The sequence below is a fragment of the Phaeobacter porticola genome (assembly GCF_001888185.1).
Lineage (GTDB): Bacteria > Pseudomonadota > Alphaproteobacteria > Rhodobacterales > Rhodobacteraceae > Phaeobacter > Phaeobacter porticola.
Genome location: NZ_CP016364.1, coordinates 1,239,873 through 1,351,517 on the forward strand (window position 1 = coordinate 1,239,873; position 111,645 = coordinate 1,351,517).

The following is a 111,645-nucleotide window of genomic DNA, read 5'->3' on the forward strand; positions in this document are numbered from 1 at the left end:
CATGCGTCATCTCCCGCTTTGGCATCGTCATCGCTGAGGTTGATCCGGTCATCCTGCGACGACAGATAGGCCCCAAGCGCTATCATCACCACCACCGCTGTCATACCAAAGGAGATCACGATGGCGGTCAGAACCAATGCCTGCGGCAGCGGGTCGGTATAAGGAACCTCTTCGTATTTATTGAGAATTGCGGGCGCATTCGTCATCAACCGTCCGGTGGCAAACAGGAACACGTTTACGGCATAGGACAGTAGCGACAGACCTAGGATGACCGGAAAACTGCGACGCCGCAGGATCAGGTAGATGCCGGCCGTCGTCAGAATGCCCACGGCCGAGGCGACTAGAAGTTCCATATTCAGCCCTCGTTCTCGGTCTTGGCCACGTCATCGCGGGCCGGGTTGATATCCATGGCATGGCTGCTGTCCGTTCCGGGTTGCCAAGCAAAGCGCGACAGGCTCTCCAGCGCCAGCAGCACGGCGCCAACAACAGCAAGGAACACGCCGAGGTCAAACAGTGCTGCGGTGGCCCACTCGAACTCCTCCAGCGGTGCCCAATGGACGTAGCCAAAGGCACTGGTCAAGAAGGGCTGGCCACTGAACCACGACCCCATCCCGGTTGCGGCGGCAATCAGAACACCGGATCCGATGATGCCATGATAGGGATAGCGCTGCCGCTCGGTCGCCCAGGCAAAACCCGACGCCATATACTGCATGATGACAGCGATTGCGGCGATCAGCCCGGCGATAAAGCCCCCACCTGGCAGGTTGTGACCGCGGAAAAAGATATAGGCCGCAACCATCAGAGCCAGCGGCATCATCACGCGGGTGGCAACAACCATCATCATTGGATGAGAGTCGCCCGCCTGCGGCAGATCCGGTTTCCGGTTGAGCAGATAGGCGCGCACACGGGTGCCCAGAATGGCCTCGGTCAAGGCAAAGATAACCAGTGCGGCAATGCCCAGAACGATGATCTCACCAAAGGTATCAAAGCCCCGGAAATCCACCAGGATCACATTGACCACATTGGTACCGCCGCCGCCCTTGTAAGAGTTCTCAAGGTGAAAGCCGGAAATCGTCTCGCCAATAAAATCACGCGTCATTAGCGCATAAATTAAGCCGCTCACACCAAGGCCTGCAACGCTCGCGATGGAGATGTCGCGAAACCGCGCACCTGCGGAGCTTTCGATGGGTGTCTCCTTCGGCATGAAGTTCAGCGCCAACAGCATCAGGATGATGGTCACAACCTCAACCGAAATCTGCGTCAGGGCGAGATCCGGCGCGGACATGTAGTTAAATCCCATGGAAACCACGAGGCCAACAACCCCGATCAGCACCAGCGCGAGCAATCGGTTGCGGTGCATTGCGACCAGGAAACCAGTGGCGATCAGCAGACTAGCCCAGCCGATGATCGGGATCAGACCGACGTCCTGCACACTGCGCGTCGGAGCTGCCATCGTGCCGGACTGGTAGGCGTAATACGACAGCGCTGCGGTAAAGGTGATCATGATTGCAGCGTAGCGTTGCATGGATCCATTGTGCATCGCATCGGTAACGTTACGCGCCAGTGCAGTGAGCGTCGCAATGATCGCGTCAAAGATGGTCTTTGCCTCCGGGCGCGGGGTTGCATTCCACATGCGCGTCAAAGGCCTGTGCAGCATTAGCAGAATGGCACCGCCGACAACGGCGACCAGCGACATATAAAGCGCAGGCGTGAACCCGTGCCATAGTTTCAGCGAATAGTAGGGCAGCTTTTCGCCACCAATCACCGCAGAAGAGGCCGTCGCAACCAGAGGTCCGACGATCTTGGCGGAGAACAGGCCAATTAACACCACAAGTCCAACGAGGAAAGCCGGTGCGAGCCACATGCCTGCGCCCGGATCATGTGGTGTTGCGGGATAATTATCCCGCTTCGGGCCCAGAAAAACATGCACAATGAAGCGGAAGGAATATGCAGCGGAGAACAGTGCGCCCAGCAGCGCGAGACCGGGCACGATATAGTGTGAACTGCCCCAGACCGTATGTACCGTTTCTTCCAGCATCATTTCCTTGGAGAGAAACCCATTGAAGGGCGGGATACCGGCCATCGACAATGCCGCCACCGTCGCAATGGCAAAGGTGATTGGCATAAGGTGACGCAACCCGCCCAACCGCTTGATATCGCGGGTGTGGGCTTCGTGATCAATGATGCCTGCACTCATAAACAGCGCTGCCTTAAAGGTGGCGTGGTTGATGATATGAAATACTGCCGCCACCGCCGCAAACTTGGTCCCAAACCCAAGAAGCATGGTAATCAGACCGAGATGGCTGACGGTAGAGAATGCCAGCAGCGCCTTCAGATCATCCTTGAATAGTGCAATGACTGCCCCTAGCACCATCGTGATAAGTCCGGTGGTGGCGACGATATAGAACCACTCAGGCGTACCAGCCAAAACCGGCCACATCCGGGCCATCAGGAACAGGCCTGCCTTAACCATGGTGGCCGAATGAAGATAGGCTGAAACGGGGGTTGGTGCCGCCATTGCATGCGGCAGCCAGAAATGAAACGGAAACTGCGCCGATTTGGTAAAGGCACCGATTAGGATCAGAACAAGCGCAGGCAGATAAAGTGGCGAATCCTGAATGATCTCTTTCGAACCCAGGATCACCGTCAAATCATAAGAGCCGACAATATTGCCAAGGATCAGCATGCCCGCGATCATAGCCAGACCACCCGCACCAGTCACAGTCAACGCCATACGCGCGCCTTGTCGACCTTCCGGCAGATGTTTCCAATAGCCGATCAATAGGAAAGAACTGAGCGACGTCAGCTCCCAGAAAATCAGCAAAAGCAGGATATTGTCAGATGTGACAATCCCCACCATCGCGCCCTGAAACAGCAGAAGATAGGTGTAGAAATTGCCCATCGGATCTTCGCGCGACAGGTAGAACCGCGCATAGAGAATGATCAAAAGACCAATGCCCAAGATCAAACTGGCAAAGAGAAACCCAAGCCCATCCAGAAAGAAGTTGGCATTCAGCCCCAAACTGGGCAGCCAGTCGAATTGGGCCTGTATAACTTCTCCTCGCATCACTGCCGGTGCGTGCAACATGAGGCCGACAAATGCGAGCAAAGTGGTCAGGCCCGCCGCCGAGGCCGAGGCATTGCGCCCAGCACGGATCAATAGTGCGGGAAACACCGCACCCAGAAAGGGCAGGGCTGCAATTAAGAACAGGGACACGTGCGGTTCTCCTCCATGCACAAGGCCAGATCGTTTGCTGCCTAAGCAATTTTTCGCAACTGTGCCAGCCCCGACCGCGCCTGCAAACCCTGCAAAAGCGGCGACCGGGTTAGTTTTTGCCCCAACCGGGATCAGGGCGACATGGTGTCAGGTTGACAAGAACTTGATCACCATGCGGGATGTCTCATGCTGAATATGTGGCGGTAACCTGCTAGGTCTTGGCACATATAGGATGGTGACTACAGTGCGGGGAGAGGCCAGATGTCGCAATCTCAATCGAATTTGTCACCTAATTCGGATCGTCAGCCCGACGCTGCCATAGCTGGTGCTCGGACGCAGGGCGATATCGCCACGTCGATTGCTGAAGATGGTGAACCCGCGCAGATCTCGCGTCGTGGGTTTCTGCGCGCCGGTGCGGTTTTCAGCTCTCTGACTTTGGCTGGTGGGGTAGGGTATCTCTGGTGGCGACGGCAGCCGCCTGCCCATGATCATCCCAGACTGACCGTGGCCGAAGCCTTCGCCAATGCAAAGGCGCAAGATCTGTTTCTGATCGATATCCGCACTCCCCGTGAGTGGCGCGCCACTGGTGTACCGGTGGGCAGTCATCAGATTGATATGCGCCGTGACGATTTTTTGACTGCGTTGGACGACGTCACTGGCGGTGAGCGCACAGCTGCAATTGCGCTGATTTGCGCCCGAGGGGTGCGCTCAGCCCGGGTGACATTGGCACTGGATGCGGCCGGATACACCAATGTCAGTGATGTGCCCGAGGGTATGCTTGGATCAGCTGCAGGAGTGGGATGGCTGCGCAGTAATTTACCAGTCGCACGTTGGAGCGAACAGGGATGAGCACGCCAATGTGTTCGACAGTCATCAGAAACTGGTGTGCAGGGATTAGCGTGGCGCTTACGACGCTAGCCATGGGGTCTGCGGCTGATGCCGGTTGCGGCCCAGCTGCGGATGCTTGCACTGTTGCGGAGGGGGAATATCATATCGTTCTACCCAAAGATGGGGCAACGGCGGGCGTACCAGCGGTGGTCTTTCTGCACGGTTATGGTGGGTCGGGCAAGGCGGCATTGCGCAATGCCGCGATGGTGAATGGGCTGACAAAACGCGGGTATGCGGTGATTGCGCCGACAGCATTGCCACGGCGGCCTGGCGGCCCCCGGTCTTGGGCCTTCTTACCGGACTTTGGCGGACGGGATGAATCCCTTTTCCTCGAAGCTGTTCTTCAAGATGCCGAAATTAACTTTAATATAGACCGGCAAAGCGTTGTACTTTCAGGATTTTCCGCTGGCGGATTTATGGTGAGCTATCTGGCCTGCGCCCATCCTGAGCAGTTTGCGGCCTATGCACCCGTCTCAGGCAGCTTTTGGCGCCCGCAACCCGATGGCTGTGCTGGCCCGGTCCGATTGCTACACACCCATGGTTGGGCGGATGATGTGGTCCCGCTAGAAGGGCGTTACCTCGGCAATCGACAATACCAGCAGGGCGATATCTTTGCTGGGCTGGATCTTTGGCGTGACACGAATGGCTGTACCACCCACGCCCCTAGCCGCAGCTGGAAACAAGGGGATCACCTGCGGCGGCGTTGGGAGTGTGGGCCCGAGGCCGATATCGAATTGATCCTTGTGCCAACCGGGCATCGGGTGCCCAATGACTGGGCGAGCTGGGTGGTGAATTGGTTTGAGAACAGCCCTCTGTCGCAATGATGCAACAAAGAGTATTTTCATTTGTAAATAAAATTCAGGATTGAGTGGTAAGGGTTTGACCCAAAGTTGACAATTTCATTCATTTTTCGGCGATTTACTCCGCGGGTGTCTGACGCGCCGACGCAGTTTCCAACACCATTCGCAGACTGTGCCGGCGGGCGCGGGCGATACGGGTGATACGCGGTTCGGCGTTGACTTCACGCGTCGCAAGCAGTGCTTTGGTAAAGCGCTGCAATGGCATCCCGGACAAAGCAGAAAGTGGCACGGCCAGGATTAGGGAAACAGCAATCGGCAGTAGCCAGATTGACACCACGCCAGCCAAGATGCCGGTCCAGAGGGCGATACCGCTGATGGTTTCGAGCGCATGACAGGTTGCCAACGTATGCCATGAGTAGGTCCCACCATCACGGGCCTGTGGCGACCAGCCTTTTTGCAGCCCTAGCGCGGTACGAATGACCGCAATCATTTGTTGGACCATCAAGATCGGCGCATAAAGGATCGCCAGCAGGATTTCGGTCAGCAACGACAGTGCAAATGCACCTGCGCCACCGTATTCGGAAAAACGACTGCCGGTCATTGGCAGCGCCGCAACGGCAAGCAGCTTGGGCGCCAACAACATGGCGTAGATCAACAGGATAACCAACACGTGGCGTGGCTCTGACATGTCCGGCCATGATGGCATCATCGGGTTGGTTTCACTGAAATAGGTCAGGACTGAGGCTTCCTCGCCACGACCGATCAGCGCCCAGATCACCAAGAGCGCAAACCATACCGGCGCCATCAGATAGCCGATAGCCCCGTGCAGCAGGTGAAAGCGTGACAGGGCGCGAAACCCTTTGGCATTCAGTAAGCCCAGATGCTGAAGGTTGCCCTGACACCAGCGGCGATCCCGCAAGACATGATCAATCAGTGTTTGCGGGGTTTCCTCGTAGGAGCCACGTATCCGGGGCAGAAACTGAACGCCCCAACCTGCGCGGCGTAGAAGGCCGGCTTCAACGAAATCATGGCTCATGATCAGCTTTTCACCGCCAAACACTGAGCGTAGCGGTGGCAAGCCGGCGCAGGCTGCAAAGGCGCGGGTGCGAATGATTGCGTTATGGCCCCAGTAGTTGCCTTCGTGTCCCGCCCAGCGGGCCAGACCTTCGGCGAGTGCAAGCCCATAGACACCATTTGCAAACTGCTGCATGCGGCCAAACACAGATTGCGCGCCGATCAGTTGCGGATAGCTTTGGATAAGGCCAGCGCCTGAATCACGCGCCAACGCATCTGCCAGATGCGCAATTGCACGACCGGTCATCAGGCTGTCGGCGTCCAGCACCAGCATCGCATCCCAGCCTGCACCCCAGCGCCGCACCCAGTCTGCGATATTACCAACCTTGCGGCCTTCGTTGTCGTTGCGACGGCGATAATAAAGCTGCGCCCCGGTAGGGAGCATGGCGCGCAGCGCTTCGACACTGGCCCGTTCCTGGGCGGCAATCGCGTCGTCGCGGGTGTCCGACAGGATGAACATGGCATAGTCGTGGACGCCACCGCGATCATGCAGTTCCTCCAGCATTGATTGCGCATTGCCCAATACATACCATGGAACCTCGTTAAAGACCGGCATCAGCAGCGCAACCTTCAAGCGCTGTGGACGTCCCTTGCGCAGCGCCTGCGGACGGCGGGACAGGCCCCATAGGCCCAAAAGAACGGTAGATACAGAGAAACAGATCCAGAAGAAGTTGAAGGCAATCAGTACCAGCAATGCGACTTCTAGCGTTGAGAAACCATCTGCCGCGAACCAATCTTTCATGCCCCAGGTCAACAGGCCGGTCGCCGCCATCGCTGGTGAGAACGCCAACACCCGCCACAGCGCAACCTGTCTGGTGACTGTGACGCTTGCTTGCGCGGTCGGGCTATCGGTCTGCGTGGTGCTGGTGCCGGGGCAGGCCGCGTCGTGGAAATGTGCCCCGAAATCTTGCTCAGGCATTGCCAGTGGTTGTTCCGGCGGGGTCAGCGATAGTTTTCTCATCTGGTCCACCTGTATAGCCATACCTCTGACGCGGGTTCACCGTCCTTGCGCAGTTCGGCGCGCAGCTCGACGTGGTCGCGCTCGCCGGGATCAAATGCAAAGGCAAGGCGCATGCCACCTGTCTCTGGGTTATTCTGCAACACACCTTCGGTCGGAGTGGTATGAGGCGAGGTGATATGTGCCTTGATGTCATCCGGTCCATCGGCGAACAGCGGATGCGGCGCGAAATCAATGGTCATGATACGACCGGGATCACCGAATATGCGGGCCCCAGCTGCGGTGTTGATAACTTGCGGTACGGAAAGATCGGGATCAGATCCCCAGGTCAGGCGGTAGGAGAGTGTAACCTCGGCACCTGCGTTATAGCGCTCGCGGGGACGCCAATAGGCCACGATATTGTCGTATATTTCTTTGTCCGCCGGGATCTCGACCAGAGTGACAGCGCCTTTGCCCCAGTCGCCCAATGGCTCGACCCAAAGAGAAGGGCGCTTGTGGTAATGGGCTTCCAGGTCCTCATAGTCTGACAGCAGGCGGGGCCGCTGCATCAGGCCAAAGCCACGTGGGTTCTCGTCGACAAAGGAAGAAAGCTGTAGCGTCGTGGGGTTGGCAAGAGGCCGCCACAGGGTTTCGCCATTGCCATTGACTACCAACAGGCCGTCGCTGTCATGTACGGCTGGGCGGAAATCATCGAACCGGTGGCGATTGGTCTGATCGAACAGAAACATTGAGGTCAGCGGTCCAAGACCAATATTGTCCAATTCCTCGCGTGCGAAAATCGTGGCCTCGACGTCCATCACGGTGTCTTGACCAGGCAGGATATCGAACCGGTAGGCCCCAGTAACCGACGGGGAATCCATCAGCGCGTGCACGACCATGTTGCGCTGTCCAGGAACCGGGGTTTCCAGCCAGAAGGCGGTGAATTCGGGGAACTCTTCTCCCTTTGGGTCGGCAGTGTTGACGGCGAGGCCGCGCGCTGACAGCCCGTAGGTGTTCAGCGCTCCGATGGCCCGGAAGTAGCTTGCCCCCTGAAAGACGCAGAACTCGTTTTTCTTGCCAGGCTCTTGCAATTCGGTGCGCAGGCGAAAGCCGGAATATCCTAGGCTCTCATCAATACTCAGTTCAGGGGCCTTGTCGGTTTTGTCGAACAGGCTGATATCAAATGCGACCTTCTGGGCGATGCCGTTTTCAACTGTGTTGATCACTATCGGGCGGGGGAAGTAGAGGCCGGGAAGGAAAAAGTCGACATTATAGCTGCGTGGGGTTTTTGACCAAAGCGCATCGTGGCTACGGAACCACCGGGTCTGGTATTCCTCATAGCTTTGATCCTGCCAGTCCTGTGGGACGCTGGCGCGGGGTTCATAGGGCGCTGCGGCTAGATTTCGAGCCAGCGTGACGACCACATCGCGCGAGAATTCGGGACCTCCCGTCGCACGCGCAGGCGTGCTGAGCGCCCCCAGAGCAAGGGGAGCGGTGCTGGCAAGCGCAGCCGCCAGAAAGATGCGTCGCGAATATCTTCTCATCTCTTGGTTTTCCATGGATGTGATTTAAACCAGGCGGCGATATAGGCGCAGCCAATGATCAGCCCAAACCCTGCAAGGTTAAAAAATGCGGTTGTCATGATCGAACGATCCGTGATGTCCATGGCAAATCCCAGCAATCGGGCAAGCGCCATGGAAAAGACAAAGACTGCCAGCGACTGCTGACCGACTTTGGTGATCAGCGACAGCAACACGGCCCAGATCCGCGCTGCAGTAGAGTGACCTGAGGCGATCAGGCGGTGTCCGCCTGCACCTGCAATGACCCAGCCCAAATAGGCAAGCGACAGGAAGTGGCCATAGCGAAGAAGACCAAAGTCGGTCTTTTCACGCCACTCGGATGTCAGCGCCCATGTCGGGCGAATGATCTGGGCCAAGTCGGGGTTCCAGGCCTTGACCCACAGAAATACCTTCCAAGAGCCAAACGGCGCCAGCAAGATCAGATAGGCTACAGCACAGACGATCAGCACGCGGGAGACGGGCGGAGCAGGCAGCCAGCCTTTCATGAAGGCGAAGCCGGTAAAGAACAGCAGTTGCCAGCCAAAGGGGTTGAAGAACCATTCCCGGTTGGACCAGGGCTCTGCCGACAGGGATATACCATTGGGTCCAAGGCCGACCATATAGGGGTTCGCCAAGAGCCAAATTCCAATCGACGCCGCAGCGACAGCCCAGAAACCGATCCGCTCCAACCCCATCATGAGGGGCATCAATCCCAGCACCACCAGATACATGGGCAGGATGTCAAAGTAGTTTGGTACATAGCTGAGTGTCATCAAGCCTACCAGCTGCGGCACCGGGTTCTCAAAGAGGGGGAGCAGGTTCAGCGATGCGATATAGCTTTTTTCAAAGCCTCCATAGAGATCGAGCGCCGCCATTGAGGTGGCGATAAAGACAAAGAGACCAATATGTGCCCAGAATACCTGCCAGCAGCGAAACAGCACTCGCGCGCTGCCCATTATCCAGCCTTGCCGTGCAAAGGTCCCGCCAAAGGCGATGGCTGAGGCCATGCCGGAACAGAACACAAAGATTTCGGTGGCGTCGGAAAATCCAAAGCGCGCAGGGATCCAGCTGGTCCAGCGATTGCCGGGGATATGGGCGCAAAGGATGATGAACATCGCAATGCCGCGATAGAAATCGAGGCGCGGATCGCGCGGCGCCCGGGGCAACGCCTCCGATTGCGGTGCAACGGGGCGGTTGGCCACTGGCGTGGTCTCGGCGCCTTGGGCGCCGGGAAAGGGCGAGATGGTCGCCATCGGTTCCTATGTCCTTACTTTGTTATTCTGCGGGAACGCTTTGTGCGTCCGGCGCACCGCGTCCCGTTGCAATCAGGGCGCGACGCGTCTGGGCGTAGCTGTCTTCAGCGCCCCCCCTCTGAGCGCGCCGTTCATTGAGGATTGTCTCGACAGCGTCCAGACGACCTGCGCGGATACCTGCGTCAATTGTCACCCGTTCGAATACATCCCGCTGGGCATGACTGCCGCCAGCCAGTTGCAGCGTGTTCCGCCCGGCTGCGAGATATCCAAAGGCCTCGCCGTAGTTGCCCTCGCCAAAGGCCTCAAGCCCCGACGCCAGGCCGCAACCCGGTGCCGCCATACGGGCGTCGATTTCGCTTGCACCGCGACGGGCATCGGCGTGAATACGTTGGACCAGCTGACCAGTTTCTGCCTTGCGATCATCGCCAACGAGGGCCAGCAGATAGTGCAGATCCGCGAATATCAGACAACCGTCTTCGGTCCGGTTGGCACATAGTTCGGCCAGTTCTTCCCAGCGATTGCCAATGGCGACGCCCTCCAGCTCTAGCCGCATCAGCAGTGATGTGGCGTTGGAGATATCGCGGTAATCGTCGGTTTTGTCCTTGCGGATTTCATGGTCATAGAGCGCCAGCACCTGATCGGTCTGCCCCTGATCCAGATGCATCAGGGCCTTGTGCCACCAGACGTGATAGCGGAAGTTGTTGCAATGCGCCCAGGCCTCTTCACGGCCCGTCAACCAGTCAAGCCCGGCACGGGAATTGCCCTTCATTTCGTGAACATGTGCCACGGCGTGCAATCCCCATGCATCGTCTGGTGCCATCCACAACGCCTGCCTGCCGGCTGTTTCCGCCAGATCATAGGCCCCGGTTTCCTCGAGGGAGAACGCATGGCACCCAAGCAGGTAACCACGTCCTTTGTGGTCCGGGTCGTAAGCGGGTAGCACCCGTTCGATTGACTGACGCATGCCCGAACTGTCGCCAAGGATAAATCGGATGCCGTGGCTCAGCTTCATTGCCAGAGAATCCTGAGGGTGTTTAAGAAGCAGGGCTTCCATCTCGGCGATTGCGACTGAGGGACGACCGTCGAGCCAGGCGCCAAGTGCAGCAATATAGTGACGCTCGCGCGGCAGCGCGCCTTCCTCAGCGGCCTTTGCTGCTGCGTAGGCATCGCGCGCCACTCCCATCAACTCGGCCCGCCCCAGCATAAGAACAAAGATACCTTTGGCTGCCTGCGCAAGCGCGAATTCAGGCGCGGCCTCAAGCAACGCACCAAGATATTGTGGCGCCGCCGCGCCGTGTGACAACACGCCCATCTGTACAGCATTCCAATTCTCAAGAGCTGAGGCGTCGGTCAGGCTGGTCTCTTGGCCAAAAATATCTTGCATCATCGTTTGTCCGATCCGTGTCAAAAACGAAAGCAGTGGTGCTTTGGCATCAAGCCTAAAGCACGGCATCGCGCCTCGCGATGCCCGCTCGCGGTTTGGTGAAGTGGCGTGTGCAATCTTGCAGCAATAGCAGGCTAACCGTGTCAATTGGCAGCGATTTCCCGCATTTTTGCGGCGCTGACAAGCCCTCACAACAGCGGTTTGGCCAAAGACTGCCGGTTTCTGTAACACTCGGCCAGATCCTGCCGGTTGCAATTCTATTTGCCCGTGGTTTTTTGCGGATTCTTAAGGAGATAGCTAAGGCGCGGGCAAGGAACAGCGACCGCCCTGATCGGGACGATCGCCGTATTGGTTGTTTAGATCACCCGAAACGCAAGCAGGACGCGGCTTAGAAGTCGTCTTCGGCAAAGGGATCCGCAGAGTCGGTCAGCCGGTCGGTACTGGCCCCGCATGTCGGCGGCGCGTAGCGATAGGTGATTGGCGTGCGTGAGAGTTTCAGCGGATTGCCCAGCAATCGGACCGGGCCGACGGACGACGACATTTCGATTGCCATGTCCCGTGCTGCGACCTGATCAGAGGTAAAGACTTGATCGAGTGTCTGGACCGGCCCGGCCGGCACTTGTCTGGCCTCCATCGCGGCGATGACATCTTGCGTCGTGTACTGGCACAGGACAGGAACGAGAATGTCGGCGAGGGCATCGCGATACTTCAGCCGAGCGGGATTGGTGGCAAAGCGCGGATCTCGTGCCAGACCATCAAGCCCGAGAAAAGACAGGAACCGTGCAAACTGTGCATCATTGCCCACCGCCAGGATCACATGGCCGTCGGAGGTTTGATAAAGGCCATAGGGCACGATACTGGGGTGCTCATTGCCGCGTCTCTTGGGGGGGGCGTCGGTGTTAAGTGTGGCGACACCTTCGTTGATCAGCCAGGCGATCTGCGCATCAACAAGGGCGATATCGACTTGCTGGCCCTCGCCGGTTTTTTCCTTGTGGCGAAGTGCAGCAAGAATTCCGACACAGGCGTACATGCCGCACATCACATCGGCGATGCCAACGCCAACCTTCATAGGCTGGCCATCCGGTTCGCCGGTCAGCGACATGATCCCGCCGTAGCCCTGTGCCATAAGGTCATAGCCAGGTTTATGCGCATTGGGGCCAGTTTGGCCGTATCCGGAGATTGAGCCGTAGACGAGATGCGGAAACTCCGAGCGCAGGCTGTCGTAGTCGAGGCGGTATTTGGCCAGTCCACCGGGTTTGAAATTCTCCAGCAGAATATCTGCTTCGGCGGCGAGGCGGCGTATCACCTGCTGCCCTTCGACGGTGGAGATATCCACTTTGATGGAGCGCTTGTTGCGGTTTGCGGCCATGAAATAGGCCGAGAGATCGGATTGCTGACCCTCGGCATCGACCACATGGGGCGGTCCCCATTGGCGGGTGTCATCGCCGCCGCTCTGCGGATTTTCCACTTTCAGCACGCTGGCCCCCAGATCTCCCAGCATCTGGGTACAGGTTGGCCCGGCCAGAATGCGGGAGAGGTCCAGCACCTTGATCCCCGTGAGGGGGCCGTGGGGCAGTTTGCCGTCGGTGGTGGACGGATCAGATGAGCCCATCATAGGCCTCCCGGTCAAATTCTGCAGCAATAACAGTGAAACGTTCGGCCTGCTGTGCCTCACTCAGGGCGACCCGCAGGCTGGTGCGGTCGCGAACGCGCACGCCATTGCCACCAAAGGCGCGACCCATGGCGGCGAAGTCATGTCGACCAAAATCGACGCCTGCATTGTCAAGCTGACGCTGGCGTTGTTTCAGATCAATGAGCGCGAGACTGGCGTCGACAAACACCACAAAGATCGGCGCGACGCCCAGTTCGGCTGCAGTGGACAATTCACCTGCAACCATCAGAAAACCAGCGTCGCCTGAAAAACTGACAACCGTTCGCTGAGGCTCGGCCAGCTTGCGCCCTATGGCCATGGGCACGGCGCAGCCCATGGTGCACAGAGCAGAGGATTGGATCAAGGCGCGAGGCTCCTGACAACGCCACATCTGCGAGAGCAAAATCCGATGTGCGCCGCTGTCAGCCGTGGCGAGCGTATCGGCGGGCAGGGTGGTCTGGCATTCTGCGATGATCGCCGCAGGTCCCCAATCAGATTTCGCGGCAAACCCGTCTGCAAGGGCCTGACGTACAGATGCGGGGCGATTGTCTGGCCAGCGCGGCATGTCCGTATTGCTATCATCAGCCAGCTGCGTGCCGATCGTCAATGCACGCAGGGAAGGGATCAGCCCTGCCGCGATGGTCAGCGTGGCTGCATGCATGTAATGGGTGTTGTCCTCGGCAGCGATGTCAATCACCCGTTGACGGGTGCAATCCCAGACATCGCGCCAGCCGGGACGCATCTCAATCGGGTCATAGCCAAGCGCGAGGATCAGATCCGCCTCAGCCACCAGTGGCAGCAGATGGCGATCTGCCAGCGGCGACAGCCCCGCGCCGCCCAGGCACAGCGGATGATCCTCGGGCAGGATGCCCTTGGCCTTGTAGGTCGTTACAAACGGAATCTGGTAGAGCTCCAGAAACGCAAGGAGGGCCGCGCCCGCCGTTTCGGCCACCGCATCAAGGCCGATCACCGCCAGCGGGCGCTCTGCCTCAGCCAACCAACCACGCGCCTGCGCGAGGTCCGTGGGATTGGCCTGTGTCGGTCTGGCAGGCGCGAAGTTTGGGCGGTGATCCCCAGCGGCTGCATCCGCAACGGAGATTGGCACATCTATATGCACGGGTCCACTGCGCGGCGCGGTAGCAATCCGTAGGGCCTTGTCAGCGATCACGCCGGCTGCCTTGGCATCGAGCCGGTACGTGGCTTTGGTGATTGGCGCAAAAACAGCCTGATGATCCAACACCTGGTGGGTGTAGGTTGCCGCCTCGCAGGCGTCGACACAGCCAGTCAGCACCAGCATCGGTACCCGATCCTGATGGGCATTGGCCACAACATTCACACCATTGAGCGCGCCGGGGCCAAGTGTTGCCACAAGGATTACTGGCGCGCCATCGCTGTGGTACACGCCTTCGCCCATAAAGCCGGCACAGTTTTCATGCTTAGCCAGATGAAACGCGATCCCTGCCTTGGTCAAGGCATCAACAAGGGTCAGCACCTCGCCACCCGGCATGCCAAATGCGTGGCGACACCCGGCTGCATATAGCCGTTGAGCCAGGACATCTGCCGCGCGCAATGGTTCTGTGGCACCCGCAGTTGCGGTGTCGGCCTGTGTCATGGAATCCGCCCTTCGTGAACAAGTTCCGCCAAATTGCCGGAACCGCGTCCTGTTGCAAGCCTCCTCACGCGGGTGTGAGCGTCAAGGCGCCGATTGGATTGCTTTTTGCGCAATCTCGTCAAGACGTTGGTCCAGTTTTGCAGCGATTACAATAAGCGCACCACCGCCCTCGTCTTGATATGGGGCGAAGACATAGGCTGCGGTCTTGTAGGACAGAGTTGCCGTTCCGTCGGAATTTTCGGTGACATAGAGCCGTATTGGCGCCTCGATCATGGCGGCAGTGGAGAGATTCAGGATCTGTACCGCGAAATCATTGTTGAAGACCCCAATCACGCGATTGCCAGGGATAGTGACACCGCGCGCAGCGGCAGCCTTGGTCGGACCGGCCTGGGTCACCACGAACAACCCTTTATCTCTGGTCGCAGCTATGACGTCGCGGACCAGCTGATCGTAGGTTTTGTCGCTGTTATGTACGGCCCAACCGGTGCGTTCGGAAACTGACTCAGCGGCGGCACCGTGTGGTAACGCGATTGCGAGCACCATGAACATCAGCAACAGGCTGTTAAGCATCGTCTTCCCCGACAAGCTGATGTCAGCCGCGCGAGCTCTTAATAGGTGATGCATTAGGTGGTATCTCCTTGCTTCGCGGGCCGGACGTATCTGTCTAGCGGGTGTGGTCCGTGTTGAGCGCTGTTCAGCAGGTTAGCGCGAGCGCGCCGCCAGAGAAGTCACATTGTTGTGGGGGCGGCGCGGGCATTCAGGCTGCCCGGCGAAAACCGACGATTAGCTGGCGCAGGCCAAACGCGGCCCCAGCAAAGATAGACAAAAAGGTTACCGGTGCCGACAGTGACAATAATGAAAAGGCGCTTAGCCCCTGACCAACTGTGCAGCCCATCGCGATCACTGCACCTCCCCCCATAATGGCAGCCCCGACAATCTGGCGACGCAGCTCTCTTGGGTCGTCGCAGGCTTCCCAGCGAAAATGCCCCTTGATCAATGATCCGATGAACGCCCCCAACCAGACCCCACTGACAGAACCGACTGCAAAACTGATGGGACGTAGGCTGCCGGTCATCGTCCACAGAATGGTCTCTCCCAACGGGGCCGAGAAGGAGTGCGACACCACCGGCACCGCGTCAAAGCCGGTGCGGGCGATATAGCTGCTACCGGCCCAACCGCTGACAATTGCAAACGCCACAAGTGCCGCCCAGCCGATTGCGGCTGGATCATCACGAATCTCGCGGCCTAAGGCCGAGCACAAGAGGATCGCGCCACCGCTGACAAAGCCCAGAGTGGGAACGGAAAGCCCGCTATAGGCAGCCAGATGATGGGCCAGCCCTGCGGGCAGGTCATTGCTGATGGTCTCCTGTAGAAACAGCATGTTGCGCAGCGGGGCAAGCGGACCTGCAAGCACCACAAAGGTTGAGACCCCCATCACCAATACGATCACGAAACTGCGCAGATCCCCGCCGCCAAGCCGGGCGATGGCGCCATAACCGCACATGCCGCTAAGGGCCATGCCATATCCAAACATCAATCCGCCGGAGATTGACGCCAAGGGCATCCAGCGAATGGTGAGATATTGTGACTGTACCGGATCCAGCCAGCCAAGCGCGATCAGGCCAAAGCTACCGAGGACGGCCATGCCAACCGCCATGCCCCACATCCGCATCCGCAAAGAGGAGCCGCCGTAGAGCAGATCTTCGATGGCACCCAAAGTACAAAAGCGGCCCAGGCGTGCTGTCAAACCCAGCAATACCCCGCCGAACAGACCCAATAGGACAGTCAGATGCGTGTCGCTGATAAGGTCTGACAGGGTCTCGGGCATGAAGGGCGTACTTCGTCGCTTGAGAAAGGCAGTGCTGCCGGGAAGCCGCAGGTCACCACCGTGTAGAGTGGGCGCATGGACAGGTGGTCAATCGTCCTTGCAGAATAATTCATAAACCACTTCCAAAATACGGCGAGGACGATCATCTGCCAGCCGGTAGTAGATGGTCTTGCCCTCGCGCCGTGGAATGACCAACCCTTCCAGCCGCAGGCGGGAGAGCTGCTGGGAGACTGCGGCCTGCCGTGCAGAAAGCAGCTCTTCCAGCTCGGTCACAGATTTTTCGCCCGAGACCAGGTGGCACAGTATCATCAAGCGCCCTTCATGGCTGATCGCCTTCAGAAAATTCGAAGCACGAGTGGCATTGTCCACCATCGTGTCGAGATCTTCGGGAGCCATGTCGGCGGAAAACTGTGGCAGGGCCATTTTGGTGTTCTTTCCTTGTTCAACCATCGGTGTCATGGGCGGTATCGGGCGCGGCGTGTGTGTGACCAGTGTCTGGGTCGCTGGCTGAGGGTGCGATGAATCCAGCGTGATCTTGCAACAATCCGGACAACAGTGGCCAGAAAAAATCCTCTCCCGGATAGCCTTCCAGCCTGGCCATTTCATGGCCACCTTCAACGATCAAGAAGGTCGGCGTGAATGTGACCCTGCGTGACAGGGTCAGATCTTTGGGCATATTGCGCAAGTTGGCGCGGCGGAGGGGGGCAAAGGCCCCTTCGGCGGTCTTGGGGTATATCGGAGCGATTTCCGCATCCCAGCGTGCACACCACGCGCAACCGGGCTGTTCAACCATCACCAGCTCTGCTGCATCGGTCGATCGTGCTATCAAAAAAGTCGCGACCAATGCGCCCAGCACAAACCCTGTGCGGGCTAGGGCTTGCTTGCAATGCTGCAGCAATTTGGTCACGGGGGAGAGGGGCATGATGCGAGGTTTCTTGGTGTTTGGGTTCAGTTCAGCGATGTGGAGTTTCGGCGCGCATGTCGCGCCATTGACGGAGCAGTGTCGACGGTGTCTATATGTACTACGTAATTTGAATATGTGAATAGTACAAGTTTTGGTGATTGACGCGGTGAAACTGAACTCTTTTGGTTGCCTGAGTATTGATCGCGGATGCTTAAGTGATCGCGGATTTTGCCATTTAATTATGTGTGATGGTGCCGTGAGCCATACGAATATAGATGGAGCAAGGCCGATCACGTAGACGACAACAGCAGAGGGCCGAACCATATGCTGGAAATTTCGCTATTTGGGGCCCTGATGGCGGGGCTCTTGTCATTCTTTACGCCCTGCGTGCTGCCAATGGTGCCATTTTATCTGTCTTACATGGGCGGGCTCTCAATGGCGGAGCTACGCGGAGAGGGCGAGATCGCGCCTGGTGCGCAGCGGCGACTGGTGTCGGCGTCGGTCTGCTTCGCCGGCGGTGTCACAACAGTTTTTATGCTTTTGGGCATGGGGGCAACGGCGCTGGGACAGCTGTTTGGACAGTACCTAGAGATCCTGTCTTATGCTGCGGCACTATTGCTGCTGGTGTTCGGTTTGCATTTTTTGGGGGTGGTTCGTATCCCATTGCTGTACCGCGAAGCGCGAATTGAAAGCAGTGCATCACCTTCGACCTATGCCGGGGCCTATCTGATGGGGCTTGCCTTTGGCTTTGGCTGGACGCCGTGTGTGGGGCCTGCGCTAGCATCAATTCTAATGATTGCCTCGGGCATGGGCGATATTTGGCGCGGCGGCTTATTGTTGTTTGTCTACGGGGCCGCCATGACGGCGCCTTTTGTCGCGGCCGCGCTTTTTGCGCGCCCTTTCCTTGGCTTTGTGGGCCGTCATCGCGCTGCATTTGCCTGGGTGGAGAAGGGAATGGGCGTTATGTTGATCATCTTTGCGGTGCTGATTGCCACTGGCAGCGTGCGCTACATTGCTGAGGCGATGATCCGTTGGTTTCCAAGCTTTACAAGCCTTGGCTGATTGACGCTGCGCATTGGTGTAATGGGCAGAATTGGGAGGATAGACTATGAAACGACTATGTGCCTTGCTGGTTTGGTTACTAAGCGCTGTGCCCATCTTGGCAGCGGAGCTGGGCGATGATGGCCTGCATAAGGCCCCCTGGATGCGAGAGACCTTCAAGGATCTGCGTGAGGATCTGGAAGAGGCCAACGCCGAGGGCAAGCGGCTGGTCCTATTTTTTGAACAGCGTGGCTGTATCTATTGTACCAAAATGCACGAAGAGGTGTTTTCGACGCCGGATGTTGGCGGTTACATCGCTGAGAATTTCTTCGTTGTGCAGCTCAATCTTTATGGCGATATCGAAGTCACGGATTTCGATGGCGAGGTCTTGTCGGAAAAGGACATGGCGCGAAAATGGAGCATTCTGTTCACGCCTACGATGATGTTTCTACCACCGGACGTTCCAGAGGTTCCGGCACCGCAAGCCGCTGTTTCAATCATGCCGGGTGCCTTTGGGGTTGGGACCACGCTGGATATGTTTACATGGGTGAAGGAAGAGCGTTACGCGCTTGATAGCGGTGAAGATTTTCAAAGGTATCACGCCCGCCGCATTCAGGAACGTGACAATGGCTCGGCTGACTGAGTCCGACAGCTACAAGGTGCTGGACGGGCCAAAATCATCTGCTAAGCCGTGCGGCTGATTGTGATGAAATTCAAATTAATGAATTTGATGTTGCGTTGGGCGGGGGAGGTCGCCTAGGGTAACCTCCAGCGAAGCACGCCACAAGCGCGTGACAGCGAATGGGAGGAAACATGAAGCAAATATCTCTGACACTGGCAGCCTGTCTGGTCGGGACAGTTGCGCTCGCCACTGAGATCGCGCCGAAAGACGTCGCCTTTGATGAAGATGGTACCGTTGCTATCTCGCTGAGCGGTGTGGCGGGGGACGCCGCCAATGGCGCCCTGCTGGCAGGTGACAAATCCAAAGGTAACTGCGTGGCCTGCCATCAGCTCACTGCGCTGAGTGATGTGCCGTTCCACGGCGAGATCGGCCCGACATTGGATGGCGCTGGCAGTCGCTGGAGCGAAGCTGAGCTGCGCGGACTTGTTGCCAACGCCAAAATGACATTCGACGGTACCATGATGCCCGCCTTCTATAAGGTCGATGGTTTTATCCGTCCGGGCGACGCTTACACCGGTAACGCAGGCACCGAACCGTTGCCGCCAATCCTGACTGCTCAGGAAATCGAAGATGTGGTCGCATTCCTTGCGACCCTGAAAGAAGACTGACGCTCAAAGACCGGGATCTTTTTGCGCCATCAACGTCAAAGGAGACATAAGATGGAGTTCTCACGTCGCGACACCCTTGGTCTTGGCCTCGGGGCCGCTGTTCTGACCATGTTGCCCCTGCGTGTCGCTGCCGCCGCCGAGGATCGGATTGCCGAATTCACCGGTGGGGCGGAGATGGCGGATACCGGGCTAACGCTGACCGCGCCGGAAATCGCCGAAAACGGCAATACCGTACCGATTGAGGTCGATGCCCCTGGTGCCATCGCCATTATGGTTCTGGCCACCGGCAACCCGACCCCCGGTGTTGCCACCTTTGGCTTTGGTCCTCTGGCGGCCAGCCAGTCTGCATCAACCCGGATCCGCCTCGCAGGCACCCAGGATGTGGTGGCGATTGCGAAAATGGCCGACGGTAGTTTTGCCAAGGCCAGCGCAACCGTCAAAGTCACCATTGGCGGCTGCGGCGGCTAAGCGTGAACCGAAAGTCAGGTTCGCCACATAGGAATCAGGAGTTTACGACATGGCATCCGGTGTAAAACCCCGCGTCAAAGTCCCCAAAAAAGCAGCCGCTGGTGAAGCGGTAACCATCAAGACGTTGATCAGCCACACCATGGAAAGCGGTCAGCGTAAGGACAAGGAAGGCAATGTCATTCCACGGTCGATCATCAATCGCTTTACTTGCGAATTCAACGGTCAGTCCGTTGTTGATGTTGCTATGGAACCTGCCATTTCCACCAACCCGTATTTCCAGTTCGACGCTACCGTCCCCGAAGCGGGCGAATTCGTCTTTACATGGTACGACGACGACGGGTCGGTCTACACGGAACAAAAACCGATCGCGATCGGCTGATCCCTTCCGGATCCACAGGCAAGCGCCCTGTCCGGGATACCGGGACGGGCGACCACCCAAGGGAGGAAACAACATGAACAATAAGGCAATCACCGCAATTGCCATGGCGATGGCTTTGCCTGTCGCCGCTTTTGCTGATGCAGATGATGACACGCTGGTCGTCAACGAAGAGATCGAGATGGTCACTAAGACCGCAGCGCCGGCGCATGTCTCCGATGTGATGGATGATGTGGTGTCGGGCTGGCATTTCCGTTCGGACGAGACGCAAGCGTTACAAATGGATGATTTTGAAAACCCTGCAATGGTCTTTGTTGATCAGGCCATGGACAGCTGGTCCAAGGTTGAGGGCACTGCTGAAAAATCCTGCGCTTCGTGTCATGCTGATGTTGAGGAGAGCATGGCAGGTGTGCGTGCGGTCTATCCAAAGTGGAATGAGACAGCAGGCGAAGTCCGGACCCTCAACATGCAGATCAATGACTGCCGAGAGAACCAGATGGGCGCCGAGAAATGGAAATACTCTGGTGGCAAGATGGCGGCTATGGAGGCCTTGATTTCGGTCCAGTCGCGCGGAATGCCCGTGAATGTGGTGATCGACGGTCCTGCCCAGTCCACGTGGGAACAGGGTAAAGAGATGTACTACACCCGCACCGGTCAACTGGAGCTGTCTTGCGCGAACTGCCATGAAGATAACTATGGCAATATGATCCGTGCCGACCATCTGAGCCAAGGCCAGATCAACGGCTTTCCGGTCTATCGTCTGAAAAACACCAAGCTGAATACAGCCCATGCACGGTTCAAGGGCTGCGTGCGCGACACCCGCGCCGAAACCTACAAACCCGGCTCTGCCGAGTTTGTCGCGCTTGAGCTTTATGTGGCGTCGCGCGGCAATGGGTTGTCCGTCGAAGCACCGTCTGTGCGCAACTAAACACTGCTGCCCTGCATCAGACATGATGTGGGGCGCGGTTCTGGCTATTTAATTCAAATATGCGAATATATCGTATGATTCTAGTAGGAAGATGAACCCATGATCTCGCGGCGTGATTTCTTGCAAGTCTCCATGGCGGCTTCGGCCCTGGTTGGCACGTCTGGTTTTGGCAATTGGGGGCGGCTTGCTGCGCAGCAGCGTCTGACCCAGGATCAGCTTTTGCAGTTTGATACCTTTGGCAATATCAGCCTGATCCATGTCACCGATATTCACGCACAGCTGAAACCGATCTTTTTCCGCGAACCTTCTGTTAATCTTGGCGTTGGTGGCAACAAAGGTGCGGTACCGCATATCACGGGGGCCGATTTTCGGGCGGCCTACGGGATTGAAGACGCTAGCCCCGCAGCTTATGCGCTGACCTACGATGACTTCACGTCTCTGGCACAGGGCTATGGTCGGGTGGGCGGGCTTGATCGTGTCTCTACCATTATCAACGCCATCCGTGCAGACCGCCCTGATGCATTGTTGTTGGATGGTGGTGACACCTGGCATGGGTCCTACACATGTCATCAGACCGCTGGTCAGGATATGGTCAATGTGATGAACGCGCTGAAGCCGGATGCAATGACCTTTCACTGGGAGTTCACTCTGGGATCAGACCGGGTCAATGAGATTGTCGAGGGATTACCCTTTGCAGCACTTGGCCAGAATATCTTTGACGCGGAATGGGATGAACCAGCAGAGCTGTTCAAACCATATAAATTCTTTGATCGCGGCGGCTCTAAGGTTGCGGTGATCGGCCAGGCATTTCCGTACATGCCAATCGCCAATCCGGGCTGGATGTTCCCGGAATACTCTTTTGGTATTCGCGACGAGCATATGCAGGCTATGGTGGACGAGGTGCGTGCAGCCGGGGCCGATGTCGTGGTGGTCCTGTCCCACAACGGTTTTGATGTAGATAAGAAAATGGCCAGCGTTGTCGGCGGAATCGACGTAATTTTGTCTGGGCACACCCATGATGCGTTGCCTGAGCCGGTGCTGGTGGGCAAGACGCATATCGTGGCCTCCGGGTCTAACGGGAAATTTGTTTCCCGCGTGGATCTGGATGTGCGTGACGGCCAGATGATGGGGCTGCGTCATAAGCTGATCCCGGTGTTTTCAGACGTCATTGCGCCTGATCCGGTCGTCAGTCAGCTGATCGACGAACAGCGCGCGCCCTATGAAGCAGAGCTTGCCGAGGTGATTGGTCAGACTGATACGCTGCTCTATCGTCGTGGCAATTTCAACGGAACCTGGGATGATCTGATCTGCGATGCGCTGCTGAGCGAACGGGAGGCTGATATCGCCCTGTCGCCCGGGGTGCGCTGGGGGCCTTCCTTGTTGCCCGGTGACGACATCACGCGCGAAGATATCTGGAACGTCACCTCAATGAGCTATGGCGCGGCCTATCGCAATGAAATGACGGGCGAATTCCTCAAGGTTGTGCTGGAAGATGTCGCTGACAACATCTTCAACCCGGATCCTTATTACCAGCAGGGCGGCGATATGGTGCGTGTTGGCGGCATGGGCTACCACATCGACATCACCAAGCCGCAGGGCGAACGGATCACCAATATGACCCTGCTCAAGACCGGTGAGGCGATCGATCCATCCAAAACTTACATCGTCTCGGGGTGGGCCAGTGTCAACGAAGGCACCGAAGGGCCGCTGATCTGGGACGTGGTCGAAGATCATATCCGCAAAATGGGCACTGTGACCCTTGCGCCGAACACTTCCGTGCAGGTGTCGGGCGCCTAAGCCCGGCATCCGCCAAAAAAATTTACACTGATGAATTCACGAAAGTGAATTTTTCGATGTAAGGAGACATTCAGAGATGACTGACAAACCGAAGCAAACCAGCCCCTCACGCCGCCAGTTTCTGACTGGTGCTGCGGCGGTCGGGGCAGGGGCGGTGACGGGCCGCTCGGCTAAGGCTGCGACGCCGGATCCCCTAATCACCGAGGTGCAGGACTGGGCCTCTGGTCTGGGGGACGGAGTGGATGCAACGCCCTATGGCTTGCCCATTGAGTATGAGGCCGATGTGGTCCGGCGCAATGTGGAGTGGTTGACGGCGGATACCATCTCGTCAATCAACTTCACGCCGATTCACGCGCTGGACGGCACCATCACGCCGCAGGGTTGCGCGTTTGAGCGGCATCATTCTGGCGCGATTGAGCTGCGCAAGGAAGGCTACCGGCTGATGATCAACGGGCTGGTCGATACCCCCTTGGTGTTCACCTATGCGGATCTGGAGCGTTTCCCGCGCGAAAACCGGGTGTATTTTTGCGAATGCGCGGCGAATTCCGGTATGGAATGGGCCGGCGCGCAGCTGAACGGCGCGCAGTTCACCCATGGCATGATCCACAACATGGAATATTCCGGCGTGTCATTGCGGACTTTGCTGGAGGAAGCGGGCGTAAATCCCGCTGGAAAATGGGTCTATGTCGAGGGCGCTGATGCGTCCTCGAACGGGCGCTCGATCCCGCTGGAAAAGGCAATGGACGATGTTCTGGTCGCGTTTAAGGCCAATGGCGAGGCGCTGCGCAAGGAACACGGCTATCCGGTGCGTCTGGTAGTGCCGGGCTGGGAAGGTAACATGTGGATCAAGTGGCTGCGCCGCATCGAGGTGACGGAAGGTCCGATTGAAAGCCGCGAGGAGACGTCGAAGTACACTGATACCTTGGCCGACGGAACCAGCCGCAAATGGACCTGGGAGATGGACGCAAAATCCGTCGTGACCAGCCCTAGCCCGCAATCGCCAATTAAGCATGGTGTTGGGCCGCTGGTGATTAGCGGTCTGGCCTGGTCGGGCCGTGGTGCGATCACCGGTGTCGACGTGTCGGTGGATGGTGGCAAGAGCTGGACCGAGGCACGGCTGGCGGCTCCCGGCACCGACAAGGCTTTGACGCGCTTTTACCTCGATATCAACTGGGACGGTTCCGAAATGCTGCTGCAAAGCCGTGCGCGCGATGCGTCGGGCTATGTGCAGCCGACCAAAGCGCAGTTGCGCGAGGTGCGGGGTCTCAATTCTATCTATCACAACAATGCCATCCAGACCTGGTGGGTCAAGACAGATGGGGAGGCTGAAAATGTTGAAGTTTCCTAAGGTTATCACAGCAGCTTTTCTGGCCTTGGTGTTGGCTTTGCCTGCAAGCGCTGAGAAACTCGGCCTTGGCCGCCCGGCGTTACCGGTGGAAATCGCTGCCTGGGATCTGGACGTCGCCCCCGATGGAACCGGCCTGCCGGAAGGATCGGGCGATGTGTTCACCGGCGAAGAGATCTTTGCCGAGAAATGCGCCGTCTGCCATGGTGATTTTGCCGAAGGTGTGGGCAACTGGCCTAAACTGGCTGGCGGGCAGGGGACGCTTGACCATGATGACCCGCTGAAAACGGTAGGCAGCTATTGGCCGTATCTCTCGACCACCTGGGATTATGTGAATCGCTCTATGCCCTTTGGCGACGCGCAGTCACTGACCCCGGATGAGGTCTATGCCATCGTCGCCTATATCCTCTATTCCAACGATCTGGTGGAGGACGATTTTGAATTGTCCAAGGCCACATTTACGGATGTTGAGCTGCCCAATACGGATGGGTTTATCATCGACGACCGCCTGGAGGCCGAGGCGCATTTCTGGACCGATGAGCCATGTATGGCCAACTGCAAGGACAGCGTCGAAATCACTATGCGCGCGCGGGTTCTCGATATCACACCAGAGGTAGAAGTGACCAAGGCCACAGCGGCTGAGGCAGAAGCAGACATGGAGAGGGCAGAGGAACCTGCCGCTATTGCCCCTGCTGAGGAGGCCGTCGTGGTGCTGGACGCAGAACTGGTCTCCAAAGGCGAGAAAACCTTCAAGAAATGCAAATCCTGTCATCAGGTTGGTGAAGGGGCGAAGTCCAAAACCGGACCGGTTCTGAACAACATCATTGGCGCGTCTGCTGGCAATGTTGAGGGCTTTCGCTACTCAAAAGCGATGAAAGCGGCCGCTGCGGATGGCTTGATTTGGAATGAGACGGAAATGGCGGCTTTTCTTGCGAAGCCCAAGAAATACATGAAGGGCACCAAAATGTCTTTTGCCGGGCTCAAGAAAGACGCCGAGATTGACGCGGTGATCGCCTATCTGCGGTCCGTTTCTGGCCGGTAGTCCCTACTGTTTCCGCAATGCCTGCACCCCTGATCGCCGAATCGGGGGTGTTATGGTCAGGGCACGTGACCCCGTGGCCACAGTAGGCAGATGTTGCGCAGAGATAAGCCCGAACACCCTCTTGTTTTGGCGCCGACCTTCGACTAGCTACGCCGGTTCTTTCTCAGCAACAGGTGCCTTTCATGACCCATCCCAACACCCTAGGTATCGATTTTGGCACGTCGAATTCGGCTGCCGGTGTTGCCGTGAATGGCCATCCGTGGTTGGTGCAGGTAGAGCCGGGCGAAACCACGCTACCCACAGCTGTTTTTTTTGACGTTGACAGCCGCAAGATGGTGATTGGCAGGCGTGCGACGCGAGCATTGATCAACGGCGACGAGGGGCGGTTTATGCGTGCGCTCAAAAGCCTGCTCGGCACGCCTCTGATGCACGAGAAACGCCGCCTAAACGGTGAACTGGTGGATTTCGTGACTATTGTCGCGCGGTTTCTGGCAGAGCTGAAGGCCCGCGCGGAAACCGCCACCAGTCAGACCTTCACCCATGCGCTGTCCGGCCGTCCGGTACTGTTCCACAGCAAAGATGCTGCCCGCAATGCGCAGGCAGAGGTGGATCTGCGGGCCTGCTACATCGCCGCTGGCTTTGAGGAGGTGCGCTTCATGCTTGAGCCAGAGGCGGCCCTGCGCTCGGCGCGAGTTCACCCCGGTATCGGCCTGATTGTCGACATCGGCGGCGGCACCTCGGACTTCACCGCGTTTGAGCAGGCTGCAGAGGGCACGACCCGCATTCTGGCCTCACACGGTGTGCGTCTTGGCGGGACAGATTTCGACCGGCAGCTCAGTATCGATCACGTCATGCCGCTTCTGGGGCGGGGCAGCGCCATTCGCAACAGCTTCGGTGGTGGCAGCCTGCCAGCGCCCAATCGGTTGTTCAATGATCTGGCGACATGGCAGATGATCCCTTTCCTCTACGCCGCGGATAGCCGCCGCGCCGCACAGGATCTGGCGCGCAATGCCGAAGAGCCAGAGAAGTTGGCCCGTCTGGTGTCGGTGTTGGAGGATGAATTGGGCCATGATCTCGCCTTTGCGGTTGAGCGGGGCAAAATTGCGGCCAACCAGCCGGGAGAGCATAGTGCGGTGATTGATCTGAAAGTACTGGAACGGGGTCTGTCTGTGCCGCTGGCTGCTGAGGGTCTTCAGCGCAGCCTTGCCGACGATATCGCCGAGATCACCGCTTGCGCCCGGGAAACCCTGCGCCGCGCCGACCTGCGCGACGAGCAGGTTTCGCGGGTGGTGCTGGTGGGCGGCTCAGCCCTGTTGAGGGGCGTACAACAGCAGATGCAGCAGCTTTGCCCAAAGGCGGAGCTGTACACCGAAAATGCGATGACGGCGGTGGCGGATGGTCTGGCGCTGGCTTCAGGCAGCGCCTTTGCCTGAGCGCGGGTAAGGGCATCAACACGCACAAGGGGGAAAAACGCCGATCCTGCGACTGGTTTTGATGCAGAAATCAGCTAGACTGAACACCCACTTCCCAAGCGTTGGACCCAGGTTTTTATGATTTTCCAGTTGTTTCGTCGATCTCTCTCACAGTCTGTCACGGCCAATACCCGCAAAGAAACTGCGCACCGGCGGGCAGGGGGATGGTTAACCACCACTCTGTCTGCGGCGCTACTGTGTGGTTTGCCGTACGCCGCTATGGCCGCGACCTGCGGCAATACTTCCGCCGGATTTGACAGCTGGAAACGCGATTTCGCCGCCGAGGCCAAGCGGGCCGGTGTGCGCCAGGCCGGGCTGAACGCGCTGGCCAACACAACCTACGCCCGTCGTACCATTGCTGCGGATCGCAACCAGAAGAGCTTTCGCTACTCTCTGGAGAAATTCATGCAGATCCGTGGCGCCAATACGATCATCGCGCAGGGGCGCAAGCGTAAGGCGCGCAATGCCGAATTCTTTGCCGCGCTGGAACGCAAATACGGTGTGCCTGCCGGGATCCTGATCGCCATTCACGGTATGGAAACCGCCTTCGGCAACTACATGGGGGACAGTCAGGTGGTCTCTGCCATCGTGACACTGACCTATGATTGCCGCCGCTCGGAGTTTTTTAAGCCCCATGCGCTTGGAGCGCTGAAACTGGTGGATCGTGGCGCGATCACCGGTGCCACCAAGGGGGCCAAACATGGCGAATTGGGCCATACTCAATTTCTGCCCGGAAATGCGCTGAACTACGGTGTCGACTGGGACGGGAACGGGCGGGTGGACTTCTACAATATGGGCGACGCGCTGGCCTCGACCGCCTATTTTCTGCGCAAGAAAGGCTGGAAGCCGGGACGCGGCTATCAGCAGGGGGAACCCAACTATAAAGTCCTGAAACAGTGGAATGCTGCAACGGTCTACCAGCAGTCCTTGGCAATCATGGGGCGCAAGATCGACGGCTGACCGGGCCGAATAACATCTGTCATCGCAAGGGCTGTTTAGTTCCAACCTTTGCGGAAAAAATGCGGGCTGGCCCCAAACTTGCGCTTGAACTGGCGCGAAAAATGCGTGGCACTGTTAAAACCTGAGGCCAGTGCAATTTCGGTCACCGACATGGATGTTTCGTTCATCAGCGCAAAGGCATGGCTGAGGCGCATGTCAAAATAAACATGCATCGGGCTTTGGTCGAGATAGCGCGAAAACAGCCGTTCCAGCTGGCGGCGCGAGATATCCAGCTGGTCGCACAGCTCACCTATGGACAAGGGTTCTTCGATCGATTCCTGCATGAGTTGCAGCGCATTGAGCAGACGTTGATTGCGACTGCCGATCGCAACGGCATAATTGGATTTCTGCGGTGTGCTCTGGCCACCTGTGCGCACATGTAGGCACATGTCGGCGACGATGATCGCCAACTGCTTGCCGTGACGTTCTTCGATCAGGTTGAGCATCATATCCGTGGCCGCATTGCCGCCGCCACATGTCATGAGCGTATCGCTAATCTCGAATATCTTGGGAGAGGGCAAAAGATCTGGATAGCGTTCGACAAATCCAGGCTGGTTTTCCCAATGCAGGGTAAAGCGGTGACCACCCAGCAGGCCCGCCTGCGCAAGAGCAAAGGCCCCGGTGCAGATCCCACCGATAGAGCGTCCAAACCGACGCTCGCGCCGCAACCAGTTCAGCACTGCCTCGTTGGCGGTGCCCTGCGGTTCCACCCCGGCGCAGACAAAGGCAAGCGCGTCACCTGGCAGCGGTCCCATCGGTAGATCCGGTGTGATGGCCATCCCGTTGGAGCAGCGGATCGGCGCACCGTCCGATGTCATCACATACCAGCGATAGAGCTGCGTATTTGTGACCTGGTTTGCAATGCGCAGAGGTTCCACGGCGGCGGCAATGGGCAACATTGTCGCTTTTGGTAGCAGCAGAAAGTAGAAATCCTGTGGTTTGCCGTCAAATGGCACAGTCAGATTTGCTGCTGCCCCTTTTTGCACAAAGTAGTCATCGATCATGTCATGAACCTGGAACACGCCGGTTTCGGCTGGGGCTGCGGTTTGTGTTAGTTAACCGCAATCTTCATCATTCACCGAACGATTTGCGACGACGGGGCGATGTTTTTCGACGTGGGCCTGACTGTTTGCGCCATCGGTCGTGCAGGCCCCAAGTAACGCCACATGTAATCGCAAAAACAATCGCCGCCCCTTGCAGCCCAAATGTGGCGGCACTAAGACTCAGGTAATACTCAGTCGGTTATGATACCGGCACAATTCAAAGCAGGCAGGTCAATATGGTCGATCCAAGAGAAACATACATGAACACGCTGGTGCCAATGGTGGTTGAACAGACCAGCCGCGGCGAACGCGCCTATGATATCTTTTCCCGCCTGCTGAAGGAGCGGATTATTTTTCTGAATGGCCCCGTTCACGATGGGATGAGCTCGCTCATCGTGGCACAGCTACTGCACCTTGAGGCGGAAAACCCCTCGAAAGAGATTTCGATGTATATCAACAGCCCCGGCGGCGTTGTGACCTCGGGTCTGTCGATTTATGACACCATGCAATATATTAAACCCAAGGTGTCGACATTGGTGATTGGTCAGGCGGCCTCCATGGGCTCGCTTTTGTTGACCGCCGGCGAGGCCGGGATGCGGTTCTCTCTGCCCAATAGCCGCGTCATGGTGCACCAGCCCTCAGGCGGTTTTCAGGGCCAGGCGACGGATATCATGATCCACGCCGAGGAAACACTGAAGCTGAAGAAGCGTCTGAACGAGATTTACGTACGGCATACCGGTCAGGAATACGACAAGATCGTTGACGCGCTGGAACGAGACAATTTCATGTCGCCGGAAGAGGCGAAGGAATTCGGGCTGATCGATGAAATCGTCGAAAACCGCAGCAAGCTGGACCCAGAGGACAGCTGATCAGCGGCGTGAGCTGACAAGTGTGCCCCGTTCTCATCGGGGCACACTTTGCGATTGTGGCGCTTGTGCCTGTGGCATAAGCTGCCAATATTACGGGTGGCGCAGGAGGCGCATGCACGCCCCGGACGGAAAGGTAGACCATGGCAACGAACTCAAGCGGCGACAGCAAGAACACGCTTTATTGCAGCTTCTGCGGCAAGAGCCAGCATGAGGTGCGCAAGCTAATTGCGGGCCCAACCGTGTTCATCTGCGACGAATGCGTCGAATTGTGCATGGACATCATCCGCGAAGAGACCAAGGCCTCGGGCCTGAAGTCGACCGACGGCGTTCCTACGCCTAAGGACATCTGCGAGGTGCTGGACGATTACGTGATCGGACAGGCAATGGCCAAGCGGGTGCTGTCAGTCGCGGTGCACAATCACTACAAGCGCCTGAACCACGCCCAGAAGGCCGGTTCGGACATCGAATTGTCGAAATCCAACATCCTGCTGATCGGCCCTACCGGCTGCGGCAAGACCTTGCTGGCGCAGACGCTGGCGCGGATTCTGGATGTGCCCTTCACCATGGCCGATGCCACCACGTTGACTGAAGCTGGTTACGTGGGTGAGGATGTAGAAAACATCATTCTCAAGCTGTTGCAGGCCTCGGAGTACAATGTGGAACGTGCGCAGCGCGGCATCGTCTATATCGACGAGGTCGACAAGATCACACGCAAGTCCGAAAACCCCTCCATCACCCGCGATGTATCGGGCGAGGGCGTTCAGCAGGCTTTGCTGAAGCTGATGGAAGGGACCGTGGCTTCGGTGCCGCCGCAGGGTGGTCGCAAGCATCCTCAACAGGAATTCCTGCAGGTTGACACGACGAATATCCTGTTCATTTGCGGTGGCGCGTTTGCCGGTCTGGACAAGATCATCAAACAGCGTGGCAAAGGCTCCGCAATGGGCTTTGGTGCAGATGTACGCGACGACAGCGACGCTGGTGTTGGTGAGACTTTCAAGGCACTGGAGCCGGAAGATCTGCTGAAATTCGGGCTCATTCCTGAATTTGTCGGTCGTTTGCCGGTTCTGGCAACGCTGGAGGATCTGGACGAAGACGCCTTGATCACGATCCTGACCAAGCCTAAGAACGCCCTTGTTAAACAGTATCAGCGCCTTTTCGAGTTGGAAGACACCGAATTGGACTTCACCGAAGAAGCACTGAGCGCTATCGCCAAGAAGGCCATCGAACGCAAAACTGGCGCCCGTGGTCTGCGCTCCATTCTGGAAGACATCCTGCTCGACACGATGTTCGAACTGCCGGGTATGGATAGCGTCGAGAAAGTGGTCGTGAATGACGAAGCGGTAAACTCTGATGCGCAACCGCTGATGATCCATGCTGATGCCGAAAAGGAACCAGCAACAGCGGGCTGATCTGGTTCAGTTGGATTGACGCAGGTTGATATTATTAGGCGGCACGAGGGAAACCTCGTGCCGTTTTTTCATAAAGGACAATATGCTATGATCAGACGTATTTCTTCTGGCGGAGAGTTTGAGGCGAAAGTCGGCTATTGTCGCGCGGTTGTTGCAGGCGGCTTTGTCCATGTCGCTGGCACCGTGGGGCAGGGGGATGATGTGGTGGCGCAGTGCCAATCTGCGTTGGAAACCATTGGTGCCGCACTCGAAGAGGTCGGCGCCAGCTTTGCTGATGTGGTGCGGGTGAACTACTACCTGCCGGACCGGGCAGAATTCGAACCCTGCTGGCCGTTGTTGGCGCAGACCTTTGGGGATAACCCACCCGCCGCAACGATGATCGAATGCAACTTGATCGACCCCAAGTTTCGGATCGAGATTGAGGTCACGGCGCTGGCGCCGGTTGAAGGGTAGCGTCGACAGGGCAGAAGCTGCTAGAATTCGAAGGCACGCATCGGTGCCGTTTCTTTGCGCCGTCGGTCCATCAGCTTCTGTAACTCGCTTTTCTCCGGTTCGGGCTCAAAGCCCAGCATGGTTTTCGCGGCGGTCAGTGTCTTCTCTGTCATCTTCTGCCAGTCTCCGGTCTCTGGTTCAGTCAGGCGAATTGTCTTGGGCCCTTGCGGGGCTGCCGTGCCATGGAGCATCAGGCTGGTGACCTGCATCAGATCCAGAACAGTAACGGTGACAATAAGGGTTGCGACCAGAGAAAGGATGAAGCGCACGGGCGGCCTCACTATTGGATGTTAAGCTTTCGAGATCAACATGGGCCGCAATTGTGGCCCGTTTGTGCAATTGTCCAAGAAGTTTTGCGACAATCCCCACGCGCGGGTGCGGCGTGTCTGGACCTTGGCGGCAAATTGCGCCATATCAGAAAGCGAAATTTTCGGAGGAACCGATGGGAATCCTGAACTCTCTCTTGCGGGCTGTAACCTGGTGGAACGGCTCGACCTTGAACACGCGTATTTTCACCGCCCGTAAGGGGCTCAAGGTGGGTGAAGACGATCAGGGCAACGTGTTTTACCGCAATGCCGATGACAGCAAGCGCTGGGTGATGTTCAATGGTGAGGTTGAAGCATCTCGTATTGGTGCGGACTGGCACGGCTGGTTGCATCGCACTTTCGATGAATTGCCAACGGACAAACCTCTTGTCCATAAGACTTGGGAAAAACCGCATCAGGAAAACCTGACTGGAACCATGTTGGCATATGCTCCGGCGGGGTCGATCCGTGCTGCAGGCGCTCCGAAGGAGCGTAGCGACTACGAGGCCTGGTCGCCCGAATAAACGGGCACTGGATATCTCAAGCTCATCATTCTACGGCGCCAAGGCAGGCGCCGCTGGTCTGTCTGAAATGGCTGACCGCAATACAGGCAGGGACTGAAACAGCATGTCGCATAACACCACTGAGGTTCTGGCAGGCGGTCTGGTTTTGGCAGCGGCCATCGGCTTCGCCGTTTATGCTGGACAGGCCGCGGGTCTGTCGCGGGGCGGCTCTGCCTATGAGTTGAACGCGTCATTCCGATCACTTGAGGGGGTCAGTGTTGGCACCGATGTGCGTCTTGCTGGCGTGAAAATTGGTACTGTTACTGGAGTGGAGCTTAACCCTCAAACATTCCGTGCGGACACACGGTTTTCGGTGAAAGAAGGGATCGAGATCCCCGATGACAGCGCCGTGGTGATTTCATCCGAAGGGCTACTTGGTGGTAACTTTGTCGAAGTGATGCCTGGTGGGTCTGTTTTTGCATTTGAAGCCGGCGACGCGGTTGAAGATACCCAAGGCGCGGTCAGCTTGATCTCGCTTCTGGTGAAATTCGTGGCTGGTGGCGGGGACGAAGGCTGATGCGCTTGGTGTCGGCATGTCTTGCCACGATTGTGCTTACTGCTGGTGCCGTGTGGGCGCAGGCGGCGGCGCAGAATGGGCAGTCTGCCGTGTTGCGGGGCCTTGATAAAGTGAACGGCCAGACACAGGATTTGGAAATCCCGGTGGGGGGCAGTGCCGAGATTTTTGGAGTGATTGTCAGCCTGATGGAATGCCGTTACCCGGCGGACAACCCGACCGGCGACGCATATGCCTATGTCACCGTCCGCAACCCCAACGACGCGACCGTGTATTTTGACGGTTGGATGATCGCTTCAAGTCCAGCGCTAAACGCGCTAGATCACAGCCGCTACGATATTTGGGTGATGCGTTGCAATAGCGTTTGAGGGTCAGGCAGCACCGGTGCCGCAAAATCGGCGTCAATGTCCAGCGCCGCGCGCAACTGTCTACGATAACTGGCGCGGGTAATCTCTACTGCTCCAAGCGACGCCAGATGCGGCGTCAGGAACTGCGTGTCACAAAGCACGAAACCTGCCTGTGCCAAACGGTCCAATAAATAGGCCAGAGCAATCTTCGACGTATCTTTACGACGCGAAAACATACTTTCCCCAAAAAATGCCCCCCCCAGGCTGACACCGTAGACGCCACCGGTGAGAGCACCCTCATGGTAGACCTCAAGCGAATGGGCGTTGCCCTGCTTATGCAAGTCGATATAGCGCGCGCGGATTTCCGGGTTGATCCAGGTTTCTGTTCGGTCCGCGCAACCATCCAGCACAGCAGAAAAGTTACGATTGATTGCAACCTCGTAACCGCCCTGTCGCAAGGTCTTGGCAAGTGAGCGGGACAGATGAAACCCGCCAATGGGGAATACGCCGCGGCGTTTGGGATCTAGCCAGAACACGTCTGGATCGTCCCGGCTTTCGGCCATGGGAAAGACACCAACGGAATAAGCGTGCAGCAGCAATTCAGGCGTGAGGGTCATGATGACAGTGTAGGGTTGGAAAGAGAGGTTGAGGAGCCGGAAAAGGCAACGATAGGTGGACGCAGGCGCACGTTGGCCTGAAAAAAGGGGCGACCGTTAAGATCGCCCCAAGATATCAACCATTCCCAAGATTGGTTTCTAGCCAATGCTCCAGCCAGTGAATGTTGTACTCACCGGTGTGGATATCTTTTTCTGCGAGCAGGGCATCGAACAGTGGCACTGTTGTGTCAACGCCGTCGACGATCAGTTCACCCAAGGCGCGGCTCAGACGGGCTAGTGCTTCGGGTCGGTCACGACCATGAACAATCAGCTTGCCGATAAGACTGTCGTAATAGGGCGGGATCGAATAGCCGTCATAAAGCGCAGAATCCATCCGAACGCCCAAACCGCCGGGGGCGTGATACTGGGTGATCCTGCCCGGGCACGGTGAGAAGTTCGGCAATTTCTCCGCATTGATGCGCACTTCGATGGAGTGACCGTTGATCTCAAGGTCGTCTTGAGTGAAGGACATTGGCAGGCCCTCGGCAACACGGATCTGTTCGCGGACCAGGTCGACGCCAAAGATGCTCTCCGTGACCGGATGCTCCACCTGAAGGCGAGTGTTCATCTCGATGAAATAGAACTCACCCTGTTCATACAGAAACTCGATGGTGCCGGCGCCGATGTAGTTGATCCGGGCCACAGCGTCGGCACAGGTCTTGCCGATGCGCGCGCGTTCTTCCGCCGTGATGCTGGGACCGGGGGCTTCTTCAAAAACCTTCTGGTGACGACGCTGAAGCGAGCAGTCCCGCTCGCCGAGATGCACGGCGTTGCCTTTGCCATCGCCGAACACCTGGATCTCAATATGGCGGGGCGTGGTCAGGTATTTCTCGATATAGACCTCGTCGTTGCCAAAGGCGGCTTTGCCTTCAGCCCGGGCAGTCATGAATGCCTGTTCCATGTCAGCTGCGGTTTGCGCAACTTTCATGCCGCGGCCACCACCACCGGCGGTGGCCTTGATGATCACAGGATAGCCGATTTCCGCACCCAGTTTCTGGGCGGTTTCCAGATCTGGTACGCCGCCATCAGAGCCTGGTACACAAGGCACGCCAAGTGCCTTCATTGTGTCCTTAGCAGTAATTTTGTCACCCATGACACGGATGTGTTCGGCGGTTGGGCCGATAAAGGTCAGCCCGTGGTCTTCAACGATCTGAACGAAATTTGCGTTTTCGGACAGGAAACCATAGCCGGGGTGGATCGCCTGTGCGCCGGTGATCTCGCAAGCGGAAATGATGGCGGGGATCGACAGGTAGCTGTGGGTGCCGGAGGGCGGGCCAATGCATACGGATTCATCGGCCATGCGCACATGCATGGCATCAGCGTCTGCGGTGGAATGGACGGCAACCGACTGGATGCCCATCTCCCGGCAGGCACGGATCACGCGCAGGGCGATCTCACCGCGGTTGGCAATCAGGATCTTGTCAAACATGGTGGACCCTTACTCGATGATGGCCAGCGGAGTTCCGAACTCGACCGCTGCGCCGTCTTCGACGAGGATACGTTTGATGGTGCCGGCTTTGGGGGCCGGGATGTGGTTCATGGTCTTCATGGCTTCGACGATCAGCAGGGTATCGCCTTCGGCCACCTGATCACCCACCTTTACAAAGGTCGGCGCGCCGGGTTCGGGCTGGGTATAAACGGTGCCCACCATCGGCGACGGCACAGCGCCGGGATGGCTTGCGGGATCGTCATTGGTGGCGGCAGGTGCTGCGGCAGGTGCCGCAGCGGTCGGTGCTGCCGGAGCGGCTGCGACTGACGCAGGGGCAGCATAGGCCTGTACTGGGGCTGCAGCAGCGATCATCTGGCGCGACACGCGCACATTCAGGCTGTCGTCTTCGCCGTAGTCACGTTTTACCTGCAGTTCGGTCAGGTCATTGTCGCGCAGCAGTTCTGCCAGCGCTTTGATGAAGGAGACATCTGCTTCGTGGGTCTTATTTGTCATTTTTGTCCTCAGCCGGTTCCGACAGGCCCACAGAACCCTGCGGGCATAAGATTTGAAGGCGCTTATAGGGCATGCTTTACCACAAGGAAAGCGCTGACAAGATGGACGCTAACATGGGCGTCCTTGAGCTGATTTGCAATCTTGCAGTGCATATCTATGTTCAGAGCGGCATTCCGGTTAATTTCGCCACCAGTTCGGGCAGCTTGCGGGCAGAGAATTTGACCAGAAGATGCGCGCGATGAGTCTCAATCGTCCGGTAGGAGAGATTTAGTTCTGCTCCGATTTCCTTGGCGGAGAGACCGCGACAGGTCAGGATTGCCACATCACGCTCACGCGGTGTGAGGCTGACCAAAGGCCGGTCGTCCGAGATATCGGCAAAGCTCCAGACACCGCTGCGAAAATGGTGCTCGGGCGTCAGAGACCGCCCCCGCACCCGGCACCAGAACAGATCTCCATCGCGCCGGCGCATGATCCGTTCGTCGTTATAATGCCCCGATTGGGCGTCGGGCTGTTGCAGCCGGTCGCCAATGCGTTGGAAATCTTCCTGGCTGGGGTATAGCTCAGCGATGGGCAGGCCGACATAGCTGCTGCTATCACCCCCAAAGGTTTCGGCAAACTGCTGGTTGCAGCGCTGGATCACACGTTGATCTAACAGGGCAATCCCCACTGGCGCAAATTCAAAGGCAAGATCGGTCATGGGCAGCAGATAACCGCTGTACAAGCACAAAGCAAAGCGAATTGAGCGGTCAAATGAGCGGTCGCGTACGGCGTAACTCTGTGCAAACTGCCGGTATCTGTACCGCGCAAAGCGGACAAAAAGGGGCTGATGCCACTGCATCAGCCCCAAGGTGCCAAGGCCGGCACATGAACCGGCCCGACGGGGAGTGTTGGGATCAGATGGCCAGATATTCGGCGCGCAGTTCTTCGTTCTCAAGAACCTCCGCTGCGGAGCCATCAAAGACAATGCCACCGGTATCAAGGATCACGGCACGGTCCGCCAGTTCAAGGGCGCGCACTGCGTTTTGTTCGACAATGACGGTAGTGATGCCTTGCTGCTTGATGTGGGCAAGGGTCTTTTCGATCTCATCGACGATGACGGGTGCCAGCCCTTCATAAGGCTCATCCAGTAGCAGCACCTTGATGTCACGCGCCAGCGCGCGCGCAATGGCCAGCATCTGCTGTTCGCCTCCAGAGAGGGTGACGCCTTCTTGCTTGCGCCGCTCGCCAAGACGCGGGAACAATTCATAGAGCCGCTCAAGCGACCAGCCGATGGGTGGTGCAATCTGTGCAAGTTGCAAGTTCTCTTCGACCGTCAGGCCAGGGATGATGCGGCGATCTTCCGGCACCAGACCCAGACCCGCGGCGGAGGCTTCGTGCGAGGACATCTTGTGCAGCGGCTGATGGTCGAGCCAGATCTCACCCTTGGTTACCATCGGTGAGCCAGTGCGCGCGATTGAGCGCAGGGTCGAGGTCTTGCCAGCGCCGTTCCGGCCTAACAGGGCGAGGATCTCGCCTTCATGCACGTTGAAGGAAATACCCTGCACGATGTAGCTCTCGCCGTAGTAGGCATGCATATCCCAGACCGACAGAAAGGCCGGTGCCGTGGTGGCGTGGTTGGCGTGTTTGGAAAAGTCGGGTTTGACGTTCATCTGTGATCTCCTTACGCCGACTCGCCGAGGTAGGCTTCGCGCACCTTCGGGTTGCCTTTGATGTTCTGCGGGTCGTCTTCCACCAGCGGAGTGCCCTGTGCCAGCACAGTGATCCGATCTGCCAGTGAGAACACGACGTGCATGTCGTGTTCGATGATCGCGATGGTAATGTCGCGCTCAGATTTGATCTGTTTTAGCAGGTCGATGGTGTTGTTGGTGTCGGCCCGCGCCATGCCCGCTGTCGGTTCATCCAGCAGCAGAAGGCGGGGTTCTTGTGACAGGCACATGCCAATCTCAAGCCGCCGCTTATCCCCGCGTGACATGGAGGCAGCATTCATGTGCCGTTTGTCGGCCATGTTCATCTCCTCCAGCATATGTTCTGCCTTCTCCAATATGTCGTGCTGGCCGGAAACGGCGCTGATCGCATTCATTTCAAAGGCGCCGTCACGTTTGGCAAAGCAGGGGATCATCATGTTTTCCAGTACCGACAGATCGCCAAAGATCTCAGGCGTCTGGAACACACGGGAGATGCCCATCTGGTTGATTTCGTAAGGCGCGCGGCCCAGGACGGATTTGCCATCGAACATCACCGATCCGGTGTCCGGGATCAGCTTGCCCACCAGACAGTTCAGCAGCGTTGACTTGCCCGCGCCATTGGGGCCGATAATGGCGTGGACCGTGTTTTCGCGCACACTGAGGTTCACATTTGATAGCGCCTGCAGGCCACCGAACCGCTTGCCCACGTTTTTGACTTCAAGGATACCCATTGGTCTTGCTCCTCATTCCGCAGGTTCAGTTTTGCCCGAAGGGCCGTCTTTTTTGGCTTTGCGCCCCTGGATCCAGCCGCGCAGCTTCTGTCCGCCTTCGACCAGGCCACCGGGCAGGAAGATCACCACCAGCATGAACAGGATGCCGAGGGTCAGGTGCCAGCCCTTGCCGATGAAGGGGTGAACGATGAAGACCATCGCATCTTCGATCCCGTCGGGCATGAAGCTGAACCAGCTGTGCAGCACGTTGTCGTTGATCTTGGAGAAGATGTTCTCAAAGTATTTGATGAAACCAGCGCCCAGCACCGGGCCGATCAGCGTGCCCGCACCTCCGAGGATGGTCATCAGCACCACTTCGCCAGAGGCGGTCCACTGCATTCGCTCAGCGCCGGCCAGCGGGTCCATTGAGGCCATCAGACCACCAGCCAGACCGGCATACATGCCCGAGATCACAAACGCGGCCAGCGTGTAGGGCCGGGTATTCAGACCGGTGTAGTTCATCCGCTGCTGGTTCGACTTCACGGCCTTCAGCATCAGGCCAAAGGGCGAGCGGAAGATGCGGATCGAGAGGTAAAAGGCGGCCAGCAGGATCAGCGCGCAAAGATAGTAACCCGCATTGAACTGGAACGCCCATGGGCCAACGGCCATCTCAAAGGTTGAGCGCATTTCCAGGCCAAAGAGGCTGGTCACCGGGATGGAGCCATCGGCGGTCGCCGACACGCCCAGAACACGGGGATCATCCAGCGTCAGCTGCAGGCCGGTCTCGCCATTGGTGATCGGGGTCAGCACCGAATAGGCCAGGTTGAACGACATCTGCGCAAAAGCCAGCGTCAGGATCGAGAAGTAGATGCCGGAGCGACGCAGGCTGACATAGCCGATCACCAAAGCGAACAGGCCCGCGACGATCACCGACAATATAATGGCGGGCACCACGTTCATGCTCAGCAGTTTGAACATCCAGACAGCTGAATAGGACCCGACACCAAGGAAGGCCGCATGGCCAAAGGAGAGGTAGCCGGTGAGGCCAAAGAGAATGTTGAAGCCAATTGCAAAGATGCCAAAGATCACAAACCGTTGCATCAAGTCGGGGTAGCCTGCGTTGAACTGCGCCAGGGCGCTGCCCGTCGGGAAGGGGTTCAGGATGAACGGTGCAAACAGGGTCAGGATGGCAACGACCAGCAGTAGCGTCTTGTCTTTTTTGTTGAGTGTGAACATGTGCTTAGTCCTCCATCACACCTTTGCGGCCCATCAGGCCCCGCGGGCGGGTGAGCAGAATGATGATTGCGACCACATAGATGATGATCTGGTCGATGCCGGGGATCAGGGATTTGATTTCATTCATCGAGGCGAAGCTTTCGAGCACACCGAGAAGAAACCCCGCCAGTACGGCGCCGGGGAGGGATCCCATGCCGCCGACAACAACCACAACAAAGCTCAGCACCAGAAAATCCATGCCCATGTGATAGTTGGGGGAGTTGATCGGGGTGTACATCACGCCAGCCAGACCGGCGACCGCAGCAGCGATACCGAACATGATGGTAAAGCGGCGGTCGATATTGATACCTAACAGGCCCACGGTCTCCCGGTCGGCCATGCCTGCGCGCACCACCATGCCAAATGTGGTGAACTGCAGGAAGGAGAAGATGCCGCCGATGATGACCACAGCAAAGAAGAAATAGACCACGCGCCAAACCGGGTAGACAATGTCCATCCCGATAACGGAGCCTAGGTTGACAACACCGTTCAGAGCGTCCGGGGCAGGGGTCTGGATCGGATTTGCGCCGTAGAAGTATTTCACCACCTCCTGCAGCACGATGGCGAGGCCAAAGGTCACCAGGATCTGGTCTGCATGGGGGCGCTTGTAGAAATGCTTGATCAGGCCGCGTTCCATCACGTAGCCGACGCCGATCATGATCGGGATGGCAAATAGGATCGCAAGCGGTACGGCCCAGTCAATGATTGCACCGCCCACCTCGGGGCCGAACCAGCTCTCGACATAGGGGGTTTTGACCTTGAGCGGATTGCCCAGAAAGTCCTTCTGGGTTTCATCCACTGTTTCAAAGCTGAGGCTCAGGACCCGTTGCACGGTGACCGCACAGAAGGCGCCGATCATGAACAGCGCCCCATGGGCAAAGTTCACCACGCCAAGCGTGCCAAAGATGAGTGTCAGACCCAGCGCGATCAGCGCATAGGCCGAGCCCTTGTCGAGCCCGTTTAAGATTTGCAATAGGATTGCGTCCATTGTCCCCACCTTCGGTTGGTCCGTCTGGAATTGGCATAAGTCGGCTGTTCAGCGCCGCTGGCGCTGGTCCTGTCGTCGTGAATTGTCGGGCAGGTTGACGCCGGGAGATTAGCAGGGCGGGCACATAACCTGCGCCCGCCCCATGTCTGCGATCAGGCGCCGCTGTTGCAGGTGCCGAGGGCACCGCCTGCAAACATCGGATGGTCCGGCGCGTAGGTCACCTGTTCCGCCGGGGTCACTTCGACAACTTCAAGCAGGTCGAACTCCGAGGTCGGGTTTTCCTTACCACGCACGACCAGCACGTCTTTGAAGCACTGGTGGTCTTCAGCGCGGTACAGCGTCTTGCCATTGCCGAGACCGTCGAACTCAAACCCTTCGAGGGCTTCGACGACAGCACAAGGGTTGAACGAGCCGGCCCGTTCAACTGCGTCTGCATAAAGCAGCGTCTGACAATAAACGGTGTGTGCCGCCTGGCTCGGTGGGAAGCCGTACTTCGTGCCGAAGGAGCGTACGAAGGCTTGCGATCCTTCGTCCTGTAGCGACCAATGCCAGTTGGTGGAACCGTGGATGCCTTTTACGTTGGCGCCCGCACCTTTGGCCATCAGGCGGGAATACAGCGGAACAACGATTTCGAAGTTCTTGCCGTTTACAACCTTTTCACGCAGGCCGAACTGCACCGCATTGGTGAGCGAGTTCACCATATTGCCGCCATAGTGGTTCAGCACCAGCACGTCGGCGCCGGAGTTCAGAACCGGAGCAATGTAGGACGAGAAGTCGGTTGCCGCCAGCGGCGTGCGCACCTTGTTCACGGTGTTCCATCCCAGCGACTCGGTGGCAGCGGCGATGGATTCTTCCTGGGTCCAGCCCCAAGTGTAGTCCGCCGTCAGGTGATAGGCGTTTCGGTCGGTACCATAGAGATTCTTCAGCACCGGTGCCAGTGCAGCACCCGACATATAGCCGTTGAAGAAGTGACGGAAGCCGTTTGCCTTCTTGTCCTTACCAGTGGTGTCGTTGGAGTGTGTGAGACCTGCCATGAAGATTACGCCAGCCTCTTGGCAGAGGCCCTGTACAGCAATCGCCACACCGGAGGATGAACCGCCGGTGATCATAACGGCGCCGTCCTTTTCGATCATCGACTTGGCCGAAGCACGGGCTGCGTCAGATTTGGTTTGGGTGTCGCCGGTGACGAATTTGACTTCCTTGCCCATGATCCCGTTGCCCTGAAGTGCCTTGGACGAGAAGGTATTCATCATGCCGCTGTCGCCACCGCCATTCAGGTGCTCGACCGCAAGCTGATATGCGCGCAGCTCGTCCGCACCCTCATCAGCGTAGGGGCCAGTCTGGGGCACGTTGAAGCCCAGCGTTACGCTGCTGCCTGTCGGTTCATTGGTGAAAGCGGCCGCAGAAGACGCGGTAAAGATTGTCGGAAGCGCAACGCCGGCACCAGCCATGGCACCGGTCTTTAGGACCCCGCGACGCGATACGTCAGTCTTGGACATGTAATCCTCCCATTTGTGTAATGACGACAACAGCTCCTCACTTCCGCTGACGCCCGCACGTTTTCGTGCAAAATCAGTATGGGCGTGACTTGTAAAATGGCGCAATAAAACCCTTGAAACGCAAGTTTATTCTGTAAATAAATGAACAGATGTTAAGTGTTTTCTGTAAACAAACTTATGTTGCAGTGCAGAAAGCCCTTGATCCGCCAAGCTTTTGGGAAGGGGGCGTCATGGGACGGGACACGCTGACAGGAAGCCGCATTCGCGAACGCCGGTTGATGCTGGGGCTGCGGCAGGCCGATCTGGCGCGGCAGGTGGAAATCTCGGCCTCCTATCTGAACCTTATTGAACACAATCGACGCAGAATCGGTGGCAAGCTGCTGGTTGATTTGGCGCGTATCTTGGCTGTTGAGCCCTCAATGCTAACCGAAGGGGCTGAAGTGGCGTTGCTGTCGACGCTGCGCGAAGCTGCCGCCGATCTTGTACAGCCTGTGGCAGAACTGGACCGGGTTGACGAATTTGCAGGCCGGTTTCCGGGCTGGGCAGAGGTGCTGGCGCAGGGGCAGCAGCGCATTGCCAGTCTGGAAACGACAGTGCAGACGCTCTCGGACCGGCTGACCCACGATCCGCAGCTTGCCGCGTCACTGCATGAGGTTCTGTCAACGGCCGCGGCCATCCACTCCACAGCCTCCATTTTGGCAGAACCGGGGGAGCTGGAAACCGAGTGGCGCGATAGATTTCACAAGAACCTCAACGAAGATTCCCAGCGATTGGCGGAAAGCAGCCGCGCCCTGGTCAGTTTCCTGGACGAAAGCAGCACCTCTGCTGAACGTCGTGGGGTGCCGCAGGAGGAGGCCGAGCATTTCTTTGCCAGTCATGGTCACCATTTCCCGCAATTGGAAGAAGCTGCATCAGACGCGCGTGGGGCCGTTTCCGAAACGCTTATTCAGGAGGCTGACAGCTTGGTCAGCGAAGCCGGTCGGAGCATAACCCGCGCGGCATTGGCGCAGTATTGTTCTGATGCCAAAGCGATGCCGCTGACGCCGCTGGCTGCGGTCCTTGCGCAGCAGGGCATTGCTCCGATGGCGTTGGCGCGGCATTTCGGGTGTGACATGCCGACAGTTCTGCGCCGACTTGGAGCCTTGCCCCAAAATGTGTTGGGGGGCGAAGCGGGGCTGGTGATCTGTGATGCGTCAGGTTCCATCCTGTTTCGCAAACCTGTAACTGGATTTGCGTTGCCACGCTTTGGTGCGTCCTGTCCGCTCTGGCCACTCTACACTGCATTGTCCCGCCCACAGGAACCGGTACGCCGGGATGTGGTTCAACACGGGCGCAATGCGGTTGGCTTTGATTGCCTTGCCGTGTCCTGGCCACGCCAAAGGCCGGATTTTGACAGCGATCCGCTCTATCATGCGGTTATGCTGATTTTGCCCTCGCGGACAGTTTCAGACCGCGCGCAACCGGTCGGGGCCAGTTGCAGGATTTGTTCGCGCAACGCCTGTCCTGCGCGGCGTGAACCATCGATCCTGAAGGAAGAGTTTTGACAGCAGCGCAACTGCAACGCTACTGTTGCGCCAGGGACAAAGACGCCTTGGGTCAATGACCCTACGGGAGACAGGGCGTAGGGGAGGAATATCCATACAATGGGCAGGCATGTTGTTCTTGTTGAAGACGAGCCAAATATCACCGAGGCGATCCGTTTTCTGCTGACCCGCGATGGTTGGCAGGTGGATACCCATGCCGACGGCAATGACGCGGTAGAGGTGATCTGTGCCGCCAAGCCGGATCTGGTCATTCTGGATCTGATGTTGCCGGGCAAGAGCGGGCTGGAGATAATTCGCGAGCTGCGCAAAAGCGCAGTGGTGCCGGGATTGCCGGTGCTGATGCTGACCGCCCGGGGACAATTGCGCGACCGTGAAATGGCGGAACAGGCCGGGGTTACCCGTTTTATGACCAAACCATTTGCCAACAACGAAGTGCTGACGGCGGTGCGCGATCTTCATGCACAGGCCGCGATACGCCGTGCTGATATCCCTGATGCAGATCCGGATGTGGTGTCGGTTGATTTGACTGAGCAGGCCGGTCAGGGATGATCCGAGGCGACGGTGCCGAAGATGAGGGCGAGACAGCTGCGCCATTTGTTGCACGCAAGACCTATCGCCGTAGACGATTGATGGATGTTGCGAAGTTGCTGCCGGTGCTAGGGGCGCTGTTGTTCGCGGTGCCTTTGATGTGGCCGGACGCGGATCCCTATCCTGCACCCGATAGTGTTAGCGGTATGCCGCTGTCGCAGGCGATGATTTACATCCTCGTGGTGTGGGCCGGTTTGATACTGGCCAGCTTCTTCTTTGCTATGGCTGTGCGCCGGTGGGCCGAGCATTGGACCGAGGGTGGCGAAACAGGTCGTGGCGGAGACCCAGACTGATGGCATCGCTCAATGTTTTGCTGCTGGTCTGCCTGGCATACGTTGCTTTGTTGTTCATTGTGGCCTTTGCCGCGGATCATCAGGCCAGTCACGGACGCGCCCCGCGATGGATGCGATCACCATTGATCTACACGTTGTCGCTGTCGATCTATTGCACAGCCTGGACGTTTTACGGCGCTGTTGGCTACGCGGCACGCTCCGGGCTTGAATATATCACCATATACCTGGGGCCGACGCTGGTCATGATCGGATGGTGGTGGGGGTTGCGAAAGCTGGTGCGTATCGGGCGCAGCCAGCGGGTGACCTCCATCGCGGATCTTCTGTCGGCACGTTACGGTAAATCGAACATGCTGGCGATTGGGGTGACCATTTTAGCAGTCATCGGCACGACACCCTATATTTCCCTTCAATTGCAATCTATTACGCTGTCGTTTTCAATCTTTGCAGAAGCCGACCCGTTGCGCAGTGTCAATGCCACCCAAACCGTGTTCTGGGTGGCGACCGGACTGGCAGCCTTTGCGATCCTGTTTGGCACCCGCAATCTCAATGCTAATGAACGACACCACGGTGTGGTCACGGCCGTTGCACTTGAGGCGGTGGTAAAGCTTGTTTCACTGCTGGCGGTCGGGGTCTTTGTCGTCTGGGGCATTGCAGGTGGTGTGGGCGAAACCATGGCACGGATAGATGCATCATCCATAGGTCAATGGCAGGTCGATGGCGGGCGCTGGGCGGCGATCACCTTTCTCTCCGCTGCTGCCTTTGTTTGTCTGCCGCGCATGTTTCAGGTCATGGTGGTTGAGAATGAGGACGAGCGTCACCTGCGGGTCGCAGCTTGGGCTTTTCCGCTATACCTCCTGCTGATCTCCATCTTTGTGGTGCCCATCGCGGCAATTGGCCTGGAGTTATTGCCCGTTGGGTCGAATCCCGACCTCTTTGTGCTGACCTTGCCTTTGGCTGAAGGGCAACAAGGATTGGCCATGCTGTCTTTCCTCGGAGGGTTTTCTTCGGCCACATCAATGGCGATTGTGGCGGCTATGGCGCTGTCGACCATGGTATCTAATCACATTGTCATGCCGATCTGGCTGCGCTCGCAGGAAGTGGGGGCGTCAGTCTCGGGGGATGTGCGCAATGTGGTCCTGCTGGCACGTCGGCTGTCGATCGCTGGCGTCATGGCACTTGGGTATTTTTATTATACGCTGTCGGGTGGTGGTGATGCGCTGGCTGCAATCGGGCTGGTATCCTTTACCGGGATTGCGCAGATGTTACCCAGCCTAGTGGGCGGGTTGTTCTGGCGTGGAGCGACGCGTAGCGGTGCCCTGGCTGGACTATCTGTCGGGTTTTCGGTTTGGCTATACACAATGCTGCTGCCAGAGCTGGGCGGCGGGCTGCTACCGGTAGGTTTTTTGTCTGAGGGGCTGTTCGGCCTATCTTGGTTACGGCCTCATGCGTTGTTTGGCATCGAAGGGCTGGATGCGACCGTTCATGCGGTGCTTTGGTCGATGACGCTAAACACCGCGGCGTTTATGACAGGATCGTTGCTGACCTTCCCAAGCCCGCTGGAACGGTTGCAAGGGGCGCAGTTTGTACATGTGTTTGAGCATTCCTCAGGTCCAAGAGGGTGGACAGGTTCGGTGGCGCAAAGCGAGGATCTGATGATCATGTCGCAGCGCATTCTTGGGGCAGGCGAGGCGCAGAAATTCTTTCAGGGCGAGCTGGCGCGGCAGGGCGGGCGCGGCCCACTACCCGAGCCGACACCGGTATTTCTGGAGCGTCTGGAACGTGAGCTGAGCGCCTCTATTGGGGCTGCAGCGGCCCACGCGATGGTCGGGCAGATTGTTGGTGGGTCGTCCGTTTCAGTACAGGACCTTCTGGCGGTAGCGGATGAAACCGCGCAGATCCTTGAATATTCTAGTCGACTGGAAACCCAATCAGAAGAGCTGTCAAGAACGGCGCATAAGTTGCAAGAAACAAATGAAAAACTTACACAACTGTCGCAGCAAAAGGATGCGTTTCTAAGTCAGGTCAGCCATGAACTTCGTACGCCTATGACCTCTATTCGGGCTTTTTCGGAGATCCTGCGTGATACGGAGAACCTAGAGGAGAGCGATCACAGTCGCTATGCGGGTATCATCCATGATGAGGCCCAGCGGCTTACCCGTTTGTTGAATGATCTTCTGGATTTGAGCGTGCTGGAAAATGGCCAAGTTAGCTTGAATGTTAGCGCTGGGCGGCTGGGTGATATTCTGGACCATGCGGTGGCGACGGCGCTTGCAGATGGTTCTGACCATCTGTTGGTTCATCGCGATGCTGCAACCGATGATATGCGGTTGTCCTCTGATCTGGATCGATTGGCGCAAGTGTTTATCAATCTGATCGCCAATGCGGATAAATACTGCACTGCGGCTGATCCGGCGCTGCAAATTTTGGCGCGGCAAGACGGTCACCGGCTGTTCATAGACTTCATCGACAATGGCGAGGGTATTCCGCAGAATCTACGTACGATGATCTTTGAAAAATTCTCGCGCGTCAGCCCGGAACGGGCAGGCGGGGCGGGGCTTGGATTGGCGATCTGTCGCGAGATCATGCAGCGTCTTGGTGGCGATGTGATTTATCTATCGGGACAGGATGGCGGTGCCTTTCAGGTTTCCTTACCGCTTCGTCAGGAAATGCCTGTCTAACTGGTTATCGTAAATTTATTGGTAACCACTCTTGAGGTAAACCTATGGCAAAGCGGTGTGATAGGGGCAGGTTTACAACCTATGTCTGAAACGAAAGCGGAATCAGCAGCGAATGGTGGCGGCGGGGTCTTAGCTCGCAAATTGGCAGCCACCAAAGAGGGAAAAGGCGGGCTAACCAGCTCGCTTACCCTTAAGGCTTTGCGCCGCTCGATTGCGCGGTCGGCTGCGGATCTATGTGATCTGCCCGTGGCAGTGATTGCTGCCCGTCAAGCAAATCGAATTCCCGAGGATTTGGCTGCTCACCTGTCTGACAAGCATCTTCTGGTGGTGCTGGATGGTCCCAATGGCCGTATTGGAGCTGCGACGCTGGACGCGCCAACAGTAACGGCGCTGATCCAACAGCAGACTATGGGCCAGGTGCTCGGAAAAGCTCCAAGCGAACGCAATTATACGCCTACAGATGCGGCCATGGTTGCAGACTTTCTGGAGCGGACCTTTGGCAAGGTTGTGTCCATGCTGGCCCAGCAGAAGGATGAGGCAATCTTTTCGGGCTACCGCTTTGGTGCCCAGGTGGAAGATGTGCGCAGCCTGGTATTGGGGTTGGAGGCCGAAGATTATCGTGTGATCGAACTCACACTCGACCTCGCCTGTGGTCAGATGCAGGGTCATCTGACCCTGATCCTGCCTGAGCCCTCTGCCGAAGATTTGGGACAGGCGGGGCAGGCGGCTCATGCAGCGGGGCCGTCGTTGGGCAGTAATCTGGGATCCATGCGCGCGGAACTGCGGGCTGTGCTGTGCAAAATGAAAGTTCCCGCAAATGAATTCTCCTCATTAGAAGAAGGCGATCTGCTGCCATTGGATCAGGCGTTTCTCTACGAGACTGAAATGATTTCGATCAGTGGCCAAGCCATCGCACAAGGCCGTCTTGGCCAGATGAACGGTGCCCGAGCGGTACGTCTGACTGATTCACGCACCAAACTGGTTAGTGATCGCGCAGCCGATGAAGGGGCGTTCTCCACCCATATGGGGGGCGGAGTTCCCGCATTAGATCATGAGGCACCTACCTTGGATCTGTCGGTTGCGGCTCATGGCTTGCAGGATCCGATGGATGGTCTGGGCGGTGGCATGGGCGATGGGCTTGGCGATTTCGGAGGCGATCTGGGCGGCGACTTTGGTGGCCCTGTCGGTGATTTAGACGCTGGTCTTGGTGGCGATTTGGGCGGCGAACTGGGTGGTGATTTGGGTGGCATGCCCATGGCAGGCGCGCTTGGAGATGGTCTGGGCGAGGGAATGTTGGGTGAACTTCCGGACCTTGGTGCAATGCCTGTGGGTGATGACCTAGGGGATGGGTTTGATGATGGCCTGGGTGATTTCAGTTCTGACGCAACGGCAGTGGAAATCTCTGACCTGGCAGGTCTAGGGGCGGGCTCGTGATAGGCGATCAATAGCTCTGGGTACCGGACACGTAGGGCAGCAAACCATCGTGTCCGCCTCGATAAAGGCAGACCCGTGTTTTGCTAATTTCCGGCAAGATCCATTGCGCGTATTTCGAAAAATCGAGAAAAAGCGCCAGGATATCTGCTGTTTTTTCAAGGCGTTATAAAGAAAAGCTGATCTTAGTCGGGCTTGCTGGCACGAGCGCGCCAGCGATCTATTGCAGACTGTTTGTGTTCAGCCAGTCTGCGCCGCAGCCGCAATCAGTGTCGGTCGAAGCCCATCCAGCTGATACCCCGCTTCTGCTGTCTTCGCGATAATATCATCCACCGGCATCTCCGACGCTTGGCTAAGTGCCCAGACCACCGAGCAACGGGTGCCAGAGGCACAGTAGGCCAATACCGGCCCGCTTGAACTTTCGACCAAAGCCTGCTGCTTGGCGACATTGTCCGGTGTCATCGTCTGATGGGTCAGCGGCAACACTTCGAACCGGAGACCCAGGGCCTCGGCAGCGGCGCGGATGGTCTCTGCCTGATGACTAGGCGGGACCTCGGCATCAGGTCTGTTGCATATCACGGTGGTAAAGCCAGCCTCAGCCAGCTGCGGCAGGTCCTCGACCGAAATCTGTGGCGAGACGGAATAGCGGGGGGTCAATGTGCGTGCGTCCATAGGGTTGCCTTTTATGTGTTTGCTGCGGTGCGGTCCAGTCGCACAATCACCGGCGCCGCCGTGATCATACCTGCAATCATCGCTACCATAAAAATGACGCCACCAAACCCGCCATAACTGAGTGCAGCCATCGCTGGGCCGGGACAAAGACCGGCTAGTCCCCAGCCCATACCAAATAGGGTCGAGCCGAAGATAAGGCGACCGTCAAGATCTTGTTGGGGCGCAATTGGAAACGTACCGCCAGTCAGCGGAGCACGTCCGCGCGTGAGCCGCCATGCCAGTACCATTGGAAGGATCGCACCGCCCATAACAAACGCCAGCGTCGGGTCCCATTGGCCAAAGACATCGAGCCAGCCCTGAACCTTTTGGGTGTCGGTCATGCCGGATAGGAGGAGGCCAAGACCGAACAAGCCACCCGCGGCGAAGGACACAATAAGGCGCATCAGATCAGCCCCCAGATATGGCGAAACAGAGTCACCGTCACACCTCCTGCAAAGATATAGATGAGGGTCGCGAACAGGCCGCGTAGGGACAAGCGGGAGATCCCGCAGACCCCGTGACCAGAGGTGCAGCCATTGGCAATCCGTGTGCCCAGCCCCACCAGCAGACCAGCCGCAATGATCACCGAAATATCTGATGTCAAATGGGTCTTGGGAGCCTCCCCCATGATCATCCAGAGGGCAAAGGGAACCAGTACGACACCCGTGATGAAGGCGATGCGCTCGGCGGCTGTACTGCGACCGCTGCCGTCTACCAACCCTCCCAGGATGCCGCTGGCGCCCATGATGCGACCATTGCCCAGTAGGTAAATCGCGCCGCCTGTGCCAATCAGCCCACCGCCGATCAAACCCCAGATCCAATCTGCTTCCATCATCATGCCCTCTCTCGCCTCAATACCCCGGTGGTTGATTGTGGGGGGGCGAATTCCAAGTACGTGGTTTAAATACGTCGGAAGCCTGAGTGCCGCTTCGCAGCTCGACGCATCAGAGCTTGTTTATCGGTAACTTGAGGTAGACATTGCCGTCATCGTCGGATTCCGGCATCTGACCAGCCCGCATATTGACCTGCAAAGAGGGCAGGATCAGACGCGGCATACCCAGTGTCGCGTCGCGTGCGTCCCGCATCGCAACAAAATCCTCGATCGGGCGTCCCTGTCCGATGTGAACATTAAGCGCTTTCTGCTCACCCACGGTCGTTTCCCACGCGTAGTCGTCGCGACCTGGTGCCTTGTAGTCATGGCCAACAAAGATGCGCGTCTCCTCAGGGAGGGCCAGGATCTTCTGGATCGACTGGAATAGAGCCTCGGACGAACCGCCTGGAAAATCGCAACGGGCGGTGCCAAAATCCGGCATAAACAGCGTATCGCCGACAAAGGCCGCATCGCCAATCACATAGGTCAAGCAGGCAGGTGTGTGACCGGGCGTGTGCAGTACATCGCCGCGCAATTGGCCAATGTGAATGCTGTCGCCCTGTTTGAACAATGCATCGAACTGGCTACCATCGCGCTGGAATTCTGTTCCTTCGTTGAAGACCTTGCCAAAGGTATCTTGAACCATCGTAATATTGGCCCCGATACCAATTTTTCCGCCGAGACGTTCCTGCAGATAGGGCGCCGCAGAGAGATGGTCGGCGTGGACATGGCTCTCAAGGATCCATTCCACCCGGAGATCTTGGTCCTGTACCCAAGCGATCATGGCATCGGCGGATCGCGTATCGGTTCGCCCCGCAGCGTGGTCGAAATCCAGCACGGAATCGATCAATGCACAGGCTGTGCCATCAGGCTCCTGGACTGCATATGATACGGTGTTTGTTTGTTCATCAAAGAACGCTTTGACGATCGGCTTCATGATGGATCTCCTGCTGTCTCGTTATACATATAAGGAAATATGAATATATTCAAGGCTGCCCGCCAAAACATTTGCTCGCCATGACTTGCATGAGAGTACATACGCGTTATGGTTGATCTTGCTCAAAGTCACGTTGCGATAGCTTTGCTACAATGACGTTGGTGGCTTTATGAGTTGCGATGACTTGTGCCTATTCGCAGCATTTGGACAATGAAAACAGGCGTATTGCCGGTTGTCCTTGTTTCTGCGTGCACCGGATGTGGCTGCCGACGTGGCTGAATGCACCGGACCTCAGGGAGGGATTCATATGACCAATGACGACGTGGAGATCGAAATTCTGATGCAAACAGCCGAAGGGCTGGAGCGTGAGATATTGGCAGCACACCGACTGGATCGATTGTCGCTTCGCCCTGAATTCAATCGTGTACTGGCGCAGTTGCGCGTGGGACACGCCCGTGTACCGAACCGGATGGTGCGATTGGGCCAAATATTGAACGAAGAGGCGGCTGAGGATCTGTTCGACAATATGCCGGTCTGAGATTGCGCGGCGTTTGGCCCGCCGGGGCCGTGTCTGTGACGCGAGCGGCGCAAATATTGGCAAAAAGCGTATCGCTCGCTACGCCATATTGACAGCACATGCCTCGCTTGAACGCGCTTTTTCCTTATCGTTCCTGAGCGGGGATGCCCTAACCCAGTGTCAGCCCTAGCATGACCAGCATCAGACCGATGACTGATAAGAAGAGGGCGCCGAGATTGTAAGGCAGCACCTTTTGAACCACGGCACGCAATGCGTCGTCGTCAAGCTTTTGCCGCTTGGCTTGCATCACGCGGACCACGCTCCACATCAGCCCGACCAAACCAGCCACAGAAACAGCCGCACCGGCCCAAACCAGAATCTCGTACATCGCAATCTCCGATGACAGCGCATCTCGGCGCGTGTTTGTTTTGGCAGCGCCTACCCGATTGCTGTTGGCAGGGCAAGTAAGCCGCCGTGCATGACGATCTTGGGGCGTATTGGCCCATTCCTGTCGGCAAGGCCGCGGATCCTTGCATCACGGCTTGCGGAGCGCGGGGCACGATTGTATCTGGAGGGCTGACCCGATCTAATATCCTTTGCCGACGGAGCCCACCATGGATGTGACCGAAGACGAAAAAAGCGAAAGCTACCGTGTAACAGCAGGAGAATTGCGCCAGTTCATCGAACGGTTTGAGCGTCTGGACGCCGAGAAAAAGGACCTCGCCGAGCAGCAAAAAGAGATCATGGCAGAGGCCAAGGCCCGCGGCTATGACACCAAGGTGATCCGCAAGGTGATTGCTCTGCGCAAGCGCGACAAGGATGACATCGCCGAAGAAGAGGCCGTTCTCGAGATGTACAAAGAAGCGCTTGGCATGTGATGTGCGGGGTGTCCCTATGTGGATGTGCCGCTGAATATGTTGAGCTGAGCAGACACAGGCCCTCCGCGCGTGCGGGGGGCTTTGCTGTTTATTTCAGAGCGTTGGCTGACGCCGTAACGCCATTATGTTTTAGGTCTGTAAATTTTAAACTTGAAGTATTTTTCTACCTGACCGATATTGGCGAGAAATTGATGCCCTTTCCGCCATATCAGGAGGCCTAGATGCCCACAGTAAACGTGCAACCCGACGGCTGGAAACCAGCAAAAGGCTATGCGAATGGCATGATTGGTGAGGGGCGGATGTTGTTTGTAGGCGGTCAGATTGGCTGGAACGCGCAGCAAGAGTTCGAAACCGAAGACTTTATTGGCCAGATGACACAAGCCCTGAAAAATATCCTTGCCGTTGTGCAAGAGGCGGATGGACAGGCCAGCGATATCACCCGACTGACATGGTATGTAACCGACAAGGCAGAGTATCTGGCGCATCAATCCGAGGTTGGTGCGGCCTATCGTGCGGTGATGGGCTATCATTTCCCGGCGATGACGATGGTCGTTGTGGCGGGTCTGGTGGAAGATCAGGCCAAGATCGAAATCGAAGCCACTGCGATGCTGTCACAGTAATCACAACATCTGCACTTTGTATGCTCAAGCAGGTACATCGTTGCGACAGAAATTAGCGCCAGATCTCATCTATAAGCGAGATCTGGCAGGCATCTGCAGAAAATCACGGGTGAAGAGAAGCCTGCCTAATTTCTAAGCAGCCATGATTTAGGTTGTGTTTGCATGTGCTTATCAGCCGTTCCTTATTGGGGCGGTATTTTTTTTACCATCTTCAATTTTTTACCAGTTGATAAAAAATCAAACTGTGGCACTCTGGTTTGCATAACAAAACACATCCAGGGAGACACCCAATGGCGACCAGCCATCAGGCATCCGGCATTCAGGCAGGGCGTTTGTCCGCCTCAGAAATTGCCGATAACTTTGGAGATCTGCATCCGCAATATGAGGCGCATGAGGCGGCAGTGGCAGCGGATCGCTGCTATTTCTGCTATGACGCGCCCTGTATCAATGCATGTCCCACATCCATCGATATTCCTCAGTTTATCCGTGAAATCCAGACTGGTCACCCTGCGGCAGCGGCCAAGACCATTCTGGAGCAGAACATTCTTGGCGGTATGTGCGCGCGCGTTTGCCCGACTGAAACACTCTGCGAAGAAGCCTGCGTCCGCGAAGCAGCCGAAGGCAAGCCGGTTGAGATTGGTCGCTTGCAACGTCATGCGACCGATACACTTATGGCCAGAGGCGAGCACCCGTTTTCCCGCGCAGCTGCAACCGGCAAACGTGTTGCAGTGGTTGGGGCAGGGCCTGCGGGTCTGGCAGCGGCTCATCGTCTGGCGATGCTGGGCCATGACGTCGTGATGTATGAGGCCAAGCCCAAGGCGGGTGGCCTGAATGAATTTGGCATCGCGGCCTACAAATCCACTGAGGATTTCGCCAGCCGAGAGGTTGATTGGCTGCTTCAGATTGGCGGCATTACCATGGAACACGGCAAATCAATTGGCGCTGAGCTGTCACTTGATGCGCTGACGTCAGAGTTTGATGCAGTGTTCCTGTCTATCGGTCTTGGCGGCGTCAATGCGCTGCGGGCAGAAGGTGAGGACAAGCAGGGCGTCCGTGATGCCGTCGATTTCATTGCCGAATTGCGCCAGGCGGACGATCTGACGAGTCTGCCAGTGGGCCGCAATGTGGTGGTCATCGGTGGCGGCATGACAGCCGTTGACGCCGCGGTGCAATCCAAGTTGTTGGGTTCTGAAAACGTCACAATCGCGTATCGTCGCGGTCGCGATGCCATGGGCGCCAGCAAATTTGAACAGGATCTTGCGGCCACCAAAGGCGTGCGCCTGATGTTCAATGTCCAGCCTGTCGCCGTACATGGAAATGGTGCCTGTGCCGAGATTGAATTGGAATACACCGCCAGTGAAGGCGGTGGGCTGCGCGGAACGGGCGAGACAGTGCGCCTTGCGGCGGATCAGATCTACAAGGCGATTGGTCAGACGCTGGAGGATCAGCCCGATGCGCTGACGCTTGAAGGGCGCAAGATCAAGGTTGATGCACAAGGCCGCACCTCTGTCGCCGGGGTCTGGGCCGGAGGCGATTGTGCTTCTGGCGGAGAAGACCTCACCGTGACAGCAGTGGCCGAAGGGCGCGATGCCGCCATGGATATTCATACCAGCCTGATGGGCTAAGCCCACAGCAGGGCCAGATCCGGCCCTGCCTTGCCAGTGTAAGGAACAGACAAATGGCTGATCTAACAGCAGATTTTCTGGGGATTAAATCTCCGAACCCGTTCTGGCTCGCTTCTGCGCCGCCAACGGACAAAGAATACAACGTGCGCCGTGCGTTTGAGGCGGGCTGGGGAGGGGTAGTCTGGAAGACCCTCGGCTCCGAAGGTCCGCCCGTGGTCAACGTGAACGGCCCACGTTATGGTGCCATCTGGGGCGCGGATCGTCGGCTCCTCGGGCTCAACAATATCGAGCTGATCACCGACCGCCCGCTGGAGGTGAACCTGGAAGAAATCACCCGTGTGAAGAAAGACTACCCGGATCGCGCCATCATCGTCTCCCTGATGGTGCCCTGTGAAGAGCAGGCGTGGAAGGACATCCTGCCGCGTGTCGAAGCCACCGGGGCCGACGGCATTGAACTGAACTTCGGCTGCCCGCATGGGATGGCGGAACGTGGTATGGGCTCTGCCGTGGGGCAGGTGCCGGAATACATTCAGATGGTCACGGAATGGTGCAAGAAATACTACTCCAAACCGGTGATCGTAAAGCTGACGCCGAATATCACTGATATTCGCCAGCCTGCACGTGCGGCCAAGGCTGGCGGGGCAGATGCGGTCAGCTTGATCAACACCATTAACTCCATCGTGTCAGTAAATCTGGATGCCATGGCACCAGAGCCGACCATTGGCGACAAGGGTACACACGGCGGTTATTGCGGTCCGGCGGTGAAGCCGATCGCGCTGAATATGGTGGCCGAAATTGCCCGTTGCCCGCAAACCCATGGTCTGCCGATTTCGGCCATCGGCGGCGTTACCACCTGGCGCGACGCGGCGGAGTTCATGACCATGGGCGCTGGCAATGTGCAGGTCTGCACCGCCGCCATGACCTATGGCTTCAATGTGGTGAAGGAGATGATCTCTGGCCTGAACCAGTGGATGGACGACAAAGGCTATGACCGACTGGATGATTTCGTCGGCAAAGCTGTCCCCAATGTCACCGACTGGCAGTATCTGGACCTGAACTATATCGCCAAGGCAAAGATCAATCAGGATGATTGCATCAAATGCGGCCGCTGCTTTGCCGCTTGCGAAGACACCTCGCATCAGGCCATCGCAATGAGCGAAGACCGGGTCTTTACCGTCAAGGATGACGAATGTGTGGCCTGTAACCTCTGTGTCAATGTTTGCCCGGTCGAAGGCTGCATAACTATGGAAGAGCTGCCCGTTGGCCAGATTGATGAGCGTACCGGAAAGGTGGTCTCGGACGACTACGCCAACTGGACCACACATCCCAACAACCCGTCAGCAACTGCGGCGGAGTGATCGCGAGGCGCCGACCACGTATCTGGTCGGGCTTCTTCTCCGCTTAAGAGTATAGAAAAACGGCGCGTTCCATAGGACGCGCCGTTTCCCTTTGTTTTTAGAGAAAGTGACGTGTCAGCCCACGATTGACGGGGTGAGCATACGGCGAAACATGCGGTCCAGATGCTCTGGTGCCGCATCAAACGGATCTTCATCGCTCATCAACGTCCGCACCTGGACATCGAAATCGGCGTAGTGTTGCGTCAGGGACCAGACCGAAAACAACAGGTGTTTCGGATGGGTCGGGTTCAGCTTGCCAGCGCTCATCCAGCCTTCGATCAGATTCGCTTTTTCTTCCAGCAGAGGTTTCAGATCCTTGGACAGGGTGTCCAGCATTCGCGGCGCACCCTGCACGATCTCATTGGCAAATAGCCGACTTTCGCGTGGGAAGTCCCGGCTCATCTGCAATTTGCGCTGTACATAGGCCAGCAGTTCTTCCAGCGGATCGCCCGCAGGATCTATCGCGCGCAGCGGGTCAAGCCATGTGTCCAGAAGCCCAGACAGTAGTTCGGTGAAAATCGCTTCTTTGGAGGGGAAATAATAGAGCAGATTGGGTTTGCTTAGCCCGGCGGCTCGGGCGATCTGATCGACTGTTGCACCACGGAACCCGTGATTTGAAAATACCTCAAGTGCGGCCTCAAGAATGGTGGCGCGATTCTTTTTCTGAATGCGGGTCGGGTTGCGATCTTTGGGCATCTGTCTGTTCAGGCTCTCCGTCAGGGCTGCAAAACCGCTGCACGCCCGAATTTTGGTCAACCGGTTTGTGAGATCCGGTATTTTCTGATCTTGTTAGACGCAATTTCTTGACTGAATGTCCACCCGTGATAGCCTGAGTTTGACCAGTTGGTCAAATCATGACCAGCGTTTCAAAGCCACCGATACGGCGCAAAGCCGAATGACCTCACGCAAAGTGGGGCAACAGGGAAGGAAGCTGAGATGACGTCGCTTGGACAGAATCTGAAGATCAATAGTGACAGGCTGTGGGACAGCCTGATGGATATGGCCAAAATCGGCCCCGGCGTGGCGGGTGGCAACAATCGCCAGACCCTCACGGATGAGGATGCCAAAGGGCGCGCGCTGTTTCAGTCGTGGTGTGAGGCGGCAGGCTGCACGATGGGGCTGGACACGATGGGCAATATGTTTGCCCGGCGGGAAGGAACCGACCCCGATGCGCTGCCGGTTTATATGGGATCTCATCTGGATACGCAGCCCACAGGGGGCAAATATGACGGTGTCCTTGGGGTGTTGGGCGGGTTGGAAGTTGTCCGCACGCTCAATGATCTTGGGATCAAGACCAAACATCCGATTGTCGTGACCAATTGGACCAATGAGGAAGGCACGCGGTTTGCACCTGCGATGCTGGCATCTGGTGTTTTTGCCGGAAAACACACGCAGGACTGGGCCTACGCGCGCGAAGACGCTGACGGAAAAACATTCGGTGACGAGTTGAAGCGCATCGGCTGGGTCGGTGACGAGCAGGTTGGCGCCCGCAAGATGCACGCGATGTTTGAGCTGCATATTGAACAAGGGCCAATCCTTGAAGTGGAAAACAAGGATATCGGTGTGGTCACTCATGGTCAGGGACTGTGGTGGCTGCAATGCACCGTCACGGGCAAGGATGCGCATACCGGCTCCACCCCGATGAACATGCGGGTCAATGCGGGCTTGGGTATGGCCCGGATGACCGAGGCGGCACATCAGATCGCCATGGCCCATCAACCCCATGCCGTGGGCGCTGTTGGTCACTGCGATGTCTATCCCAATTCACGCAATGTGATCCCTGGAAAGGTGGTTTTCACCGTCGATTTCCGGTCTCCGGATTTGGAGAAACTGACCTCCATGCGGGCGCAATATGAGGTGAAGGCGAAGGAAATCGCTGATGAGCTTGGCCTTGGACTTGAGATTGAGCCGGTCGGACATTTTGATCCTGTCACCTTTGACGAGGGCTGCGTGAGCGCGGTGCGCTCCGCCGCTGAGCGGCTGGGCTATAGCCATACGGATATCGTCTCCGGCGCCGGGCATGATGCCTGCTGGATCAACGATCTGGCCCCGACCGCGATGATCATGTGTCCTTGCGTCGGAGGGCTAAGCCACAACGAGGCTGAGGATATTTCCAAGGATTGGGCCGCAGCTGGAACCGATGTGATGTTGCACGCTGTGCTGGAAACGGCGGAGATTGTCGCATAGGGGCGCTGCCCCCGTCGCGCGCTGCGCGACTTCCCCGGGATATTTGGGCCAGAAGAAGCCTTCCGGTCGGGGACAGACCGACAAGATATGATGCGGCAATGACCGCGCTCTCACAGGGAGACAGATTATGACGAAAGTCATCCGAAACGGCACCGTTGTGACCGCAGATCTGACCTATAAGGCGGATGTGCTGATCGAGAACGGTGTGATCACCGAAATCGGCCCAAACCTGAAAGGCGACGAGGAGCTGGACGCCTCTGGCTGCTACGTGATGCCGGGCGGGATCGATCCGCATACGCATTTGGAGATGCCCTTCATGGGCACCTATTCGTCGGATGATTTTGAGTCCGGCACTCGGGCGGGGTTGGCAGGTGGCACCACTATGGTGGTGGATTTTGCGCTGCCCAATCCGGGTGAGAGCCTGCTGGACGCGCTCAAGCGCTGGGACAATAAATCCACCCGTGCGAACTGCGACTACTCCTTTCACATGGCGGTGACATGGTGGGGGGAGCAGGTCTTTGACGATATGAAGACCGTCATTGAAACGCGGGGCATCAACACCTTCAAACACTTCATGGCCTATAAGGGCGCGTTGATGGTAAATGATGATGAACTGTATGCCTCCTTCCAGCGGTTGTCGGAGCTGGGCGGTATTGCCATGGTGCATGCCGAAAACGGCGATGTGGTGGCCGAATTGTCGGCCAAGCTCTTGGCGGAGGGCAACAATGGTCCCGAGGCGCATGCCTATTCCCGCCCGCCGCAGGTGGAGGGCGAGGCCACCAACCGCGCCATCATGATTGCCGATATGGCTGGCGTGCCGCTTTATGTGGTGCATACCTCCTGCGAAGACAGCCACGAGGCCATTCGCCGTGCCCGCATGCAGGGCAAACGTGTCTGGGGCGAGCCGCTCATTCAGCATCTGACACTGGATGAGAGTGAGTATTTCAACTCCGATTGGGACCATGCCGCGCGCCGAGTGATGTCGCCGCCGTTCCGCAACAAACAGCATCAGGACAGTCTTTGGGCGGGGCTTCAGTCCGGGTCGTTGTCGGTGGTGGCGACGGATCACTGCGCGTTTTCGACTGAGCAGAAACGCTATGGTGTGGGTGATTTCACGAAGATTCCCAACGGCACCGGCGGGCTGGAAGACCGGATGCCGATGCTTTGGACCCATGGGGTGGAAACAGGCCGGCTGACACCCAATGAATTTGTCGCAGTGACATCAACTAATATCGCCAAGATATTGAATTGCTATCCCAAAAAGGGCGCAGTTCTGGTTGGCGCTGATGCGGATCTCGTTGTCTGGGATCCGGCAAAGACCAAGACGATTTCGGCGGCATCGCAACAATCGGCAATTGATTACAACGTGTTTGAGGGCAAAGAGATCAAAGGTCTGCCCAGATATACCCTGACACGGGGCCATGTGGCGGTTCATGACGGGGAAATCCGTTGTCAGGAAGGCCATGGTAAATTTGTGGAACGCGAGGCCAATACCACCGTGAACAAGGCGCTATCGACCTGGAAAGATTTGACTGCGCCGCGTCCGGTGGCGCGGTCGGGCATTCCGGCGACAGGTGTGTAATTCAGGGACGGGCTGCCAGCATTGGCGGCCCGTTTTCCTGCGTGAAATTGAGGCGAAGAAATGAACATGGAAACGACCACCCAGGCCCTCCACCCCCAGGCCGCCGCTTCCGAGACCACCCTGCAATCCAGTGTCATCGAGGCGAAAGAACTTGATCTGACATTTCAGACTGGGGATGGGCCGGTTCATGCGTTGAAAGATGTGAATCTGACCATCAATAAGGGCGACTTCGTCTCCTTTATTGGCCCCTCTGGTTGTGGCAAGACCACGTTTCTGCGGTGTATCGCAGGACTGGAACAGCCCACCGGTGGCAGCTTGAGCGTTAATGGTATGACGCCGGATGAGGCACGGCGAAACCGGGCGTACGGCTATGTGTTTCAGGCCGCAGGGCTGTATCCGTGGCGCAGCATTGCCAAGAATATCAAGCTGCCGCTGGAGATCATGGGCTATTCAAAGGCGGAGCAGAACAAGCGGGTTGACCGGGTGCTTGAGCTGGTCGAGCTGGCAGGATTTGGTGGAAAATACCCGTGGCAGCTGTCAGGGGGGATGCAGCAGCGGGCAAGCATTGCGCGCGCCTTGGCCTTTGATGCCGATATTCTTTTGATGGATGAGCCTTTTGGCGCCTTGGATGAGATTGTACGAGATCATCTGAACGAGCAGCTTCTTAAACTGTGGGCGCGCACCAACAAGACTATTGGCTTTGTCACCCATTCAATCCCTGAAGCGGTTTACCTCTCGACCAAGATCGTGGTGATGTCCCCGCGTCCCGGCCGTATTCACGATGTGATTGACAGCCCTTTGCCCAAAGAGCGGCCGCTCGATATCCGCGACAGCCAGGCATTTATCGACATTGCCCACCGCGTGCGCGATGGGCTGCGTGCGGGGCATTCAGATGAGTGATTTGTACAGATTCAAGTGCGGTGCCTCAGGCGATCTGTGTGACAGCGACCTCGCCGAACCTAGGCGGATAGCGGCGGGTGCGGGAGGGTGTGGGCAATGAAAACAGCTATTGCAGTTTTGACCGTACTCGCCGTGATGGCGGCTATCTGGTACGCAGCCTGCGTGCCGATGAATATCAAGGGGGTACTGGACGGAGCCGAGCGTGCAGGCGTTGAAATCACCCCCGCCACGGCCCGAGAGCGTCGCGAAATGAGCGCGCTGGGGTTGGTGGCCGACAACAGCTTTGCGATCTCAGAGGTCTGGTCTCAGGATCGGCCGCGTCTGCCGGCCCCACATCAGGTGGCGGTAGAGCTGTGGCAGACTACCGTCGAAAAACGGATCACCTCAAAACGCAGCCTGATCTACCATGGTCAGGTTACGCTCTCTGCGACCTTGCTTGGGTTTGTGATTGGCACCGGGCTTGGCATTTTATTGGCGGTTGGGATCGTTCATTCGCGCGTGATGGACATGTCAGTGATGCCCTGGGCAATTGTAAGCCAGACCATTCCCATCATCGCCCTGGCACCAATGATTATCGTGGTGCTCTATTCAATTGGGGTGCAGGGGATCCTTCCCAAGGCGATCATCTCGGCCTATCTCAGCTTCTTTCCGGTTGTGGTTGGTATGGTCAAAGGGCTGCGCAGCCCGGATCAGATGCAGTTGGATCTGTTAAAGACCTATGGCGCAAGCACCGGTCAGGGGTTTTGGAAACTTCGGTTTCCGGCTTCGATGCCCTATCTTTTTGCCTCGCTCAAGATTGGTATCGCCGCGTCTCTTATCGGGGCTATTGTTGGCGAATTGCCCACCGGGGCTGTTGCTGGGCTTGGCGCGCGATTGCTGGCCGGCAGCTACTACGGGCAGACAGTGCAGATCTGGTCGGCGCTGTTTGCAGCAGCCATTCTGGCGGCTGTTCTGGTGGCGCTGCTTGGCTTGATCGAGCGACGTGTGCTGAAACGGATGGGGGTGCAGGCATGACAATTCGGTCGCAAGGGGGTGCTGTCATCGCGATGCAGCCATGGCTCCGCCAGGATATTTGTTCAAAGGTGAAAGAAGGAGACCGGACATGGTGATGGTCATCTTAGCGATCCTGATCTGGTGCGCAGGGTGGTGGGTCAATAGCCGCCTGGCCAATAGTGTTGCGGCTGATACCCGCGCAGTGAAACTGGCAGTGCCGATCATCTTTGGTATTGTTGTGCTGATCGTTTGGGAACTGCTGGTGCGCGGGCTTGAGGTGTCTCTCGTGATCCTGCCAGCGCCTTCTTTGATCGTGACGCGATTTGCTGCGAGCCTGCCGATCCTTTGGCAAGATTTTCAACAAACGATTTTGAAGGGCGCTCTGTCCGGTTATCTGATTGGCTGCACAGCAGCGCTGCTGATGGCGATTGCGGTTGATCGCAGTGATTTTCTGCGCCGGGGTCTATTGCCAGTGGGGAATTTTGTGGCGGCACTGCCGATTGTTGGCACTGCACCTATCCTGGTGATGTGGTTTGGATTCGATTGGCAGTCCAAGGCGGCGGTTGTTGTTGTGATGGTGTTCTTCCCGGTTCTTGTGAACACGGTTGCTGGCTTGCGCGAGACCTCAGCGATGCAGCGCGATTTGATGCAAACCTATGCGGCCAGTTATTGGCAGAGCTTTTTTAAGTTACGCTTGCCTGCTGCTTTGCCGTTCATCTTCAACGGGCTCAAGATCTCGACGACTTTGGCATTGGTTGGGGCGATTGTGGCTGAGTTCTTTGGCTCACCGACTGTCGGCATGGGCTTTCGAATCTCGACCTCGGTTGGGCAATTGGCGCTGGATATGGTCTGGGCCGAAATTTTGGTGGCAGCCCTTGCGGGGTCGGCGTTTTACGGTGTGATGGCACTGTTTGAGAAAACGCTTACTTTCTGGCATCCGTCGCAACGGGGGTAAGCTGAGGCTCTGACATGGCCTTTGTATCTTGGCTCGATGATGAAAAAACCTTGGATAACACAGGGGAATTCGCGCAGAGTTTCGCAATAACAATAGACATAACAACAGGGAGAAGACGATGAAAACATTGCTGACAGCCGCCGCCATGGCGCTGGGAACCGCATCGGTTGCACAAGCCGCTGACGAGGTGAAGTTGCAATTGAAGTGGGTGACGCAAGCCCAGTTCGCTGGCTACTATGTCGCTTTGGACCAAGGGTTCTATGAAGCGGAAAACCTGGATGTGACCATTCTGCCCGGTGGTCCGGATATTGCACCGACGCAAGTGATCGCCGGTGGCGGCGCTGATGTGACCGTTGAATGGATGCCCGCAGCCCTTGCCGCGCGTGAAAAAGGCCTGCCGCTTGTTAACATCGCCCAACCTTACAAAAGTTCGGGCATGATGCTGACCTGCTGGAAAGACACCGGTATCGCGGCACCAGAGGATCTGGCCAATCGCACACTGGGGGTTTGGTTCTTTGGCAACGAGTTCCCATTCATGAGCTGGATGAGCCAGATGGGCATTTCCACCGAAGGCAAGGGTGATAAGGGCGTTGAGGTCTTGAAGCAGGGCTTCAATGTGGATCCCTTGTTACAGCGTCAGGCGGATTGTATTTCGACCATGACCTACAACGAATATTGGCAGGTTATTGACGCCGGTGTTGCCCCAGATGAGCTGATTACCTTCAAATACGAGGATCAGGGCGTCGCGACGCTGGAGGATGGGTTGTATGTGTTGGAGGACAACCTCAGTGATCCAGCCTTTGTCGATAAGATGCAGCGCTTTGTACGCGCATCGATGAAAGGCTGGAAGTGGGCTGAGGAAAACCCGGATGACGCAGCCGAAATCGTGCTGGACAATGATGCCTCTGGTGCCCAGACCGAAGAACATCAAAAGCGCATGATGTCTGAGGTCGCCAAGCTGACTGCGGGCAGCAATGGCGCGCTGAGCGAAGAGGATTACCAGCGCACCGTGAAGACGTTGCTTGACGGCGGCTCTAGCCCGGTGATCACCAAGGAGCCTGCTGGCGCTTGGACGCATGTCATCACTGATGCTGCCCTGAACTGATTGCGAGGCGCTTAAACGATGCCCCTGTCCGCGTTAGCGGGCGGGGGCGTTTGGTTTGCAGAATGGATTTTTTAGCGCAGGTTCGCCTGCGTGTTTTCTTGCGTTATCCAGAGCGATCGACGCGCAGTATGAATTTGATTGGGCGGTCAATTTGAGAAACAGTTTAAGGGCCAAGATCATCACGGTCTGCAATGATAAAATCACCAAGAAAGGGGAAACCGTAGGCCTGTCTTTCTATGCATTCTTTGCGAACCGAAATGACGACCCTGTGCTGCTGATGGAAGCGGCGGAATGGTGGATCAAGACCCATGAATTGGACCATTTTGAAAAAGCGGTAAAGATCCGCGATATGGTCGAGGCGGGCGCCTGACGGCTAAGCCCGATCGACTTAGCTATATTTTGTCGACCGCTTGCATCGTGTCGCAGCCCCAGATCTCTACCCGGCATCCGCTGTCCGGCATTGAACGCCTTGTATCTTATCCAGTGGATACATCAGCGGGCCACTGAGACCGGCGTTGGGACCTTCTTGCAGGGGAAGCAAGATCCAGCCCCCGCTTTAACGTATGGGCCCTGCCTGTGAGGACCGAAATCACGTCAGGCGGAAGGAGACGACACTCTTTCTTATCTGGCGGTGCATTGTCGGTGCCGTCATGGATCAGCCTTTGAGGCGCTGATTTCCAACATGTGCGTCACCAGCGCGATATGAACACGGCGAGAACCAAGATCGGAACAGAACTCTTGGCAGGAACCGGGTCGTTATAAGGGATAAATGACAGTTAAAAGTTGAGTCTAATTTTTGATTACACGTTACAGGTAGAGAATCCGTGGTAGTCTGAAATTATCAAACGATGGGGCGTATTGGCTGTGGTTTGGTTCTCAATCCGAAAGGATAGGCCATGACTATCTGGGAAAATGTGCAACTAAGTCTTCGGTCTCAGCCCGGAGCGCAAGAGCTGCTAGATCGCAGGCAAACCGTCCGGGTGTCCCATCCTGGGTCTTCCTATCGGCGGTATAACCCGGAGAGCGATGTACGCTGGCCGCTGGCCGCATTGTGCGCGGCTGCCACGGCACGAAGAGTGCAACAGACCAAAAACGAGGAACTTCAACCAGAGCGCATTGATCAGGTATTGGTGCTGCATGACGCCCAGACGCGGGCGCGGCTAATTGGCTTGCAGGATCGTGTCTCCGTGTCGGGAATGAATGTCACTGTTGCTGCAACCAGCGGGTTGGAACGGGCAGGCCATGCGGACCTTCTGCATGCGGTTTCTGATGGGTTCGACTGGGTGTTGCTTGAGGCGGCGGAAGAAAAAAATGCACGGCTTGCGCAGCTGCGGGAGATGGAACTGGCGGCGTGCCTTGGGCTGGAAGAGCGCGTGGCGCTATTCCATTCCGTGGCGCATCTTGAACAGTTGTTGTCAGAGGGCATCGGACAGTTGCCTGAGATCACACATCGTAGCGAAGACGCCAAAGGCATTGCCAAGCCGTCTCATCGGCGCGAAGCGATTCAATTGTTTGCCAGTGTCACTTTGGCAGAGACAGCGGATGTCGTCGCGCTACCGCAGGATGCACCCTATGGGGGTATTGAAATCACTGGGGATTGTACCTTGTGTCAGGCCTGTACCTGGGTGTGCCCGACCAGCGCATTGATTGGTACAGAAAACGGAAGTGGTCTTGATTTTGTTGAAGCGGATTGCATGCAATGCGGGCTGTGTGTTTCGGTGTGCGGACAAAACGCACTGAGTTTGGTGCCGCGCTTAGAGATCTGTCGCGATCGGCTACCTGTTTCCCTGACACATCCAAGTTTTTGTTGGTCAGACGGGATGTCCGGTTCTGGTGCGATTGATCAGCTTGGCCGCGATGGGGCGGCCATCGGGACAGATACAACGGGCGGCTTAGAGAGCGTTGATGCAGGGCCCTTGCACCGACCTCTGCCAGCAGCCGGTACCCATGATTGCAGACGCATCAAGGATCACGACCATGATGGGCCTGATGATTGGCCAAAGGACGGGGCAGGGCGCTGGTCTGAGGAGGCCGTCAGCGGTATCCCAGATGAAGAGCCTGCATCCCTTGGGCGAGCTCAGCAAAACTCCAGGCAGAGAAGCGATCTGCTGCCCGATTGCACGCGCCTATTGTCGCTGTTTGGAGTGACGCGAGAAGATAAACTATCTTAGCTGGTATTGGTTGCGATCCAAAGTGAGGCAGATTTCGAAACTCAGCTTTGCTCTAGAAACCCACCGTATTGGCCACGTTTGAAGATCAACCCCTTGCCTGGTCGACTGGTGGTGCGCAGGACGGCGCCAATCAAAATGCTATGATCACCGCCATCATGACAAGCGTGCTGCTTGCAGTCGAACCGGGCAATCACATCCGGCAGCACAGGTATTCCCTGGTCATTCTGGGCATTCGGCACACATGAGAAATCCTCGCCATTGCGGGCAAACTGCATTGCCATATCCAACTGATCCTCCGCCATCACGTGAATGGCAAAATGGGAGGCGGTAACAAAGGGATCGTGGCGTTTGGATTGACGTGCCGGGCACCACAGCAAAAGCGGCGGATCCATTGAGACAGAGGTGAAACTATTGGCGGTAATTGCCAGTGGCCCGCGCTCAGTGCGGGTTGTGACCACAGTGACACCGGTTCCAAAACATCCCAAGGCATCGCGATAGGCCCGCAGGCTGTCGGGGCCAGGGATAAAGCTTGTTTCAGACATGTCGCGCGCCTTTGATCCGTTCTGGTTGCTGGTGCCATGCAAAACCTGCAATGTCCACCAGGTTCCAATGTGGCACGCAAAGCTTCAAAAACCAGAGAGGATTGAAAACAGGCTCACATTTCTGCGAGCCTGCCCGATCTTATAGGTTTTTCAACAACACGCTTTGGTTGATATTGGCGATATTCATCGCCATCAGGTGGTTGCAACACTCACAACTTTTTGTAGAGACGTTGCAATATGATCAATCTCGCCCATCGCGTCGACTCGTTGTAGCACGCCCTTACCATCGTAATAGCTGATCAAAGGGGCTGTCTGTGCATGATAGGCTGCCAGGCGGCTGCCTACGGTTTCAGCGTTATCATCCGCGCGACGGGTCATTTCCGTGCTGCCACAGCGATCACAAGTACCAGCAACGCGCGGCTGTTTGAACTGATCGTGATAGCCTTCGCCGCAGCCGCCACAGGTGTAGCGGCCAGCAACACGGGCCACCATAGCGGCGTCATCCACCTCAAGACTGACTGCGGCGTTGATCTGCTGACCCGATTCCGCCAGCAGCCGGTCCAGTGCTTCGGCCTGCACCGTGGTGCGGGGGAACCCGTCAAGGATCACGCCCTTGGCGCAGTCCGGTTCAGCCAGCCGGTCGCGAAGGATGTTGATCACGATCTCATCGCTGACCAGCTCGCCGGCCTCCATTACTGCCTTCGCCGTAAGACCGGCAGGTGTGCCAGCAGCCACTGCCGCCCGCAACAGATCGCCGGTCGACAGTTGCACAAGGCCGAACCCTTGTTCCAATTTGCGCGCTTGCGTCCCTTTGCCGGCACCAGGAGGGCCGAGCAGGATCAAAACAGCGGGGCGGGTAAGAACTGCGGTGTCCATATCGGCAATCATCCTTTGTCGGCTCGGTTTGCGATCAGATCATCGACTACTGAGGGATCAGCCAATGTCGAGGTGTCACCAAGCGCGCCAAAATCATTCTCAGCAATCTTTCGCAAGATTCGGCGCATAATCTTGCCTGAGCGAGTCTTGGGCAGGCCGGGCGCCCATTGGATCACATCCGGGGAGGCAATCGGGCCGATCTCGGTACGCACCCATGCGCGTAACTCTTTCAATAGATCATCCGATGGCTCGCGGTCGTTCATTAGCGTGACATAGCAATAAATACCTTGCCCCTTGATGCTATGCGGGTAGCCGACCACGGCTGCCTCCGCCACGGCGGCATGGGCGACCAGCGCGCTTTCGACCTCGGCTGTGCCCATACGGTGGCCGGAGACATTGATTACGTCATCGACGCGGCCAGTGATCCAATAGTCGCCATCCGCATCGCGACGGCAGCCGTCGCCGGTGAAGTAGTAGCCTTTGTAGTCTGAGAAATACGTCTTCTCGAACCGCTCATGGTCACCCCAGACAGAGCGCATCTGGCCGGGCCAGCTGTCCTTGATGCACAGAACGCCCTCAACGCCATTGCCCTCGATCTCTTCGCCCGATTGGGGGTCAAGCACAACAGGGGCCACACCAAAGAAGGGCTTCATCGCGGCTCCGGGTTTTGTCGCATGGGCACCGGGCAGCGGGGTCATCAGATGGCCACCAGTTTCGGTCTGCCACCAAGTATCGACAATGGGGCATTTACCTTTGCCGACGACATCATTGTACCAGGTCCAGGCCTCGGGATTGATCGGCTCGCCCACGGTGCCAAGGGTGCGCAGGGAGGACAGGTCGCATTTTTCGACCCATTCATTGCCCTGACCCATCAGCGCGCGCAATGCCGTGGGTGCCGTGTAGAACTGCGTTACCTGATGTTTGTCACAGACCTGCCAGAACCGGCTGGCATCGGGGAAGGTTGGCACGCCTTCAAACATCAGCGTGGTGGCACCATTGGCCAGCGGGCCGTAGACGATATAGCTATGACCGGTCACCCAGCCGACATCTGCCGTGCACCAGTAGATATCGCCGTCATGGTAATCAAAGGTGATCTCATGCGTCATTGCCGCATAGGTCAGGTAGCCGCCCGTGGTATGGACAACGCCCTTGGGCTGGCCGGTGGAGCCGGAGGTGTAGAGGATGAACAGCGGATCTTCTGCGTTCATCTCAGCGGGTTTGGAGTAGTCGTTCGCCTCCAGCGCCATCTCGTTGTAGTCGTAGTCGCGCCCGTCCACCCAGGTCGTCTGGCCGCCGGTGCGTTTGACCACCAGACATTTCACAGTGTCCTTGGTGTGCAGGAGTGCGGCGTCGGCGTTGGATTTCAGCGGGGTCTTGCGGCCACCGCGGGGGGCCTCATCCGCGGTGATGAGGACCTTGGCATCGCAGCCATTGACCCGTGCCGCGAGCGCGTCGGGGGAGAAGCCGGCAAAAACAATGGAGTGAATTGCGCCGATGCGGGCACAGGCCAGCATCGCATAGGCCGCTTCGGGGATCATCGGCAGGTAGATCACGACCCGGTCACCCTTGCGCACGCCCATAGTCTCTAGCACGTTGGCCATGCGACAGACGTGCGTATGCAATTGCTTGTAAGTTATATGCTGTGCTGGCTCATCCGGGCTGTCAGGTTCCCAGATGATTGCGGTCTGCTCGCCGCGTGTCTCAAGATGGCGGTCGACGCAGTTGGCAGCGACATTCAGCGTGCCATCAGTATACCAGTTGATTGAAACATTTCCGAGGGTGAAATTGACGTCTTTCACCTGTGTGAAAGGCTTGATCCAGTCGATCCGCTCGGCCTGCTGACGCCAGAAACCCTCAGGGTCCTGCATAGATGCAGCGTACATCTCATCATATTGTGTGGCATTGACATGGGCGCGTGCAACCGTCTCCTTTGACGGTGCGTAGGCTTTGCTGTCGCTCTCCTGGGTCATGCTGGTGTCCCTCCCTCCAGTCTAGTCTCGGATTGGCACACCACAGCGCATGGCCTCATGTGTCAAACCTTTTCCGTCCTCCAGAGTGATAATACCGACGCTTGAAAATAAGGAAATAAGTGTCCAAAGAATAAGGATTTACCTGTAAATCAATTTCCGGGACATGTATGTATTAGTAAAAAATACCCGTTGATGAGATTTTTTTGATATTTTTATCAAAGCATTGCCTGTAAATTGATCGCCCTGTGTTTGACAGTTCGGATATCAAAGTCGCGCTATGCTGGCGCTATCGCCAACCTGCGACTGGCATCATGGCCTGCGGCAAACTGTGTCAGGTCGGCTGATTAATAGTTATCCGCAACCGCCGTGACCATTGCATAGGTATTGTGGTAGTCTTGCGAACCTTGCGCCAACCTTATGAATTTTGTGCCCATCCCGCACGCGGACGTTGCGGGGTTGGCAGCGCGCTGGCTTGGCGCTAGCGTGGGGCCAGATGCCTGCAACCTCGCGGTCCCACATGTCATGAACGAACTGTGGCATGACACCCAGCAATGCTGGGTAGACATAGGGCGCACGGGGGGACAAAGGCAAAAACTGGGAGGAAATCATGAAGACTTATCTAACCGCCGCAACTGCGGCGATTGCGGGCCTGTCCATTGCAGGCAGCGCAGCAGCGACAGAATGGAATGTCTCTGTCTGGGGCAAACGTCGGGCTTTCACCGAACATGTGGAAAAGCTGGCTGAACTGGTCTCGGAAAAGACTGGCGGCGAATTCACCCTGAATGTCAGTTACGGCGGCCTGTCCAAGAATAAGGAGAACCTCGACGGGATTTCCATTGGTGCTTTCGAGATGGCGCAGTTCTGCGCGGGCTACCACCGCGACAAGAACCCATCGATCACCGTTCTGGAACTGCCGTTCCTTGGCGTGAATAATCTTGAGGAAGAGGTTGCAGTTAGCCACGCCGTCTATGCGCACCCCGCGGTGCAAAAGGATCTGGCGCGCTGGAATGCCAAGCTGCTGATGACCTCTCCTATGCCGCAGTACAATCTGGTCGGAACCGGCGATCCGCGTGATGAGCTTGCCGAGTTCAAAGACATGCGCGTGCGCGCAACCGGCGGTATCGGCAAGGCGTTTTCGGCAGTTGGTGCGGTGCCAACTTCTGTGACCGCGACCGAGGCTTATAATGCGATGGAATCCGGCGTGGTGGACACAGTGGCGTTTGCCCAGCACGCACACCTCAGCTTTGGGACCATCAACAAGGCCGATTGGTGGACCGCAAACCTGAATCCCGGCACCGTGAATTGCCCCGTTGTGGTCAATACCGATGCCTATGATGCCCTAAGTGACGCTGAGCGTGCGGCGCTCGACAGCTCTGTTGATGAGGCAATCGCCCATTATCTGGAAAACTACGCGGCTTTGCTGACCAAATGGGATACCGTGCTGGAAGAGAAAGGTGTGGAGAAAGTCGAGATCTCTGACGCACAACTGGCAGAGTTCCGCAAAGTTGCGGCTGATCCGATCCGGGAACAGTGGATTGCGGATATGAGCGCGCAGGGTCTTCCGGCGCAGGAGCTTTATGACCTAGTGCAGAAAACCCTGAGCGACGTGCGCTCGGGCAGCTGATCATTAGAAAATTGAAACAGGGGCTGGCGGATTCGAGCCGGCCCCTTTTGCATATCACGACGGAACTGATGGGGGCAGGGTATGGCAAGCGGCGCAGCTGTGCTGGAGGACGGCAGTCTGATCAGCAGGGTCGACAGGGGTCTGTTGAAACTGGAACGCATATTGGCGCTGGTCAGCGGGCTGGCAGTATTTTCACTGATGATGCTTGCGGTGGTCTCTGTTGGTGGCCGAAACGCCTTCAACGCGCCATTGCCGGGGTATGTGGATTGGATCGAGCAAGCCATGCCGTTGATTGCCTTTATGGGCGTCTCCTTTGTGCAGCGTGACGGCAGTCATATCCGTATGGATCTGGTGATTTCATCGCTTCGCGGGCGCGCGCTGTGGTTGTTTGAGCTGATCTCGGTTCTTTTGATCTTGGTCCTGATGCTGGCACTGCTCTGGGGCAGCTGGTCGCATTTTCTCCGATCGTTTGATTTTGCGGCACCATTGTGGAGCCGCGATAGCTCTATCGACATCGGCCTGCCGATCTGGCCCGCCAAATTGCTGGCGCCGGTTGCCTTTGGCGTGCTGTGCCTGCGTTTGATGCTACAGGTTTGGGGGTATGGCCGTGCACTGGTGCTGGGCCTTGCAAGCCCGGCGGCGGTACCGCTGGTCCAAAGTGCAGCTGAGCAGGCCGCGGCTGAGGCAGAACATCTCGGGGGCGTCTCTGTCGCCACCAGCGACCGCGACTGAAGGGGCAGGAAACATGGAACCCATTGAAATTGGCCTTTGGGTCAGCGGCTTTCTTCTGGCGACGGTCCTATTGGGAATGCGCGTTGCCTTTGCGGCCGGTTTGGCCGGGCTTGTTGGTCTGATCTGGATATTTTGGGCTAAGTTTGGCTATGATCCGGCGCGTTTTATCAAAGCATTGACCATTGCGGTCAAAACCGCCGGTCAAGTCCCCCATTCCAAGGTCTCAAGTCAGGCACTGAGCCTTATTCCGACCTTCATCCTGATCGGCTATCTCGCCTATTATGCAGGGCTGACCAAAGCACTGTTCGAGGCCGCCAAACGCTGGCTGGCCTGGGTTCCGGGCGGGCTTGCCGTTTCAACTGTCTTTGCCACGGCAGGCTTTGCGGCGGTCTCTGGCGCCTCGGTTGCGACCTCTGCGGTCTTTGCCAGGATCGCCATCCCGGAGATGCTGGCCATCGGTTATGATAAACGTTTTGCGGCGGGCGTTGTGGCGGCTGGCGGCACGCTTGCGTCGCTGATCCCACCTTCGGCAATTCTGGTGATCTATGCGATCATCGTAGAGCAGGATGTCGGAAAACTGCTATTGGCGGGGTTCATCCCGGGCGCATTCTCGGCACTGGTCTATGCGCTGCTGATCATTGGCATGGCGGTGACGATCAAAGGGTTCGGACCGCCGGTGCGCGGTTTTACCTGGCGTGAACGGTTGGTGTCCCTGCCACCCGCACTGCCGATCCTTTTCGTGGTCGCGACGATTATTCTGTTTGTTTACAACCCTTTTGGGGGTGCCGCCTGGGGTACCCCCACCGAAGGTGGCGCGATCGGGGCCTTTGTGGTCTTTCTGATGGCGCTGTTTCGGGGCATGCGGTGGGCACAGCTGAAGGATGCGTTGCTGGAAACTGCAAAATTGTCGGTGATGATCTTTACCATTATCTGGGGCGTATTGGTTTATGTGCGGTTTCTGGGCTTTGCTGAACTGCCCGCGGCGTTTTCCGACTGGATCACTTCGCTGACACTGTCGCCCATGCTGATCCTCGTCTGCATCCTCTTGGCCTATGCCGTGCTGGGCATGTTTATGGATGCCATCGGGATGTTGCTCTTGACCCTGCCGGTGGTCTACCCGGCTGTCATGGCATTGAATGGCGGTGAGTATGTTTCGGCAGCGGAAAGCACATTTGGCATGTCTGGGCCGATGTGTGCGATCTGGTTTGGCATTCTGGTGGTGAAAATGGCCGAGTTTTGCCTGATCACACCGCCCATCGGGCTCAACTGCTTTGTGGTCGCAGGTGTCCGCGATGATCTGACGGTTCAGGATGTGTTCAAAGGCGTCACGCCCTTTTTCATCGCCGATGGCATTACCATCGCCCTTCTGGTGGCCTTTCCAGCAATTGTTCTCTGGTTGCCAAGCCTGGCGTGAGTGATGATGAGCGAAGGTCCATTATAACGCCTGCGGATGCGTAACTCAGGTATTATACGCGTATTCGCGGGCGCTTTGCGGTGATGCTATACACAAGTTATTAAGCGTGGCCGCGTTGCTTTCGAATATTGCGGTATGTGCCGCCTTGTCCGGTACGAATGACAGCGCCATTTCGAGCCAGCTGTCATAGTCCGACGCGAGGTTCAGAACCGGCCAGTCGCGGCCCCAAACCAGACGATGCGAACCGAACTGTGCTATCAAGTGATCAATGTAGGGGTGATATCCGATCTGGCCCAGTCCTCACCTGCGTCGGTTAAGAGCCCAGGCAATGTGCAATACGCATCGCTGTCTTGTGCAATCAAAGCAATGTCATTGGCCCAGATATCAAATGCGCCGGGTGCGAGATCTGGTTGGGCCCCGTGGTCAGCGACCGTTTGCAATTGAGGATGGCGCTGCAACAGAAGTCGAAGCCTTGGAAGGTGCCGCGGAAGCGCCGGTGTATCAAAGATCAGATTATGTTTCACCATTGCGTCGAACGCTGAGGTGAGGCGCGGATCGAGCATCCAGTCGTCGTCGGGAATACCTTGGATCATCGGTCGCAATCCGACTGGTTTCGGGTGTTTGGCTTGTCGCGCAATGTCATCCGCAGCGCCGTGTCCTGCGAAATCAACCCATCCGACAACGCCTAGGGCAGATGGTGTTTCGTCAGCCAAGGATAGCAAAAACTCTGTTTCAGCATTTGGCGGGGCGGCCTGTACAAGGATCGTTCTGCCGACCCCATTGCGGGAGAACAGTGGCGCAAGATCACCAGGCAAGAATTCGCGATAGAGAATGGTCAGTTCAGGTGACAGCCAACCGTAATCGCTGCGATCTGGTTTCCAGAAATGGTGATGCGCCTTAACTATCATTGTCCGATCACGCCTTTCTTCAGGATGATATTTCCGTACGGACGGGCTTGCCTAGTCTGGACGATTGCAAAAGCGGATTTGGCGCGATCATAGAAAGGAAAGCGTTCTAGGTGCCTAAGGGGGCAGGGGTGTCCGCTATGTCCGTTACGATCGTTTGAAACTCTGTGACAATTGGCGGTACGGCATCGGGGGGGCTTTGTTGCACAAATCGGATGACGGGCAGACTTCCCCTTTCCCCGGACGGACTTATCCTACAGCCTGTGTGACAGGTGTGCCAAGAGCAGTGTAGCGATTGAGCACGGCAACACGGATCTGGATTTCCGCGACCTGCCGTTCGAAGTCGCGCGCCATCAAAGATTGGCGCAGGCGTTTCACACAATGCATCTTGGTCTCGACGCGACTTTTGCGGTGGTACCCACTCCACCGTTTCCAGATGGTTCGACAGAGATAGCGTGAGGCATTGATCGCATCGTTGCGAGCGACGGCCCCGGCGCTGGCGGGTTTCCACGGCTTGGTGTTTTTTCGTGGCGGTATGACGGCGTTGGCATTGCGAGCGGCAATCGCGTCGTGGCATTTGCACGTGTCGTAAGCCCCTTCGGCAGTGACTGATCCGATGGTCTGGTCGGGTGAAATTTGATCGATTAGCTCTGGCAGCATCGGCGCGTCGCCGATATTGCTGGTCGTGACTTCGACCGCCCGTATCTCCAGCGTTTCCTCATCAATCCCCATATGTATCTTACGCCAAATCCGGCGTTTGGCGCCGCCGTGCTTGCGCGCGTTCCATTCGCCTTCACCCTCGGATTTGATACCTGTACGATCGATCAGCAGGTTCAGGGGGCCAGTGCCTCCGCTATAGGACAGGCTGACATTCAGTGCCTTTGCGACGTGCCAGCCTGACCGCAGACATGCTGGCAGCCTTGGAAACCGCATTGACCGAGGCTTATGATAGTATGCCGCTTGGGTCTCAGATCGTGCCATTTCCAGAGGCGGCTGATACCGACATGGATGCTCTGGCGCGTGGGTTCCGTGGTAAGCGTGGCCGGGTTCTGTTGCGGGAAAGCGTGGCGATCACGGCGGCAGGTGGTCCAGCACCGGCGCAAGACTGGAAGGCGTCGGGCGTGACCCCGGATATGCAGAAAAGCATGTCTCTGGAAACGCTCGAAAGCGCACGGCAATCTATCAGCAACGCTTATGGGGTTCTGCCCGCCCTTGCCAATGCCAGCACTACCGGTCCGATGGTGAGGGAAGCGCAACGCCACCTAGCCCAATGGACCTTGCAGCCGATCTGCGCCTTACTGGCAGAGGGAGCCCAAAACAAGCTGGGCAACTCCGTGACCATTGACGTTATGCGCCCCTTACAAGCCTTTGACGCTGGCGGACGTGCGCGCGCTGCGGCTGGCATCATTCAAGCACTGGCAATGGCAAAGGAAGCGGGCGTGGACCCGTCGCAAGCATTGGCGCTGGTCGATTGGGATGGGTGGGCGTCTAACACCGACTTTTGTGCACCGCTACCCAATCAACAGATGCATGGTACATCATCCCGCAAGCTGCATTGGGACACTCTGCGGGTGGGAAAGGCGATGCTGTGAATGGGTCAATATATGAATCGTAGTTTTCGGTGCAGAAAGCGCAGCCGTCACGGTGAGCGCCAAGTTGGCTGATACGTCCGAACTCGTGGCCAGAGGCTGTCAGAATGCGCTTGGCACGATCTATCGTAAAATCTGCGCGCCATAGTGTTAGATAATGTGCCTCTAGCGGTTTCAGCGTGCCCTTCTCGGACAACTCACTTGCGGCCCGCTTGGACATGAAGGCGTTCGACCTGATCCCAAACGCTTTCTTTTCTTCTTTGCTCAGTTGCTCCCCGTCTTTTCGATGTGACAGAGCCACAGCTTTGAACCCTTCAGCCATGCAGCGATAGATAGCGGCCTCAATAGAGGGCTTCACAGACGGTATTAGCAAGCCTAAGTGCTCGAATGCTCCATCAATAGCGTCGCTGGTGATCGTATCGGGGTTGAAAGTCAGTTTTCGTTTTGGGGAGGCAGGTGCTTGCACACTTCGGGTATTAGTTTGCACGGTAGCCGGTGAACTCGATTCTTCATCCTTACTCGGTGTTCCGAACAGACATTCTAAAAGCGCCTTAAACATAACAATGCCCTTCGATGCGCAAATCAGAACCAAGCGTAGCATCAACCTGCCGGGAAATCAGACTTGGGCCAACAGATGAATCACGTCGGGCGCAATCAGTTGTTGGGAACAAACCTAACACATAGTGATTTGTTCCCCCGGCGTTCCCCAAAAGAAAAAGGGCCTAGAGGATCAAACCTCTAAGCCCTTGAAATCTTTGGCTCCGGCGGTAGGGATCGAACCTACGACCAATTGATTAACAGTCAACTGCTCTACCGCTGAGCTACGCCGGAACGGTCTGAGCCGTATAGCGTTGCGATCCGCTGGCGTCCAGAGCGGTTTTGCGGTTTTTTGGAAAAAAAGAGCACCACCCCGGCAGGGTCAGCGCAGAGTTCTGAAACGCGCACCGAATGATAGGGGGCCATCCGTTGCAACTCGTGATTTTCCCGCAAGATCAACGAGGTGTGCAAACACATTGCGTTCAGCAGCGATGCGCAGGGAGGGCGGAGTTTCGGTGTATATCCGCGCTGTCAGCTCGGTGACGGAGGCGGGACCGGCAGTGAGTTCTGCAAGGATCGCGGCCTCTCGCCCCGTGCGGTGCTCGGTCAACCATGCAAGGCGGGCGGCGGGAGCGGTAACCGGTGCCCCATGGCCGGGGTAAAACACCCGCCAGTCGCGGGCAGCCAGCCGCCGACATGAGCCCATGAAATCGGTCAGATCGCCATCCGGGGGCGAGACCAGAGAGCTGGCCCAGCCCATCACGTGATCAGCGGTGAAACAGGCATCCCCCCAAGCCAAGGCGATATGGTTGCCGAGATGGCCAGGGGTATGGATCACCTCCAGCTGCCAGTCGGGGCCGGTTAATGTCTCCCCATCCCGCAGACAGATGTCCGGCGCGAATCCGATATCAATGCCCTCGCCACCACCGGCCAGACCTGCGTCGGCAAGCGATGTCATCACTGCGCTGCGTCCCGCGATGGCGTCGCCGAAGGCATAGACCGGCGCGCCAATGGCCTCTGCCAGCGGGCGGGCAAGAGGGGAGTGGTCCAGATGGCTGTGGCTGACCAGAATATGACTGATGCGCTGACCTGGTTCCAGGGCGGTCAGGATCGCCTGCAGATGCGCCTCACTCGCTGGACCGGGATCAATCACCGCAACATCGGTGGCGCCGATCAAATAGGTGTTGGTGCCCCGGTAGGTCATCGGCGACGGGTTTGGGGCCAGGATCCGGCGCAACCCGGGTTCTAGCGTTTCGGCGATCCCGGCGGGGGGATTGAAATCATCGGGTGCCTGCATCAGGTCTGATCCTTGGTAACAAACGGGGCGCAGGGGGTGCGCGTTTTGCTTTTCAGCGGCGGGGTCGCGGGGTAGGTGTAGCGCATGTTCTTTCAATGGCTCAAACACTATATGCCGCGCAGCCTGTACGGGCGGGCGGCGCTTATTCTGCTGGTGCCGATTGTGACGCTGCAATTGGTGGTCTCGGTTGTGTTCATCAAGCGCGATCTCGAGGACCTGACGGTCCAGATGACCCTGACCATGCTGCGGGAATTGCGACTGCTGGAGCAGACCATGGCGCCGGCTGCCAGTCAGCAGGAGGCGTTGTTGCTGGCAGAACCTCTGTTGCAACCCTTGCAGATGCAGCTTCGGTTTCTGGAACAAAGGGAGCCGGTGCCATTGGATCAGATGGGGCTCTTGGAATTTTCTGGACGGGTGGTGCGCAATACGTTGGAGACCACTGCGCCGCAGTTCATTTCAGCGCAGTTCCCCAACACCCGCCGGGTCCAGTTGGTGCTTGCGAGTGATCACGGCCCGATGGCGCTGGTATTTGATCGGCGCCGGGTGACTGCGGCGGCACCGCACCAGCTGATCGTGACAGTGATCGCCTTTGGTTTTCTGATGACGATCATCGCCTTTGTCTACATGCGCAATCAGCTGCGCCCGATCAAACAGCTCGCTGATGCGGCGCAGGCCTTTGGGCGGGGGCGGACGGAGCCTTATTCACCGCGCGGCGCGAATGAGGTGCGGGCGGCCGGCAGCGCGTTTCTGGACATGCGCGCACGGATCGAGCGGCAGATGGAGCAGCGGACCCTGATGCTCTCGGGGGTGAGCCACGACCTGCGCACCCCACTCACAAGGATGAAGCTGGGCCTGTCGATGCTGGACGAGGAGGACGCTGAACCGCTGCGGCAGGATGTGGACGAGATGCAGGCGCTCTTGGATGCGTTTCTTGATTTTTCGCGTGGGGTTTCGACCAGTGAGCCGGAGGAAGTCGACCCACATGTGATGATCACGCTGCTGGTGGATGGTTGGCGCCGACAGGGTAAGGATGTGATGCTGGGTGAGATGAGCGGCAAGGGCAAGGTGATGCTACGCGGGTCTGCGATACGGCGTGCGGTCCAAAACCTGATCTCCAACGCAGTACGCTACGGCACGCGGGCGCGGGTGTCCGTGACCATGACCGAGAAATTTTTGCGTATCCGGGTTGAGGATGATGGCCCTGGTATCGCCGAGGCCGACCGGGCCGAGGCGACGCGCCCCTTCACCCGGCTGGATCCGGCGCGCAATCAGGATCTGGGCAGTGGCGTAGGTCTCGGACTTGCCATCGTGACGGATATCGCCCGCGCCCATGGCGGCACGCTGCGGCTGGAACAAAGCGTCGCCTTGGGAGGGTTACAAGCCGACATCGTGATCGGCCTGTAATACCCTGTCACCGCAGAGGGCTCAGATCAGCTCTGATATCTCTACGCTGCGTCGCTCCGCGATGGAGATCTGTGCCGCCATCCCCATCAGCACTGCCATCCGCCCATCATGAAGGGTCACCTCTGCAGCGACGCGTTCACCGCGAACCAGTTCGAGGAACTTTTGGTGCTGATAGAAGGTGGATCCGTTGTGATCACCTGCCTCAAGAAGCTTGGGATCAACGGGAATCGCTTGTGTTACCGGACCTTTCGGGCTGCGCGGTGAGGTCACCAGCTTTGGCAGCGGAGGCGTGCCTAGATGGGCGGGCCAGAACCGACCCGGTCCGGGCACAAAGGCTTCGATTTTGCCTATGGGGCCGACGGCGGCAATCTCCTCCTGGTACTCCGCACCTTCGGCAAACATGCACAGCTCCAGCATGGCGCGCGCGCCGCCGCGGAAGTCGACGATCACGTAGCCATTGTCGAGGATGTCAGGCACACCATCTCTGTAGCGCTCATCAAGATGGTTCACATCCTGCCCGCCGCTGGCCATCACTCGGACGGGTTCTGATCCCAGGGCCAGCCGCATCAGATCGAAGAAATGGCAGCATTTCTCAACAAAGGTGCCGCCGGATTTGGCGTCAAACCGGTTCCAGTCATCAACCTTTTCCAGAAACGGAAAGCGATGTTCGCGGATGCTTAGCATTCTAACTCCGCCGGTGGCTGCTTCGACATCACGCAGGAAGGCGGCAACTGGCGGCATGTAGCGATATTCCATCGCCACCCAGACCGGCGTATCATAGCGCGCGGCAAAGGCATCCAGCCGCCCAAGATCGGCGAGACTGGTGAACAGCGGCTTTTCGACCAGCACCGGCAGTGGGCGATGTTCGGCCAGCGCTTCCAGCTGTTCGAGGTGGCGGAAGTTGGGGCTGGCAATCAGCAGGCAATCAAGGTCTGGGTGGTTGAGCAGCGCTTCAAGGCTGTCCATGAACTGGGCCTTTGGCGCCAGTTCAGCCGAAATCTCACGCATGGTGGCGTTTGGTTCATAGATCGCGCCAACTGCCGTGTTGTCCAGCAACGCGATATTTCGCAGATGTTCCTGGCCCATCATGCCGCAGCCGATGATCCCGTAGGTGGTGGGTCCGGACATGTTTCCTCCTAAGTGAGGCGCTGCACGTAGAGCGCCTTTTCCGTGTCAAACCAGGTTCGCGAAAACTCAACCGGGGCCGGTTCCTGGGCCCAGCTTAGCCGTTCGATAAAGCCAACAGTGGTGCCGGGAGGCTTGGTGAACTGCGCTGGCGCCCAGTCGGGGACTGTTCCAAGTGAGACGCGATCCTCGGCGCGACTGATCCAGAACCCCAGTTGCAGGCGGTAATAGCGGTAAAGGGAATCAGACAGTTGGGCGGGATCCACATGACCCGCTGCGGCATCCAGCCAGATTTCCTCAACTGCGATGATCGTGCTGTCCAGATAGCGCAGTCTGCGGATGCGTGTGCCCTCAGCGCTGGACCCGAATTCGGGCAGATCCGCAGGTTTTTCGCATGCCGTAACCGAAAGGATATCCGCTGTCGGTAGGCCCCCGCCACTGGGAAGTTCCAGCCGAAACATTGAATAGACGCTCGGCAGGGTTTGCGTTGTGCGGATATAGTTGCCTGAGCCTTGGATGCGCTCCAGCATACCCTGTTTTTCCAGTTCTGACAGGGCTTTGCGCAGCGTTCTTACGGTGGTTCCATAGGTCTGTGCCAGTTGGCGTTCCGGTGCCAGGCGTTCGCCATCCGCCAGCCGTCCGGCCGCGATTTCGCGCGTCAGCGCCTCACTGATCTGAAGGTAAAGCGGCAGTGCAGTGCCTGAGGTGCGAGGGGTGGACATGGGGCCAATCGTCACGATGTGGAAAAAATTGATGCACCATTGATCTACATCAAGGCGCGGGTTATGCAAGAGTTAAGTTGCCAAGTGCGAGGGAGAGGGTGATGAGCGTTGTTCCAGTAACATCTGCGGATCTTGATGCGGTTGAAGTGTCCTGGTTCGCCGCGCTCTGCTCCGACGACTACCAGTTCCTTGGTGTGCCAGCTGGGGATCTGCGGTCATCCTGGGCGCATTGCTCCGATATCGTGAAAGAGGCCGAGGCGCAGGGGTTTCGCAACATACTGTGCCCGTCGTCCTATCAGGTGGGGCAGGACACTCTCAGCTTTGTGGCAGGCTGCGCGCCGATTACCGACAAGATCAATATGCTGGCAGCGGTGCGCTGCGGTGAGATGCAGCCGATCATGCTGGCGCGCACTCTTGCGACGCTGGACCACATGCTGGAGGGGCGGCTGACGGTGAACATCATCTCCTCCGATTTTCCAGGCGAGAAAGCCGACAGCGCCTTCCGGTATCAACGCTCACGCGAGGTGGTGGAGATCCTGAAACAAGCCTGGACCCGCGATGAGATCAACCACAATGGCGAGGTTTATCAGTTCGAGGGGCTGACCACCGATCCGGCGAAACCCTATCAGACCGGCGGGCCGCTGCTGTATTTCGGTGGCTATTCCCCGGCGGCGCTGGAGCTGTGCGGTGAGCACTGCGATGTCTATCTGATGTGGCCGGAAAAGATGGAAGAGCTCGCGGGGCGTATGAAGGCCGTGCATAGTGTAGCGGAAACCTATGGTCGCACGCTGGATTACGGGCTGCGGGTGCATGTCATTGTGCGCGACACCGAGGCCGAAGCCTATGAATACGCTGATCATATTGTTTCAAAACTGGATGATGCACAGGGTAAGGCCATCCGGGATCGCGCGCTGGATGCCACCTCGCTTGGTGTGGCGCATCAGGCCAAGAACCGCGATATTGCCGATGAATTCGGGTTTATTGAACCGAACCTCTGGACAGGGATAGGGCGGGCACGCTCTGGTTGCGGGGCGGCGCTGGTCGGATCCACCGATCAGGTCATGTCCAAGCTGGAAGCCTATCAGAAAATGGGTATCCGCGCCTTTATTCTGTCCGGCTATCCGCATCTGGAGGAAGCGCGGCATTTCGGGGCACGGGTGATGCCACATCTAAAAACCTGCTCGCTGCCGCATGAATATGGCCGGGTACCGCAATCGACCCCGGCAACACCCTTAGGGAATGGAGAACGTCGTTGATGGAACGTATCAAGATCGCAGAAGGGCTTGATTTCAGCCGTCTGGTCTATGGCATGTGGCGCCTGGGCGATGACAGCGACACCTCATCCGCCCATGTCGAGGCCAAGATCGAGGCGTGTCTGGCGCAGGGCATCACCACCTTTGATCAGGCGGATATCTATGGCGGGTACACGGCTGAGGGGATTTTGGGGCAGGCGCTGAAGGGCAATCCGGCACTGCGGGATCGGATGGAGATCGTGACCAAATGCGATATTGTGGCCCCGGTCGGTCGCTATGCCGGTGCGACGGTCAAACATTACGACACCTCGGCCACGCATATCACCCGGTCAGTGGAAACTTCGCTGTCGGAGATGGGCATCGACCACATCGACCTCTTGCTGATCCACCGCCCGGATCCGCTGATGGATCATATCGAAACCGGCGCTGTACTGGATGAGCTGGTCGCCGCAGGCAAATTGCGCGCCGTGGGTGTGTCGAATTTTCGCCCCTGGGATTGGGAACTGCTGCAATCTGCTATGAAGACGCCGCTGGCCACCAATCAGATTGAGATTTCGCTCTCTGAGGTCACTCCTTTCACCAATGGCGATCTGGCCTTTCATCAGCGTCTGGGCCATCCGTTGATGGCCTGGTCGCCGCTTGGCGGCGGAGGCTTAATGACCGGCAGCGGCCAATTGGCCGAACGGCTAGATGTAATTGCGCAGGCGCAGGGCGTTGACCGCGCCGCCGTCGCCATAGCCTTCCTGCTGCGGCACCCCGCTCGGATCCTGCCGGTGTTGGGTACCAACAACCTGGCGCGGATCAAACAGGCTTCTGACGCGCTGAAGGTCGAGTTGGACCGCCCGACCTGGTTCAAATTGTATGAGGCGGCATTGGGCCGGGAGGTCGCATGATGTCTGCGCATGCAGGGCAGGGGAAACATAGCTTTGTCCCGGCACCAGATAACACACGACTGCTGCGCGACGCATTTGGCCGGTTCGCAACTGGCGTCACCATCGTGACAGCGGCGTCCGAGCAGGGTGTGGTGGCGATCACCGCCAACAGTTTCACCTCGGTTTCGCTGACGCCGCCGCTGGTCCTGTGGTCGCCAGACCGCAATTCGCGCCGCTTTCCCTATTTTGAGGAGGCCCGCCACTACGCCATCCATGTGTTGGCGGCGGATCAGGATGATCTGTGTTGGCAGGTCGCAAAAGATGCTTTTGGGCTGAACCATTTGCAGCTTGCGCAGAACGAGAACGGTGTGCCGCTCCTGGAGAACTGTCTGGCGCGCTTTGAATGCACCCGCTCAGCTATCCATGACGGAGGGGACCACGCCATTGTGCTGGGACATGTGGACCGCGCCACCATGCGCGAAGAAGGGGATGCATTGACATTCTACAAGGGCCAGATGGGCCAGATCGCCGCCTCAAGTTAGCGGCCGGTTGTCCGCACCGAGGGAGGTCGGGGCGGCACAAGGGGAGGAGAGAGACGCGATGACGGCAGTTCTATCTGTCCTGAATATACTGCGCCCACTCAACACCGGCTTGCTTGCAGCCGGTCGTTGGGTGGGCGTTTTTGCCATTGGCCTGATGGTTCTGGCAATCCTGATTCAGGTCTTCTTTCGCTATGTGCTGGGCAGCGCGTTACCCTGGCCGGATGAGGCTGCGCGGTTCTGCATGTTGTGGATGACTGGGCTGATGGCGCCCACGGCACTGCGCAGCGGTGGTTTTGTCGCCATTGATGTTGTCGACTCCCTGCTGCGAGGCTGGCTGTTTCACCTCTTGCAACTGCTGCTTCTGATGATTGGCCTGACCGTGCTGATCGTGGGGCTCCAGATCGGCTACAAGGAGGTCACAGGGCTTGGCGGACGCTTTGCCACAGCTTCGCTCTACCTGCCGACATCGCTGGGGTTCGACAGCTGGTTCCGGGTGCCGCGCAGCTGGATGATGCTCTCGCTTGTGGTGGGGCTGGGCCTGTTAATTCTGGTGAATATCGAGCTGATCCTCGAACGCATCGTGCGATTGTTTGGCCAGGGAGATCGCCTGCCGGAGCGTCCGGGGCTGAGCATCGGAGGGGCGGAGTGATGTTGATCTGGTTCCTGCCGCTGTTTCTGTTCCTTCTCCTGATTGGCTTGCCGGTGTTTTTCTGCCTGTTGGCAGCACCGGGGGCGCTGCTGTGGCTGAACGGACAAGAGCGCGACCTGACCCTACTGTATCGCAATCTTTATAACGGGATGGACAGCTTTCCGCTGATGGCGATCCCGTTTTTCATGCTAGCGGGAGAGCTGATGAACCGGGGTGGCATCACCGTGCGACTCGTCGAGTTTTCGCAGGCCCTGATGGGGCATCTGCGCGGCGGGCTGGCACAGGTGAATATTCTGTCGTCGATCCTGTTTGCGGGGCTCTCTGGCTCTGCCGTGGCGGATACCTCGGCGCTGGGTTCCATGCTGATCCCTGCAATGGAGCGCGAAGGGTACAGCCGGAAATTCGCGGCGGCCGTGACCGCTGCCAGTTCGGTGATCGGGCCGATCATTCCGCCCTCGGGTATTATGATCATCTATGCCTATGTCATGGGTGAAAGCGTCGCTGCGCTGTTCCTCGCAGGGATTGTGCCGGGTGTACTGGTGGGCGTTGGCCTGATGATCATGGTCCGCGCCATGGCCGACCGGTATGAGCTGCCGGCCGCGCGGCGGGTGGTCTTCGACAGTGTTGAGATCGGCGTGATGGAGCGTTGGTTCTCCCTCGGATTGGTGCGGTTGAACCTTGGCCTGCTGTTGGCGCAGTTTGTCCCCTTGGCCGAGGGGGCCGGGCCACAGATGAAATGGCTTGCCTTCTTTGGGGCGGTGCTGTTTGCACATGGGTTGATGCTGGGGCTGCGTCGGGTGGTCAGCCCGGCGTTCCGCACAATCTGCAAACGGGCCGTGGTGCCATTACAAACGCCAGTCCTGATCCTTGGCGGCATTCTCGCTGGCGTCTTCACCCCGACGGAGGCTGCGGCAGTGGCTGTCGCCTATGCGCTGCTGATCAGCTTTCTGGTGCTGGGATCGATGCGGCTGGCGGACCTACCGCAGGTGTTTTCGCGCGCTGGGATCACCTCTGCCGTGGTGCTGTTGCTGGTGGGCGCCGCGATGTCGTTCAAGACCGTGGTCAGCCTTAGTCACGCGCCGGAGCAACTGGCCGATTTCATCCTGACGCTCTCGGAAAACCCGCTGATCCTGCTGTTCCTCATCAATCTGCTGCTGTTTGTCGTCGGCATGTTTCTGGATGCAGGACCTGCGATCATCATCCTTGGTCCGATCCTTGGGCCGGTGTTCACCGATCTTGGCGTTGAATCTGTGCATTTCGCCATCATCATGTGTGTGAACCTGACAGTCGGCCTTGCGACCCCGCCCATGGGGCTGGTGTTATTTGTGGCCGCTGCCGTCTCACAGGAGCGTGTCACCACTATTGCCAAGGCGATCCTGCCGTTTCTGGCGATTGAAATAGCGGTGATTTTTCTGATCACCTTTGTTCCGGCCATCTCGCTGACCATTCCGCGATTGACCGGGTTTCTGAACTAAGGACGACCGAAAAACCAAATAAAAGAGCAACAGGAGGAGATAAGAATGCTCAGGAAATTGGCAAAGACAGTGGCCCTGTCAGCCCTGATGGCAGGCACAGCCCTGTCGGCCTATGCGGCAGATTACAAGATCCGCGCAACCGCGAATTCAAACGAGAATGACGAGGATTACGACGGTCTGGTGGTGTTCAAAAACTACGTCGAGGCGGCCTCAAACGGCGCAATCGAGGTTGAATTGTTCATCGGCACGCAGCTTTGCTCCAATGGGGCAGAATGCCTGCAGGGCGTCGCCGACGGCTCGATTGACGTCTATATCTCCACCTCCGGTGGCGCGTCGGGGCTGTTTCCCTATGTTCAGGTGCTCGATCTGCCCTATCTGATGGCCGACGATCGGATCGCCGAACATGTCTTGTCGGGTGACTTTACCCGTGCCATGCGCCAGATGGCGCTGGAGGATTCCGGCGACTCCATTCGACTGATGACCGTTGGCAATACCGGCGGCTGGCGGAACTTTGCCAATACCAAGCGTCGTGTGGCGGAACCTGCCGACATGGAAGGTCTGAAAATCCGCACTGTCGTTGCCGACTTGCCGCAGGAACTGGTGAAGGCGCTGGGGGCCTCCCCGACACCGATCCCGTGGCCTGAGCTGTTCACCTCGTTCCAGACCGGCGTGGTCGAAGGGTCCAAGAACGGCATCACCGATATTATGGGCATGAAGTTCCCGGATGCTGGCCTGCAATATGTGACGCTGGACGGTCACGCCTATATGGGCGCGCTGTGGTGGATGTCGAACAAGACCTTCATGGATATGCCGGAGGACATGCGTCAGGTTGTCGTGGACGGGTTCTATGCGCTGCAGCAGGCGACGTTTGCTTCGCCCAAGCGCAAGTCGATCCAGGCCTATGAGGATTTTGTCGCGGGCGGCGGTGATCTCTATGTGCCCACGCCAGATCAGAAGGCCGCTTTCAAATCCGCTGCCGAGCCGGTTTATGACTGGTTTAAGTCCAACGTGACCCGCGGTGATGAGATCTTCACTGCATTGGCGGAGGCCGTGGCCGAGGCAGAAGCCGACGTCAGCGCGGCTCGCGCGGCAGATCTGAATTGATACCGTCTTGAGAAAATACCGGGCGGCGCGGGGTCACCTTGCGCCGCCTGCCTGTCCCTCACCGGAATGGATACATCCAGACCTTGTAATCCTCGACCAGAACATGCGCCTTATCGATCTCTGCCGGGGTCATCTTCTTGACCACTTCTTCCAGGCTGATGGCCGCATCAGGGTCACCGCCGATGGCCGACAGCGTGTACCACATATAGGCGCGCACCAGATCGGGGGCGGGCATCCCACGGCCGATTTCATAGTACCACCCGATACCGGACTGCGCGCCCGGATGCCCCTTCATGGCGCTGCGCAGGTACCATTCAAAGGCCCGGACATCGTCTTGCTCAACGCCCAGCCCCATGGCGTACATCACGCCGATCAACTCTTCCGCATCGGCATTGCCGGATCGCGCCGCAGGCCAAAGCGCATCATGCGCCGCCGCAAACTGCCCGGCCTCCATCAGATCGCGGGCCTGTTCGATTTCAGCCCAAGCGGGCAGAGGCGCAGTCATCGTCAGGCTGGTCATGGACAGCGCCACCGCGACCAGAACCGGTTTCCATCTCTTGCGCATGTGCTCTCCTGTGTCGTGCTGACCCTTGGCCTTTGTACGAGGGCGGCCCTGGCAGAGGAACCGCAGCTGCCGCCATCGCTGAGGCCCGGCGATTTTATACCCGTGGATCCGGCGAAGGCGGAACTGGGGCGATTGCTATTTTATGACAAGATCCTGTCGGGGAACAGAAATATCAGCTGCGGCACCTGTCATCATCCGCGTCATGGCACCTCTGATGGATTGTCGCTGGGGTTGGGCGAGGGGGCAGAGGGGCTGGGACCTGCGCGTCTGTCCGGCAGAGGCGCAAACCGGGTGCAGAAACGTGTGCCGCGCAATGCGCCAGCGCTTTGGAACCTCGGGGCGACATCCATCCGCGTGCTGATGCATGACGGGCGGATCAGCGAGGATCCCATCTATGGCAATGGTTTCAACACCCCGGCGGAGGAATGGCTGCCGAAAGGGTTGCAATCGCTGCTGGCTGCGCAGGCCTTGTTCCCCATGACCTCCAGCGTAGAGATGGCAGGCAATGTCGGCGAGAATGAGGTGATAGGCGCCACCCGCGACAGGATTGATCTGGTCTGGCCGATCATTGCCAAACGCGTCCGCAGCTTGCCGGACTATCGCGGAGGGTTCGTTGCCGCCTTTGATCACATCTCGGCACCGGAGGATGTGGAAATCACAGATATTGCCGAGGCGCTGGCCCAGTTCATGGTGCAGGATTTCACCTCGGTTGATAGCCCATTTGATGCCTATCTGGCGGGGAATGACACCGCCCTGACCGCGCAGCAAAAAGCCGGGGCGGACCTGTTCTTTGGCTCTGCCGGATGCAGCGGGTGCCATGCTGGGCCGCTGTTTTCGGATCAGAACTTCTACGCCCTCGGTTTGCCGGCCTTCGGCCCTGGTCGCGCGCGCCGATTTGACCCTTATGCCCGGGACGTCGGTCGTATGGGCGAAAGCGATGATCTGGCAGACGCCTACCGGTTCCGCACGCCTATGTTGCGCAATGTGGAACTGACTGGCCCTTATGGCCATAATGGCGCTTTCCCGACACTGGAGCGGATGATCCGGCACCATCTTGATCCAGTCGCAAGCCGTTCGGCGTGGATGCCTGACGATCTGCAATTGCCAGATGTGCCCTGGCTGGCCGCCACAGATTTTGTGGTGCAGCAGGACCGGTTCGAGATGGCGCGTCAGGCGCGGACCCGCGACATCTATCTGCGTCAGGACCTGAGCGATCAGGATATCGCGGCGCTGGTCGCCTTTCTCACGGCGCTGACCGGCGAAAAAGCACGCGCACAGCAATCGTCTGTCCCCTCCGCCGTTCCCAGCGGCCTGCCCGTTGATGGGGCAAAGCGCTGAACATTGGATGGGTCGCGACTCCGCGCGCGCTGCCCGTCGGCGAAATAGGACTGTCAGTGCCCTAGATATTCACGAAGCGCCGCGCGGCAACCCTGCGCCCGGATCATCGACAGCCAGTAAGAAAACCGCGCAACCACGTCCTGTTGCTCTGATAGATCTCCATAGATCTGGCTTTGCTGCAACCAGACCTCAGGGGTTTTCTGCGCGCGTTCCGCTGCGGATTTGCGGGCCTCCCAATCGGGGTCGTTTGGCGCGATCCCGCTGGTATCCTCGCGCTGCCCGGTACACATCTGCGCCCAGAGCGCCTCCACAAGGCAAAGCCCGTCAATTGCGCTCTTGCTCCGCACGGCATCGCGCAGGATCGGCAGCACAAACCCCGGATGGCGCGATGAGCCGTCATAGGCCACACGCCGCGTCGTGTCGCGGATCTCCGGATTGGAGAAGCGCGCCTCAATCAGGGTAAGGTAATCCTCCGGCGCCATCTCGGGTACTGCCGTCACATGCGGTAGAATTTCCACCGTCTGTACCTTGCGAAAGAAGGCCGCCAGCAAGGGATCTTTCATGCAGTCGGCGATGGTCGCGATCGACAGCAGCTCACCTGCGTTGGCCAGCACCTGATGGCCCGCGTTCAGCACGCGGATTTTCATGCTTTCGTAGCCGTGAACATCGTCGGTGAAGATGGCCCCCGCCAGATCCCAAGGAGGGCGCCCGGCGCAGAATTCATCCTCAATGACCCAATGCCGGTAATTCTCATGTGACACGGGGGCGGTGTCCTCAATCCCGTAGTCCCTGGCCAGAGCGATCTCAGCCGGACCGGTGGCGGGCACAATGCAATCCACCATGGAATTTGGAAAGGCCCCGGTTTGATCAATCCATGCGGCAAGCTCCGGATCGGTCTGCTGCGCCAGTGTCACCACTGCAGCGCGGGTAATTTGACCGTTGCCCTGGAGGTTGTCGCAGCTTTGCACGGTGAAGGCGGGCAGGCCACGACCCCGGCGCAGGCGCAGCGCCGCAACTATGGCACCAAACACGGTGCGTGGGCGGTCGGGCCGGGCAATGTCATGCCGGATATCCTCATGGTTGAGGTCCAGTCCCTTGTGCTGTGCGTCCTGATAATAGCCACCTTCGGTCACAGTCAGCGAAACGATACGGATGGCGGTGCCTGCCATGCAACGGATCAGGCTGGTATTGTCATCTTCGACCGGTAGGAAATCGATCATCGGTCCGATCACCTCGGCGGACCGGCCGGTCGGATCCAGTTCGATCAATGTTGTCAGACAATCCTGCGCCAGCAAGCGGTCCCGCATTCCTGCATCGGCCGCACGGACGCCGGCCCCGATGATGCCCCAATCCATCGCCAAGCCCCGCTGCATCAAGGCATGCAGATACCAGGCCTGATGCGCGCGGTGAAAATTTCCAAGTCCGATATGGACGATGCCAGGGCTGATTTCGGCGCGGTCATAACTGGGCCGGCCAATCGTCTGCGGCAGTTGGCTCAATGTATCATTCGAGAGTTTCATGGCTGGTGCCTCCCACCTGTGTTCCCGCATCAGCTCATCCATTGGCCGCCATCGACGTTGTAGGTCTGAGCCACCACATAATCGGCGGCCTCGCTGGCCAGAAAGACGACCATTCCGGTCAGATCTGCTGCGGTGCCCATCCGCCCGTAAGGAACAGATTGCGCCACCTCGGCCTTTTTCTGGCCGGGGGCCTTGCCTTCATATTTGGCAAAGAAGGCATCAACCCCGTCCCAATGTTCACCGTCGACGACACCGGGGGCGATGGCGTTCACATTGATCCCATGTGAGATCAGGTTCAGCCCGGCAGATTGCGTGAGGCTGATCACCGCCGCCTTTGTCGCGCAGTAGACGGATACCAAAGGCTCACCCCGACGGCCGGCCTGGCTGGCCATGTTGACAATCTTGCCGCCGGTGCCCTGGGTGATCATCTGTTGTGCCGCTGCTTGCATCATGAACAACGTACCGGAAACATTGATGTCAAAAGTGCGCTGGTAGGCTTCTCGGGTCACCTCAACCAGCGGCGCCGCCGTGAATACGGCGGCGTTGTTGATCAGAATGTCGAGGCCGCCGAAGCACTCAACGGTGCGGGAGAGGGCGCGGTCAATGCTGGCTTGATCCGTGACATCCAGCTCGACGGCAATCGCCGCCGCGCCGATTTGCGCGGCAGTTGCCTCTGCACGGGCAGTATCAATATCGGCGATCATCACGCGCGCGCCCTCATTCGCATAGGCTTCGGCAAAGGCCGCCCCGATGCCACGGGCAGCACCTGTGATCAGGGCGCGTTTTCCACTCAGCCGTTTCATTCGATCCGCAGCCCGTCGGAACCAAACCGATGCAGATGCGTCATGTCAGGCGTTAGGAAAACGCGTGCGCCGTAGCCCAGATCTAGCTCCCCGCTCGCTCGCACGGTAAGCGGGTCGTCAAAGGCGTCACATTGCACGTGGAAAAAAGTGTCGGATCCCAGATGCTCAGAGACACCAATGGTTCCCGCCCACATCCCCTCTGTTTCTGAGATGCTGAGATGTTCGGGCCGGATGCCGATGGTGGCTACATTGTGCTGCGCTGCCTGCGGGCCGGTTAGAAGGTTCATCTTCGGCGATCCGATAAAGCCCGCGACAAATACATTGCGTGGCGCGCGATACAGCTCCATCGGACTGCCGACCTGTTCGATCACGCCAGCCTGCAAGACGACGATCTTGTCAGCCATGGTCATCGCCTCAACCTGATCATGGGTCACATAGATCATGGTGGTTGCAAGGCGTTTGTGCAGCTCCGAGATTTCCAGCCGCATGCCAACGCGCAGGGCGGCATCCAGATTGGACAGCGGTTCGTCAAACAGAAACGCCGCCGGTTCACGCACAATGGCACGGCCGATCGCGACGCGTTGACGTTGACCGCCCGACAGCTGGCCGGGGCGGCGATCCAGATAGTCGGTGAGGTTCAGCGCCGCAGCGGCGTTATCAATTCGGCGCTTCTGCTCATCCGCCGGAATGCCCGCCATCTTCATCGGAAAGGTGATGTTCTTGCGCACCGACATATGCGGATAAAGCGCGTAGGATTGAAACACCATCGCCAGTCCGCGTTTCGCCGGGGGGATGTCGGTTGCATCCTCGCCATCGATGCGGATGGTGCCGGAGGTGATATCCTCCAGTCCCGCGATCAGGCGTAGCAGTGTTGATTTGCCACAACCGGACGGGCCGACAAAGACGGTGAATTCGCCATCTTCAATGGTCAGGTCCAGCGGCGGGATGACCTCAACGGGGCCAAAATTCTTGGTCACGCTTTCAAGTTTGATCTGTCCCATAGGTGTCTTCCTTATTTCACGGCGCCGAAGGTCAGGCCGCTGACAAGTTGTTTCTGGCTGAACCAGCCAAGGATGAGGATCGGAGCGATGGCCATTGTCGAAGCTGCCGACAGCTTGGCGTAGAACAGGCCTTCGGGGCTGGAATAGCTGGCGATGAACGCGGTGAGCGGTGCGGCCTTGGCGGCGGTCAGGTTCAGTGTCCAAAAGGCTTCGTTCCAGGCCAGGATGATGTTCAACAGGAGGGTGGAGGCGATTCCGGGGATGGCCATCGGTGTCAGCACATAAAGGATTTCCTCCTTCAGCGTGGCACCATCCATACGCGCCGCCTCAAGGATCTCACCGGGGATTTCCTTGAAGTAGGTGTAAAGCATCCAGACAATGATCGGCAGGTTGATCAGCATCAGCACCACAACCAGACCAAAGCGGTTGTCCAGCAGCCCCATTTTGATGAACAGGATGTAGATCGGGTAGAGTACGCCGACCGCGGGCAGCATCTTGGTCGACAGCATCCACAGCAGGATATCCTTGGTGCGTTTCGACGGCACAAAGGCCATCGACCAGGCAGCAGGCACCGCGATGATAATGCCCAGAATGGTCGAGCCACCGGCGATGATCACCGAATTCCAAAGGAACCGCATATAGTCGGAGCGTTCCTGCACAACGCTGTAGTTTTCCAGCGTCCAGTCAAAGAACAGGAAGACGGGCGGATCGCTGATGGCCTGTGCCTCGGTCTTGAAACTTGTGAGAATGGTCCAGAGGATGGGAAAGAAGATCAGTAACCCGACAGCCCAGGCCAGCGCCGTATTGATGGCTTTGCGTCTTGGTGTAACGGCTCGTGCCATGGTGGCCTCCTATGCGTCCAGGTTCTTGCCAACGATGCGCATCAGGAAGATGGCAACGATATTGGCGAGGATGATGGCGTAGACACCACCGGCAGATCCCAATCCGACGTTCTGGCTCTCCAAAACACGCTGATAGATCAGATAGGTGAGGGTTTTGGTCCCGAAGGAGCCTTGGGTGGTGACAAAGATCTCGGCGAAGATTGACAGCAGAAAAATCGTCTGGATCAGCACAACAACCGTGATAGCCCGGCTCAGGTGCGGCAGGGTGATATAGCCGAATCGTGCCACCGGCGGCGCGCCGTCCATCTCAGCGGCTTCCAACTGCTCACTGTCCAGCGACTGAATGGCAGTCAGCAAGATCAGCGTCGCAAACGGTAGCCACTGCCAGCTGACGATGAGAATAATCGACTGCAGCGAGGCCTCTGACAGCCATGAAACGGGTTCCGCCCCGAAGGCCTTCCACAAGTGAGCAAAGAGACCGTTCACGGGATCCATGAACATATTCTTCCAGACCAGCGCTGATACCGTCGGCATCACGAAAAACGGCGCGATCACCAGAATGCGGACAATCCCCTGTCCCCACATCGGCTGATTGAGCAGCAGGGCAAGAAACACACCGAGGATCACGGTGATGAGCAGGACGCCCCCCACGATGGTCAGTGTCGCCTGAACGCTGGGCCAGAAGGCGCTGGAGGATAGGAAGCGGGCGTAATTATCAAAGCCCACCCAGCCCAGGTCGCCACCGCGCAGGGGCAGGTATTTCTTGAACGAAAAGTAGAGTGTCATCGTCAGCGGGACCAGCATCCAGCCCAGAAGCAGGATCACTGCGGGGGCCATCATGATGCGTGCTGCCGACCGGGAATGTTGGGTCGCCATGGCAAATCTCCATTGTCGCCGGTTCTTGAGCCGTCGTGACAAATATTGGCTTGTTCTGGAAGAAGGAGCCAGAGGGCAGCCGGATTAACGGGCCGCCCTCTGGGAGGGAGGAGGCGTCAGTAACCTGCCGCTTCCATTTCGTCCGCAGTGAGAGCCTGCGCCTTTGCGAGGGCTTCTTCTGCGGTTTGCTGGCCTGCGAGTGCCGCCGAGAATTCCTGACCAACCTGGGTTGCAATGCCTGCAAATTCCGGGATGGCGGCAAACTGGATGCCGACATAAGGCACCGGATCAACCGTCGGGTTGTTCGGATCAGCTGACAGGATGCTCTCAAGTGTCATCTTGGCAAACGGGATATCCTTGTAGTTCGCGTTCTCATAAAGCGAGATCCGCGCACCGGGAGGAACATTTGCCCAACCTTCGTTCTCGGCAACCAGCTCAATGTAGTCTTTCGAGGTGGCCCACTCGATAAACTCCTTCGCAGCAGCCTCTTTCTGGGTGCCTGCGGGGATTGCGAGAGCCCAGGCCCAGAGCCAGTTGCTGCGCTTGCCCAATCCGGTGTCCGGTGCCAGTGCAAAACCGACCTTGTCCGCGACGGTGGAGTCACTGGGGTTGGTCACGAACGATGCCGCAACGGTTGCGTCGATCCACATGCCGCATTTGCCCTGCTGGAACAGCGACAGGTTTTCGTTGAACCCGTTGTTGGACGCGCCCGGCGGACCTGCATCATTCAGCAGGTTGATGTAGAAGTTGAGCGTGTTCGACCAGGCTTCACTATCGAACTGAGGCGCCCAGTTTTCATCGAACCAGCGCGCGCCAAAGGAATTGGACATGGCGGTGATGAAGGCTGCGTTTTCACCCCAACCGGCCTTGCCGCGCAGGCAGATGCCATAGGTTTCATTGCCCTTGTCGGTCATCTGACGAGCAGCATCAGCGACGAATTCCCACGTCGGTGCTGCGGGCATCTCCAAACCGGCCTTCTCCATCAGGTCGGTGCGGTACATGATCATGGAGCTTTCGCCATAGAATGGTGCCGCAAAAAGCGTGCCATCATGCGACAGGCCGCCGCGCATGGCGGGCAGAATATCGTCTACATCATACTCGGCAGGCAGATCGTTTAGTGGCACAAGCCAGCCGTTCTTGCCCCAGATTGGGGTTTCGTACATGCCGATGGTCATGATGTCGAACTGACCACCCTTGGCCGAGATATCGGTGGTGACGCGCTGGCGAAGCACGTTTTCTTCAAGGGTGACCCATTCCACCTCATGGCCGGTTTTGGCCGTGAAATCCTCTGTCAGCCCTTGCATTCGGATCATGTCGCCGTTGTTCACGGTTGCGATGGTGATCGTTTCGGCAAAGGCGGCGGTGCTGGCAAATACGGTCAATGCCGTTGCTGCACGCAATGCGCTCTTAAGGTACATCCTTATCCTCCCATGATTGGATGTTGCCATGAAAGGATATCTTGAAAGAGCGTCGCGCGTCAAATTAAAATTTACGCGCGTAAAGTTTTCAAAAAAATATTAATTCACTAGGAGTTAAGCGGATCCTCGCATGACCAGCTTCCCGTCGAACAATATCTCGCGACGGGAATCGAGCGCGCGATTGCTCTCGATTCGTGCCACCAGCGTCTCGGCGCTGGTCTGTGCAATGGCTGAATAATCCTGTGAGACCGTGGTCAGTGTCGGACATGTATAACGTGAAAACGGATGATCATCATGTCCCGCAACACGCAGGGCGCAGCCATCCCCCAACCCGACCCGCAAACCTTGTTGATATGCCGCCGACAGCAATCCGATCGCCAGGCGGTCGTTGCTGCACAGGATGGTATCTGTCTTCAGGTGACGCTCTGACAAAAGCCGTGTACCTTCGCGAAATCCGATTTCTTCAAAGTCCCAACCATCGCCGTCCACTTGGATCAACTGCGGCAGATGCCCCAGTCGTTCCATTGATGATATATAAGCCGTGCGCCGTTTGACGGCATTTGGATTGGTGGGGGTCTTCATCTCGAAAAACGCCGGTGCATCACCGGTACGGCAGAGATATTCAACAACCGTTGTAATGCTTTGCTGGTTGTTTGAGCCAATGAATGCCTCGCCAATGTCTTCGATGTTGGCATCAAACAGAACCGTCGGCACCTCGTCGCAGAACTGTTGGATCTGTGGTTTGTCGGACACGCGCCCCAATGGGGCCAATAAGGCCCCAGCAGGCTTGAGCAAGCGTAGGTTGTTTAAGTTCTCCAGCTCTTGCTCCTGAGTGCCATGCGACCCCAACAGAACGGGACGATACCCTGCTGCAATTACATGATCTTCAATGTGGCGTGCTATTTTCACAAAAAATGGGTCGGTCAGATTTGGCACGACAATGCCGATGGTTTTGGTTAGCCGCCTGTTTTGGTTCATTGCGTATAGGTTCGGGCGATAGTCGAATTTCTCCAACGCCTCTTCGATCCGCTCGCGGGTGGATTTTCGGACACTGTCTGGATTGTTGAAATATTTTGACAGGGTAGGACGAGAGATCCCGCTCACCGAGGCAAATTCATCCATATTCTTGATTTTTGGCTCACTCATGGTGGCGGTCCTTGTTGTCTGAGTGGTCGTTCTGCCGATCTCTTGTGTATGGATATTCTCATGCTAGTTGACGCGCGTCAAATTTGTGACGGCGATGCATGATCAGTTATCAACTTGGGGCCTTACCAGGTGCCCGGTATCGTTTTATGGCTGCACATGCCAAGGTGCTGAGGGAGGGCGCGCTTCGGAATCTGAAGGCGCAAGAGGTTACTCTTGGCGGCCTGATGTGGCTGGATTTGGAGCAAAACGCAGCTGAGGATATGGCGGTGGGCAAAACCACGTAGAGCTTTGATCCGAAGCCGCCTGCGCCGGTAGACTGGCGACATCCGCGCCCCATTGTGCTGGACAGAGACGATAACACTGCGCTTCGCGCTCGAGCACCATACATCGTCTGTAAACGTCTAGGGAAAGGTGGCGATATGCGCATTGGATGGGACCACGAGGGGACTTGGAAATATAGGTCGCAAAAACGAGTATGTCTGGTTGAGCGGCCCACTTTCCATGGCGCATAGAGTTTGGTTTCTAGCTTCAGAAAAATGACAAAGATTTGCTATTTGTATCGCCGCTTTTTCCACCATAAAGGCTGAAGAGGGCTTCAAAATGGAATTAGGATGATTTGGTTTTTATCGTGAGGCCATGTTGCAGGCGTTATTGGGTGACACGATAAACGTGAGATGTGCAGCAGCACAAAGGTACATCCAATGCGTTGAAAATATTTTATTTTTTGGCGGAATGGTAGGCCCGGCAGGATTTGAACCCGCAACCAAAGCGTTATGAGCGCTCTGCTCTAACCGTTGAGCTACAGGCCCGCCACAGGCTGGTTAGGAAATCGCGGGCAGGACGTCAAGCGGTGATCTTGCACCTGGGGGCAACAACGCCGACGTGTCAGCCTGCAAGCTGTCGCGTAGTCGCTCAAGAAAGCCGTTGATTACCACCTCATGGCGCCGGTCCAGCGCGTGGCGCGAGGGGTAGACCGCAAAGATATCTTTGTTTGGTGCGGTATAGCCAGGCAGGATTTTTTCATAAGTGCCGTCGGTGAGGGCGGCCTGAACCAAGAGGCGCGGTGCGCGCGAATAGCCTGCTCCCTTTGTCACAGCATGCATGATCAGATCCGTGTCATCGGCGGTAAACCCTACTCGGATAGGTGCCTGATAGGTGGCGCCCTCGCGGGTCAGGGGGAAATACCCCATCGTGTGGTCTTCGTGATGCTGGATGTATTTCAATCGCTGCATGTCTTGCGGGCAGCTGGGGCGGCCAACCCGATCCAGATAGGCGGGCGTCGCAAACAGCACCGTTTCCAGTTCGGCGATCTTGCGCCCGACACCATCCGTATCGCCAAGCGATCCCGTACGAATGGCAAGATCGTAGTTCTCGCGCACCACATCCACCAGACGGTCTTCAATCCGCATCACGATATTGAGATCAGGATAAGGCGTGTCGAGATCCATCAGCATCGGCCCCAGCACGGCCTGCGCCATGAAACGGCTTGTGCTCACTTTGAACCGTCCCGAGATCTGATCGCTCTGGGCGTCCAGCTCAGCCGTTAGCCGGTCATAGCCGCCAAGCAGGTTTTGCGCATGGGCATAGACGAGTTCGCCAGCGCGGGTGGCCCGCACGCCACGTGGTGTGCGCAGCATCAGCGCGTGCCCCAGCAGCGTTTCAAGTGATTTGATCTGCTGGCTGGCAGCTGATTGGGTCAACCCCCGGCGCTGTGCTGCGCGGTTTATACTGCCTTCATCCAGCGCAATGGCAAAGGTTTCCAGAAGCGTCAGACGGTCCATTATCAGGATCCTTATAAGCACGGCTAATATCTCATATCGCGCGCGGACGCCTGTTGCCAGAGACATTGACGCGCTAGGTTCTGTATCACGCTACATTTGCTGAACTGGATACCGGAGTTTCTTATGACCCTTTCTCGCAGACATCTTCTTGGTGGCCTTGCCGCTGCCCCGGTGGCGACCCTCGCCAGTCCTTCGCTGCTGCGCGCCGCGAGCCACAGCGCGGCTGAAAGTGCGACGCCTGACCTGCCCGTGGCCTATCACAGTTTTCAGATCGGATCGGCCCGGGTGACCGCGCTGCTAGACGGGCATTTCCTGCTGAACACCAGCCAGATCAACGGGTTTGATCAGGCCGAGGCTGACGCGGTTCTGGACGGAACATTCTATCGTATCAAGGACGATCAGATGTCACTGCCGGTGAACGGCTATCTGGTGGAGCAGGGCGAGGCTGTGATGCTGATTGATGCAGGCACCGCCGATCTCTTCGGGCCGATCCTGGGCGGGCTGGAGGCGGCCCTGCGTGCGGCTGGACGCACACCGGAAGAGATCACCAGCGTGATCGTCACCCACCTGCACCCGGATCATATCGGCGGCCTGCTCAAGAGCGATGGCACCGCGCGTTTCCCCAATGCAGAGATCATCGTCGGGCAGGGCGAGTATGATTTTTGGCATGATGATGCCGTATATGCGGGCGTCCCACAGGACTCGCGAGGGTTCTTTGATATCGCGCGGGCGTCCGTCGCACCTTATCAAAACCGCCTCAAGATGTTTGATGGCGAGGCGGATGTCATGAGCGGGCTGCGCTCAGTGCCACTGCCAGGGCACACACCTGGGCATTGCGGATACATGCTCGAAACCGGCGCGGCCCCGCTGCTGATCTGGGGGGATCTGATCCACAGCACAGCGCTGCAATTTGCCCGTCCCGATTGGACACTGGCCTTTGACATGGATCCGGAGCAGACCGTGAAGAGCCGCACCATGATGCTGGACCGTGCTGCCAGTGAAGGGCTGTTGGTCACCGGTATGCATCTTGATTTTCCCGGTCTGGGCCGCGTCGAGCGGGATGGCGATGCCTATGGCTTTGATCAGGCCCCCTGGCAGTTCTCGCTCTGAAGACATCGGTTTCCGGGCTCTGAACACGCCCGGATCCAGCGGTCGCACCCCGGTCTCCGGGGTGCGGCAGATTCCTTTGTTTCTTTCTGTCGTGCCTTGCGCTAAAGGCTGCGCAACGTCTTTGAAGGAGCACTGAGATGACCAGCGGCAAGAACGGTTTGACCTACGCGGATGCGGGGGTGGATATTGATGCAGGCAACGCTTTGGTGGACCGCATCAAACCCGCCGCGAAACGGACAAATCGCTCTGGTGTGATGAGCGGCCTTGGCGGTTTCGGTGCGCTGTTTGACCTGAAAGCTGCGGGATACGAGGATCCTATCCTTGTTGGCGCAACCGACGGCGTCGGCACCAAGCTGCGGATTGCCATCGACACTGGAGTGGTGGATGGCGTTGGCATCGATCTGGTTGCCATGTGTGTGAATGATCTGGTTTGCCAAGGGGCCGAACCACTGTTCTTCTTGGATTATTTTGCGACAGGTAAGTTGGAAACAGAAATCGCCGCCCGCATCATTGAGGGCGTTGCCGAGGGCTGCGTGCGGTCTGGCTGTGCGCTGATCGGTGGTGAAACTGCGGAAATGCCGGGCATGTACCCGGAAGGCGATTTCGACCTTGCAGGTTTTGCTGTTGGTGCCATGGAACGTGGCACTGCACTGCCTGCTGATGTGGCCGAGGGCGACGTGCTGTTGGGACTGGCCTCAGATGGTGTGCATTCCAACGGCTATTCTCTGGTGCGCAAACTGGTCGACGTATCCGGCCTCGACTGGGATGCAGATTGCCCCTTTGGCGAGGGGTCTCTGGGTGAGGCGCTGCTGACGCCAACCCGTCTTTATGTCAAACAATGCCTTGCAGCCGTGCGGGCTGGTGGCGTACATGCGCTGGCCCATATCACTGGCGGTGGCTTGACCGAGAACCTGCCACGCGTATTGCCCGAAGGGCTGGGCGCCAACATTGATCTGAATAGCTGGGATCTGCCGCCTGTCTTTAAGTGGATGGCGGCCACCGGTGGCATCGTCGAGGCCGAAATGCTGAAGACGTTCAATTGCGGAATTGGCATGATCCTGTCGGTTTCGGCCGACCGCGCAGATGCGCTGGTTGCGGTGCTGGAAGGCGAAGGCGAAACCGTCACGCGCCTGGGCACCGTTACCGCAGGTGAGGGGATGCGCTACGCGGGCTCTTTGCTGTGAGCCATAAACGTGTTGCGATCCTGATATCTGGCGGCGGCTCCAACATGGTGTCGCTGCTAGACAGCATGACGGATGATCACCCAGCGCGCCCGTGTCTCGTTTTGTCCAACAATGCTGACGCTGGCGGATTGACCAAGGCTGGCGCCGCAGGCGTCGCAACGGCCGTGGTGGACCATCGCCCGTTCAACGGCGACCGCGCAGCCTTCGAGGCTGAGCTGGTCAAACCGATTTTTGATGCAGGCGCAGACATTGTTTGCCTGGCGGGGTTCATGCGTGTGTTGACCGCCGGATTCGTCTCTCAATTCGAAGGCCGGATGCTGAATATACATCCGTCTTTGCTGCCTAAATACAAAGGGTTACATACCCATGCCCGCGCATTGGAGGCAGGTGATTCAGAGCATGGCTGCACCGTGCACGAGGTGACGCCGCTGCTGGATGACGGTCCAATTCTGGGTCAGGCGCGGGTGCCAATCCTCGCGGGTGATACGCCAGATAATCTGGCCGCACGGGTTCTGGTGCAGGAGCACAGGCTTTATCCGGCGGTATTGCGTCGCTTTGCAGCGGGCGAAACATCGCCGGTGACACTGCCCTAGCGCAGATCCTGCACTGAGGCGCTGTTGCCGCGCCAATCCAGCTGTTCGGTCTGCGGTATGGGTGTCAGTAGCGCAGGCAGACCAAGAACAGTCAGCAATGCCACAGCTGCTATTACTGGCAGTAGCCCGCCGGACAGACGGCTGCGAGAGATCTTGCTTGGAAACATGTCGAGTACGGTCATCGGTCATTCTCCTATTGGCGGTGTCTCTCCTATCTAAAGGATCGCCTGATATCATGAAAATGAATATTTGATATATTTATTATAACAAATTTTGATGATATACGCCTCTGAAGCACCTGTCCGCATATGCGCGGTATCAGAAATCACAGACCGTCGTCGCACTTGTTTGCAATGACTGGGACAAGCGCGTATCACGGCTCAGCAATCCTGATTAACAAAAAAAGTCGTAATTGATGAAAACTCTTACCTCTACCGAAGAACTACAGGCCTTCTGCGAAGCGGCAGCACAGCACCCTTATGTGACGGTGGACACTGAGTTTTTGCGAGAACGGACCTACTACTCGAAACTTTGCCTTGTGCAGCTTGCCTATCCCGGCAAGGAAAACGAGAACGCAGTTCTGGTTGATCCGCTGGCCGACGGCTTGTCGATGGAGCCACTTTATACACTTTTTCGCAATGAGAACGTGGTCAAAGTCTTCCATGCGGCACGTCAGGATCTGGAAATCTTCTGGGTTGAGGCTCAGGTTTTTCCAACGCCTTTGTTCGATACACAGGTCGCAGCCATGGTCTGTGGTTTTGGTGAGCAGGTCGGTTACGAAACGCTGGTGCGTAAGATCGTCAAACAAGGTGTGGACAAAACCTCGCGCTTTACCGATTGGTCACGCCGCCCACTGAGCGATGCTCAAAAAACCTATGCCCTCGCTGATGTTACTCATTTGCGTCAGATCTACGAACATCTCGCGGCGGAGCTAAAACGTACAGATCGGTCCCATTGGGTCGCCGAAGAACTGCAGGTGCTGACCGATCCGGCAACCTATGATGTTGATCCGCAAGAGGCCTGGCGCCGGGTTAAGACCCGCACCAATTCTGGCAAGTTTCTCGCTGTGGTCCGTGAACTGGCGGCGTTTCGTGAAACCTACGCCAAAACAAACAATGTGCCGCGGAACAGGGTGTTCAAAGATGATGCACTGGTTGAGCTTGCCTCGACCAAGCCACGTTCGGGCTCGGATCTGGGCAACTCCCGTCTGCTGCTGCGCGAAGCCCGCCGGGGTACCATCGCCGAGGGCATCCTTGAGGCCGTTACACGCGGCATCAATTGCCCGGCCGGATCACAGCCCCAGCCTGACCGTAGCCGTGAAAAGCTTCAGGTGAATCCCGCTCTGGCTGATTTGCTGAGAGTTCTTTTGAAGGCCAAGACCGAAGCCTCCGGCGTTGCGGCAAAATTGATCGCCCCCAGCTCAGATCTGGACGCGATTGCAGCCGGGCAGCGGGACGTGCCAGCCTTGAATGGTTGGCGTCACGAGGTCTTTGGTGCTGATGCACTGCGCCTTTGCAATGGTGAGATTGCGCTCGCTGCCAAAGGTCAGGACGTAAAGGTCGTAACGCTCTGACTGCAGTGATTGCCACACAGCAGCGCTGCAAAGGTGACTGGTATTCCATACAAAAGGCGCCCTAAATGGCGCCTTTTGTATGGCTGAAATATCGTGAAATCCGCTGAGACGGCCCCCGTCAGCGACGACTTTCGCGGGCGTTTTCAGCGGCAACCACTCGAATATTCCGGACACCAGCCAGTTGCTGTTTGGTCAGGCTGACCGCCGCGCGCAGGGTGCGGGTGCGATCTGTGCCCACTGCTGTGCGATACTCGGGATAGACAGCACGGAAGGTAAAATCCAACGTCTCATCGCGGGTGCGGGCGTCGATGTCGGCCTCATCAAGGCGTAGTTCCACCCCAAAAGCCCCCTGACGTGCAGCTGTGCCTGTGGCGTAGAGGATAGCACCTGTGGGGGTGCGCTCAATTCGCATATCCTGAATGCTTTTCACCAGGACACTGTTGTCCACGGCATCGGGGCGAGAAAACACACCGACGCGGGGTTCAACAGGGATCAACGGGTTGGTCGACTGGGCTGCGTCACGCTGGGTCTCAACCTCGTCAGAGCCGCCGAACCAATTCAGTGGGTTCACACGCGAGTCGCGAAACCCACAGCCAGACAGCGCCACGGCCCCAATCAGAATGAGTGCGAGAGATCTTTGCATAATGGTTCACCCGTTCGATATGTCCTTGCATGTGGTTACCCGATTGCAAGCCACTTGAAAAGCAGTTGAAAAGCCGATGTTTGCGGCTTAGGTCGTGCAATGTCCCCGGTGCCGATATGCAGGCCTGAGGGTCGGACCCGCATGCGAGGGCAAAACCAGATGAGGAAACATCCAGATGGCCAGTGCAGCCTTTGAAGAAATTGTCGAAGATTTCGAGTTTCTTGAAGATTGGGAAGATCGCTATCGCCATGTCATCGAGCAAGGCAAGGCGATGGATTCGCTGGATGACGCGCTGAAGGTTCCGGCAACAAAGGTGGACGGCTGTGCAAGTCAGGTCTGGCTGCATCCCACAATAGAAAACGGTGTGTTCCATTTTGATGGCGAAAGCGATGCCATGATCGTGCGGGGCCTGATCGCTGTTCTGCGGGCGCTCTACAACGGATTGACTCTGGCTGAAGTGCTGGCAGTGGACGCCCGCGGGGAACTGGAACGCCTTGGTCTGAATGATCACCTGTCAGCGCAACGCTCAAACGGTCTGACGGCGATGGTGCAGCGCATTCGTGAAACCGCGGCTGCGGCGATTTGATCTGCCAGAGCTGACGTTAGCTGGGACCGGTTTCGGTGGCCCCCCCTCGTGCGTGCAATAATTTGATGAAGTCACGCAATAGCGTCACTCGGCGTGGCCGAAAGTTCTCGCCTGTTCTGCAGTAACCGTCGATGCGGGTGACGTGAAAAATGCGAAAATTCTCGCGTTTGCAACACCAGGCCAACAGCATCACATTTTGGTCGTGATAGGATAGCGCCAACGGGTAGATGCGGCGCTGGGTTTGTGCGCCGTTCAGGTCGCGGTAGCCAATGTCCAGCGCTTCCTCTGCCCACATAGATTCGCGCAGCAGGGTCATGTCGATGGTCGGCTTTTCAGGCGTGTTAAAGCGGTGGACTAGATTTACCGCGTGCATAGCTTGCCATTGGAGACGCTCCGGCAGAGTGGCGAGGATCTTGACCAGCGCATCATTCGCAGCCTGCGCCAGGTCCGCGTCGCCACGCTGGTTCACATCAGCCAACCCGAGAGTCAGCGCTTCCAGTTCAATCTGGGTGAATGTTTGCGGGGGTAGGGCGAGGTCCTCGGTCATCGTGTATCCAAGGCCGGCCTCACCCTCAATTCGCGCACCGGCGGCGCGCAGACTGTCGATGTCACGGTAGATCGTGCGCTCTGAGACTTCCATCGTAGCGGCAAGCTGTGCGGCAGTCACAGGCGGGCGCAATCCCCGAATGAGGTGCAGCAATCGAAAGAGGCGATCTGTTTTTGGCATGAGGTCTTATAGCTGAACTATCCTGACAGGAATTGGCAGGAGGGTATCGGCATATCCCCCTTATCATCAATCCGGAAATCAGAAAGTCATTGATATGTTGACACTTTATCATTCACCATACAGCCGCTCCTCTCGTGTGATTGCGCAACTCATGCTCATGGGGGAACTCGATGCTGTTGAGGTGATCACAGTCGACGTGCTGCGCCATGACGGTGTTGGGCGTCGTGATCCCCACAATGCCCACCCTGAGGGGAAGGTGCCTTATCTTGTGACGGAAGACGGACAGGGTATCCGCGAAAGTGCCGCGATCATGATGTATCTGGACGAGGTATTCGGCCAACCTTTCAGTCCCGAGATCGGATCACCCAAACGCGGCGCATACCTTAGCTGGATGGCCTATGCGGGTGGTGTGCTGGACCCTGTGTTGGTGGCCGCTTTCTCAGGGCTGGATCACCCGGCGATCACCGGTACCTTTCGCAGCATAGAGGAGGTTTGCACCACGCTGGCAGCCGCACTGAACCAGGGGCCGTTTCTGCTGGGGGACGAGCTGAGCGTTGCAGATATTCTTTTGGCATCGCCGTTCCAATGGGCACCCCATCTGATGCCTGATAATGCGTCAATCAAGGCTTGGGTGGGGCGTGTCGGCGACAGGTTGGATGGCGAGACTATAGCCGCGTATGAGGCCAGGGCGACGGCACAGTTGAGCACGCAGGCAGGCACCTGACGTATTTCCGTGCAGACAGAACGGCGCGCGCGATCTAATCGCGCGTTGCTGTGTCACCCCACTGCAAAAGCGCAGTTTGCAGTTCGCCATACCCGGTGTGGCGATGCTCAAACGCAAGCCCCATGCGATCCGCGCAATTGCGCGCTTTCTTGACCAGCTCCGGGTCGCTGATCTGTGACTGATAGATCAGCTTGGTATAGTTGCCAAAGACCATGTCCCGCAGCTCCGGGTGCTTATCGAGCCCCATAGGGCGCCAGACAAAAGCGTCGAACTGTTTTACCAGAAAATCGGTCAGGTAAAAGGCCGTGATTTCACCCGCTTCGCTCTGGGCAGCAAAACGGTCGTTGCCCTCAAAGAACGAATAACAATGTGGCCCGGCGATCATCTCTACGCCCAGGTCGGCGCATTTTCGTTCTAGCGCGCCACCGGTGCCGCAGTCGGCGTAGACGATGTAAATCTTGTCATAGACAGCCTTGTGCTTGGCCACTGCGCCGCCAACGGCGTCGACGATTTGATCTGGATAGAGGTGTAGCTTCGCAGGCAGGCAAGTCAGGTCGATGTGACCCATCCCGTTGGCTTCCTTGATATCAAGGATTTCGCGCGCCAGCGCGCCACAGGCGATCAATAGGATGCGGCCAGTTTTACGCTGCGGTGCGGCCAAGCCCCGTTCGGTGAGGGATGTTTCCTCAAGCGTGCGCCCCGTGGGCGGTTGGAAGGCCGCCCGCTCAGTCAGGCGGGCGGCGCGTCCTTTGCGTGCCAAATCAGGCGCTCATCTGGTTGTGCTTGCGCGCAACAAAATCCTTGGCCATTTCCACTGCAACAGCTGCGTCGCGGCAATAACCGTCCGCACCAATGGCCTTGCCGAACTCCTCGTTCAACGGCGCACCGCCAACCAGGACGACATAGTCATCGCGCTTGCCTTGCTCGACCAATGTGTCGATCACAACTTTCATGTAAGGCATGGTTGTGGTCAGCAGGGCCGACATGCCAAGGATGTCAGGCTGGTGCTCTTCCAGCGCCTCCAGGTAGTTTTCAACCGGATTATTGATGCCGATATCAACGACTTCAAAACCGGCACCTTCCATCATCATGGAGACGAGGTTCTTGCCGATGTCATGGATGTCGCCCTTGACGGTGCCGATAACCATGGACCCCATGCGCGGTGCGCCGGTTTCCGCTAGCAGCGGTTTCAGGATGGACATTCCGCCCTTCATTGCGTTGGCCGCCAGCAGCACTTCGGGCACAAACAGAATGCCATCACGGAAATCAGCGCCAACGATGGTCATGCCGCCGACCAACGCCTCGGTCAGGACCTTGTACGGTGCCCAGCCACGACCAAGCAGCAGATGTACGCTCTCTTCGATTTCTTCCTTCAGGCCATCATAAAGGTCATCGAACATCTGCTGAACGAGGTCTTCGTCATTGAGATCTGCCAGGATGATGTCATCTGCGTCTTCCGACATGGGTGTATTCCTTGACTGGGCGGGGTGACCCCGGTTTGGCCTTGTTTCATTTGTATTGGTCCAGATTGCCCCTAGGAGACTGCATTGTTTGCGACATTGCCTTGGCCCGAACCGACGTATAGGTCCAAAAGTAGGTGAATAATAATGAAGATTTCGCATGGAAATCTTCGGTTTCTTGCGTTTGTTCTTTATTTGTTCCAAATCTTAAGGCACAATCAGCTGATGATCGAGATTGTGCCTCTTCCTCTGCAGCGTCGCAAAGCCCGCGCAAGCCTCAGCAATGCGGCAGGACGTTTTGATATGGCGCGCGCCGCAGTTGATGATGGCTGGGGCAGTCTGGAGGATTCGGGAGATGCTGCGGTGCCGATAAAGATCGAAACCGACATTCGCATGGAACAGGCACGGACACTGATTTCCTACAATAAGTCACCTGATCTGCCGTTTGACCGCTCCATCAATACCTACCGTGGCTGCGAACATGGCTGCATTTATTGTTTCGCCCGGCCCAGTCACGCCTACCTAGGACTGTCGCCCGGTCTGGATTTTGAAACCCGTCTTATAGCGCGCCCAAATGCCGCTGAGGTGCTGCGCCGCGAACTGTCACAGCCCCGCTACAAGGTGGCGCCTATGGCGATTGGCACCAATACGGACCCCTATCAACCCTGCGAACGTGATCTGGGACTGACCCGCGCCTGTCTGGAAGTGTTGCGCGATTTTTCCCATCCGGTGGCGATTGTTACCAAGGGAACATTGGTTGAGCGGGACATCGATGTTCTGGCTGCTCTGGCGACGCGGGGCCTGGTGCGAGTGGGGGTTTCCGTCACCACGCTGGACCCGGATCTGTCGCGCCGGATGGAGCCACGCGCGCCATCGCCTGCGCGGCGTCTTGCCACGATCCGCCGTTTGTCGGACGCCGGCATACCCGTGCGGATCATGACTTCTCCCATTGTGCCTGGCTTGACCGATCATGAGCTGGAGGCGCTTCTGGCCGCTGGCGCTGAGGCGGGGGCGGATGCCGCAAGCTGGATCATGCTGCGTCTGCCCCGCGAAGTGTCAGAGCTGTGGCAGGAGTGGCTGGCCGAGCATGTGCCGCTGCGTGCCGAAAAGGTCATGGCGCGGCTGCGTGAAATGCATGGGGGGCGGGACTATGATCCGCGCTGGGGGCTCCGGATGCGCGGCGAGGGGCCTTATGCAGAGGTCATCGCCAATCGGTTCAAAGCAGCCTGCAAGCGGCTGGGGCTGATACAGAAGTCGCCGGTGCTGCGCTGCGATCTTTTTACAAAACCGGCGCAGGTTGGCGATCAGCTGGCGTTGTTCTAAGTGGCTCAGATATTGGCAGCAGAAAGCCGATAGCGATAGGTGGATCGCTACCGGCTGAATGTACGTCGGGTGGCGCAGTGGTTAGCTGCGACGCCGGCCACGACGGCTGCGGCGCTCGGGTGCGGTATCCTCACCTGTGCCATCACTCTCGGAGGTGAATGGTCCTAGTACGGAGATGATCTGCTCCAGCGTCGGCCGCTCGCCGCGGGGCCGGGTGTCCAGCGCCTCGCGCATGGCGCGCAGGTGATCCGGCATGGTGCCACAGCATCCACCAATGATCTTGGCACCGCAATCGCGTGCCATAACGGCATATTCACCCATCAGCTCGGGCGTGCCATCGTAATGGATATGTCCATCGACGTATTTCGGAATACCCGCGTTGCCTTTGGAAATGACCGGCCGGGTGGTGCCCTGCGCGGCAAAGCCCAGAACAGTTCGCAGAATGTCTGACGCCCCGGTGCCGCAATTGGCACCAAAGGCCAGAGGTGCTGGGTCGAACTCCTCGACCAGCTGCGCCATATCGGCGGAGGTGACCCCCATCATGGTGCGCCCGGCGGTGTCAAAACTCATGGTGCCGCACCAGGGCATATCTGCCAGTTTGAACGCTTCGGCAGCGGCGCGGTACTCTTCCGGGGCAGAGATCGTCTCCAGCCACAGCACGTCAACACCGCCTTCTTTAAGGGCCTCGGCCTGTTCATGGAACATCTCGACGGCCAGCGCGTGGCTCAGTTCACCGACCGGTTGCATGATTTCGCCGGTGGGACCAACGGACCCGGCCACGGCGATCTTGCGTTCCGCACGATCCGCGACATTGCGGCCCAACTCGGCCCCTGCGACGTTCAGCTCTCGGACCCGGCGGTGGGCGTCGTGCAGCTTCAGCCGCGCGGCGGTCCCGCCAAAGGTATTGGTTAGAAACAGGTCGCTGCCCGCATCTACCGACCCCTGATACAATGCGGTGATCTTTTTGGGTTCATCCACATTCCACAGTTCCGGCGCATCACCGGATTGCAGACCCATGTTGAACAGGTTGGTGCCCGTGGCCCCATCCGCAAGCAGCGCGTCCTTGGTTTCCAGCAGGGTGATGAAAGTGTTTGTCATTTGGGGTATTCCTGTGGGTGGGGCTGTCAGCCGGTCCGCGCCGTGCGGACCCCGATCGCTATTTGGTAATGGCCCGGTCTGTCATGCACGGCGGATCAGGGCAATTTCATTTTCTTCATCTTCATTATGAGTGGCGTCACGTCGTGCGCGTTCTCCCCCGTCGTACAATGCGTCCCAGTGTTGATCCTGGGTGTGTTGTTCCAGACCCTGTTGTTCTAGCGTTCGCCACACGGCGTCTTCTGTCGTGGCAGCCGCAATGTCAGATTGACTGCCGACCGTATTGACCTTTGCATCGCTGTCATCTGTGCTTGCGGGCCAATGAGGTAACGGCGCCGGATAGTGAACCAGCCGTAGCAGCTCACCAAGGGCGATCATCATGTGCGGCCAGGAAGGGGCCGCAACATAGCGGTCCTCCCATCTGGGGGCGAAACAGGTCTTGAAACGGCGCAGGCCAGGATCAATGCGCTTTGCGAACCGATGATCCGGGACCGAGGCCAGGGACAGGCGCGGTACATCGGCCTCAGCTGCGCCAGCGATTGCGGTGCGGATCAGCGCATGACAGCAGCCATCTGGTGCGTCTGGCAACAGGCGGATCAAATCAAGGCACCATTCTGTAGTGCTGTGGTGAAAGCTGACAAATCCAACGATCTTGGTATCATGCCACGCGATGAACACGCGTTGCTGCGCCAGATATTCGGGCTGGAACCGGCCCATCGTCGTGCCCATTGCTCCGCCATTTGCAGCCTGCCAAGCGGCATCGATTTGTGCCATCTGATCAATCGGCAGTACATCAGCCGCAGGCCGTGCACTGACACCTGCCCGTTCGGCCTGTCGTAGCTTGCGCCGCAATTGGCGACGGTTGGACCCGGTGTCCGAAAACTGCAAAGGGGACAGCACGGCCTCTTGCGCGATGCGCAGCAACCGCCAGCCCGCGCGCCGGCATTGGACGGCATCACGTGCCGAACATTTATAAAGACAAACGACAGCGTTGCGCAGTTTGGCGTGGGTTCTAAGGCTTTGCAGAACCTCCACCAGATGCCCGCTGATGGTGCCAAACAGCGCGATTGAGGCCTGCGGGCTATCCAGTAACGCAACTTGGTTCAGGCCGAAGGCATGGATATGACCGCCGTTTTGCTGGATCACAGCGCTTTCGGCGATTGGCCGATTGCGGGTTAGGAACGAGGCAGGTCGTATAGCACTGCCTTGCAAGGCTTCTGGGTCCGCGGTGCTGGTCTCGTCTGATGTGTCGGCAGCCCTAATCGGCGGCGCCAATGACGGCCAGCCTAGACACAGCCCGGCGATCAGTGCGGGCAAGGCGTAGTAGACCAGTCGAAATGCAACAATTGCGGCGATAATTTCGGTGGTGGCATGTGCGGGCAGCATGGCGCATAGCGCCAGTTCAAACGCGCCAGCGCCCCCCGGTGCCGATGATAGGATCGCCACGCCAAGCGCCAGAAAATAGGCAGGAAGCAGGGCCGCCAGCGGCAATTCCGTACCGGAGGGCAACAACAGCCAGAGGGCGGTTCCAGCCGCAACTACGTCGATCATGGCCCAGAACCCAAGCGCCGCAATAGCCGTCAGTGAAGGCCAGCGCAGCGTCACACGGCCAATCCGTACCACCGGGAAAATCAGCGTCGCGGCGGTCATTGCTGCTGCGGCGACCAGAATGAAGGTCCCAAGCCAGGTGCTGGAAACATTGGTAGGGCTCGCAATTAGTGCAACGCCGCAAACCCCAGCCAGTGCAATCAGAAAAGTGATGGCGACTATGCCGGTCAGTTGTGCAGCCTGCAACGGACGCAACCCTTTCAACATGCGCCAACGTGCAAAGGCACCGGTCACCAGTCCAAAGCCTAACGTCTGCGACAGCGCGATGGCGATGATCCCGGCGCGGCGGGCCTGCGGCCCATCCATCCCGGTTTTCAGGTGGCGATGGGCGACGATGTCATAGCGACCCAAGGCCCAAAAACTAACACCTGTCGCGATCAGCGCGCCGATCCATTGCCACGGGGAGAGACTGCGCAAGATATGGCCCAGCTCGCCCAAACTGGGTAGGACTACATGCATATGCAACAGCTTGAGACAGCCGATCATGACAACGACCGGTAGGATAAGGCGCAGGGCGCGCGCCAGACTCTGCGTCACCGCGCGGCGGGCAAAAAACGGGCGTCTGGACATCAGGATCCTTGTTGCAAACAGCATGTCGCCATCTGAGGATCCTAGGCCAGATCAATTGTCACCTGGTTAATGCTCACGGCATCTCAACGCCTTGATCACAAAAAGCCCGTAAAACTGGATCGCTGTCTCACGGCATGGAGTTGAGAATCTGCGCCTTCGCCTCTGGCAGAAGGGCGGCGCGTTTCTCGCGGACGTCTTCGGGACTGGCCAGTCCGTCAAGATCTCCGCTGACCTTGCGCAACACGTCTTCAAACCCGGCTTCTTCGAAATCGGATTTTATCACATCTCGTGCATATGCCTCGGCGTCGGCGCCGGTCTTGCCCAGAAGGCGCGCGGCCCAGAGGCCCAGCATCTTATTGCAGCGGGCCTGCGCCTTGAACTG

111 protein-coding genes, 2 tRNA genes and 2 pseudogenes (3 of these 115 only partly in view) are annotated in these 111,645 nt (G+C 57.7%); 57 read left to right on the forward strand and 58 right to left on the reverse strand.

Going from position 1 to position 111,645, the window contains the following annotated elements; genetic code table 11:
* On the reverse strand, positions 1-3 hold the start of the coding sequence (locus tag PhaeoP97_RS06050) for a monovalent cation/H+ antiporter subunit D (RefSeq protein ID WP_072504310.1). The gene continues 1,563 nt to the left of window position 1, outside the view; only the first 3 of its 1,566 coding nucleotides appear in the window; the start codon lies at positions 1-3; the stop codon falls past the left edge of the window.
* Positions 1-353, reverse strand: the 5' portion of a protein-coding gene (locus PhaeoP97_RS06055; protein WP_072504311.1) for a Na+/H+ antiporter subunit C. Its footprint begins 1 nt before the window's first position; only the first 353 of its 354 coding nucleotides appear in the window; it begins with the start codon at positions 351-353; the stop codon is cut by the window's left edge — 2 of its three bases fall inside, at positions 1-2. The genes PhaeoP97_RS06050 and PhaeoP97_RS06055 overlap by 4 nt, the downstream gene beginning before the upstream one ends.
* Before the next feature lie 2 nt (positions 354-355).
* Positions 356-3,217 carry a monovalent cation/H+ antiporter subunit A gene (locus tag PhaeoP97_RS06060; protein ID WP_072504312.1) on the reverse strand — a complete coding sequence of 954 codons (2,862 nt, stop codon included), beginning with the start codon at positions 3,215-3,217 and terminating at the stop codon, positions 356-358.
* Positions 3,218-3,478: 261 nt separating this feature from the next.
* Here PhaeoP97_RS06060 and PhaeoP97_RS06065 point away from each other — a divergent pair, with 261 nt between their 5' ends.
* Positions 3,479-4,066, forward strand: coding sequence for a rhodanese-like domain-containing protein (locus tag PhaeoP97_RS06065; RefSeq protein WP_072504313.1), 588 nt, complete (start codon positions 3,479-3,481; stop codon positions 4,064-4,066).
* A gap of 8 nt (positions 4,067-4,074) precedes the next feature.
* A complete protein-coding gene (locus PhaeoP97_RS06070) occupies positions 4,075-4,929 on the forward strand; it encodes a CE1 family esterase (RefSeq protein WP_072504314.1) in 855 nt (284 codons plus the stop codon).
* Positions 4,930-5,023: 94 nt separating this feature from the next.
* Here the strand turns inward: PhaeoP97_RS06070 and mdoH are convergent, their stop codons facing one another.
* From mdoH to PhaeoP97_RS06120, 10 genes are all read right to left on the reverse strand, one after another.
* The gene (mdoH, locus tag PhaeoP97_RS06075) at positions 5,024-6,940 is read right to left on the reverse strand and encodes a glucans biosynthesis glucosyltransferase MdoH (protein ID WP_072504315.1); all 1,917 of its coding nucleotides are present in this window, start codon (positions 6,938-6,940) and stop codon (positions 5,024-5,026) included.
* On the reverse strand, positions 6,937-8,460 hold the full coding sequence (locus PhaeoP97_RS06080) for an OpgD/OpgG family glucan biosynthesis protein (protein WP_072504316.1): 1,524 nt from the start codon (positions 8,458-8,460) through the stop codon (positions 6,937-6,939). Before PhaeoP97_RS06080 ends, mdoH begins: the two co-directional genes overlap by 4 nt.
* Positions 8,457-9,728, reverse strand: a complete 1,272-nt coding sequence (locus PhaeoP97_RS06085; RefSeq protein ID WP_072504317.1) for an OpgC family protein — start codon at positions 9,726-9,728, stop codon at positions 8,457-8,459. The genes PhaeoP97_RS06080 and PhaeoP97_RS06085 overlap by 4 nt, the downstream gene beginning before the upstream one ends.
* 22 nt (positions 9,729-9,750) lie before the next feature.
* Positions 9,751-11,115 (reverse strand): tetratricopeptide repeat protein, encoded by a 1,365-nt coding sequence (locus tag PhaeoP97_RS06090; RefSeq protein ID WP_072504318.1) that lies wholly within the window; start codon positions 11,113-11,115, stop codon positions 9,751-9,753.
* 385 nt (positions 11,116-11,500) lie between these two features.
* On the reverse strand, positions 11,501-12,724 hold the full coding sequence (locus tag PhaeoP97_RS06095) for a CaiB/BaiF CoA transferase family protein (protein WP_072504319.1): 1,224 nt from the start codon (positions 12,722-12,724) through the stop codon (positions 11,501-11,503).
* Complete coding sequence (locus PhaeoP97_RS06100) at positions 12,711-14,375, reverse strand: thiamine pyrophosphate-binding protein (RefSeq protein WP_072504320.1); 1,665 nt, start codon at positions 14,373-14,375, stop codon at positions 12,711-12,713. The genes PhaeoP97_RS06095 and PhaeoP97_RS06100 overlap by 14 nt, the downstream gene beginning before the upstream one ends.
* 81 nt (positions 14,376-14,456) lie before the next feature.
* Positions 14,457-14,945: a DUF302 domain-containing protein gene (locus PhaeoP97_RS06105; protein ID WP_072504321.1), complete on the reverse strand. Its 489-nt coding sequence runs from the start codon at positions 14,943-14,945 to the stop codon at positions 14,457-14,459.
* Positions 14,946-15,132: 187 nt separating this feature from the next.
* Positions 15,133-16,203 carry a YeeE/YedE family protein gene (locus PhaeoP97_RS06110; RefSeq protein WP_072504322.1) on the reverse strand — a complete coding sequence of 357 codons (1,071 nt, stop codon included), beginning with the start codon at positions 16,201-16,203 and terminating at the stop codon, positions 15,133-15,135.
* An 87-nt stretch (positions 16,204-16,290) separates the two neighbouring features.
* The gene (locus PhaeoP97_RS06115; protein WP_072506329.1) at positions 16,291-16,626 is read right to left on the reverse strand and encodes an ArsR/SmtB family transcription factor; all 336 of its coding nucleotides are present in this window, start codon (positions 16,624-16,626) and stop codon (positions 16,291-16,293) included.
* Between the two features lie 19 nt (positions 16,627-16,645).
* Positions 16,646-17,125, reverse strand: a complete 480-nt coding sequence (locus tag PhaeoP97_RS06120; protein WP_072504323.1) for a thioredoxin domain-containing protein — start codon at positions 17,123-17,125, stop codon at positions 16,646-16,648.
* A 306-nt stretch (positions 17,126-17,431) separates the two neighbouring features.
* Here PhaeoP97_RS06120 and PhaeoP97_RS06125 point away from each other — a divergent pair, with 306 nt between their 5' ends.
* The 11 genes from PhaeoP97_RS06125 to PhaeoP97_RS06175 all read left to right on the forward strand — a co-directional run bounded on the left by PhaeoP97_RS06125 (position 17,432) and on the right by PhaeoP97_RS06175 (position 27,826).
* Entirely contained in the window at positions 17,432-18,169 is a 738-nt protein-coding gene (locus PhaeoP97_RS06125) for a cytochrome c biogenesis CcdA family protein (protein WP_072504324.1), read from the forward strand.
* A 46-nt stretch (positions 18,170-18,215) separates the two neighbouring features.
* Entirely contained in the window at positions 18,216-18,791 is a 576-nt protein-coding gene (locus PhaeoP97_RS06130; protein WP_072504325.1) for a thioredoxin family protein, read from the forward strand.
* A gap of 170 nt (positions 18,792-18,961) precedes the next feature.
* A complete protein-coding gene (soxX, locus tag PhaeoP97_RS06135; protein ID WP_072504326.1) occupies positions 18,962-19,438 on the forward strand; it encodes a sulfur oxidation c-type cytochrome SoxX in 477 nt (158 codons plus the stop codon).
* A gap of 51 nt (positions 19,439-19,489) precedes the next feature.
* Positions 19,490-19,906, forward strand: a complete 417-nt coding sequence (gene soxY / locus PhaeoP97_RS06140; RefSeq protein WP_072504327.1) for a thiosulfate oxidation carrier protein SoxY — start codon at positions 19,490-19,492, stop codon at positions 19,904-19,906.
* A gap of 49 nt (positions 19,907-19,955) precedes the next feature.
* A complete protein-coding gene (gene soxZ / locus PhaeoP97_RS06145) occupies positions 19,956-20,285 on the forward strand; it encodes a thiosulfate oxidation carrier complex protein SoxZ (protein WP_072504328.1) in 330 nt (109 codons plus the stop codon).
* Positions 20,286-20,358: 73 nt separating this feature from the next.
* Positions 20,359-21,210 (forward strand): sulfur oxidation c-type cytochrome SoxA, encoded by an 852-nt coding sequence (soxA, locus tag PhaeoP97_RS06150; RefSeq protein ID WP_072504329.1) that lies wholly within the window; start codon positions 20,359-20,361, stop codon positions 21,208-21,210.
* Positions 21,211-21,309: 99 nt separating this feature from the next.
* Entirely contained in the window at positions 21,310-23,007 is a 1,698-nt protein-coding gene (soxB, locus tag PhaeoP97_RS06155; RefSeq protein WP_072504330.1) for a thiosulfohydrolase SoxB, read from the forward strand.
* 76 nt (positions 23,008-23,083) lie between these two features.
* Positions 23,084-24,355 carry a sulfite dehydrogenase gene (gene soxC, locus PhaeoP97_RS06160; protein WP_072504331.1) on the forward strand — a complete coding sequence of 424 codons (1,272 nt, stop codon included), beginning with the start codon at positions 23,084-23,086 and terminating at the stop codon, positions 24,353-24,355.
* Positions 24,339-25,394, forward strand: a complete 1,056-nt coding sequence (locus PhaeoP97_RS06165; RefSeq protein ID WP_072504332.1) for a c-type cytochrome — start codon at positions 24,339-24,341, stop codon at positions 25,392-25,394. The genes soxC and PhaeoP97_RS06165 overlap by 17 nt, the downstream gene beginning before the upstream one ends.
* A 182-nt stretch (positions 25,395-25,576) precedes the next feature.
* A complete protein-coding gene (locus PhaeoP97_RS06170) occupies positions 25,577-26,827 on the forward strand; it encodes an Hsp70 family protein (RefSeq protein ID WP_072504333.1) in 1,251 nt (416 codons plus the stop codon).
* 258 nt (positions 26,828-27,085) lie between these two features.
* Positions 27,086-27,826: a lytic murein transglycosylase gene (locus PhaeoP97_RS06175; RefSeq protein WP_237028985.1), complete on the forward strand. Its 741-nt coding sequence runs from the start codon at positions 27,086-27,088 to the stop codon at positions 27,824-27,826.
* Between the two features lie 35 nt (positions 27,827-27,861).
* Here the strand turns inward: PhaeoP97_RS06175 and PhaeoP97_RS06180 are convergent, their stop codons facing one another.
* Entirely contained in the window at positions 27,862-28,869 is a 1,008-nt protein-coding gene (locus tag PhaeoP97_RS06180; protein WP_072506330.1) for a GlxA family transcriptional regulator, read from the reverse strand.
* Between the two features lie 275 nt (positions 28,870-29,144).
* On the opposite strand from PhaeoP97_RS06180, the gene PhaeoP97_RS06185 reads away from it, so the two are divergent.
* The 3 genes from PhaeoP97_RS06185 (at position 29,145) to PhaeoP97_RS06195 (ending at position 31,639) form a co-directional block, all read left to right on the forward strand.
* Entirely contained in the window at positions 29,145-29,777 is a 633-nt protein-coding gene (locus tag PhaeoP97_RS06185) for an ATP-dependent Clp protease proteolytic subunit (protein ID WP_072504335.1), read from the forward strand.
* Between the two features lie 140 nt (positions 29,778-29,917).
* The gene (clpX, locus tag PhaeoP97_RS06190; RefSeq protein ID WP_072504336.1) at positions 29,918-31,186 is read left to right on the forward strand and encodes an ATP-dependent Clp protease ATP-binding subunit ClpX; all 1,269 of its coding nucleotides are present in this window, start codon (positions 29,918-29,920) and stop codon (positions 31,184-31,186) included.
* Positions 31,187-31,273: 87 nt separating this feature from the next.
* A complete protein-coding gene (locus PhaeoP97_RS06195; protein WP_072504337.1) occupies positions 31,274-31,639 on the forward strand; it encodes a RidA family protein in 366 nt (121 codons plus the stop codon).
* Positions 31,640-31,659: 20 nt separating this feature from the next.
* Here the strand turns inward: PhaeoP97_RS06195 and PhaeoP97_RS06200 are convergent, their stop codons facing one another.
* The gene (locus PhaeoP97_RS06200) at positions 31,660-31,947 is read right to left on the reverse strand and encodes a hypothetical protein (RefSeq protein WP_072504338.1); all 288 of its coding nucleotides are present in this window, start codon (positions 31,945-31,947) and stop codon (positions 31,660-31,662) included.
* A 173-nt stretch (positions 31,948-32,120) separates the two neighbouring features.
* On the opposite strand from PhaeoP97_RS06200, the gene PhaeoP97_RS06205 reads away from it, so the two are divergent.
* The 3 genes from PhaeoP97_RS06205 (at position 32,121) to PhaeoP97_RS06215 (ending at position 33,428) form a co-directional block, all read left to right on the forward strand.
* A complete protein-coding gene (locus PhaeoP97_RS06205; RefSeq protein WP_072504339.1) occupies positions 32,121-32,507 on the forward strand; it encodes an NADH:ubiquinone oxidoreductase subunit NDUFA12 in 387 nt (128 codons plus the stop codon).
* Between the two features lie 103 nt (positions 32,508-32,610).
* Positions 32,611-33,063 (forward strand): outer membrane lipid asymmetry maintenance protein MlaD, encoded by a 453-nt coding sequence (mlaD, locus tag PhaeoP97_RS06210; protein ID WP_072504340.1) that lies wholly within the window; start codon positions 32,611-32,613, stop codon positions 33,061-33,063.
* Entirely contained in the window at positions 33,063-33,428 is a 366-nt protein-coding gene (locus PhaeoP97_RS06215) for a DUF2155 domain-containing protein (protein ID WP_072504341.1), read from the forward strand. The genes mlaD and PhaeoP97_RS06215 overlap by 1 nt, the downstream gene beginning before the upstream one ends.
* Here the strand turns inward: PhaeoP97_RS06215 and aat are convergent.
* From aat to PhaeoP97_RS06260, 9 genes are all read right to left on the reverse strand, one after another.
* Entirely contained in the window at positions 33,392-34,024 is a 633-nt protein-coding gene (gene aat, locus PhaeoP97_RS06220; protein ID WP_072504342.1) for a leucyl/phenylalanyl-tRNA--protein transferase, read from the reverse strand. The genes PhaeoP97_RS06215 and aat overlap by 37 nt on opposite strands.
* Positions 34,025-34,139: 115 nt before the next feature.
* Positions 34,140-35,492: an acetyl-CoA carboxylase biotin carboxylase subunit gene (accC, locus tag PhaeoP97_RS06225; RefSeq protein ID WP_072504343.1), complete on the reverse strand. Its 1,353-nt coding sequence runs from the start codon at positions 35,490-35,492 to the stop codon at positions 34,140-34,142.
* 9 nt (positions 35,493-35,501) lie between these two features.
* On the reverse strand, positions 35,502-36,005 hold the full coding sequence (gene accB, locus PhaeoP97_RS06230) for an acetyl-CoA carboxylase biotin carboxyl carrier protein (RefSeq protein WP_072504344.1): 504 nt from the start codon (positions 36,003-36,005) through the stop codon (positions 35,502-35,504).
* A gap of 160 nt (positions 36,006-36,165) precedes the next feature.
* On the reverse strand, positions 36,166-36,702 hold the full coding sequence (locus PhaeoP97_RS06235; RefSeq protein WP_072506331.1) for a PAS and helix-turn-helix domain-containing protein: 537 nt from the start codon (positions 36,700-36,702) through the stop codon (positions 36,166-36,168).
* A gap of 196 nt (positions 36,703-36,898) precedes the next feature.
* The gene (locus PhaeoP97_RS06240) at positions 36,899-37,654 is read right to left on the reverse strand and encodes an ABC transporter ATP-binding protein (protein WP_027247504.1); all 756 of its coding nucleotides are present in this window, start codon (positions 37,652-37,654) and stop codon (positions 36,899-36,901) included.
* A gap of 11 nt (positions 37,655-37,665) precedes the next feature.
* Positions 37,666-38,421, reverse strand: coding sequence for an ABC transporter ATP-binding protein (locus PhaeoP97_RS06245; RefSeq protein WP_072504345.1), 756 nt, complete (start codon positions 38,419-38,421; stop codon positions 37,666-37,668).
* A gap of 12 nt (positions 38,422-38,433) precedes the next feature.
* Positions 38,434-39,636, reverse strand: coding sequence for a branched-chain amino acid ABC transporter permease (locus tag PhaeoP97_RS06250; protein ID WP_072504346.1), 1,203 nt, complete (start codon positions 39,634-39,636; stop codon positions 38,434-38,436).
* A gap of 4 nt (positions 39,637-39,640) precedes the next feature.
* On the reverse strand, positions 39,641-40,663 hold the full coding sequence (locus tag PhaeoP97_RS06255; protein WP_072504347.1) for a branched-chain amino acid ABC transporter permease: 1,023 nt from the start codon (positions 40,661-40,663) through the stop codon (positions 39,641-39,643).
* 152 nt (positions 40,664-40,815) lie between these two features.
* On the reverse strand, positions 40,816-42,162 hold the full coding sequence (locus tag PhaeoP97_RS06260) for a substrate-binding protein (RefSeq protein ID WP_072504348.1): 1,347 nt from the start codon (positions 42,160-42,162) through the stop codon (positions 40,816-40,818).
* 230 nt (positions 42,163-42,392) lie between these two features.
* Between PhaeoP97_RS06260 and PhaeoP97_RS06265 the strand changes: the two genes are divergently transcribed.
* The 5 genes from PhaeoP97_RS06265 to PhaeoP97_RS06285 all read left to right on the forward strand — a co-directional run bounded on the left by PhaeoP97_RS06265 (position 42,393) and on the right by PhaeoP97_RS06285 (position 48,699).
* Positions 42,393-43,706, forward strand: a complete 1,314-nt coding sequence (locus PhaeoP97_RS06265) for a helix-turn-helix transcriptional regulator (RefSeq protein ID WP_072506332.1) — start codon at positions 42,393-42,395, stop codon at positions 43,704-43,706.
* A 99-nt stretch (positions 43,707-43,805) separates the two neighbouring features.
* Positions 43,806-44,255: a response regulator transcription factor gene (locus PhaeoP97_RS06270; RefSeq protein ID WP_072504349.1), complete on the forward strand. Its 450-nt coding sequence runs from the start codon at positions 43,806-43,808 to the stop codon at positions 44,253-44,255.
* Positions 44,252-44,587, forward strand: coding sequence for a hypothetical protein (locus PhaeoP97_RS06275; RefSeq protein ID WP_072504350.1), 336 nt, complete (start codon positions 44,252-44,254; stop codon positions 44,585-44,587). Before PhaeoP97_RS06270 ends, PhaeoP97_RS06275 begins: the two co-directional genes overlap by 4 nt.
* Entirely contained in the window at positions 44,587-47,265 is a 2,679-nt protein-coding gene (locus PhaeoP97_RS06280) for a sensor histidine kinase (RefSeq protein ID WP_072504351.1), read from the forward strand. The genes PhaeoP97_RS06275 and PhaeoP97_RS06280 overlap by 1 nt, the downstream gene beginning before the upstream one ends.
* Positions 47,266-47,346: 81 nt before the next feature.
* A complete protein-coding gene (locus PhaeoP97_RS06285) occupies positions 47,347-48,699 on the forward strand; it encodes a FliM/FliN family flagellar motor C-terminal domain-containing protein (RefSeq protein ID WP_072504352.1) in 1,353 nt (450 codons plus the stop codon).
* A gap of 237 nt (positions 48,700-48,936) precedes the next feature.
* On the opposite strand, the gene PhaeoP97_RS06290 is transcribed toward PhaeoP97_RS06285, so the two are convergent.
* The 4 genes from PhaeoP97_RS06290 to PhaeoP97_RS06305 form a co-directional block, all read right to left on the reverse strand.
* On the reverse strand, positions 48,937-49,368 hold the full coding sequence (locus PhaeoP97_RS06290) for a protein tyrosine phosphatase family protein (protein WP_072504353.1): 432 nt from the start codon (positions 49,366-49,368) through the stop codon (positions 48,937-48,939).
* A gap of 11 nt (positions 49,369-49,379) precedes the next feature.
* Positions 49,380-49,811, reverse strand: a complete 432-nt coding sequence (locus PhaeoP97_RS06295; RefSeq protein WP_072504354.1) for a DUF6691 family protein — start codon at positions 49,809-49,811, stop codon at positions 49,380-49,382.
* Positions 49,811-50,239: a YeeE/YedE family protein gene (locus PhaeoP97_RS06300; RefSeq protein ID WP_072506333.1), complete on the reverse strand. Its 429-nt coding sequence runs from the start codon at positions 50,237-50,239 to the stop codon at positions 49,811-49,813. The genes PhaeoP97_RS06295 and PhaeoP97_RS06300 overlap by 1 nt, the downstream gene beginning before the upstream one ends.
* 112 nt (positions 50,240-50,351) lie before the next feature.
* Positions 50,352-51,215: an MBL fold metallo-hydrolase gene (locus PhaeoP97_RS06305; RefSeq protein WP_072504355.1), complete on the reverse strand. Its 864-nt coding sequence runs from the start codon at positions 51,213-51,215 to the stop codon at positions 50,352-50,354.
* Positions 51,216-51,522: 307 nt separating this feature from the next.
* Between PhaeoP97_RS06305 and PhaeoP97_RS06310 the strand changes: the two genes are divergently transcribed.
* Positions 51,523-51,753 carry a hypothetical protein gene (locus PhaeoP97_RS06310; RefSeq protein ID WP_072506334.1) on the forward strand — a complete coding sequence of 77 codons (231 nt, stop codon included), beginning with the start codon at positions 51,523-51,525 and terminating at the stop codon, positions 51,751-51,753.
* A 148-nt stretch (positions 51,754-51,901) separates the two neighbouring features.
* Here the strand turns inward: PhaeoP97_RS06310 and PhaeoP97_RS06315 are convergent, their stop codons facing one another.
* Entirely contained in the window at positions 51,902-52,120 is a 219-nt protein-coding gene (locus PhaeoP97_RS06315) for a hypothetical protein (protein WP_072504356.1), read from the reverse strand.
* A 226-nt stretch (positions 52,121-52,346) separates the two neighbouring features.
* Between PhaeoP97_RS06315 and PhaeoP97_RS06320 the strand changes: the two genes are divergently transcribed.
* The 4 genes from PhaeoP97_RS06320 to preA all read left to right on the forward strand — a co-directional run bounded on the left by PhaeoP97_RS06320 (position 52,347) and on the right by preA (position 56,213).
* On the forward strand, positions 52,347-52,610 hold the full coding sequence (locus tag PhaeoP97_RS06320; protein WP_072504357.1) for a DUF2312 domain-containing protein: 264 nt from the start codon (positions 52,347-52,349) through the stop codon (positions 52,608-52,610).
* Between the two features lie 221 nt (positions 52,611-52,831).
* On the forward strand, positions 52,832-53,230 hold the full coding sequence (locus tag PhaeoP97_RS06325; protein WP_072504358.1) for a RidA family protein: 399 nt from the start codon (positions 52,832-52,834) through the stop codon (positions 53,228-53,230).
* Between the two features lie 290 nt (positions 53,231-53,520).
* Entirely contained in the window at positions 53,521-54,855 is a 1,335-nt protein-coding gene (locus tag PhaeoP97_RS06330) for an NAD(P)-dependent oxidoreductase (RefSeq protein WP_072504359.1), read from the forward strand.
* A gap of 53 nt (positions 54,856-54,908) precedes the next feature.
* Positions 54,909-56,213: an NAD-dependent dihydropyrimidine dehydrogenase subunit PreA gene (gene preA, locus PhaeoP97_RS06335; RefSeq protein WP_072504360.1), complete on the forward strand. Its 1,305-nt coding sequence runs from the start codon at positions 54,909-54,911 to the stop codon at positions 56,211-56,213.
* 114 nt (positions 56,214-56,327) lie between these two features.
* Here the strand turns inward: preA and PhaeoP97_RS06340 are convergent, their stop codons facing one another.
* Entirely contained in the window at positions 56,328-56,948 is a 621-nt protein-coding gene (locus PhaeoP97_RS06340; protein WP_072506335.1) for a TetR family transcriptional regulator C-terminal domain-containing protein, read from the reverse strand.
* A gap of 240 nt (positions 56,949-57,188) precedes the next feature.
* Here PhaeoP97_RS06340 and PhaeoP97_RS06345 point away from each other — a divergent pair, with 240 nt between their 5' ends.
* From PhaeoP97_RS06345 to PhaeoP97_RS06380, 8 genes are all read left to right on the forward strand, one after another.
* Positions 57,189-58,439, forward strand: coding sequence for a Zn-dependent hydrolase (locus tag PhaeoP97_RS06345; protein ID WP_072504361.1), 1,251 nt, complete (start codon positions 57,189-57,191; stop codon positions 58,437-58,439).
* A 127-nt stretch (positions 58,440-58,566) separates the two neighbouring features.
* On the forward strand, positions 58,567-60,021 hold the full coding sequence (gene hydA / locus PhaeoP97_RS06350; protein WP_072504362.1) for a dihydropyrimidinase: 1,455 nt from the start codon (positions 58,567-58,569) through the stop codon (positions 60,019-60,021).
* Between the two features lie 60 nt (positions 60,022-60,081).
* Positions 60,082-60,921 carry an ABC transporter ATP-binding protein gene (locus PhaeoP97_RS06355; protein ID WP_072504363.1) on the forward strand — a complete coding sequence of 280 codons (840 nt, stop codon included), beginning with the start codon at positions 60,082-60,084 and terminating at the stop codon, positions 60,919-60,921.
* A gap of 96 nt (positions 60,922-61,017) precedes the next feature.
* Positions 61,018-61,935, forward strand: coding sequence for an ABC transporter permease (locus PhaeoP97_RS06360; protein ID WP_072504364.1), 918 nt, complete (start codon positions 61,018-61,020; stop codon positions 61,933-61,935).
* Between the two features lie 88 nt (positions 61,936-62,023).
* On the forward strand, positions 62,024-62,869 hold the full coding sequence (locus tag PhaeoP97_RS06365) for an ABC transporter permease (protein ID WP_072504365.1): 846 nt from the start codon (positions 62,024-62,026) through the stop codon (positions 62,867-62,869).
* Positions 62,870-62,987: 118 nt separating this feature from the next.
* Positions 62,988-63,974, forward strand: coding sequence for an ABC transporter substrate-binding protein (locus PhaeoP97_RS06370; protein WP_072504366.1), 987 nt, complete (start codon positions 62,988-62,990; stop codon positions 63,972-63,974).
* 151 nt (positions 63,975-64,125) lie between these two features.
* Positions 64,126-64,344: a DUF6500 family protein gene (locus PhaeoP97_RS06375; protein WP_072506336.1), complete on the forward strand. Its 219-nt coding sequence runs from the start codon at positions 64,126-64,128 to the stop codon at positions 64,342-64,344.
* Positions 64,345-64,870: 526 nt separating this feature from the next.
* Positions 64,871-66,145 carry a 4Fe-4S dicluster domain-containing protein gene (locus PhaeoP97_RS06380; protein ID WP_237028986.1) on the forward strand — a complete coding sequence of 425 codons (1,275 nt, stop codon included), beginning with the start codon at positions 64,871-64,873 and terminating at the stop codon, positions 66,143-66,145.
* Positions 66,146-66,186: 41 nt separating this feature from the next.
* Here PhaeoP97_RS06380 and PhaeoP97_RS06385 read toward each other — a convergent pair whose 3' ends face one another.
* The 3 genes from PhaeoP97_RS06385 to acs all read right to left on the reverse strand — a co-directional run bounded on the left by PhaeoP97_RS06385 (position 66,187) and on the right by acs (position 69,533).
* Complete coding sequence (locus tag PhaeoP97_RS06385; RefSeq protein ID WP_072506337.1) at positions 66,187-66,687, reverse strand: flavin reductase family protein; 501 nt, start codon at positions 66,685-66,687, stop codon at positions 66,187-66,189.
* Between the two features lie 192 nt (positions 66,688-66,879).
* Positions 66,880-67,563, reverse strand: a complete 684-nt coding sequence (locus PhaeoP97_RS06390) for an adenylate kinase (protein WP_072506338.1) — start codon at positions 67,561-67,563, stop codon at positions 66,880-66,882.
* Between the two features lie 8 nt (positions 67,564-67,571).
* The gene (acs, locus tag PhaeoP97_RS06395; RefSeq protein WP_072504367.1) at positions 67,572-69,533 is read right to left on the reverse strand and encodes an acetate--CoA ligase; all 1,962 of its coding nucleotides are present in this window, start codon (positions 69,531-69,533) and stop codon (positions 67,572-67,574) included.
* A gap of 607 nt (positions 69,534-70,140) precedes the next feature.
* Here acs and PhaeoP97_RS06400 point away from each other — a divergent pair.
* The 3 genes from PhaeoP97_RS06400 (at position 70,141) to PhaeoP97_RS06410 (ending at position 73,303) form a co-directional block, all read left to right on the forward strand.
* Entirely contained in the window at positions 70,141-71,157 is a 1,017-nt protein-coding gene (locus PhaeoP97_RS06400) for a C4-dicarboxylate TRAP transporter substrate-binding protein (protein ID WP_072504368.1), read from the forward strand.
* A gap of 81 nt (positions 71,158-71,238) precedes the next feature.
* Entirely contained in the window at positions 71,239-71,889 is a 651-nt protein-coding gene (locus PhaeoP97_RS06405) for a TRAP transporter small permease subunit (protein ID WP_072504369.1), read from the forward strand.
* A 13-nt stretch (positions 71,890-71,902) separates the two neighbouring features.
* Complete coding sequence (locus PhaeoP97_RS06410) at positions 71,903-73,303, forward strand: TRAP transporter large permease (protein WP_072504370.1); 1,401 nt, start codon at positions 71,903-71,905, stop codon at positions 73,301-73,303.
* A gap of 45 nt (positions 73,304-73,348) precedes the next feature.
* Here PhaeoP97_RS06410 and PhaeoP97_RS20770 read toward each other — a convergent pair.
* The 3 genes and pseudogenes from PhaeoP97_RS20770 to PhaeoP97_RS06425 all read right to left on the reverse strand — a co-directional run.
* Positions 73,349-74,211, reverse strand: a pseudogene (locus tag PhaeoP97_RS20770) (amidohydrolase family protein).
* Complete coding sequence (locus PhaeoP97_RS20840) at positions 74,208-74,420, reverse strand: RbsD/FucU domain-containing protein (protein ID WP_083570422.1); 213 nt, start codon at positions 74,418-74,420, stop codon at positions 74,208-74,210. Before PhaeoP97_RS20840 ends, PhaeoP97_RS20770 begins: the two are co-directional and overlap by 4 nt.
* 37 nt (positions 74,421-74,457) lie before the next feature.
* Positions 74,458-75,060: pseudogene (locus PhaeoP97_RS06425) on the reverse strand (IS5 family transposase); the annotation flags it as partial.
* 56 nt (positions 75,061-75,116) lie between these two features.
* Between PhaeoP97_RS06425 and PhaeoP97_RS06430 the strand changes: the two are divergent.
* Positions 75,117-75,800 (forward strand): phage portal family protein, encoded by a 684-nt coding sequence (locus PhaeoP97_RS06430; protein ID WP_072504372.1) that lies wholly within the window; start codon positions 75,117-75,119, stop codon positions 75,798-75,800.
* Positions 75,801-76,553: 753 nt separating this feature from the next.
* On the opposite strand, the gene PhaeoP97_RS06435 is transcribed toward PhaeoP97_RS06430, so the two are convergent.
* Positions 76,554-76,628: transfer RNA gene (locus PhaeoP97_RS06435), tRNA-Asn, on the reverse strand.
* Positions 76,629-76,716: 88 nt separating this feature from the next.
* On the reverse strand, positions 76,717-77,631 hold the full coding sequence (locus PhaeoP97_RS06440; protein ID WP_072504373.1) for an MBL fold metallo-hydrolase: 915 nt from the start codon (positions 77,629-77,631) through the stop codon (positions 76,717-76,719).
* An 84-nt stretch (positions 77,632-77,715) separates the two neighbouring features.
* On the opposite strand from PhaeoP97_RS06440, the gene PhaeoP97_RS06445 reads away from it, so the two are divergent.
* Positions 77,716-79,035 carry an ATP-binding protein gene (locus PhaeoP97_RS06445; protein WP_072504374.1) on the forward strand — a complete coding sequence of 440 codons (1,320 nt, stop codon included), beginning with the start codon at positions 77,716-77,718 and terminating at the stop codon, positions 79,033-79,035.
* A gap of 21 nt (positions 79,036-79,056) precedes the next feature.
* Here PhaeoP97_RS06445 and PhaeoP97_RS06450 read toward each other — a convergent pair whose 3' ends face one another.
* Together PhaeoP97_RS06450 and PhaeoP97_RS06455 are read right to left on the reverse strand one after the other, a co-directional pair.
* Positions 79,057-80,163 (reverse strand): Gfo/Idh/MocA family protein, encoded by a 1,107-nt coding sequence (locus PhaeoP97_RS06450; RefSeq protein ID WP_072504375.1) that lies wholly within the window; start codon positions 80,161-80,163, stop codon positions 79,057-79,059.
* Between the two features lie 8 nt (positions 80,164-80,171).
* Complete coding sequence (locus PhaeoP97_RS06455; RefSeq protein WP_072506339.1) at positions 80,172-80,882, reverse strand: GntR family transcriptional regulator; 711 nt, start codon at positions 80,880-80,882, stop codon at positions 80,172-80,174.
* Positions 80,883-80,983: 101 nt separating this feature from the next.
* Here PhaeoP97_RS06455 and PhaeoP97_RS06460 point away from each other — a divergent pair, with 101 nt between their 5' ends.
* The 6 genes from PhaeoP97_RS06460 to PhaeoP97_RS06485 are packed head-to-tail and all read left to right on the forward strand — an operon-like array spanning position 80,984 to position 86,777.
* Positions 80,984-82,138 carry an LLM class flavin-dependent oxidoreductase gene (locus tag PhaeoP97_RS06460; RefSeq protein ID WP_072504376.1) on the forward strand — a complete coding sequence of 385 codons (1,155 nt, stop codon included), beginning with the start codon at positions 80,984-80,986 and terminating at the stop codon, positions 82,136-82,138.
* Positions 82,138-83,028, forward strand: coding sequence for an aldo/keto reductase (locus tag PhaeoP97_RS06465; protein WP_072504377.1), 891 nt, complete (start codon positions 82,138-82,140; stop codon positions 83,026-83,028). Before PhaeoP97_RS06460 ends, PhaeoP97_RS06465 begins: the two co-directional genes overlap by 1 nt.
* The gene (locus PhaeoP97_RS06470; protein ID WP_014879807.1) at positions 83,028-83,549 is read left to right on the forward strand and encodes a flavin reductase family protein; all 522 of its coding nucleotides are present in this window, start codon (positions 83,028-83,030) and stop codon (positions 83,547-83,549) included. Before PhaeoP97_RS06465 ends, PhaeoP97_RS06470 begins: the two co-directional genes overlap by 1 nt.
* A gap of 58 nt (positions 83,550-83,607) precedes the next feature.
* Entirely contained in the window at positions 83,608-84,198 is a 591-nt protein-coding gene (locus PhaeoP97_RS06475; RefSeq protein ID WP_072504378.1) for a TRAP transporter small permease, read from the forward strand.
* Positions 84,198-85,673, forward strand: a complete 1,476-nt coding sequence (locus tag PhaeoP97_RS06480) for a TRAP transporter large permease (protein WP_072504379.1) — start codon at positions 84,198-84,200, stop codon at positions 85,671-85,673. Before PhaeoP97_RS06475 ends, PhaeoP97_RS06480 begins: the two co-directional genes overlap by 1 nt.
* 45 nt (positions 85,674-85,718) lie before the next feature.
* Positions 85,719-86,777: a TRAP transporter substrate-binding protein gene (locus tag PhaeoP97_RS06485; RefSeq protein WP_072504380.1), complete on the forward strand. Its 1,059-nt coding sequence runs from the start codon at positions 85,719-85,721 to the stop codon at positions 86,775-86,777.
* A 58-nt stretch (positions 86,778-86,835) separates the two neighbouring features.
* Here PhaeoP97_RS06485 and PhaeoP97_RS06490 read toward each other — a convergent pair whose 3' ends face one another.
* Entirely contained in the window at positions 86,836-87,297 is a 462-nt protein-coding gene (locus tag PhaeoP97_RS06490) for a tetratricopeptide repeat protein (RefSeq protein WP_040104133.1), read from the reverse strand.
* 147 nt (positions 87,298-87,444) lie between these two features.
* Here PhaeoP97_RS06490 and PhaeoP97_RS06495 point away from each other — a divergent pair, with 147 nt between their 5' ends.
* A complete protein-coding gene (locus PhaeoP97_RS06495) occupies positions 87,445-88,680 on the forward strand; it encodes a cytochrome-c peroxidase (protein ID WP_338048685.1) in 1,236 nt (411 codons plus the stop codon).
* A 53-nt stretch (positions 88,681-88,733) separates the two neighbouring features.
* Here PhaeoP97_RS06495 and PhaeoP97_RS06500 read toward each other — a convergent pair whose 3' ends face one another.
* The 7 genes from PhaeoP97_RS06500 to PhaeoP97_RS06530 form a co-directional block, all read right to left on the reverse strand.
* Positions 88,734-90,200, reverse strand: a complete 1,467-nt coding sequence (locus tag PhaeoP97_RS06500; protein WP_072506341.1) for a mannitol dehydrogenase family protein — start codon at positions 90,198-90,200, stop codon at positions 88,734-88,736.
* A gap of 29 nt (positions 90,201-90,229) precedes the next feature.
* Positions 90,230-91,003, reverse strand: coding sequence for an L-iditol 2-dehydrogenase (locus PhaeoP97_RS06505; RefSeq protein WP_072504381.1), 774 nt, complete (start codon positions 91,001-91,003; stop codon positions 90,230-90,232).
* Positions 91,000-92,004 (reverse strand): ABC transporter ATP-binding protein, encoded by a 1,005-nt coding sequence (locus PhaeoP97_RS06510; protein ID WP_072504382.1) that lies wholly within the window; start codon positions 92,002-92,004, stop codon positions 91,000-91,002. Before PhaeoP97_RS06510 ends, PhaeoP97_RS06505 begins: the two co-directional genes overlap by 4 nt.
* 11 nt (positions 92,005-92,015) lie before the next feature.
* On the reverse strand, positions 92,016-92,846 hold the full coding sequence (locus tag PhaeoP97_RS06515) for a carbohydrate ABC transporter permease (protein WP_014874441.1): 831 nt from the start codon (positions 92,844-92,846) through the stop codon (positions 92,016-92,018).
* A 9-nt stretch (positions 92,847-92,855) separates the two neighbouring features.
* On the reverse strand, positions 92,856-93,722 hold the full coding sequence (locus tag PhaeoP97_RS06520; protein ID WP_072504383.1) for a carbohydrate ABC transporter permease: 867 nt from the start codon (positions 93,720-93,722) through the stop codon (positions 92,856-92,858).
* A 116-nt stretch (positions 93,723-93,838) separates the two neighbouring features.
* The gene (locus PhaeoP97_RS06525; RefSeq protein ID WP_072504384.1) at positions 93,839-95,140 is read right to left on the reverse strand and encodes an ABC transporter substrate-binding protein; all 1,302 of its coding nucleotides are present in this window, start codon (positions 95,138-95,140) and stop codon (positions 93,839-93,841) included.
* Positions 95,141-95,254: 114 nt separating this feature from the next.
* Positions 95,255-96,286 (reverse strand): LacI family DNA-binding transcriptional regulator, encoded by a 1,032-nt coding sequence (locus PhaeoP97_RS06530; protein WP_072504385.1) that lies wholly within the window; start codon positions 96,284-96,286, stop codon positions 95,255-95,257.
* A gap of 98 nt (positions 96,287-96,384) precedes the next feature.
* On the opposite strand from PhaeoP97_RS06530, the gene PhaeoP97_RS20280 reads away from it, so the two are divergent.
* A complete protein-coding gene (locus PhaeoP97_RS20280; protein ID WP_157891235.1) occupies positions 96,385-96,570 on the forward strand; it encodes a hypothetical protein in 186 nt (61 codons plus the stop codon).
* Between the two features lie 449 nt (positions 96,571-97,019).
* Here PhaeoP97_RS20280 and PhaeoP97_RS06535 read toward each other — a convergent pair.
* A tRNA-Ile gene (locus PhaeoP97_RS06535) sits at positions 97,020-97,095 on the reverse strand.
* Between the two features lie 12 nt (positions 97,096-97,107).
* A complete protein-coding gene (locus tag PhaeoP97_RS06540; RefSeq protein ID WP_072504386.1) occupies positions 97,108-98,067 on the reverse strand; it encodes a LysR family transcriptional regulator in 960 nt (319 codons plus the stop codon).
* A 123-nt stretch (positions 98,068-98,190) separates the two neighbouring features.
* Here PhaeoP97_RS06540 and PhaeoP97_RS06545 point away from each other — a divergent pair, with 123 nt between their 5' ends.
* The 3 genes from PhaeoP97_RS06545 (at position 98,191) to purN (ending at position 100,954) form a co-directional block, all read left to right on the forward strand.
* Entirely contained in the window at positions 98,191-99,177 is a 987-nt protein-coding gene (locus PhaeoP97_RS06545) for an MBL fold metallo-hydrolase (protein WP_072504387.1), read from the forward strand.
* A 137-nt stretch (positions 99,178-99,314) separates the two neighbouring features.
* Positions 99,315-100,361: a phosphoribosylformylglycinamidine cyclo-ligase gene (gene purM, locus PhaeoP97_RS06550; protein ID WP_072504388.1), complete on the forward strand. Its 1,047-nt coding sequence runs from the start codon at positions 99,315-99,317 to the stop codon at positions 100,359-100,361.
* Entirely contained in the window at positions 100,358-100,954 is a 597-nt protein-coding gene (gene purN, locus PhaeoP97_RS06555) for a phosphoribosylglycinamide formyltransferase (RefSeq protein ID WP_072504389.1), read from the forward strand. The genes purM and purN overlap by 4 nt, the downstream gene beginning before the upstream one ends.
* Here purN and PhaeoP97_RS06560 read toward each other — a convergent pair.
* Positions 100,951-101,136 carry a hypothetical protein gene (locus PhaeoP97_RS06560; RefSeq protein ID WP_072504390.1) on the reverse strand — a complete coding sequence of 62 codons (186 nt, stop codon included), beginning with the start codon at positions 101,134-101,136 and terminating at the stop codon, positions 100,951-100,953. The two genes, purN and PhaeoP97_RS06560, sit on opposite strands and share 4 nt — an antisense overlap.
* 233 nt (positions 101,137-101,369) lie before the next feature.
* Here PhaeoP97_RS06560 and rnd point away from each other — a divergent pair, with 233 nt between their 5' ends.
* A complete protein-coding gene (gene rnd / locus PhaeoP97_RS06565) occupies positions 101,370-102,527 on the forward strand; it encodes a ribonuclease D (RefSeq protein ID WP_072504391.1) in 1,158 nt (385 codons plus the stop codon).
* A 118-nt stretch (positions 102,528-102,645) separates the two neighbouring features.
* On the opposite strand, the gene PhaeoP97_RS06570 is transcribed toward rnd, so the two are convergent.
* Positions 102,646-103,170: a hypothetical protein gene (locus tag PhaeoP97_RS06570; protein ID WP_072504392.1), complete on the reverse strand. Its 525-nt coding sequence runs from the start codon at positions 103,168-103,170 to the stop codon at positions 102,646-102,648.
* Between the two features lie 175 nt (positions 103,171-103,345).
* Between PhaeoP97_RS06570 and PhaeoP97_RS06575 the strand changes: the two genes are divergently transcribed.
* Positions 103,346-103,756 (forward strand): SufE family protein, encoded by a 411-nt coding sequence (locus PhaeoP97_RS06575; RefSeq protein WP_072504393.1) that lies wholly within the window; start codon positions 103,346-103,348, stop codon positions 103,754-103,756.
* A 16-nt stretch (positions 103,757-103,772) separates the two neighbouring features.
* On the opposite strand, the gene PhaeoP97_RS06580 is transcribed toward PhaeoP97_RS06575, so the two are convergent.
* A complete protein-coding gene (locus PhaeoP97_RS06580) occupies positions 103,773-104,483 on the reverse strand; it encodes a helix-turn-helix transcriptional regulator (protein ID WP_072504394.1) in 711 nt (236 codons plus the stop codon).
* Between the two features lie 94 nt (positions 104,484-104,577).
* On the opposite strand from PhaeoP97_RS06580, the gene PhaeoP97_RS06585 reads away from it, so the two are divergent.
* Entirely contained in the window at positions 104,578-105,207 is a 630-nt protein-coding gene (locus PhaeoP97_RS06585; protein ID WP_072504395.1) for a glutathione S-transferase family protein, read from the forward strand.
* A gap of 34 nt (positions 105,208-105,241) precedes the next feature.
* Here PhaeoP97_RS06585 and PhaeoP97_RS06590 read toward each other — a convergent pair whose 3' ends face one another.
* Both PhaeoP97_RS06590 and PhaeoP97_RS06595 read right to left on the reverse strand, forming a co-directional pair.
* Complete coding sequence (locus PhaeoP97_RS06590) at positions 105,242-105,967, reverse strand: DUF1638 domain-containing protein (protein WP_072504396.1); 726 nt, start codon at positions 105,965-105,967, stop codon at positions 105,242-105,244.
* A 1-nt stretch (position 105,968) separates the two neighbouring features.
* Positions 105,969-106,670: a corrinoid protein gene (locus PhaeoP97_RS06595; RefSeq protein ID WP_072504397.1), complete on the reverse strand. Its 702-nt coding sequence runs from the start codon at positions 106,668-106,670 to the stop codon at positions 105,969-105,971.
* Between the two features lie 222 nt (positions 106,671-106,892).
* Here PhaeoP97_RS06595 and PhaeoP97_RS06600 point away from each other — a divergent pair, with 222 nt between their 5' ends.
* Positions 106,893-107,990: a PA0069 family radical SAM protein gene (locus tag PhaeoP97_RS06600; protein ID WP_072506342.1), complete on the forward strand. Its 1,098-nt coding sequence runs from the start codon at positions 106,893-106,895 to the stop codon at positions 107,988-107,990.
* 81 nt (positions 107,991-108,071) lie between these two features.
* Here PhaeoP97_RS06600 and bmt read toward each other — a convergent pair whose 3' ends face one another.
* The 3 genes from bmt to PhaeoP97_RS06615 form a co-directional block, all read right to left on the reverse strand.
* Positions 108,072-109,088: a betaine--homocysteine S-methyltransferase gene (gene bmt / locus PhaeoP97_RS06605; RefSeq protein WP_072504398.1), complete on the reverse strand. Its 1,017-nt coding sequence runs from the start codon at positions 109,086-109,088 to the stop codon at positions 108,072-108,074.
* A gap of 81 nt (positions 109,089-109,169) precedes the next feature.
* Positions 109,170-111,263, reverse strand: coding sequence for a phosphatidylglycerol lysyltransferase domain-containing protein (locus PhaeoP97_RS06610; protein WP_072506343.1), 2,094 nt, complete (start codon positions 111,261-111,263; stop codon positions 109,170-109,172).
* Between the two features lie 127 nt (positions 111,264-111,390).
* Positions 111,391-111,645, reverse strand: partial view of a DUF1476 domain-containing protein gene (locus PhaeoP97_RS06615; RefSeq protein ID WP_072504399.1) — the 3' portion only. Its footprint extends 63 nt past the window's final position; the window shows 255 of its 318 coding nt (coding positions 64-318); its start codon lies off the right edge, out of view; the stop codon is at positions 111,391-111,393.

Excerpts from the sequence above, each read along its gene's own strand:
- PhaeoP97_RS06545 (WP_072504387.1), top strand. The coding sequence starts at position 98,191 with ATGACCCTTTCTCGCAGACATCTTCTTGGTGGCCTTGCCGCTGCCCCG.
- PhaeoP97_RS06430 (WP_072504372.1), top strand. The coding sequence starts at position 75,117 with ATGCTGGCAGCCTTGGAAACCGCATTGACCGAGGCTTATGATAGTATG.
- PhaeoP97_RS06270 (WP_072504349.1), top strand. The coding sequence starts at position 43,806 with ATGGGCAGGCATGTTGTTCTTGTTGAAGACGAGCCAAATATCACCGAG.
- PhaeoP97_RS06500 (WP_072506341.1), bottom strand. The coding sequence starts at position 90,200 with ATGAAACTCTCGAATGATACATTGAGCCAACTGCCGCAGACGATTGGC.
- PhaeoP97_RS06110 (WP_072504322.1), bottom strand. The coding sequence starts at position 16,203 with ATGCCCGAGACCCTGTCAGACCTTATCAGCGACACGCATCTGACTGTC.
- PhaeoP97_RS06320 (WP_072504357.1), top strand. The coding sequence starts at position 52,347 with ATGGATGTGACCGAAGACGAAAAAAGCGAAAGCTACCGTGTAACAGCA.
- PhaeoP97_RS06120 (WP_072504323.1), bottom strand. The coding sequence starts at position 17,125 with ATGCCCCTCTCCCCCGTGACCAAATTGCTGCAGCATTGCAAGCAAGCC.
- PhaeoP97_RS06105 (WP_072504321.1), bottom strand. The coding sequence starts at position 14,945 with ATGCTTAACAGCCTGTTGCTGATGTTCATGGTGCTCGCAATCGCGTTA.
- soxC (WP_072504331.1), top strand. The coding sequence starts at position 23,084 with ATGACTGACAAACCGAAGCAAACCAGCCCCTCACGCCGCCAGTTTCTG.
- PhaeoP97_RS06440 (WP_072504373.1), bottom strand. The coding sequence starts at position 77,631 with ATGCAGGCACCCGATGATTTCAATCCCCCCGCCGGGATCGCCGAAACG.
- PhaeoP97_RS06195 (WP_072504337.1), top strand. The coding sequence starts at position 31,274 with ATGATCAGACGTATTTCTTCTGGCGGAGAGTTTGAGGCGAAAGTCGGC.
- PhaeoP97_RS06065 (WP_072504313.1), top strand. The coding sequence starts at position 3,479 with ATGTCGCAATCTCAATCGAATTTGTCACCTAATTCGGATCGTCAGCCC.
- PhaeoP97_RS06325 (WP_072504358.1), top strand. The coding sequence starts at position 52,832 with ATGCCCACAGTAAACGTGCAACCCGACGGCTGGAAACCAGCAAAAGGC.
- PhaeoP97_RS06170 (WP_072504333.1), top strand. The coding sequence starts at position 25,577 with ATGACCCATCCCAACACCCTAGGTATCGATTTTGGCACGTCGAATTCG.
- PhaeoP97_RS06245 (WP_072504345.1), bottom strand. The coding sequence starts at position 38,421 with ATGGGTATCCTTGAAGTCAAAAACGTGGGCAAGCGGTTCGGTGGCCTG.
- soxZ (WP_072504328.1), top strand. The coding sequence starts at position 19,956 with ATGGCATCCGGTGTAAAACCCCGCGTCAAAGTCCCCAAAAAAGCAGCC.
- PhaeoP97_RS06305 (WP_072504355.1), bottom strand. The coding sequence starts at position 51,215 with ATGAAGCCGATCGTCAAAGCGTTCTTTGATGAACAAACAAACACCGTA.
- PhaeoP97_RS06475 (WP_072504378.1), top strand. The coding sequence starts at position 83,608 with ATGACGGCAGTTCTATCTGTCCTGAATATACTGCGCCCACTCAACACC.
- PhaeoP97_RS06465 (WP_072504377.1), top strand. The coding sequence starts at position 82,138 with ATGGAACGTATCAAGATCGCAGAAGGGCTTGATTTCAGCCGTCTGGTC.
- PhaeoP97_RS06215 (WP_072504341.1), top strand. The coding sequence starts at position 33,063 with ATGCGCTTGGTGTCGGCATGTCTTGCCACGATTGTGCTTACTGCTGGT.
- PhaeoP97_RS06570 (WP_072504392.1), bottom strand. The coding sequence starts at position 103,170 with ATGCAAAGATCTCTCGCACTCATTCTGATTGGGGCCGTGGCGCTGTCT.
- PhaeoP97_RS06290 (WP_072504353.1), bottom strand. The coding sequence starts at position 49,368 with ATGGACGCACGCACATTGACCCCCCGCTATTCCGTCTCGCCACAGATT.
- PhaeoP97_RS06515 (WP_014874441.1), bottom strand. The coding sequence starts at position 92,846 with ATGGCACGAGCCGTTACACCAAGACGCAAAGCCATCAATACGGCGCTG.
- PhaeoP97_RS06400 (WP_072504368.1), top strand. The coding sequence starts at position 70,141 with ATGAAGACTTATCTAACCGCCGCAACTGCGGCGATTGCGGGCCTGTCC.
- PhaeoP97_RS06365 (WP_072504365.1), top strand. The coding sequence starts at position 62,024 with ATGGTGATGGTCATCTTAGCGATCCTGATCTGGTGCGCAGGGTGGTGG.
- PhaeoP97_RS06235 (WP_072506331.1), bottom strand. The coding sequence starts at position 36,702 with ATGACCGATCTTGCCTTTGAATTTGCGCCAGTGGGGATTGCCCTGTTA.
- PhaeoP97_RS06530 (WP_072504385.1), bottom strand. The coding sequence starts at position 96,286 with ATGAGTGAGCCAAAAATCAAGAATATGGATGAATTTGCCTCGGTGAGC.
- acs (WP_072504367.1), bottom strand. The coding sequence starts at position 69,533 with ATGACCCAGGAGAGCGACAGCAAAGCCTACGCACCGTCAAAGGAGACG.
- PhaeoP97_RS06455 (WP_072506339.1), bottom strand. The coding sequence starts at position 80,882 with ATGTCCACCCCTCGCACCTCAGGCACTGCACTGCCGCTTTACCTTCAG.
- PhaeoP97_RS06405 (WP_072504369.1), top strand. The coding sequence starts at position 71,239 with ATGGCAAGCGGCGCAGCTGTGCTGGAGGACGGCAGTCTGATCAGCAGG.
- PhaeoP97_RS06250 (WP_072504346.1), bottom strand. The coding sequence starts at position 39,636 with ATGTTCACACTCAACAAAAAAGACAAGACGCTACTGCTGGTCGTTGCC.
- PhaeoP97_RS06095 (WP_072504319.1), bottom strand. The coding sequence starts at position 12,724 with ATGGGCTCATCTGATCCGTCCACCACCGACGGCAAACTGCCCCACGGC.
- PhaeoP97_RS06580 (WP_072504394.1), bottom strand. The coding sequence starts at position 104,483 with ATGCCAAAAACAGATCGCCTCTTTCGATTGCTGCACCTCATTCGGGGA.
- PhaeoP97_RS06130 (WP_072504325.1), top strand. The coding sequence starts at position 18,216 with ATGAAACGACTATGTGCCTTGCTGGTTTGGTTACTAAGCGCTGTGCCC.
- PhaeoP97_RS06265 (WP_072506332.1), top strand. The coding sequence starts at position 42,393 with ATGGGACGGGACACGCTGACAGGAAGCCGCATTCGCGAACGCCGGTTG.
- PhaeoP97_RS06525 (WP_072504384.1), bottom strand. The coding sequence starts at position 95,140 with ATGTACCTTAAGAGCGCATTGCGTGCAGCAACGGCATTGACCGTATTT.
- clpX (WP_072504336.1), top strand. The coding sequence starts at position 29,918 with ATGGCAACGAACTCAAGCGGCGACAGCAAGAACACGCTTTATTGCAGC.
- preA (WP_072504360.1), top strand. The coding sequence starts at position 54,909 with ATGGCTGATCTAACAGCAGATTTTCTGGGGATTAAATCTCCGAACCCG.
- PhaeoP97_RS06115 (WP_072506329.1), bottom strand. The coding sequence starts at position 16,626 with ATGGCCCTGCCACAGTTTTCCGCCGACATGGCTCCCGAAGATCTCGAC.
- PhaeoP97_RS06260 (WP_072504348.1), bottom strand. The coding sequence starts at position 42,162 with ATGTCCAAGACTGACGTATCGCGTCGCGGGGTCCTAAAGACCGGTGCC.
- PhaeoP97_RS06085 (WP_072504317.1), bottom strand. The coding sequence starts at position 9,728 with ATGGCGACCATCTCGCCCTTTCCCGGCGCCCAAGGCGCCGAGACCACG.
- aat (WP_072504342.1), bottom strand. The coding sequence starts at position 34,024 with ATGACCCTCACGCCTGAATTGCTGCTGCACGCTTATTCCGTTGGTGTC.
- PhaeoP97_RS06360 (WP_072504364.1), top strand. The coding sequence starts at position 61,018 with ATGAAAACAGCTATTGCAGTTTTGACCGTACTCGCCGTGATGGCGGCT.
- accB (WP_072504344.1), bottom strand. The coding sequence starts at position 36,005 with ATGACAAATAAGACCCACGAAGCAGATGTCTCCTTCATCAAAGCGCTG.
- PhaeoP97_RS06295 (WP_072504354.1), bottom strand. The coding sequence starts at position 49,811 with ATGCGCCTTATTGTGTCCTTCGCCGCGGGTGGCTTGTTCGGTCTTGGC.
- PhaeoP97_RS06450 (WP_072504375.1), bottom strand. The coding sequence starts at position 80,163 with ATGTCCGGACCCACCACCTACGGGATCATCGGCTGCGGCATGATGGGC.
- PhaeoP97_RS06460 (WP_072504376.1), top strand. The coding sequence starts at position 80,984 with ATGAGCGTTGTTCCAGTAACATCTGCGGATCTTGATGCGGTTGAAGTG.
- PhaeoP97_RS06370 (WP_072504366.1), top strand. The coding sequence starts at position 62,988 with ATGAAAACATTGCTGACAGCCGCCGCCATGGCGCTGGGAACCGCATCG.
- PhaeoP97_RS06330 (WP_072504359.1), top strand. The coding sequence starts at position 53,521 with ATGGCGACCAGCCATCAGGCATCCGGCATTCAGGCAGGGCGTTTGTCC.
- PhaeoP97_RS06205 (WP_072504339.1), top strand. The coding sequence starts at position 32,121 with ATGGGAATCCTGAACTCTCTCTTGCGGGCTGTAACCTGGTGGAACGGC.
- PhaeoP97_RS06505 (WP_072504381.1), bottom strand. The coding sequence starts at position 91,003 with ATGAAACGGCTGAGTGGAAAACGCGCCCTGATCACAGGTGCTGCCCGT.
- PhaeoP97_RS06610 (WP_072506343.1), bottom strand. The coding sequence starts at position 111,263 with ATGTCCAGACGCCCGTTTTTTGCCCGCCGCGCGGTGACGCAGAGTCTG.
- PhaeoP97_RS06480 (WP_072504379.1), top strand. The coding sequence starts at position 84,198 with ATGTTGATCTGGTTCCTGCCGCTGTTTCTGTTCCTTCTCCTGATTGGC.
- PhaeoP97_RS06255 (WP_072504347.1), bottom strand. The coding sequence starts at position 40,663 with ATGGACGCAATCCTATTGCAAATCTTAAACGGGCTCGACAAGGGCTCG.
- PhaeoP97_RS06355 (WP_072504363.1), top strand. The coding sequence starts at position 60,082 with ATGAACATGGAAACGACCACCCAGGCCCTCCACCCCCAGGCCGCCGCT.
- soxA (WP_072504329.1), top strand. The coding sequence starts at position 20,359 with ATGAACAATAAGGCAATCACCGCAATTGCCATGGCGATGGCTTTGCCT.
- PhaeoP97_RS06445 (WP_072504374.1), top strand. The coding sequence starts at position 77,716 with ATGTTCTTTCAATGGCTCAAACACTATATGCCGCGCAGCCTGTACGGG.
- soxY (WP_072504327.1), top strand. The coding sequence starts at position 19,490 with ATGGAGTTCTCACGTCGCGACACCCTTGGTCTTGGCCTCGGGGCCGCT.
- PhaeoP97_RS06275 (WP_072504350.1), top strand. The coding sequence starts at position 44,252 with ATGATCCGAGGCGACGGTGCCGAAGATGAGGGCGAGACAGCTGCGCCA.
- PhaeoP97_RS06100 (WP_072504320.1), bottom strand. The coding sequence starts at position 14,375 with ATGACACAGGCCGACACCGCAACTGCGGGTGCCACAGAACCATTGCGC.
- PhaeoP97_RS06380 (WP_237028986.1), top strand. The coding sequence starts at position 64,871 with ATGACTATCTGGGAAAATGTGCAACTAAGTCTTCGGTCTCAGCCCGGA.
- soxB (WP_072504330.1), top strand. The coding sequence starts at position 21,310 with ATGATCTCGCGGCGTGATTTCTTGCAAGTCTCCATGGCGGCTTCGGCC.
- rnd (WP_072504391.1), top strand. The coding sequence starts at position 101,370 with ATGAAAACTCTTACCTCTACCGAAGAACTACAGGCCTTCTGCGAAGCG.
- bmt (WP_072504398.1), bottom strand. The coding sequence starts at position 109,088 with ATGACAAACACTTTCATCACCCTGCTGGAAACCAAGGACGCGCTGCTT.
- PhaeoP97_RS06185 (WP_072504335.1), top strand. The coding sequence starts at position 29,145 with ATGGTCGATCCAAGAGAAACATACATGAACACGCTGGTGCCAATGGTG.
- PhaeoP97_RS06410 (WP_072504370.1), top strand. The coding sequence starts at position 71,903 with ATGGAACCCATTGAAATTGGCCTTTGGGTCAGCGGCTTTCTTCTGGCG.
- purM (WP_072504388.1), top strand. The coding sequence starts at position 99,315 with ATGACCAGCGGCAAGAACGGTTTGACCTACGCGGATGCGGGGGTGGAT.
- PhaeoP97_RS06345 (WP_072504361.1), top strand. The coding sequence starts at position 57,189 with ATGACGTCGCTTGGACAGAATCTGAAGATCAATAGTGACAGGCTGTGG.
- PhaeoP97_RS06080 (WP_072504316.1), bottom strand. The coding sequence starts at position 8,460 with ATGAGAAGATATTCGCGACGCATCTTTCTGGCGGCTGCGCTTGCCAGC.
- PhaeoP97_RS06300 (WP_072506333.1), bottom strand. The coding sequence starts at position 50,239 with ATGGAAGCAGATTGGATCTGGGGTTTGATCGGCGGTGGGCTGATTGGC.
- PhaeoP97_RS06490 (WP_040104133.1), bottom strand. The coding sequence starts at position 87,297 with ATGACCAGCCTGACGATGACTGCGCCTCTGCCCGCTTGGGCTGAAATC.
- PhaeoP97_RS06240 (WP_027247504.1), bottom strand. The coding sequence starts at position 37,654 with ATGAACGTCAAACCCGACTTTTCCAAACACGCCAACCACGCCACCACG.
- PhaeoP97_RS06175 (WP_237028985.1), top strand. The coding sequence starts at position 27,086 with ATGGCCGCGACCTGCGGCAATACTTCCGCCGGATTTGACAGCTGGAAA.
- PhaeoP97_RS06520 (WP_072504383.1), bottom strand. The coding sequence starts at position 93,722 with ATGGCGACCCAACATTCCCGGTCGGCAGCACGCATCATGATGGCCCCC.
- PhaeoP97_RS06575 (WP_072504393.1), top strand. The coding sequence starts at position 103,346 with ATGGCCAGTGCAGCCTTTGAAGAAATTGTCGAAGATTTCGAGTTTCTT.
- PhaeoP97_RS06280 (WP_072504351.1), top strand. The coding sequence starts at position 44,587 with ATGGCATCGCTCAATGTTTTGCTGCTGGTCTGCCTGGCATACGTTGCT.
- PhaeoP97_RS06070 (WP_072504314.1), top strand. The coding sequence starts at position 4,075 with ATGTGTTCGACAGTCATCAGAAACTGGTGTGCAGGGATTAGCGTGGCG.
- PhaeoP97_RS06470 (WP_014879807.1), top strand. The coding sequence starts at position 83,028 with ATGTCTGCGCATGCAGGGCAGGGGAAACATAGCTTTGTCCCGGCACCA.
- PhaeoP97_RS06595 (WP_072504397.1), bottom strand. The coding sequence starts at position 106,670 with ATGTCGGAAGACGCAGATGACATCATCCTGGCAGATCTCAATGACGAA.
- PhaeoP97_RS06165 (WP_072504332.1), top strand. The coding sequence starts at position 24,339 with ATGTTGAAGTTTCCTAAGGTTATCACAGCAGCTTTTCTGGCCTTGGTG.
- PhaeoP97_RS06510 (WP_072504382.1), bottom strand. The coding sequence starts at position 92,004 with ATGGGACAGATCAAACTTGAAAGCGTGACCAAGAATTTTGGCCCCGTT.
- PhaeoP97_RS20280 (WP_157891235.1), top strand. The coding sequence starts at position 96,385 with ATGATCAGTTATCAACTTGGGGCCTTACCAGGTGCCCGGTATCGTTTT.
- PhaeoP97_RS06285 (WP_072504352.1), top strand. The coding sequence starts at position 47,347 with ATGTCTGAAACGAAAGCGGAATCAGCAGCGAATGGTGGCGGCGGGGTC.
- mdoH (WP_072504315.1), bottom strand. The coding sequence starts at position 6,940 with ATGAGAAAACTATCGCTGACCCCGCCGGAACAACCACTGGCAATGCCT.
- PhaeoP97_RS06585 (WP_072504395.1), top strand. The coding sequence starts at position 104,578 with ATGTTGACACTTTATCATTCACCATACAGCCGCTCCTCTCGTGTGATT.
- hydA (WP_072504362.1), top strand. The coding sequence starts at position 58,567 with ATGACGAAAGTCATCCGAAACGGCACCGTTGTGACCGCAGATCTGACC.
- accC (WP_072504343.1), bottom strand. The coding sequence starts at position 35,492 with ATGTTTGACAAGATCCTGATTGCCAACCGCGGTGAGATCGCCCTGCGC.
- PhaeoP97_RS06180 (WP_072506330.1), bottom strand. The coding sequence starts at position 28,869 with ATGATCGATGACTACTTTGTGCAAAAAGGGGCAGCAGCAAATCTGACT.
- PhaeoP97_RS06125 (WP_072504324.1), top strand. The coding sequence starts at position 17,432 with ATGCTGGAAATTTCGCTATTTGGGGCCCTGATGGCGGGGCTCTTGTCA.
- PhaeoP97_RS06315 (WP_072504356.1), bottom strand. The coding sequence starts at position 52,120 with ATGTACGAGATTCTGGTTTGGGCCGGTGCGGCTGTTTCTGTGGCTGGT.
- PhaeoP97_RS06385 (WP_072506337.1), bottom strand. The coding sequence starts at position 66,687 with ATGTCTGAAACAAGCTTTATCCCTGGCCCCGACAGCCTGCGGGCCTAT.
- soxX (WP_072504326.1), top strand. The coding sequence starts at position 18,962 with ATGAAGCAAATATCTCTGACACTGGCAGCCTGTCTGGTCGGGACAGTT.
- PhaeoP97_RS06540 (WP_072504386.1), bottom strand. The coding sequence starts at position 98,067 with ATGGACCGTCTGACGCTTCTGGAAACCTTTGCCATTGCGCTGGATGAA.
- PhaeoP97_RS06310 (WP_072506334.1), top strand. The coding sequence starts at position 51,523 with ATGACCAATGACGACGTGGAGATCGAAATTCTGATGCAAACAGCCGAA.
- PhaeoP97_RS06485 (WP_072504380.1), top strand. The coding sequence starts at position 85,719 with ATGCTCAGGAAATTGGCAAAGACAGTGGCCCTGTCAGCCCTGATGGCA.
- PhaeoP97_RS06600 (WP_072506342.1), top strand. The coding sequence starts at position 106,893 with ATGATCGAGATTGTGCCTCTTCCTCTGCAGCGTCGCAAAGCCCGCGCA.
- mlaD (WP_072504340.1), top strand. The coding sequence starts at position 32,611 with ATGTCGCATAACACCACTGAGGTTCTGGCAGGCGGTCTGGTTTTGGCA.
- PhaeoP97_RS06090 (WP_072504318.1), bottom strand. The coding sequence starts at position 11,115 with ATGATGCAAGATATTTTTGGCCAAGAGACCAGCCTGACCGACGCCTCA.
- PhaeoP97_RS06340 (WP_072506335.1), bottom strand. The coding sequence starts at position 56,948 with ATGCCCAAAGATCGCAACCCGACCCGCATTCAGAAAAAGAATCGCGCC.
- PhaeoP97_RS06390 (WP_072506338.1), bottom strand. The coding sequence starts at position 67,563 with ATGGACACCGCAGTTCTTACCCGCCCCGCTGTTTTGATCCTGCTCGGC.
- PhaeoP97_RS06560 (WP_072504390.1), bottom strand. The coding sequence starts at position 101,136 with ATGACCGTACTCGACATGTTTCCAAGCAAGATCTCTCGCAGCCGTCTG.